The organism is Pedobacter changchengzhani (genome assembly GCF_004354365.1).
GTDB classification, from domain to species: Bacteria; Bacteroidota; Bacteroidia; order Sphingobacteriales; family Sphingobacteriaceae; genus Pedobacter; species Pedobacter changchengzhani.
The window spans coordinates 1-89,613 of sequence record NZ_SJCY01000013.1 but is presented as its reverse complement, the minus strand read 5'-3'; the positions used below and the strand labels follow the sequence as shown (position 1 = coordinate 89,613).

The 89,613-nt window shown below is 35.1% G+C and carries 83 protein-coding genes, 1 rRNA gene and 2 pseudogenes; 43 read left to right on the top strand and 43 right to left on the bottom strand.

The window, feature by feature from the left end:
- The 8 genes from EZJ43_RS17240 to EZJ43_RS15455 all read right to left on the bottom strand — a co-directional run.
- Positions 1-279 (bottom strand): ISAon1 family transposase N-terminal region protein (locus EZJ43_RS17240; RefSeq protein WP_449406370.1); only part of this gene is annotated, 279 nt, incomplete at its 3' end.
- 124 nt (positions 280-403) lie between these two features.
- On the bottom strand, positions 404-1,573 hold the full coding sequence (locus tag EZJ43_RS15485; RefSeq protein ID WP_133263624.1) for an RsmB/NOP family class I SAM-dependent RNA methyltransferase: 1,170 nt from the start codon (positions 1,571-1,573) through the stop codon (positions 404-406).
- Positions 1,574-1,591: 18 nt separating this feature from the next.
- Positions 1,592-2,806: an ABC transporter substrate-binding protein gene (locus tag EZJ43_RS15480; RefSeq protein ID WP_133263623.1), complete on the bottom strand. Its 1,215-nt coding sequence runs from the start codon at positions 2,804-2,806 to the stop codon at positions 1,592-1,594.
- Between the two features lie 161 nt (positions 2,807-2,967).
- Positions 2,968-4,497: a glutamine-hydrolyzing GMP synthase gene (gene guaA, locus EZJ43_RS15475; RefSeq protein WP_133263622.1), complete on the bottom strand. Its 1,530-nt coding sequence runs from the start codon at positions 4,495-4,497 to the stop codon at positions 2,968-2,970.
- Positions 4,498-4,559: 62 nt separating this feature from the next.
- On the bottom strand, positions 4,560-4,958 hold the full coding sequence (locus tag EZJ43_RS15470; protein WP_133263621.1) for a type II toxin-antitoxin system VapC family toxin: 399 nt from the start codon (positions 4,956-4,958) through the stop codon (positions 4,560-4,562).
- Entirely contained in the window at positions 4,955-5,191 is a 237-nt protein-coding gene (locus EZJ43_RS15465) for a type II toxin-antitoxin system Phd/YefM family antitoxin (RefSeq protein ID WP_133263620.1), read from the bottom strand. The genes EZJ43_RS15470 and EZJ43_RS15465 overlap by 4 nt, the downstream gene beginning before the upstream one ends.
- 45 nt (positions 5,192-5,236) lie before the next feature.
- Entirely contained in the window at positions 5,237-5,662 is a 426-nt protein-coding gene (locus tag EZJ43_RS15460; RefSeq protein ID WP_133263629.1) for a deoxycytidylate deaminase, read from the bottom strand.
- A gap of 95 nt (positions 5,663-5,757) precedes the next feature.
- The gene (locus EZJ43_RS15455) at positions 5,758-7,365 is read right to left on the bottom strand and encodes an MFS transporter (RefSeq protein ID WP_133263619.1); all 1,608 of its coding nucleotides are present in this window, start codon (positions 7,363-7,365) and stop codon (positions 5,758-5,760) included.
- A 148-nt stretch (positions 7,366-7,513) separates the two neighbouring features.
- Here EZJ43_RS15455 and EZJ43_RS15450 point away from each other — a divergent pair, with 148 nt between their 5' ends.
- The gene (locus EZJ43_RS15450) at positions 7,514-8,140 is read left to right on the top strand and encodes a LysE family translocator (protein WP_133263618.1); all 627 of its coding nucleotides are present in this window, start codon (positions 7,514-7,516) and stop codon (positions 8,138-8,140) included.
- A 304-nt stretch (positions 8,141-8,444) separates the two neighbouring features.
- Here the strand turns inward: EZJ43_RS15450 and EZJ43_RS15445 are convergent, their stop codons facing one another.
- From EZJ43_RS15445 to ubiE, 14 genes are all read right to left on the bottom strand, one after another.
- Positions 8,445-10,346, bottom strand: coding sequence for an amidophosphoribosyltransferase (locus EZJ43_RS15445; protein WP_133263617.1), 1,902 nt, complete (start codon positions 10,344-10,346; stop codon positions 8,445-8,447).
- Positions 10,347-10,499: 153 nt separating this feature from the next.
- Entirely contained in the window at positions 10,500-11,321 is an 822-nt protein-coding gene (gene murI / locus EZJ43_RS15440) for a glutamate racemase (RefSeq protein WP_133263616.1), read from the bottom strand.
- A 221-nt stretch (positions 11,322-11,542) separates the two neighbouring features.
- Positions 11,543-12,118: an OmpH family outer membrane protein gene (locus tag EZJ43_RS15435; protein WP_133263615.1), complete on the bottom strand. Its 576-nt coding sequence runs from the start codon at positions 12,116-12,118 to the stop codon at positions 11,543-11,545.
- A 59-nt stretch (positions 12,119-12,177) separates the two neighbouring features.
- Complete coding sequence (locus EZJ43_RS15430; protein WP_133263614.1) at positions 12,178-12,708, bottom strand: OmpH family outer membrane protein; 531 nt, start codon at positions 12,706-12,708, stop codon at positions 12,178-12,180.
- A 91-nt stretch (positions 12,709-12,799) separates the two neighbouring features.
- A complete protein-coding gene (gene bamA / locus EZJ43_RS15425) occupies positions 12,800-15,346 on the bottom strand; it encodes an outer membrane protein assembly factor BamA (protein ID WP_133263613.1) in 2,547 nt (848 codons plus the stop codon).
- Positions 15,347-15,495: 149 nt separating this feature from the next.
- Positions 15,496-16,236 carry an isoprenyl transferase gene (locus EZJ43_RS15420; RefSeq protein ID WP_133263612.1) on the bottom strand — a complete coding sequence of 247 codons (741 nt, stop codon included), beginning with the start codon at positions 16,234-16,236 and terminating at the stop codon, positions 15,496-15,498.
- Positions 16,237-16,255: 19 nt separating this feature from the next.
- Positions 16,256-17,056 carry a type IX secretion system protein PorG gene (porG, locus tag EZJ43_RS15415; protein ID WP_133263611.1) on the bottom strand — a complete coding sequence of 267 codons (801 nt, stop codon included), beginning with the start codon at positions 17,054-17,056 and terminating at the stop codon, positions 16,256-16,258.
- Position 17,057: 1 nt separating this feature from the next.
- Positions 17,058-17,939 carry an NAD kinase gene (locus tag EZJ43_RS15410; protein WP_133263610.1) on the bottom strand — a complete coding sequence of 294 codons (882 nt, stop codon included), beginning with the start codon at positions 17,937-17,939 and terminating at the stop codon, positions 17,058-17,060.
- A 9-nt stretch (positions 17,940-17,948) separates the two neighbouring features.
- The gene (locus EZJ43_RS15405) at positions 17,949-18,611 is read right to left on the bottom strand and encodes a CBS domain-containing protein (RefSeq protein WP_133263609.1); all 663 of its coding nucleotides are present in this window, start codon (positions 18,609-18,611) and stop codon (positions 17,949-17,951) included.
- Positions 18,611-19,375: an alpha/beta fold hydrolase gene (locus tag EZJ43_RS15400; RefSeq protein WP_133263608.1), complete on the bottom strand. Its 765-nt coding sequence runs from the start codon at positions 19,373-19,375 to the stop codon at positions 18,611-18,613. The genes EZJ43_RS15405 and EZJ43_RS15400 overlap by 1 nt, the downstream gene beginning before the upstream one ends.
- 204 nt (positions 19,376-19,579) lie before the next feature.
- A complete protein-coding gene (locus EZJ43_RS15395) occupies positions 19,580-20,026 on the bottom strand; it encodes a GatB/YqeY domain-containing protein (protein WP_133263607.1) in 447 nt (148 codons plus the stop codon).
- Between the two features lie 138 nt (positions 20,027-20,164).
- A complete protein-coding gene (locus EZJ43_RS15390; RefSeq protein ID WP_133263606.1) occupies positions 20,165-20,923 on the bottom strand; it encodes an SDR family NAD(P)-dependent oxidoreductase in 759 nt (252 codons plus the stop codon).
- 80 nt (positions 20,924-21,003) lie between these two features.
- Positions 21,004-21,768 (bottom strand): type IX secretion/gliding motility protein PorT/SprT, encoded by a 765-nt coding sequence (porT, locus tag EZJ43_RS15385; RefSeq protein ID WP_133263605.1) that lies wholly within the window; start codon positions 21,766-21,768, stop codon positions 21,004-21,006.
- Complete coding sequence (ubiE, locus tag EZJ43_RS15380; RefSeq protein ID WP_133263604.1) at positions 21,765-22,496, bottom strand: bifunctional demethylmenaquinone methyltransferase/2-methoxy-6-polyprenyl-1,4-benzoquinol methylase UbiE; 732 nt, start codon at positions 22,494-22,496, stop codon at positions 21,765-21,767. The genes porT and ubiE overlap by 4 nt, the downstream gene beginning before the upstream one ends.
- Before the next feature lie 135 nt (positions 22,497-22,631).
- Here ubiE and yihA point away from each other — a divergent pair, with 135 nt between their 5' ends.
- From yihA to EZJ43_RS15365, 3 genes are read left to right on the top strand one after another with little or no spacing between them, the layout of a single operon-like run.
- Positions 22,632-23,252 carry a ribosome biogenesis GTP-binding protein YihA/YsxC gene (yihA, locus tag EZJ43_RS15375; protein WP_133263603.1) on the top strand — a complete coding sequence of 207 codons (621 nt, stop codon included), beginning with the start codon at positions 22,632-22,634 and terminating at the stop codon, positions 23,250-23,252.
- Between the two features lie 43 nt (positions 23,253-23,295).
- Positions 23,296-24,159, top strand: coding sequence for a UbiA-like polyprenyltransferase (locus tag EZJ43_RS15370; RefSeq protein ID WP_133263602.1), 864 nt, complete (start codon positions 23,296-23,298; stop codon positions 24,157-24,159).
- A 43-nt stretch (positions 24,160-24,202) separates the two neighbouring features.
- The gene (locus EZJ43_RS15365) at positions 24,203-25,909 is read left to right on the top strand and encodes a M3 family oligoendopeptidase (RefSeq protein WP_133263601.1); all 1,707 of its coding nucleotides are present in this window, start codon (positions 24,203-24,205) and stop codon (positions 25,907-25,909) included.
- 691 nt (positions 25,910-26,600) lie between these two features.
- On the opposite strand, the gene EZJ43_RS15360 is transcribed toward EZJ43_RS15365, so the two are convergent.
- Entirely contained in the window at positions 26,601-27,818 is a 1,218-nt protein-coding gene (locus EZJ43_RS15360; RefSeq protein ID WP_133263628.1) for an MFS transporter, read from the bottom strand.
- 264 nt (positions 27,819-28,082) lie between these two features.
- Between EZJ43_RS15360 and EZJ43_RS15355 the strand changes: the two genes are divergently transcribed.
- From EZJ43_RS15355 to EZJ43_RS15340, 4 genes are all read left to right on the top strand, one after another.
- A complete protein-coding gene (locus EZJ43_RS15355; RefSeq protein WP_133263600.1) occupies positions 28,083-30,032 on the top strand; it encodes an amino acid permease in 1,950 nt (649 codons plus the stop codon).
- A gap of 3 nt (positions 30,033-30,035) precedes the next feature.
- On the top strand, positions 30,036-30,611 hold the full coding sequence (locus EZJ43_RS15350; protein ID WP_133263599.1) for a transposase: 576 nt from the start codon (positions 30,036-30,038) through the stop codon (positions 30,609-30,611).
- 59 nt (positions 30,612-30,670) lie between these two features.
- Positions 30,671-31,066, top strand: a complete 396-nt coding sequence (locus EZJ43_RS15345; RefSeq protein WP_133263598.1) for a c-type cytochrome — start codon at positions 30,671-30,673, stop codon at positions 31,064-31,066.
- 134 nt (positions 31,067-31,200) lie between these two features.
- Positions 31,201-31,641, top strand: a complete 441-nt coding sequence (locus EZJ43_RS15340; protein WP_133263597.1) for a GNAT family N-acetyltransferase — start codon at positions 31,201-31,203, stop codon at positions 31,639-31,641.
- A 304-nt stretch (positions 31,642-31,945) separates the two neighbouring features.
- On the opposite strand, the gene EZJ43_RS15335 is transcribed toward EZJ43_RS15340, so the two are convergent.
- Complete coding sequence (locus EZJ43_RS15335; protein WP_133263596.1) at positions 31,946-33,925, bottom strand: KUP/HAK/KT family potassium transporter; 1,980 nt, start codon at positions 33,923-33,925, stop codon at positions 31,946-31,948.
- A gap of 181 nt (positions 33,926-34,106) precedes the next feature.
- On the opposite strand from EZJ43_RS15335, the gene EZJ43_RS15330 reads away from it, so the two are divergent.
- From EZJ43_RS15330 to EZJ43_RS15275, 12 genes are all read left to right on the top strand, one after another.
- Positions 34,107-34,643: a T9SS type A sorting domain-containing protein gene (locus EZJ43_RS15330; protein WP_243718115.1), complete on the top strand. Its 537-nt coding sequence runs from the start codon at positions 34,107-34,109 to the stop codon at positions 34,641-34,643.
- Between the two features lie 75 nt (positions 34,644-34,718).
- On the top strand, positions 34,719-35,330 hold the full coding sequence (locus EZJ43_RS15325) for a fumarylacetoacetate hydrolase family protein (RefSeq protein WP_133263594.1): 612 nt from the start codon (positions 34,719-34,721) through the stop codon (positions 35,328-35,330).
- A gap of 3 nt (positions 35,331-35,333) precedes the next feature.
- The gene (locus EZJ43_RS15320; protein ID WP_133263593.1) at positions 35,334-37,067 is read left to right on the top strand and encodes a M23 family metallopeptidase; all 1,734 of its coding nucleotides are present in this window, start codon (positions 35,334-35,336) and stop codon (positions 37,065-37,067) included.
- A gap of 612 nt (positions 37,068-37,679) precedes the next feature.
- A complete protein-coding gene (gene bcp / locus EZJ43_RS15315; protein ID WP_133263592.1) occupies positions 37,680-38,144 on the top strand; it encodes a thioredoxin-dependent thiol peroxidase in 465 nt (154 codons plus the stop codon).
- Between the two features lie 58 nt (positions 38,145-38,202).
- Positions 38,203-39,048: a transketolase gene (locus EZJ43_RS15310; protein WP_133263591.1), complete on the top strand. Its 846-nt coding sequence runs from the start codon at positions 38,203-38,205 to the stop codon at positions 39,046-39,048.
- A 124-nt stretch (positions 39,049-39,172) separates the two neighbouring features.
- On the top strand, positions 39,173-40,129 hold the full coding sequence (locus tag EZJ43_RS15305) for a transketolase family protein (protein ID WP_133263590.1): 957 nt from the start codon (positions 39,173-39,175) through the stop codon (positions 40,127-40,129).
- A 79-nt stretch (positions 40,130-40,208) separates the two neighbouring features.
- Positions 40,209-40,769, top strand: a complete 561-nt coding sequence (locus EZJ43_RS15300; protein ID WP_133263589.1) for an RNA polymerase sigma factor — start codon at positions 40,209-40,211, stop codon at positions 40,767-40,769.
- Positions 40,770-40,803: 34 nt separating this feature from the next.
- Positions 40,804-41,448 (top strand): hypothetical protein, encoded by a 645-nt coding sequence (locus EZJ43_RS15295; protein WP_133263588.1) that lies wholly within the window; start codon positions 40,804-40,806, stop codon positions 41,446-41,448.
- 2 nt (positions 41,449-41,450) lie between these two features.
- On the top strand, positions 41,451-41,891 hold the full coding sequence (locus EZJ43_RS15290; RefSeq protein WP_133263587.1) for a hypothetical protein: 441 nt from the start codon (positions 41,451-41,453) through the stop codon (positions 41,889-41,891).
- 125 nt (positions 41,892-42,016) lie between these two features.
- Positions 42,017-43,216 carry an aspartate aminotransferase family protein gene (locus EZJ43_RS15285; RefSeq protein WP_165953188.1) on the top strand — a complete coding sequence of 400 codons (1,200 nt, stop codon included), beginning with the start codon at positions 42,017-42,019 and terminating at the stop codon, positions 43,214-43,216.
- Positions 43,217-43,423: 207 nt separating this feature from the next.
- Positions 43,424-44,101, top strand: coding sequence for a response regulator transcription factor (locus tag EZJ43_RS15280; RefSeq protein WP_133263586.1), 678 nt, complete (start codon positions 43,424-43,426; stop codon positions 44,099-44,101).
- Between the two features lie 179 nt (positions 44,102-44,280).
- Positions 44,281-45,609 (top strand): sensor histidine kinase, encoded by a 1,329-nt coding sequence (locus EZJ43_RS15275; protein ID WP_133263585.1) that lies wholly within the window; start codon positions 44,281-44,283, stop codon positions 45,607-45,609.
- A 12-nt stretch (positions 45,610-45,621) separates the two neighbouring features.
- On the opposite strand, the gene EZJ43_RS15270 is transcribed toward EZJ43_RS15275, so the two are convergent.
- Entirely contained in the window at positions 45,622-46,308 is a 687-nt protein-coding gene (locus tag EZJ43_RS15270; protein WP_133263584.1) for an RluA family pseudouridine synthase, read from the bottom strand.
- A 44-nt stretch (positions 46,309-46,352) separates the two neighbouring features.
- Positions 46,353-47,168: a 3-methyl-2-oxobutanoate hydroxymethyltransferase gene (gene panB, locus EZJ43_RS15265; protein ID WP_133263583.1), complete on the bottom strand. Its 816-nt coding sequence runs from the start codon at positions 47,166-47,168 to the stop codon at positions 46,353-46,355.
- A 318-nt stretch (positions 47,169-47,486) separates the two neighbouring features.
- Here panB and carA point away from each other — a divergent pair, with 318 nt between their 5' ends.
- The 4 genes from carA to EZJ43_RS15245 all read left to right on the top strand — a co-directional run bounded on the left by carA (position 47,487) and on the right by EZJ43_RS15245 (position 51,886).
- Positions 47,487-48,599 carry a glutamine-hydrolyzing carbamoyl-phosphate synthase small subunit gene (gene carA / locus EZJ43_RS15260; protein WP_133263582.1) on the top strand — a complete coding sequence of 371 codons (1,113 nt, stop codon included), beginning with the start codon at positions 47,487-47,489 and terminating at the stop codon, positions 48,597-48,599.
- A 183-nt stretch (positions 48,600-48,782) separates the two neighbouring features.
- Entirely contained in the window at positions 48,783-49,547 is a 765-nt protein-coding gene (locus EZJ43_RS15255; protein WP_133263581.1) for an ABC transporter ATP-binding protein, read from the top strand.
- A gap of 67 nt (positions 49,548-49,614) precedes the next feature.
- Positions 49,615-50,811: an ABC transporter permease gene (locus tag EZJ43_RS15250; protein ID WP_133263580.1), complete on the top strand. Its 1,197-nt coding sequence runs from the start codon at positions 49,615-49,617 to the stop codon at positions 50,809-50,811.
- A gap of 118 nt (positions 50,812-50,929) precedes the next feature.
- Complete coding sequence (locus EZJ43_RS15245; RefSeq protein ID WP_133263579.1) at positions 50,930-51,886, top strand: Fic family protein; 957 nt, start codon at positions 50,930-50,932, stop codon at positions 51,884-51,886.
- A gap of 29 nt (positions 51,887-51,915) precedes the next feature.
- Here the strand turns inward: EZJ43_RS15245 and EZJ43_RS15240 are convergent, their stop codons facing one another.
- The 4 genes from EZJ43_RS15240 to kbl all read right to left on the bottom strand — a co-directional run bounded on the left by EZJ43_RS15240 (position 51,916) and on the right by kbl (position 55,286).
- Entirely contained in the window at positions 51,916-52,491 is a 576-nt protein-coding gene (locus EZJ43_RS15240; RefSeq protein ID WP_133263578.1) for a TetR/AcrR family transcriptional regulator, read from the bottom strand.
- A 2-nt stretch (positions 52,492-52,493) separates the two neighbouring features.
- Positions 52,494-52,907: a Rieske (2Fe-2S) protein gene (locus tag EZJ43_RS15235; RefSeq protein ID WP_133263577.1), complete on the bottom strand. Its 414-nt coding sequence runs from the start codon at positions 52,905-52,907 to the stop codon at positions 52,494-52,496.
- A complete protein-coding gene (pheS, locus tag EZJ43_RS15230) occupies positions 52,907-53,947 on the bottom strand; it encodes a phenylalanine--tRNA ligase subunit alpha (RefSeq protein ID WP_133263576.1) in 1,041 nt (346 codons plus the stop codon). Before pheS ends, EZJ43_RS15235 begins: the two co-directional genes overlap by 1 nt.
- A 151-nt stretch (positions 53,948-54,098) precedes the next feature.
- Positions 54,099-55,286, bottom strand: a complete 1,188-nt coding sequence (gene kbl, locus EZJ43_RS15225; RefSeq protein WP_133263575.1) for a glycine C-acetyltransferase — start codon at positions 55,284-55,286, stop codon at positions 54,099-54,101.
- A gap of 196 nt (positions 55,287-55,482) precedes the next feature.
- Here kbl and EZJ43_RS15220 point away from each other — a divergent pair, with 196 nt between their 5' ends.
- The 3 genes from EZJ43_RS15220 (at position 55,483) to EZJ43_RS15210 (ending at position 59,870) form a co-directional block, all read left to right on the top strand.
- Positions 55,483-57,930: a DUF5686 and carboxypeptidase regulatory-like domain-containing protein gene (locus EZJ43_RS15220; protein ID WP_133263574.1), complete on the top strand. Its 2,448-nt coding sequence runs from the start codon at positions 55,483-55,485 to the stop codon at positions 57,928-57,930.
- A gap of 125 nt (positions 57,931-58,055) precedes the next feature.
- The gene (trhO, locus tag EZJ43_RS15215; protein WP_133263573.1) at positions 58,056-59,015 is read left to right on the top strand and encodes an oxygen-dependent tRNA uridine(34) hydroxylase TrhO; all 960 of its coding nucleotides are present in this window, start codon (positions 58,056-58,058) and stop codon (positions 59,013-59,015) included.
- 141 nt (positions 59,016-59,156) lie between these two features.
- Positions 59,157-59,870, top strand: a complete 714-nt coding sequence (locus EZJ43_RS15210; RefSeq protein WP_133263572.1) for a DUF3667 domain-containing protein — start codon at positions 59,157-59,159, stop codon at positions 59,868-59,870.
- A 320-nt stretch (positions 59,871-60,190) separates the two neighbouring features.
- Here the strand turns inward: EZJ43_RS15210 and EZJ43_RS15205 are convergent, their stop codons facing one another.
- Positions 60,191-60,919, bottom strand: a complete 729-nt coding sequence (locus tag EZJ43_RS15205) for a YebC/PmpR family DNA-binding transcriptional regulator (RefSeq protein ID WP_133263571.1) — start codon at positions 60,917-60,919, stop codon at positions 60,191-60,193.
- A 176-nt stretch (positions 60,920-61,095) separates the two neighbouring features.
- Entirely contained in the window at positions 61,096-62,040 is a 945-nt protein-coding gene (locus tag EZJ43_RS15200; RefSeq protein ID WP_133263570.1) for an NAD-dependent epimerase/dehydratase family protein, read from the bottom strand.
- Between the two features lie 397 nt (positions 62,041-62,437).
- Between EZJ43_RS15200 and EZJ43_RS15195 the strand changes: the two genes are divergently transcribed.
- Positions 62,438-62,818, top strand: coding sequence for a c-type cytochrome (locus tag EZJ43_RS15195; protein WP_133263569.1), 381 nt, complete (start codon positions 62,438-62,440; stop codon positions 62,816-62,818).
- Positions 62,819-62,858: 40 nt separating this feature from the next.
- Here EZJ43_RS15195 and EZJ43_RS15190 read toward each other — a convergent pair whose 3' ends face one another.
- On the bottom strand, positions 62,859-65,465 hold the full coding sequence (locus tag EZJ43_RS15190) for a lamin tail domain-containing protein (RefSeq protein WP_133263568.1): 2,607 nt from the start codon (positions 65,463-65,465) through the stop codon (positions 62,859-62,861).
- A 49-nt stretch (positions 65,466-65,514) separates the two neighbouring features.
- Here EZJ43_RS15190 and EZJ43_RS15185 point away from each other — a divergent pair, with 49 nt between their 5' ends.
- The 13 genes from EZJ43_RS15185 to EZJ43_RS15125 all read left to right on the top strand — a co-directional run bounded on the left by EZJ43_RS15185 (position 65,515) and on the right by EZJ43_RS15125 (position 76,611).
- Positions 65,515-66,504, top strand: coding sequence for an aspartate-semialdehyde dehydrogenase (locus EZJ43_RS15185; protein WP_133263567.1), 990 nt, complete (start codon positions 65,515-65,517; stop codon positions 66,502-66,504).
- Between the two features lie 221 nt (positions 66,505-66,725).
- Complete coding sequence (locus EZJ43_RS15180) at positions 66,726-67,853, top strand: ATP-binding protein (protein WP_133263566.1); 1,128 nt, start codon at positions 66,726-66,728, stop codon at positions 67,851-67,853.
- A 60-nt stretch (positions 67,854-67,913) separates the two neighbouring features.
- Positions 67,914-68,720, top strand: coding sequence for a leucine-rich repeat domain-containing protein (locus EZJ43_RS15175; protein ID WP_133263565.1), 807 nt, complete (start codon positions 67,914-67,916; stop codon positions 68,718-68,720).
- A gap of 14 nt (positions 68,721-68,734) precedes the next feature.
- Positions 68,735-69,781: a hypothetical protein gene (locus EZJ43_RS15170; protein ID WP_133263564.1), complete on the top strand. Its 1,047-nt coding sequence runs from the start codon at positions 68,735-68,737 to the stop codon at positions 69,779-69,781.
- Between the two features lie 5 nt (positions 69,782-69,786).
- On the top strand, positions 69,787-70,350 hold the full coding sequence (locus EZJ43_RS15165; protein WP_133263563.1) for a LemA family protein: 564 nt from the start codon (positions 69,787-69,789) through the stop codon (positions 70,348-70,350).
- A complete protein-coding gene (locus EZJ43_RS15160) occupies positions 70,334-70,711 on the top strand; it encodes a hypothetical protein (protein WP_133263562.1) in 378 nt (125 codons plus the stop codon). The genes EZJ43_RS15165 and EZJ43_RS15160 overlap by 17 nt, the downstream gene beginning before the upstream one ends.
- Positions 70,708-70,983 carry a hypothetical protein gene (locus EZJ43_RS15155; protein ID WP_133263561.1) on the top strand — a complete coding sequence of 92 codons (276 nt, stop codon included), beginning with the start codon at positions 70,708-70,710 and terminating at the stop codon, positions 70,981-70,983. The genes EZJ43_RS15160 and EZJ43_RS15155 overlap by 4 nt, the downstream gene beginning before the upstream one ends.
- A gap of 8 nt (positions 70,984-70,991) precedes the next feature.
- A complete protein-coding gene (locus EZJ43_RS15150; protein WP_133263560.1) occupies positions 70,992-72,032 on the top strand; it encodes a DUF2931 family protein in 1,041 nt (346 codons plus the stop codon).
- 20 nt (positions 72,033-72,052) lie between these two features.
- Positions 72,053-73,462 carry a D-alanyl-D-alanine carboxypeptidase/D-alanyl-D-alanine endopeptidase gene (gene dacB, locus EZJ43_RS15145; RefSeq protein ID WP_133263559.1) on the top strand — a complete coding sequence of 470 codons (1,410 nt, stop codon included), beginning with the start codon at positions 72,053-72,055 and terminating at the stop codon, positions 73,460-73,462.
- Positions 73,463-73,532: 70 nt separating this feature from the next.
- Positions 73,533-74,201 (top strand): DUF6498-containing protein, encoded by a 669-nt coding sequence (locus EZJ43_RS15140; RefSeq protein ID WP_133263558.1) that lies wholly within the window; start codon positions 73,533-73,535, stop codon positions 74,199-74,201.
- Positions 74,202-74,358: 157 nt separating this feature from the next.
- Positions 74,359-75,654, top strand: a complete 1,296-nt coding sequence (eno, locus tag EZJ43_RS15135) for a phosphopyruvate hydratase (protein ID WP_133263557.1) — start codon at positions 74,359-74,361, stop codon at positions 75,652-75,654.
- Positions 75,655-75,913: 259 nt separating this feature from the next.
- Positions 75,914-76,213, top strand: a complete 300-nt coding sequence (locus EZJ43_RS15130; RefSeq protein ID WP_133263556.1) for an FtsB family cell division protein — start codon at positions 75,914-75,916, stop codon at positions 76,211-76,213.
- Between the two features lie 65 nt (positions 76,214-76,278).
- Positions 76,279-76,611 (top strand): SdpI family protein, encoded by a 333-nt coding sequence (locus tag EZJ43_RS15125; RefSeq protein ID WP_133263555.1) that lies wholly within the window; start codon positions 76,279-76,281, stop codon positions 76,609-76,611.
- Between the two features lie 53 nt (positions 76,612-76,664).
- On the opposite strand, the gene EZJ43_RS15120 is transcribed toward EZJ43_RS15125, so the two are convergent.
- Entirely contained in the window at positions 76,665-77,279 is a 615-nt protein-coding gene (locus EZJ43_RS15120; RefSeq protein WP_133263554.1) for a trimeric intracellular cation channel family protein, read from the bottom strand.
- A 6-nt stretch (positions 77,280-77,285) separates the two neighbouring features.
- Positions 77,286-79,370 carry a hypothetical protein gene (locus EZJ43_RS15115; RefSeq protein ID WP_133263553.1) on the bottom strand — a complete coding sequence of 695 codons (2,085 nt, stop codon included), beginning with the start codon at positions 79,368-79,370 and terminating at the stop codon, positions 77,286-77,288.
- Positions 79,371-79,595: 225 nt separating this feature from the next.
- Here EZJ43_RS15115 and EZJ43_RS15110 point away from each other — a divergent pair, with 225 nt between their 5' ends.
- Together EZJ43_RS15110 and EZJ43_RS15105 are read left to right on the top strand one after the other, a co-directional pair.
- Positions 79,596-80,132, top strand: coding sequence for a ferritin (locus EZJ43_RS15110; RefSeq protein WP_133263552.1), 537 nt, complete (start codon positions 79,596-79,598; stop codon positions 80,130-80,132).
- A 136-nt stretch (positions 80,133-80,268) separates the two neighbouring features.
- Entirely contained in the window at positions 80,269-81,003 is a 735-nt protein-coding gene (locus EZJ43_RS15105; RefSeq protein ID WP_133263551.1) for a L,D-transpeptidase family protein, read from the top strand.
- A 115-nt stretch (positions 81,004-81,118) separates the two neighbouring features.
- Here the strand turns inward: EZJ43_RS15105 and fabG are convergent, their stop codons facing one another.
- The 8 genes and pseudogenes from fabG to rrf form a co-directional block, all read right to left on the bottom strand.
- Positions 81,119-81,862 carry a 3-oxoacyl-[acyl-carrier-protein] reductase gene (gene fabG / locus EZJ43_RS15100; protein ID WP_133263550.1) on the bottom strand — a complete coding sequence of 248 codons (744 nt, stop codon included), beginning with the start codon at positions 81,860-81,862 and terminating at the stop codon, positions 81,119-81,121.
- A 59-nt stretch (positions 81,863-81,921) separates the two neighbouring features.
- Positions 81,922-82,218: a GIY-YIG nuclease family protein gene (locus tag EZJ43_RS15095; protein ID WP_243718114.1), complete on the bottom strand. Its 297-nt coding sequence runs from the start codon at positions 82,216-82,218 to the stop codon at positions 81,922-81,924.
- Between the two features lie 119 nt (positions 82,219-82,337).
- A complete protein-coding gene (locus tag EZJ43_RS15090; RefSeq protein ID WP_133263549.1) occupies positions 82,338-83,465 on the bottom strand; it encodes an agmatine deiminase family protein in 1,128 nt (375 codons plus the stop codon).
- Positions 83,465-83,818 (bottom strand): annotated as a pseudogene (locus EZJ43_RS15085) (four helix bundle protein). Before EZJ43_RS15085 ends, EZJ43_RS15090 begins: the two are co-directional and overlap by 1 nt.
- Before the next feature lie 115 nt (positions 83,819-83,933).
- Positions 83,934-84,809: a carbon-nitrogen hydrolase gene (locus EZJ43_RS15080; protein ID WP_133263548.1), complete on the bottom strand. Its 876-nt coding sequence runs from the start codon at positions 84,807-84,809 to the stop codon at positions 83,934-83,936.
- 1,016 nt (positions 84,810-85,825) lie between these two features.
- A complete protein-coding gene (locus EZJ43_RS15075) occupies positions 85,826-87,805 on the bottom strand; it encodes an SPFH domain-containing protein (RefSeq protein ID WP_243718113.1) in 1,980 nt (659 codons plus the stop codon).
- A gap of 493 nt (positions 87,806-88,298) precedes the next feature.
- A pseudogene (locus tag EZJ43_RS17625) lies at positions 88,299-88,418 on the bottom strand (cysteine-rich CWC family protein); the annotation flags it as partial.
- A gap of 1,082 nt (positions 88,419-89,500) precedes the next feature.
- A 5S ribosomal RNA gene (rrf, locus tag EZJ43_RS15065) occupies positions 89,501-89,612 on the bottom strand.
- Between the last annotated feature and the right edge of the window lies 1 nt (position 89,613).

Sequence of the window (89,613 nt, the reverse complement as noted above, 5' to 3'; positions counted from 1 at the left end):
AAAGTCATTTTGAATTGTTTTGCCACTCTTTTTATGACGCCACCTCCGCTTTTTAATCCGTAGATAAACCCCTTTACCACGAATGGGAAAATCCTGTATCAGTTTACTGCCTATAAAACCTTTCGATTCATATTCCAAGTGTGAAAATCCATTGGGCAACTCGTTCTTTTCCTCGAAATCTATCAGCCAATACTCCAACTTATCCTTTACAGAGCATAGCTCCTGAAAACCCGAAACATCAAAGTATTCCATCAGCTCTGATGGAAATACGTTCTCTATAAAATTATGTGTAATAGTCTTATGATTTAGTATGCCGAAAGTTAATGTTTTTTTAGTTCTCCCCAGCTTTTACGGTTGACCCAAAATCTCCATTCAATTTGATCTTGAAAATCCTAAAATCCTTTTAATCCTGATCAATCTTGATTAATCTCGCTACAAACATCGTATCTGCTTTTTTCCCATAACCTTTTAAAACTTCCATTTTCTCCAATTTTAAGGGCAAATTTTCGGTCATAAATGCCACCACGTCTTCATTCTCCTCTTTAAAAGCAGAACAGGTAATATAAATTATCGGCTTACTGGTTTTTAAATACTTTACAACATTTTGCACAATAGCCTTTTGAATGGTACTAAATTGATTGATTTTCTTCTCTTGAAAATAAGTCAACATTTCTGGGGTTCTGCCCCACGTACCAGAACCTGTACAAGGTGCATCCAATATTATTCCATCAAATTGGTAATGGTGCAAAATTTGATCATTGTTTTGCAACAGATCCAACTCTTTTTTATGGTATTTCTTTATTCCAGCTAGTCTGAAACGCTCATCTAAATTATTTAAAATACTTTCTCGTAAATCTGTTACTAATAAATCCAAAACAGGCTGTAAACTGTGCAAAAGCAAAGTCTTCCCGCCAGATGCGGCGCAACAATCCCACCATTTATCCCATTTATTAGGCTTAAAATACGTGCCCGTAAATTGAGAGGAAAGATCTTGCACCTGATAAACTCCTTCAGGCAGTATGGTCTCTAATTTCGTTCCGTTGGGTAACGCTACAGCCGTTTCTGATAAAGTTGTAAAACTGACTTCTGCATTTTGCAACTTACCTAAAACATGATGCTTGTCTAATTCGTCAATCCGAATAAATAAATCAGGCTGGACAAAAAATGAAGTAAAAAATTCTTCTTTATTTATCGAATGGCACAAATGATCTTCAAAAGGAAAAACATCTTTTAAATCAAAATCAGCATAATTTGTTTTCACTAAATTGATTTTTTCGATTAGCGAATCCTTAATATATTGCACAAAATAGGGTAAGTTTTTTTCGACGATTAAACTTAAAGAATCATGGCACAAAAAATCTGATATGGCTAAACGAATTTCGTTCGAGTGCTTTGGTAAAGCTTTTCCCAATCTAAAAAAACTGTACAAATGCCTGGTTGCCCATCTCCTATCGGATGAACCCATTTGTTTATTAAGCTTAAAATAAGTGGGAAGAAACCTGTGCAAAGGCAATACGCCATCATAACTGGCTAAAATCTTCTCAAATGCAATAACCTGATGCGCTACCCTCATTTAATTTTCTCCTTATGATTAGTCGACAGTAGATAAAGCAAAGTTTTTATACCTTAATAAAAAAACATGCGTATTAATGTATCCAAGCTTGTCATCTTTTACAAATACAAAATCGTTGTGTAAACCAATATAATTTGATCTAGTTAAATGATCCAAATAATCTCTACCATATCTTGCAAACAAATCACCAAAATAAAAACCTATATCATAGCCTTTAAAAGCATATTCGCCTGGTTCGAAACCAAATTTTAAACGATATTTTTTTATAAAATTAACCACATCTGTACGTTTATAATCAATTTTATACGATGATGTAATGATGGTATTTAAGGCTTGCAATTTTTCCGTAGGTAAGTTTTGCTTCGCCCAATTTGGATGGCCAAAAAGTGAAATATTGTAGCCACCTGTTTTTAAATTTTTAAGTTTATACAACTTATTTATGGTTGCATTAACAAAAACCCGATCTGATGAGGTTACAACGACTACGTATTGCTTTCCTTTGATCATTTTCGTTTCAAAAATATTAGATGAGCTGTATTCTTGAATCATAAATTTAGCTTTCAAACCGTTCAAAAAACTCCTCAGCGGAACAGCAAATTGCTCATCTTCGGTTTTTTTTGGGTTGAGGATGACGACAATTGTATTTACAGGATTATATGATTTACCAATAAAATGCGCTATTCTCTTGGCGTGCAAATCGATATTATTTACAATTGATATTAGGTTAGGATTGTCAAAATCGCCCGGATGCGACGCCGCAAGTGGCGAAACTACAGGAATATGATGTGCTTTAGAAAACTTGCTGATGTACTTAATCCCATCTGGAAAAACTGGACCGATAATTAAATTACTGTTTTTTAACCAATCGGTTTTATTCGCCGATTCTATTTGCGCATTGTTATCTTCAGTATCGTAAACGTTTAATTTAAAATTCATCCCGTTTACAGCAGCAGAATCTAAACCCAAACTAAAACCTTGATAAAAATCAATAGGCATAGCGTACTTTTCAATCTGAGCTTTAGTTACCGTTCTTAAATCTAGTTGATCTAGTTTGAAAGGTATAAGCAACGAAATCTCTGCTTTTGTAAAAGGCTTTTTAACCTTTTCTGCTGGCTTTTCTTTCTCTACTGGTGTTGGTGTCGATGGTTTTTTTGGTGTTAAAACTTTAGGCGAGCAAGCACTTAAAACCAAAATAAAAAGAACGAATACCCAGTAAATATTTTTAAAATTCATACCTATTTTTTTAAGGTTGAGGCTGAGGTTAAGGTTGAGGCTGAGGCTGAGGTTGAGGCTAAGGTCGAGATTGAGGCTGAGGTTAAGGTTGAGATTGAGGCTAAGGTTTAGAGCACACTTGCAAAGCACTCATATCTCATCACTCATATCTCATCACTAACTTACTCCCACTCTATCGTTGCAGGTGGTTTAGAACTAATATCATAAACTACTCTATTAATACCTTTTACTTTATTGATAATCTCATTCGAAATTTTAGCTAATACAGGGTACGGTAAATGGCACCAATCTGCAGTCATTCCATCTAGAGATTCAACTGCTCTTAATGCAATTACGTTTTCATAAGTACGCTCATCGCCCATTACACCAACAGATCTTACTGGTAGAAAAATTGCGCCTGCTTGCCAAACCTGATCGTAAAGACCCGCTTCTTTCAAATTATCGATATAAATTTTATCAGCATCTTGTAGAATAGCTACTTTTTCTGCCGTAACTTCCCCAATAATACGAATACCTAAGCCCGGACCAGGAAATGGGTGGCGACCTAAAATAAACGCCTCCAAACCTAAAGCTTTACCCACTCTCCTCACTTCATCTTTAAATAAAGTTTTAAGAGGTTCAACGACTTTAAGTTTCATAAAATCAGGCAGGCCACCAACATTATGATGCGATTTTATAGTTGCCGAAGGCCCATTTACAGAAACAGACTCGATAATATCAGGATAAATGGTACCTTGAGCCAACCATTTTACATCTTGAATTAAATGAGACTCTTCATCAAATACTTCGATAAAAACACGACCAATTATTTTACGTTTTTTCTCCGGGTCTTCTTCGCCAGCAAGCTGACTTAAAAATTTATCTTTAGCATCAACACCTTTAATATTTAGGCCGAAATCTTTATATTGCTCTAAAACATCTTCATATTCATTTTTGCGCAATAAACCATTATCAACAAAAATACAATGTAAATTTGTGCCAATCGCTTTGTGCAATAAAACTGCGGCTACGCTACTATCAACGCCTCCAGAAAGTGCTAAAACAACTTTATCGTCTCCTACAGTTGCTCTAATATCGGCAATAGTAGTTTCTACAAAAGCAGAAGAAGTCCAATCTTGACTACAACCACAAATATCAACCAAGAAATTCTCCAATAAAACTTTACCATCAATACTGTGTGTCACTTCAGGATGAAACTGAATGGCATAGGTATCAGAATCTTTGAGCTGATAAGCGGCAACACGCACACTTTCTGTACTCGCAATTAACGCTGCATTTTCGGGCAACTCGGTAATGGTATCGCCGTGGCTCATCCAAACCTGCGAATCGATATTAATACCTTTAAATAATTTATTTTCTTGATTAACAAAATTCAAATTTGCACGGCCATATTCTCGTGTGGAAGAAGCTTGAACATCCCCCCCAGATTGCTGCGCAATATATTGCGCACCGTAACAAACCGCCAACAATGGATATTTTAAATGATATTTTGTTAAATCAATTTGAGGTGCATCTTCTTGCCTTACAGAATAAGGACTGCCAGAAAAAATTACACCTTTAACATCAGATGTAAATTCAGGAAGATTATTAAATGGGTATATTTCACAGTAAATATTTAACTCGCGAACTCTACGTGCTATAAGCTGTGTAAACTGCGAACCAAAATCGACGATAATCACTTTTTCTTGCATGCTGCAAAGGTAATTATTAGATATGAGATTTGAGAGATGAGCGATGACTTTTTAAGAAGGTTTTACCAAATAACTTTTAACCCTATAGAACTATATTTAGCTAAATTTGCATCTTTAGATATTAGGGTAAAATTTTGCTGAATGGCTTGCCAAATTAGCATTCTATCAAAAGGATCTTTATGCCAAGTGGCATTTAATTTATGATAATTCGAGGCTGTTTCAGCTAGGAGAGGCAGATGTTCAAAACCTGCTTGTAAAGCAAGGTCTGGAAAAACATTTGGAGCTATGCCCAATAAATCAAATTTATTTAAAGAGTGTTTTAAAGAAATCTCCCAAAAACTTATGGCACTTACAAAAATTGTATTTTTCTTGTTCTCCAAAATTTCTATTGAAGTATTTGAAAGCTTTGAAGAATACATCAACGACCATATTAGTACATGTGTATCTAACAAATAAATCATAGTCCCAAAAATTCTTCCTCCGTAATTTTCAAATCATCTTTAAATATCACTTCTGCCTTTCCATCAAGCAAACCCAGTTTTCGCTTTTCATTATTTTTTTCTAACTCTGGAATAAAATAACCAATAACCTTTTTTTTTCTGCCATAAGTTACGGCAACACCAATACCCGATTTAATGTCTTCAAGCACTTCAGAAAAGTGAGCTTTAAATTCTCCAACCGTCATTGTCTTCATAATCAAATATAATAAAAACTTGTCAAGTTGTCAAGATAAAAAATTTCAATTCTCAATCAACTCTACGGTAACGCCAAATTTTCTTAAAAAATCTACCCCTTCATCACTTGCTAAGCCTTTGTAAGCGGCATAAGATTTTGAGTAGTAAACCAATTTAATGCCAGAAGCAAATATTAATCTTGCGCAGGCAATACATGGCGATAAAGTAGTGTACAGCGTACAGCCTTCAACAGTAGAACCATTTTTTGAAGCATAAATAATGGCGTTTTGCTCTGCATGTAAAGCCAGTGAGCAACTTCCTTTGCTATCTTTTGCGCAACCATGTTCTGGCCATTCTTCATCGCAATTGTGTGTACCAGCAGGCGGACCATTGTAGCCAATGGAAATTATACGGGTATCTTTTGTTAAAACAGCACCAACATGCGCACGCACACAATGTGAGCGTGTGGCTAGCTCGGTTGCCAGGTTCATAAAAATGGAATTGAAGCTTGGTTTGTTTGTCATAATTAAAATAAAAATAGCCACAGAAATAAATTTCTGTGGCCGTAAAATTAGTTTTTTAAAAATTAATGGCCACCTTCAGCAGCGATTTGTTCCACGTCGATGCCTTGCTTTTTCAGTTCTCCACTAACCTTCCAAGCAAAGAAGATTAAATAAAGGAACCCTAAAACTGGGATGATATAAGAATTGTGAATACCTGCACTATCTGCCAATTCTCCCTGAATTGGTGGAATAATTGAGCCTCCTAAAATCATCATAATGAGGAAAGAAGAACCTTGTGAAGTATATTTCCCCAAGCCCGTAATGGATAAAGAAAATATCGATGGCCACATAATTGAGCAACATAAACCACCACTTACAAATGCGAAAATAGCTACATGGCCAGTTGTTAATAAGCCAATAATCATTGCAGTAGCACCTAATGTTCCGAAAATAGCAAGTGTTTTTGCTGGTTTTTCTTGACCGATAAATACCGCAAATACCATTATTGCAATACAAACAGCATAAACATAAAAATTACCTACGTCGGTACCAGTTGCATGATTAACGCCTAAAACGATTGCAAATGCCACAAAAGGCACAACGGCAGTTAAAATGTTTTTGGTCATTTTAGAAAGATTGAATGCACTAACCGCTCCCGCCCAACGTCCAATCATCATACTTCCCCAATACAATGAGATATATGGTTTAATGTCTGCATCAGCCAAACCGCCGAATGCCGGTAATTTGAGCAATGCACCTAAATTACTTTGAATCGTTACCTCTGTACCAACGTACATAAAAATTGCTAGCATGCCCAAAACCAATTGTGGATATTGCATTGCGCCCCAGCTAGACGAATTTTCCTTTTTAACAAAATAACCGTAAAGTAGTGCGGCAAGTATAATCACGAATGAAGAGTAAACGAAAACAGCAGCATTCACTCCTGTAATATTTGCCAAAGGACCAGCAGCTGCAACCATTAAAAAGCCAACAATCATTACGATCAACGGTAAAGTCGGTTTACTGCTTGCTTCAATTTTTTCGTTACTTGTTACGTCAGGTAGCTTAGAAACGGCAAAGAAAACTGCAACAGCCAAAAATAAACCCGCTAGTATATAATAAAGGTTATTAATAGATGAGATTTCTACCACTTTAGCTACAGCGTCATTTGCAGTTCCAAATAAAACCACACTTACAATAACTGGCCCCATTAATCCGCCAAAATTATTAATTCCTCCAGCAAAATTTAATCGATGTGCACCACTTTCGGGTTCGCCTAAAGCAACTACAAAAGGATTAGCAGCGGTTTGTTGTAGAGAGAAGCCTAAAGCGATTACAAAAAAAGCGGATAGGATAAAGAAAAACGAACCAGAATGGACCGCAGGAATCATTAATAAAGCGCCACCTGCAGAAATTACTAAACCTGCAATAATTCCTTTTTTATAGCCAATCTTGTTTAAGATATCGACTTTAGTACCCTGGGAAGCAAAATATAAAATTAAAGACCCAATAAAGTAGCCACCATAGAATGTAAAATCTATTAGTTGAGATTCAAATTGCGTTAATTTAAAATGAGTTTTGCAAAAGGGAATAAATATACCGTTAGAAGCGGCAACAAACCCCCAAAAAAAGAATACAGTTATAATTGTATAAAGTGCTGTACCATAATTTTTTGTAGTTTCTTTTGTCATTTTTTATCGAAAAAAAATATAATTTTAGTGGGTTAAACATAACTAAAAAAATTAAAAAACTATTTTTTTTTATAGGATTTTGAACAAAATAAATACATGATGTTTAGCATTAAAATCGCATATTCGCATATCAAAACAATTATTTTAAATGTTTGAAGCCATATTATTAGGTATTGGAGCGGGGATTATTTCTTCATTTTTAACTGGTCCAGTATTTTTTGCGATGATCAGAACCAGTATCGAAAAAGGTTTTAAAGCCGGTTTTTCGTTAGCTGTTGGTGTGATTATCAGCGACATAGTTTTGATATCGTTAGTAGTTTTCGGAAGTCAGTTTTTTGAATATAAAGCTAGTTTCGATAAATATGTTGGTCTTATTGGTGGAGTGTTTCTTTTCGGCGTCGGCATTTATTACTTACTGTCTCGCACTAGTGTTAGGTGCGAGAATGATCCGTTAGCAAAGGTAAGCAAACGAGGCTATCTTATAAAAGGGTTTTTAATGTGCATCCTTACTCCATCCACTTTAATGTTTTGGATTATAGTTAGCGGTATAATTTCCGTAAAACTAAATAACATGCTTAACGAAAAGTTAGTGTGTTTTTTTATAGCTATGGCAACGCAACTTAGTATAGATGGCGCTAAAAGTTATTATTCTAGCAAACTCCGTCACCGTATAAAAGATAGCGCGCTACAAATGTTAAACAAAATAGCAGGGTTTGTAATTATTTTATTTGCACTTTGGCTGGTATATAAAACGTATAATCAGTTTTACGCCTAGCTTAATATCAAAATTTTTTATTCGAAAAGCAGTTGCAGTGCAAAAAATAATGTTAGTCCTGCCAACATTGCAAGTCCTCAGCCAATGAAAAAATTGGCCTCCGGGCTTTCCATTAATGTCAGGTTTATTTATTCGGGTTTGTGCTTATAACTAACAACTAGCGCTTGCAACTAATAAAAAATCAATAGCTTTTAACTTTTATTGTAACGTTAGCAAAAAGAGTGCAACCAATAAGCTAATATTGCGTAAAAAAAATAGCCCATACAAAATGTATGCGCTATTTCTCGTAATAAGTTTTTCAAGCTTAGTATGCTCTTTGGTTGTTTCCTTCTTTCCAGTTTACAAAAGCTTTATTAACAACTTTATTTCCACCCGGAGTTGGGTAATTACCAGAAAAATACCAATCACCTTTATTTTTAGGACAAGCAATATGTAAATTTTCTAAGCTTTGGTAAATCACTTCAACCTCAGCAACTGTACCTTTTGGAGTGATGATTTGCGCAATTTTTGCCGAAATTTCTTCTGGCGTAAATGGCTGGTAAATTTCTTTAACGTGGTTAACAATTTCTTCTTTCGGTAACAATAAAGAAGCTTTACATTTTGTGTAAACATCTTCAATTATTTGCCACATTCCGCGTTCTGTAAGTAATTTTATTGCAGCATCGAAAGCAACAAACTCGCCCATTCTGCTCATATCTATACCATAGCAATCCGGATAACGGATTTGAGGTGCAGATGATACAATGATAATCTTTTTAGGATGCAACCGATCTACAATTTTAATGATGCTCTGTTTAAGTGTTGTACCACGAACAATGGAATCATCCAAAGCAACCAAAGTATCTTTATGATTATTTATAATGCCATAAGTTGTATCGTACACATGCGCAACCATCTCACCACGATCTGCATCTTGCGTAATAAACGTTCTGAGTTTAACATCCTTTACAGCCAATTTTTCTACACGTGGCGCGAGCGACAACAAATCATCCAATTCTTGATCGGTTAAATCTTGCTTTTTATGCAACAACACATCTTTTTGATGATTGCGTACATATTGTTGTACACCATCAACCAAACCAAAAAATGCGACTTCAGCTGTATTAGGAATAAATGAAAATACCGTGTTTTTTAAATCGTGCCCAACAGCTTGTAAAATTTTATCAGTTAATAAGCGTCCTAACTGCTTCCGTTCGCGGTAAATTTCTACATCACTTCCTTTAGAGAAATAAATCCGTTCAAAAGAACAGGATAAACGCTCCGTAGGCTCGCGGAATTGCTCCATACTCACTTCGCCATTCTTTTTAATAATTAAAGCATGACCGGGATCAATTTCTTTAACATCTTTAAACTGAATATTAAACGCAGTTTGTAAAGCAGGTCTTTCTGAAGCAGCAACTACAATTTCATCGTCATAATAATAATAAGCCGGACGAATACCCGCTGGATCACGCATGATAAACGAATCACCATTACCAACCATACCGCAAATGGAATATCCTCCATCCCATGTTTTGGCCGAGCGACGTAAAATATTTGCAATATCTAAATGATCGGAAATTTTATGTGTAATGGCAACGTTATCGAAACCTTCATTTTTGTATTGATCAAAAAGCTCTTGATTTTCATCGTCCAAAAAATGTCCGATTTTTTCTAAAACAGTAACCGTATCGGCTTTCTCTTTTGGATGCTGACCTAATTCATACAACTGCTCCAAAAGTTCATCAACGTTGGTCATGTTAAAATTGCCCGCAATAACCAAGTTACGTGTCATCCAATTATTCTGACGGAGAAAAGGATGGCAGCTTTCTATGCTATTTTTACCGTGCGTACCATAACGTAAATGGCCCATTAACACCTCGCCTATAAAGCTTACGTTATCTTTGAGCCATTCTGTATCCTGCATTAACTCAGGTGTATTTTCTTGTATATCTACAAATTTGTGCTGTACATATTCAAAAATATCGGCAACCGCGTTAGTAGCCATACTCCTATAACGACTAATGTACCTGCTTCCAGGTTTCATATCTAATTTAATAGTTGCAATACCCGCACCATCTTGACCACGGTTGTGCTGTTTTTCCATTAAAAGATACAGCTTATTTAAACCGTAAAGTGCTGTGCCATACTTCTGTTGGTAGTATGAAAGTGGTTTTAACAGGCGAATAAAAGCGATTCCGCATTCGTGTTTTATCTGATCACTCATGGTAGTTTTTTGAGCCGCAAAGTTATTCTTTTAAACAGTCACAACCTAAATAAAAATGTAATCTTTTGCGGTTTTACTATAACATTTTAAAATTTGACTTGCTAACCTCATAATTTTTTTGGGCTACTAAAAATGTAATGGGATAACTCTAAACTAATGCATCTTTAATGATTTCAACTCTTCGCCAAAAAAAACAGAAGCTTGGGCGTTAAATGCAGCAGGATCGCCACTGGTAAAAAATTGCTTTTGTCCCATTTTACCCAATTGGCTGTCCATTTCAGGGTGTCGATTTAGATAATTAACCAAACTATTCGCCACAATTTCCCCCTGGGTTAAAATAGAAATATGATCCGGCAAAATTGCCTTTAATTTTGGCAATAATAATGGATAATGCGTACACGCTAATAAAATGCAGTCTATATCATTCGATTGCTTCAGCAAGGCATTAACGTATTCTTTCACAAAAAAATCAGCTCCGGGCATTAAATGTTCGTTATTTTCAATCAATGGTACCCACATAGGGCAACTTTGCTGATGAACCACAACAGCTGGGGAAAATTTATTAATTTCTATTAAATAAGACTTCGAATTTATAGTTCCTCTTGTGCCCATAACACCAATGTGTTGCGCTTTGGTGTAATTACCAATCACTTCTGCGGTTGGTCTAATTACCCCTAAAACTCTTTTATTTGGGTATTTTTTAGGTAAATCTAATTGCTGAATGCTCCTTAAAGCCTTCGCCGAAGCCGTATTACAAGCCAATATTACAAGCTCGCAACCTAGTGCAAAAAGCCATTCTACACATTCTAAAGTATAGCTATAAATGGTATCGAAAGAATGATCGCCATAAGGCGACCGGGCGTTATCTCCTAAATAAATATAGTTGTATTGGGGAAGTTTATCAGCGATAGCCCTGAACACCGTTAAACCTCCATAACCCGAATCAAAAATACCAATTGGAGATTTGCTTTTCATATTTAAGGGATTAAAAGAGTTTTTTTATTGTTTAAACTGTTGTAAAGTTATCATGTTATTTGAGAATAACGAAAGTTGATAGATTGGCAGTGGGAAAATGTAATGTAGGTAGATAAATAAGTTAAAATTATTAAATTGACATTTTGCAAAACCAAAAAAGCGCAATCAAGTTTTACTTAATTGCGCTTTTAATTTTTTAAAACCTATTGGTTACAAAAATATTATTTTTTTGGAGCTGCTGGTTTTGCAGTTGCAGTAATATTTAATTTTGCTTTAACAGAGGCCGTAATATCGTCTCCACCTTCCCAATAAACTAAATTATTTCCGCCTTGGCCGTTTGCAATATCAAAAACATAAGCCAATCCTTTTTCTTTTGCTACTGAAGAAATTGCATTAGCAACTTTAGCTTGGATAGGTTGAAATAACTCACCTTGTTTTGCTCCAACTTCTTGAGAAGCTTTAGTACGCGCATCAGTAATACGTTTTTCAAGATCTTGCAATTCTGCACCTGCAGTTTGCAATTCTTTACCTACCACTTCTTTATTCGCCTCACTTAATGTTTTTTCCTTAGCTTGCGCAACAGCCAATTTAGTTTGATATTCTTTAATCATACCATCAATATCAGCTTGTTTAGTTTTGCCTAAAGCCTCCAAGGTAACTTGTGCGGCCTTCGCTTCTGGTAAATTTGAAAAAACCTCCTCCGAATTAATGTGACCTACTTTTTGCTGGGCATTTGCAATATTAGCTGTAAACAATAAACCTGTTGCTACAAAAAATACGTTAATTAACTTTCTCATGTTCTATCTTACTTTTTTATTTTTATTTAATTGTTTCTATAAATTTCGTGCAAATATACTTAATTAGTTACAGTACCTGGCTTGTAACCTAATTTAGTAATAACATCGTTGCTAACATCGTAACTACTGCTTGCGTAAATCATCATTGTGGCTTCGCTACTTTTATCAAATATGAAGTCTAAATACTTGGCCTTTGCAATTTGCTTAATCGCATCCGACACTTTATCTTGTATCGGCTTGATTAATTTTGTTCTGCTTTGAAAAAGATCTCCATCTGGACCAAATTTTTGACGTTGAAATTCTTTAGCCTGCTTCTCTTTTTCGATAATTTCGTTTTCTCTACGCTTACGCATATCATCGGTTAACAAAACCTGATCGGCTTGATAAGATTTGTACATCTTATCCAACTCGCCAAAATTGCGGTCAACCTGCTCCTGCCATTGTTTAGAAGCAACATCCAACTGGGTTAACGCCGATTTATATTCTGGCAAATGTTTTAAAATGTACTCGGTATCAACATAAGCAAACTTTTGTGCAAAAGCGCCGAACGATGTACATACCAAGAATGCTATAAAAATATACTTCTTCATTTGTGTATTTCAATTAGTTTATAAGTTAATTCAATAAAACTCAACTTATAAAATATTATTGTATTAATAAAATAAAATAAACTTTTTTTAATTAAAAGCCTCCAAGTTGCTGTGCTATACTAAAATGAAATTGACCTTTATTTGCAGACGGCAAGCCCGGAATAGCATCAAAACCATACCCATAATCAATACCTAACAAACCAAATATTGGTAAAAATATTCTTGCACCCACACCTACCGACCTACGGATGTTAAAAGGATTAAAATCATTGAATTTGTTCCATGTATTTCCACCTTCGGCAAAAGCTAAAACAAAAGCCGTGGCCTGTTGCGATGAAATTACCGGGTAACGCGCTTCTAACACATATTTTGTATAAATAGGACTGCCCGATTGTTGCGCAATAGTTGGATTAGACCCTACAGGAATTACCGTATTATTAGCATAACCACGCATGGCGATAAGTTCTGAACCTTGTAAAAAGTCGAAACCCTGCATACCATCGCCACCTAATTTAAAACGCTCGAAAGCAGATTGGCCAACGGCACTGTTGTACTGACCTAAGAAACCAAACTGTGCTTGCGCTTTAATTACGAAGTTACCACCAACACGTTGGTACCACTGCGAATCAAATTTCCATTTGTGGTATTCGGTAAATTTATATTTCTGCTTATCAGATGCTGTTGCATAATTTACTTTATTAAATAAAGAATACGGTGGCGTTGCCTGAATAGTAAAACGGATAAACGAACCCGATTTAGGGAAAATTGGTGAGTCTCTTGAATCTCTACTAATCTCTTGCGATAAGTTTAAATTGTATGAAGTACCTGTACTAAACAGGTAACCCGAATAATTATTTAAAATATATTGTTGCAAGTTAACAGCATGACTTAACTGGAAATAGTTATCTGGCCAATTTAATCTTCTACCTAAACTAACAGTTACGCCATTTAAACGTATTTTTTGATAAGATGCAGATCCAGAATCAAAACCGTTAGATTGTAATGAGGTAAAAGCACTTACACCAAAGCTAACTGGTTTCTCGCCACCAAACCAAGGTTGAGAGAAAGAGAAACTATAAGATTGATAAAACTTACCATTGGTTTGTCCACGTAAACTTAATTTCTGTCCATCTCCTTTTGGCAATGGCTTATACGCTTTTAAATTAAAAATATTTTTTAGCGAAAAGTTATTAAAGGTTAAACCTAAAGTACCGATAATACGGCCACCACCAAAACCACCAGAAAGTTCAATCTGATCTGAAGGTTTTTCCTGCACAGCATATTCAATATCTACAGTTCCATCGGCCGGATTAGGACGAGGAGTAGGCACCGTTTTAGATTCATCAAAATTACCCAATTGGCCAATTTCACGAATGGTACGGATTAAATCACTTTTGTTAAATTTTTGTCCAGGTTTAGTACGTATTTCACGCAAAACAACCTTATCGTTGGTAATTGTATTTCCTTTAACGGTAATGCGATTGTTGGTAAACTGTGGCCCTTCATAAATACGCATCTCAATATCAACTGTATCGGCGTAAATTTTAGTCTGAACAGGATCAATATTAAAAGTTAAATAGCCATTATCGGTGTACATGCTATTCACATCACCACCGTTCTCACCGCCACCATTAAGTTTTTTATTTAGTTTATCTTCACTAAAAATATCACCTTTTTGAATGGATAGTACCTTATTTAAAATATCATCCGAATAGATACCATTTCCTGCCCAAGTAATTTTACCGAAGTAATATTTCTTGCCTTCATAAATATCCATTTTGATATTTACTTTCTTAGCATTGTATTGATAAATAGAATCTTTTAATAACTCTGCATCACGATAGCCTTTCTCGTGTAGCTTAGCAATCATTTTTACTTTATTTTCATCATACTTTTCTTTACTAAACTTACCCGAGCCCCAAAAGCGCCACCATTCATGCTGTTTAGGGTTCTTAAGGTACTTACGCAAATTGCCGGCCGAAAAATCTTTATTGCCAGTAAAATCAATATGTTGTACTTTTACCCTATGTCCTTTATCAATATAGGCTTCGAGCACCACACTATTTTCTGCATTTGGGTCTTTTCGTGTTTTGTAGGTTATTGTTGTAAAGAAAAATCCTTTATCCAATAAATATTTTTTAACAATTGCTGAAGTTGTATTGTATAAATTATCGTTTACAATTTTACCTGTTTTATCATTTAGTTTTTCTTGAATAGAGGTACGATCCGATTTGCTTACGCCTTTTAAATCTATAGAACTTAAACGCGGACGCTCAACTACTTGAATTTCAAAATAAACAGTGTCTTCAACAATTTTATCAATATTAAGTTTAATATCATCAAATAAACCTTGGCCCCAAAGTGTTTTAATAGCGTCGGATGTTGCTTCACCTGGTAATACAATTTTGTCGCCTTTGGTTAGTTTAGATAATGTAATCAGTACATCTTTATCCAAAAACTGCGTTCCGGTAACAGTTGTACCCCCAATTATGTACTCTTTAGGAGCAAAATAATCTAAATCGGTACCACCAACTTTCAAAGTTGGATTAGCGGGCTGAACTTGGCCTGGCTGACGTATTTGAGCAAAAGCCGGAATCGTTAAAACTAAAAGTATTAAAACTCGAAATATTTTTTTCATTAAAATAATTTGTTCGGTTATTTGTGGTATTTGTAATTTGCTAAACGTGCAAATTTTCATTTGTACAAACAACTGTATTGGTTTCGTTTATCGTATAAAAGTGCTGCTAAGTTAATTTAAACCCTTGTTAAAAAGTGTTAAAAGAAAAATTAGTTTAATTGTTCGCTAATTTTCCCAAACCTACGTTCGCGTTTTTGGTAATCAACTATGGCTTCATAAAGATCTTCACGCCTAAAATCGGGCCATAAAACATCAGTAAAATAAAACTCCGTGTAGGCCATTTGCCACAGTAAATAATTACTAATTCGGTGTTCGCCACTGGTGCGGATCATCAATTCAGGATCTGGAATATTTGTGGTTGTTAATTTGGAAGAGAAAAGTGTTTCATCTATATCATTTAGATCAATTTCGTTGTTTTTAACAGCCAAAGCTATTTTTTTCGTCGCTTCTAAAATCTCCCATTTAGAACTATAGCTTAATGCAAGTGTTAGTGTGCAACTGCTATTGTGTGCGGTTTTTTCCATGGCTTCTTTCAAATCATCAATACATTGCTGTGGCAATGATTGGAGGTTGCCGATGGCGTTTAATTTAACATTATTTTTATTTAGTGTTTCAGTTTCTTTATTGATGGTAGAAATTAAAATCTGCATCAACGCATCTACCTCATCTTGTGGCCTACTCCAATTTTCGGTCGAGAAAGCATATAGCGTAAGGTATTTTATACCTACTTCTACACAACCTTCAACGATATCTTTTACAGACAATACGCCCTGTTCGTGCCCGAAAACGCGAATTTTACCTTGCCCCTTCGCCCAACGCCCATTGCCATCCATAATCACAGCAATATGCTTTGGCAGTCGATTAGGGTCTATTTGTTCTTTAAATTCCATTAATTATTTCAAAATCGCCTTAAAAGGAATAGCATTTTTCGTTTACAAAGGTAAAAGATATGCCAATACTAACAAATAGATAGGTATCTCTTTTTCTAAAATCGCCCCGTTGGCTACCAGCTTCTCCCGTACCGTGTAGAGATGGATCACTCAAGTTTACAATTTTTGGATAGTCGCCAACGTACTTTTTAAATGCTGGATATACGCCACTTACATCATCCAAATAATCGGTGAATGTAGATCGATATCCAATTTCTGAAAAGATAGAAAAAGCACCACTATAATTGTATTTTATGCCTCCTCCGTAAGGAATAGTTAACGTATAATTTTTATATGCCCCTGCCTGTCCTTCTGTTTTTAACTTATCTAACCTGTAATTTTCGCCATTATACGCCGCAGTTGGTTTAAAAAGACAAACACCAACGCCAGCAAATAAGTATGGCGTAAAACGCTTTCCCTGTCTGCCGCCTGCTGCATAATCAAAAAAATTAAAATCAATCAGTGTACTCACATCGTTTAACGAAGTTTTAAATTTTAAGTTGCGTTCTTGAAACTGAAGACTGCTTGATTTTGAATCTTGAGCTTGAATTTGCCCATAAGTATAATGTAAGCGAAAACTTACCTGCGAATTAAAATTTCTTTTAACAAAGACACCACCCGAAAGACCGCTAATTTGAACGGGGTTATTTTGATTTAAATCTCCAATATACCCTGCGCCACCACCAGTCACGCCAATTTCCCAGGTGGCAAACTGTGCATTGGCCAACGTGGTTGTAAAAACAAAGAGGAGGAGCAAAAAGAAAGATTTGTAAAGCTTCATATTAGTAATTGCGAGTATCTATCCCCCACAATAATTTATTCCTTAACGTGCTTAAATACGTTTCATTGTTAAGGCGGATCAAATTTAGGCAAAAATCGGCTTTTTTTATCGTCATTTTAACAGATCGTTCTACAGTTACCGTTCTACTATCGCAAGAAACCAGAAATTTTGACTCCCGTGCTTCAACTTCAAATGATAATGAAGAATTATCTGGCAGTACAACAGGGCGTACATTTAAGTTATGTGGTGCTATTGGGGTAACTACAAAATTTTGAGAATCGGGATAGATGATTGGGCCACCACAACTTAAAGAATAAGCTGTAGAACCCGTGGGCGTTGCTATAATTAAGCCATCGGCCCAGTATGAATTTACAAACTCTCCATTCATAGATGCATGTATAATCATCATGGCAGAATTATCGCGCCTGTGAATCGTCATATCATTTAAGGCAAAATTTTCTTCGCCAAATAAACTTTTTTCAGATTCGATGGATAGCAGAGACCTAGCATCCAAAGTATATTCTTTGTTAATTAAAGCTTGTAACGCCGATTCAATTGCGTCTTTGTTAATACTAGCTAAGAAACCTAAGCGCCCAAAGTTTATCCCGATTACCGGAATGCCTGAATTTCTAATTAGCGTTAGGGTATCTAAAAGTGTACCATCTCCACCTAAACTCAACAATACATCCGCAAGCTGACTAAGTTCTTTGTGGTTATGAAAAATAACGGTATTTTCTGGAAGTTTAATTTTTCCGTGCAAGGAATTTTTAAACTTATGATACAAAACAGGTTGTATGTGATGCGCTTTTAGATGATCGAAAATCTGTTGCACATAGGGCAAAACAGTATCGTTAAAATCTCTTCCATAAATGGCAATCCTCATATTTTAAGTTTAAACGTTTAAGTAATTCATAAAAGAATTGAAACGCTCTTGCGATCCATCATCGCTTTGCGTATTGTTAAAAACAGCTAAAACAGTGTAGTTATAGCGTTCTAATGAGGCAACTAACGCCGTAATTTCTGTTTTGTTTACTTTTAAGGTAATTTCTAAACGGGTAGAATCTGCAAATGAATTTACAAAGGAAGAAAGAATTTGAGCGTTATCAGCTTCTACTACCTGCGAAATGTGTGCCAAGGAATTGTCTCGATTATTAATTTCCAACACGATTATACCGCCGGGCTCGTTTACTGTAAACTGTTGCGCCAAGGTATCTACAATATTATTAATGGATATTAAACCTACGTAATTTTTATGTTGATCTACTACCGGAACGGCTGTTAAATTTAGCTGACTTAATAACCTAATCACATCATAGGTATGTGCATTATTAAACACAAAAGCATTAATAAAATTAATTGACAGTTTGCTGATCGGTGTATCCAGATTTCGAATACCCAAAAGATCATCTTCCAATACTAAACCGAAAAACTGGCCATCGTTAACCACCGGATAGTGCTTCAGCTTAAATTCGTTCATTCGATCTAAAGCTTTCTGCGCAGTATCATCAACAGTTATTGGCTGTATGGCATGGGATATGATCTCTTCGGCAAACATTATTTGAGTAAAATTCTTTCTAAAAATTTTTCTAGATAATTATTAAATATTTCTGGTTGTTCCATCATTGGCGCATGACCGCATTTCTCCACCCAATTCAGTTCAGAATTTGGCAACAAGTGATGGAATTCTGTAGCTACCTCAGGCGGTGTAACCCGATCATTTGCGCCCCAAATTAGCGATATTGGAATAGTAATTTTCGACAATTCTTTAGACATATTATGTCTGATAGCCGATTTAGCCATCGTTAAAATTCTAATTACCCTCGAACGATCGTTCACTGTTTTAAATACATCGTCAACAAGTTCTTTGGTTGCTGTAGCCGGATCGTAAAACGTAAATTCTACTTTTTCTTTAATATATTCGTAATTCTCTCTCTTAGGGAAAGAACCACCGAAAGCATTTTCATATAAGCCAGAACTGCCTGTTAATACTAATGCTTTAACAAACTCTTGATGTGCCACCGTAAAAACCAAACCAACGTGACCACCCAACGAGTTACCAATAAGCACTACCTGACTAAAGTTTTTAAACTTTAAAAAACGATGTACATACCTAGAAAGGGCTTTAACGCCCAACGTTAAAATAGGCAGTTCATATATCGGTAAAATAGGCACAACTACGTGGTAGCGATCTTTAAAACGCTCAATAACTGGCTCCCAATTGCTTAAAGCACCCATTAAACCATGCAATAGCACTAAGGTTTCGCCTTTACCAGCTTCAATGTATTTAAATCCTTCTTCTTCTATTATCGGGTAACTCATATATTATTTCGAATGGTACTATGCTACTAAGTTAAAATAGTAAATTTAATTTTCTGCATTTATAAGGCTATATTATGAAATAAAATTGAAAAGGAGGTATATAGAATGGTTCAAAGCATCAAGTTTTGAGTATAAAGTGTCAAGAAAAACACTAACCTTTCGGGGCTGTCCTTTTCACTGTAAAATTTTCACTTCAAATTACTTCTACGCCAATTTTCTTTTAACAATTTCGGCAATTAGTTTTCCATCTGCCTTGCCAGCCAATTTTGCATTCGCCATACCCATTACTTTGCCCATATCTTTAACAGATGTAGCACCAGTTTCGTTAATTACCTGCACAATTATAGCTTCAACCGCTTCAGGATCTAATTGTTTTGGCAAAAATTGATTAATTACCTCAATTTCTTCTTCTTCAACCGTATATAAATCTTCACGGTTTTGTTGTCTGTAAATATCTGCCGATTCTTTCCTTTGCTTAATCAACCGCTGCAGAATTTTTGTCTCTACTTCTTCAGTAATTTCTTCTGATGCACCTTTTTCCGTTTTAGCAACTAAAATTGCTGCTTTTATCGCCCTTAATCCACGTAATTGAGCATTATTTTTAGCCAACATGGCCTTTTTAATTTCTTGATCTATTGTAGTTGATATCATTTTTTTGAGTTATGGGTTATAGGTTATGGGCTATGGGCTTAGAATGTGTGTTGAATAAAGGTTTAATCTACAGAAAATTTTATTTAATTTTTTTGCACCCCACCCAACAACTGGTAACTCGTAACCCACAACATATATTTAATTTCGCTTAATCATCGTTCCGCTTGCTTGTGCTGTTGGCATAATAACCATATCGTTGATATTTACATGTTTTGGTCGGCTTACTGCATACCAAATCGCATCGGCAATATCATCGGCAATTAGGGGTTCAAAACCATCATAAACTTTCTTCGCCTTCTCTTCATCTCCATCAAAGCGAACGATAGAAAATTCTGTTTCTACAGCACCTGGATGAATCCCCGTTACCTTAATTCCGTGTGGTAAAAGATCAATCCTCATTGCTTTATTCAATGCATCAACGGCATGCTTGCTTGCACAATATACATTTCCATTTGGATATACTTCTTTGCCCGCAATAGATCCAATGTTAACAATATGGCCATTCTTATTTTTTACCATCCAATTGGAAACAATTTTTGTTGTGTACAGCAAACCTTTAACATTGGTATCAATCATAGCATCCCAATTATCGGTATTACCTTCGTTAATTGGCTCTAAACCTCTGCTTAAACCTGCATTGTTAATCAAAACATCAACATTTTTCCATTCAGTTTGTAAATCTTCCAGCACAGCTGATAAATTAATTTTATCGCGTACATCGGCTACCACAGATCTTATTTTAATGGCATATTTAGCGTCAAAATGATGGGCAATTTTTGCCAATCTATCTTCGCGGCGGGCAAGCAAAATTAAATCGTAACCCTGTTGCGCAAAAACATGGGCACAAGCTTCGCCAATACCAGAAGTTGCACCCGTAATTAAAGCTATTTTAGACATTTTTTATGCATTTTAAGCTTAGGTAAAAAGATTATTCTTTTATCCCTGTGCACAAAGGTAAGTTTTTTGCCTTTTAAAATTTACTCAAAAAACAAACTGAATGTAAAATGACGCAACATGGTTTTATCGATAGGCGTTGCAAAAGCGGTATTGTCATGCTTTAAAATATCGCTGGTAGAATAAGAGTATTTAAATTCTGGCGACATTTTAAAATACTCAAAATACAGATCGAAGCCAATGCCACTTTCGTAGGAAATAAAATTCTTTTTATTCTTCAAAAATTTGTCAATAGCAGCTTCGCCATCATCAAAAGTTTTCTTTTTAGAACCAATATCAAGCGAAAATTTTGCACCTCCAATCCAATATGCCCTAAAATTATCTATGCGGTTAGATTTTATTTTTAAGGTTAACGGAAAATCGAATAATGTGGCTTGTACCTTTTTATCTATGCTAGACAGGTAAGTTTTCGTAACGCCATTTGTGGTGGTAGGTTCTAACGGTTCGTATTCATATCTAATAACCCTATCGCTAAAAACTATCGACGGCGTTACACGGAAATCTAAATTTTTCGATATGCGTTTGTTTACTACAAAACCTATCCCAAACCCCGGAGTAGGCGGACTCGAAATTGAATTAAGCTTACTGGTAATCTGTTCTCCATCAATTGGGTCGTAAAATATATCGCGCCAATTGGGGGTTTTTATAATTTTATATTCTGCAGAAATATATTGAAAGCTGAAACCAAAATGCACATCCTCATCATCTACCCCACCACCCCAATTTTGGGCGTGAAGTTGTACCGCAAATAAAAACAATACGATGATGAGGCTTAATTTCTTGATCATTTGGTGCCGATATATATAGAACTTATACCAAACGTTAAAATTTTCTGTTTGTTACCTTTAAACCCTACTTTTTCCATCAATGAAGTAAATTCATTCCCATCAGGAAAAGCTGCTACCGACTCTGGCAAATACGTGTATGCACGATGATCTTTAGAAAAAAGTTTGCCAAAGAAAGGCGTAACTTGCTTAAAATAGAAACTATATAACTGTTTAACAGGAAAAGCTTTGGGTTTAGAAAACTCTAATACTACAATTTTTCCATTGGGTTTTAACACGCGGAACATATCGCTCAAACCCTTTTCTAAGTTTTCGAAGTTTCTAACGCCATAAGCCACAGTAATGGCATCAAATGTATTATCTTCAAAATGCAAGCCTTCCGAATCGCCAAGTTGCACTGAAAAAACTTCGTTTAAACTACGCTGATTAATTTTCTTTTTGGCAACCTCGAGCATTCCACTCGAAATATCTACGCCTATTATTTTTTCTGGTTGAAGTTTTTTAATCGCTTCAAAAGCAAAATCGCCAGTTCCTGTTGCCACATCCAACATAATACGAGGATGTATCGAAACCAATTCCTTAATTGCTTTCTTGCGCCATAAAACATCAATTCCTAACGAAAGAAAGTGATTTAAAAAATCGTAAGTGCCCGAAATATTATTAAACATTGTTGCAACTTGCTCTTTTTTAGTTGCATCATCTACTTGATATGGGGTGATATTCTCGTTCATATTATACCGCAAAGATAAGTTTATTGTTTTATTGTTTAAATTGTTTTAATCGGTTAATTGTCAACTTGTATAATACTTAAGCACTCAGCCAAATCTAACACTTAACCATTATGGCAAAATTACTACCTTTGCACCATGGTTATAAAAACGGCAACATTTGTTTGCAGCAATACACAGGTTTCGGCTTTGCCACCAGCAACAATGCCCGAATATGCATTTATCGGTCGTTCTAACGTGGGTAAATCTTCTTTAATCAATATGTTGGTTAATCAGCACGGGCTTGCAAAAACATCTCAAAGACCAGGAAAAACGCAGTTAATAAATCATTTTTTAATTAATGATAGTTGGTACATTGTAGATTTACCGGGTTATGGTTACGCAAAAGTTTCTAAAACAAGCAGAGAGAAGTGGGAGAAATTTATCCGTGCCTACATTACCAAAAGAGAAAGCTTACAATGTGTTTTCGTTTTGATTGATAGCCGTTTAGAGCCACAACAAATTGATATTGAGTTTTGCTACTGGCTTGGCGAGCGTCAAATTCCTTTTTCTTTGCTTTTTACTAAAGCCGATAAGCAAGGAATGACAACGACCCAGAAAAATGTAGCTGCTTTTAAAAAGAAACTAAGCGAATTTTTTGAGGAGATTCCTGCAACTTTTATAACATCTGCAGAGAAAGGAAACGGAAAAGATGAGGTTTTAAAATTTATAGCCGAAGTAAATTTAGATTTTGTGAAACCGATTCTGACCAAGTTCTAACAGCTTATTTCTAATAAATGGAAATGAAGCAATCATTAAAATAATGAAAAAATATTTTTCACTCGTATTATTTGCACATTCTATTTTTGCATTGCCTTTTGCTATGATTGGCTTTTTTTTAGGCGTAACCACAACTGAAAATCCTTTTTTATGGCAAAAATTAATTTTAGTATTGCTTTGCATGGTTTTCGCGCGCAACGCAGCAATGGCTTTTAATCGTTACTTGGATAGAGAAATTGATGCAAAAAACCCACGAACGAAAATGAGAGACATTCCCGCAGGAAAAATCTCGGCAACGCAAGCTTTAGTATTTGTAATTGCCAATTGTATTTTATTTGTTGCCAGTACGTATTTCATTAACAATTTGTGCTTATACCTTTCGCCAATTGCGCTTTTTGTTGTACTTTTTTATAGTTACACTAAAAGGTTTACCGCTTTATGCCATTTAGTATTGGGTTTGGGTTTATCATTGGCGCCAATTGGCGCGTATATTGCCGTTACAGGTCATTTTGCGTTAGTGCCTGTCTTATACTCTTTCGCTGTACTTTTTTGGGTTAGCGGTTTCGATATTATTTACGCGCTGCAAGACGAAGATTTTGACCGCGACGAAAAGCTGCACTCTATCCCATCATCACTTGGAATTAATAAAGCATTAAAGGTGTCGGTTTTATTGCATATATTTTCAGCTGGTTGTGTTATTGCACCAATATTCTTATTGCCGAACACGTTTGGTTGGATATATTATATCGGTGTGGTATTTTTCTGTTGTGCGCTAATTTATCAGCATTTGCTAGTTAAACCAACCGACATTAGTAAAGTAAATAAAGCCTTCGCAACTACAAATGGAATGGCATCGGTAGTATTTGCCATTTGCTTTTTAGTAGATGTTTATCTGAGAATAAAATAAAGATTAAATCTCGTTCTCCAACTTAATCTCAACCTTATAAAACATGATTATAACCAAAAAACCTAGAAAATACATCCCTCAAGAATTAAACATTACTTGGGAAAGTTTAGCACCGCTTTTTGCCGAACTGCTGCATAGAGAAATTAACAATGTTGATGAACTGGAGCAGTGGCTAAAAGATCGTTCGGAATTGGAAGCTGCGCTTGAAGAAGATTTTGCTTGGCGGTACATTAAAATGAGTTGCGATACTGCAAACGAAGATTTAGTTAAAGATTTTCAGTTTTTCGCGACAGACATTGAGCCTAAAATTTCTCCATTATCAAACGAATTGAACAAAAAGTTTGCAGAAAGCGTGTTTATTGATGATTTGGATAAAGAAAAATATTTTGTTTACAGCAGAGCGCTTAAAAAAGCGCTTGAATTATACCGCGATGAAAACATAGAATTATTTACTGAACTGCAGGTTAAACAACAAAAATACCAATCTACAACTGGCGCAATGAGTGTAGAAATAAATGGTAAAGAATACACTTTAGAACAGGCTTCTATTTTCGTTAAAGATTTAAATCGCGAAGTTAGAGAAAGTGCTTGGAAAACCATTCAACAACGCCGTTTAATTGATAAAGATGATTTAAACATGCTGTTTGATGAGTTGATTCAACTTAGAAATAAAGTTGCGTTAAATGCTGGTTTCGAGAACTATCGCGATTATATGTTCCAGGCATTAGGACGTTTTGATTATGCACCAAAAGATTGTTACGATTTTGCCGAAGCGATTGAAAAAGAAATCGTACCTATTTTAAGAGAACAAGCCGAAAAACGCAGACTCGCACTAGGTTTAGAAGAATTAAAACCTTGGGATACTGAAGTGAGCATTAGTGGTAAACCCGCCCTAAAACCATTTAACAATGGAGCAGAATTAATTGATAAAAGCATTGAATGTTTTAATGCAATTGATGAAAAATTGGGCGCTAAGTTAGCAACCATGAAAGCCAATAATCTTTTCGATGTAGAAAGCAGAAAAGGAAAAGCACCGGGTGGATACAATTATCCGTTAGCAGAAACTGGCGCACCGTTTATTTTTATGAATTCGGCAAATTCACTTCGCGATTTAACCACAATGGTACACGAAGGCGGCCATGCCATACATACTTTCCTTACTGCCGATTTAGAATTGAACGATTTCAAACATTGCCCATCAGAGGTTGCAGAACTGGCTTCGATGAGCATGGAATTAATTTCTATGGACAATTGGGATGTATATTTTAAAGATCCTGAAGAACTAAAAAGAGCTAAAAAGGAGCAATTGGCAGATGTTTTAAAAACTTTGCCGTGGGTTGCCGTTATTGATCAATTTCAACATTGGATTTATACCAATCCAAACCACAATGCAGCGGATAGAGAAGAAGCTTTTAAGCAAATTTATACCCGTTTTGGCGCTGGTTTTGTAAATTGGGATGGTTTAGAACAAGAATTTGGCAACGTTTGGCAAAAACAACTCCATTTATTCGAAGTTCCATTTTATTATATTGAGTATGCAATTGCGCAACTCGGCGCCATTGCCGTTTGGAAAAACTATAAAGAAAACCCTCAAAAAGCTTTAGATCAATATCTTGCTGCGCTTGCTTTAGGTTACACTAAACCAATGAACGAAATTTACGAAACTGCAGGTATAAAATTCGATTTTAGCGCGGCTTATGTAAAAGAGTTGGCAAGCTTTGTAAAAGAAGAATTAGAAAAATTAGGGTAAAATTTGATTTTTTTTAATAATTCTAGTCGTAGCTTCTCGTTACGACTTTTTTTTGTTTATTAAGCTTAATCTTGGTTGTAAAATTTGATTGGGAACTATCATTTAAATTTTGCCACGGAAACACTGAATACACGGAACAGCACTTTTTTTTGTAGTCGTAGCGAGATGCTACAAACAGATTAGTTAACAAAAGACTTTAGCAACTCAATGGAGCAAAAATTATTCTTTACTTTTTTTCGCATTAAGATTCCCGCCTACGCGGGAAAGACGAGGAGTAAAAGCATTGACGACATTATCGTGAGCGAATTGTCGGGCTAGCCCCCACGTCATTCCCAACTTGATTGGGAATCGTAAAGCGATAATTGTCACTTTTTTATGGTCATAATAAAACTCTATAACCACACTGAGTAAGCTCCCGTGCTTCGTCATTTCGAGCGAAGCCGAGAAATCTTTGAACAAATTGCTTGTAATGTGCAATATTCTAATCTTTAAATAGGCTAACCGAGCTGCTAAAACTACATATACAATCCAGGCTAATTCTGCACTTTTAGTACCGTCAATTTTTAGGTTTACCTGCGTAATCTAAACCCGATAAAAGCGACAGCTCCAGATTTTTCTTCGGGACTATAGCGTTTAGCGGGACTTTCGGAACCGATGAAAACAGAACCTTGGTTTTCAAGAAAAAAATATTTTAACCTAAAATCTTATTCTTTCTCCTAATTCGAAGAATAATCAGCATGATTACTACCGATAAAACGATCATAATTAAATAGCTGAAACTTAAATTTCGCTCATCTTTAGCAGGAAGAATATTTACAATTCCATAACTCAAAAACGACACAATAACATACGTAAAACCACCGGTTAAGCCACTTGCAATACCCGCATTTTTTGGGAACGTACTTAAGCAAAAGGTAAAATAATTATTAAAAGTGTAACCGGCACAAATGTGAATAATAAAGGCGAAAAAGATTAGCGAATATAAATTTGAGATGAAGTTTACGCTAATAATCATTACTATAACCAAAGTAAGCTGAATGATAGAGTTGATAAATAATCGCTTAAAAAATGGCCTATTTATCGTGGCTTTGCCAATAAAACCGCCCACCATCCATGCAAAACCTAAAACTAATGAGCTATATCCTGCCACAATTGGCGAAAGCTGAAAGTGATGCTCAATTATAAACGGGCCAGTCATGTTATACACCATAATCATACAATAAGCCAAGCCCAACATCACAATACCCAAAGTAAAACTTGTTGTTTTAATCATGCTGATGTAGATATTGAGGATCTTCTTAAACTTAAAATCTGTAAAATGTTTTAAAGTTTCGCCACTAATTAAATATTCTAGCAATGCAAAAACCAAGGCAAAACCTGCAAGAAAGTAGAAGTTCGATTCCCACCCAAAAACACTTTGTAAATAACCGCCAATAAAAGGCGCTACAATTGGCCCGGTTGACCAAATGATAGAGAATAAACTTAAGTAATGCTTTAACTGTTCTCCGCTAAATAAATCGACAAAGTAAGCTCTTTTAGCCACAACAATTGCACCAACGGATAGCCCATGAATAATCCGCATTAAATAAATGATGTAAATATTATGGGTATTTGCAATAACTAAACTCGCAATTGCGAACACAACAAGGCAATAAAGTCCAATTTTATAACGACCGAAGCTGTCTAAAATGCCTCCCACAAACAATTGTGAAATACCATAACTTATTAAAAAAATGCTTAAAGTAAGTTGAACTTGAATACTACTAACGCCCATTTCGCCTGCCATTGTTGGTAAAGATGGAATGTAAATATCAGTTGCAAAACCAGAAAGTGGAATTAGGCAAAAAGCAAGAATAGTTGCTAAATTTCTATTTTTTTCTTTTATGGATGGAGTTTTATGAACAGTCATGGTGCTTAAGGAAATGGAATAAAAATCAAATACTAATTTTTCGATTTTTTTCAAGACCGCAAAAGTAAAGTTTTAAGCGAGAGCAAATTCATTGAAATAGGAGTTTGACAATCATTACATAATTATTTACTTTGGTGAGGTAATTACTTTAAGCTGAAAAAGCAGGATAAATCGGTATTAAAAACGCTACAAATAAAATTATATCGCTGTTTAAACATTTTTAACTGATATTTTTTTAAGTTTGAGGAAACAACCAAATTAACTATGCTTCAGAAGCTATTCAGAAAAAAATCCATTTCGAAAATATTAAAAGATGCTGAAAATGGATATGGCGAACATGAAAACAAACTTCACAAAACGCTCGGAGTAAGAGATTTAACTGCATTTGGTATTGCTGCAATTATTGGTGCTGGTATTTTTAGCACAATAGGAAAGGCAAGTGCAGATGGAGGGCCAGCTGTAATATTTTTATTCATATTTACAGCACTAGCCTGTAGTTTTGCAGCCTTTGCTTATGCAGAATTTGCATCAATGGTACCTGTTTCGGGTAGTGCATACACCTATTCTTATGTTGCTTTTGGCGAATTGGTGGCTTGGATTATCGGTTGGTCGCTCATTATGGAATATTCCATTGGCAACATTACCGTAGCCATTTCTTGGTCTGATTATTTTACCGGACTTCTCTCCTCCATTCGAATACCGTTTTTGGGGATTGATGGAATAAACATTCCAGATTGGGCCACAATGGACTATTTAAGTGCTTTTAACGGCCATAAAAATGCGGAAGCCTTAATAGCAGCGGGCAAAGGTTTAGCGAGCTTAGATAGCGCAACTGCTTTGGCAAACAATGCTTGGCTAACGGCTCCAAAAATAGGAAGTTTCCATATCGTGGCAGATTTACCAGCATTGGGAATTATCATTTTTATTACTTGGTTAATTTACCGAGGGATGAAAGAAAGCCGTAATGCAAGTAATGCAATGGTGGTGGTTAAACTTGCTGTAATTTTATTGGTTTTAGCCGTTGGAGTTTTCTATATCGATACTAAAAACTGGAATCCATTTGCACCAAATGGCGTTTCTGGCATTTTAAAAGGTGTATCTGCCGTTTTTTTCGCCTACATCGGGTTCGATGCCATTTCTACCACGGCCGAAGAATGTAAAAATCCACAGAGAGATTTACCACGCGGCATGATGTGGGCCATTATCATCTGTACGGTTTTGTATGTGGCTATTTCTTTAGTTCTAACAGGAATGGTGAAATCGGATAGATTAGCCGTTGGCGATCCATTAGCATTTGTTTTTGATGAGGTTAACCTAAAAATAATGAGTGGTATTATTGCCGTAAGTGCAGTTTTTGCAATGGCGAGTGTACTTTTGGTTTTCCAAATGGGGCAACCTCGTATATGGATGAGCATGAGCCGTGATGGATTGTTACCAAAATCATTCTCTAAAATTCATCCTAAGTATAAAACACCATCTTTCGCAACTATTGTGGTTGGTTTTGTAGTTGCAATACCATCGCTTTTTATGAATTTAACCATCGTAACTGATCTTTGTTCTATTGGAACATTATTCGCTTTTGTGCTCGTGTGTGCTGGCGTTTTAGTGTTACAAAATCGCCCCGATGTGCAAAGAGGAAAATTTAAAATTCCTTACGCAAATAGTAAATACATTGTGCCAATCGGCTTTATTTTAGCAATAGTATTCTCTTTTACTCAGTTTAAAAAGGAAACAACTTCATTCTTTTTAAACACGCCTAAAACGGTAGAGATTGTAAAATTTGTAACTTCGTTAAATGGCGAAGAATTAAAAATTGTAAAAGGAGAAATTGTAACACATGCTTCGCCACAAATTATCATCCCCGAAAAACTAGATGCAGAAGCTTATTTAAGTGGCTTACCATTAGGAAGATATGAGCAATTTATTGAAGGCTCTAAAGTAAGCGTACAGAAAAAATACGAAAGCGGTTGGGGATTGTTCCAACACAAAATTCCAATGTGGATATTTTTAATCATCTGCGTAATTATTTCGTATTATTGCTACACCAAAAACCTTTCATTAATACCAGTTTTAGGCTTAGTGAGTTGCTTGTACATGATGTGCGAACTCGGTATTTCAAATTGGATCGGCTTCGGGATATGGTTGATTATTGGCTTAGTAGTTTATTTCGCTTATGGATACAGACACAGTAAACTGGCTAATTTGGAGACCTAAAGAATGAAATACAACCCTTTAATTCATCATCGAAAATCAATAAGGTTAAAGGGCTACGATTATAGTAAAGCTGGTGCTTACTTCATTACAATTTGTTGCGAAGATAGACGGCATAGATTTGGAAAAATTTTAGCGCATAAAATGATTTTAAATCAATTGGGAACTATAGCCTACAACGAATGGATAAATCTAATGGAAAGATTTTCGAGTTTTGAGCTAGACGTTTTTCAGATTATGCCAAATCATATGCATGGTATAATCGTTTTAAAAGATATTAATCTTGACAAAACCGTCGGGGCAACCCTTGCGGTTGCCCAAGATGAAAACGAAGTAAATAGCGCAAATAGGGCAACCGCAAGGGTTGCCCCGACTACTATTGCTGATGTAGTTGGCGCATACAAATCAATTGTTTCAAATGAATGTTTAAAGCTATATAAATTACAAAACAAACAAATGGGGAAGTTATGGCAACGCAATTATTATGAGCACATTATTCGAGATGAAAACGCGTACATCAACATTTCCAATTATATCATAAATAATCCTAATAAATGGGATGAAGATAAATTTCATATTTAAACGAAAATCACGTTGTGATTAATTTCTTTTTTTTTATATTTATTTAAACATTAGCAAACATGAAATATAGAAAATTTTCAGTTATCGCGCTTTTATTAAGTACTGTAATTGCAATGAGTGCATTTATGCCTAAAAATATCGACGATCATAAACCTAAAAACTTAAAGGTTTTACCGAAAGATATCAGTCATGCGGATTTAGACACGATTATGGTTAATTTTAAATTAGCACTTGGTGTTAAATGTAATCATTGCCATGCATCAATGGCAGATGACCCAAAAAAACTGGATTTTGCAAGTGACGCAAAGCCTGAAAAAGAAACAGCCAGGTATATGATGAGAATGACCGCAAAACTAAACAAAAAGTATTTTTCGAAAGAAATGCATGATGGTAAATCAGTAAATTCTGTGAATTGTATTACCTGCCACAATGGTAAAACAGCACCTGCAAAGTAGAAAAACTCTTATCTTTCAGCGATGTATTCTTTTACATCTTGAGAATTACTTTTTCCGTAAATGTATGGCTAAAAAAACTTGCATAAATTAAATTGTGAGTTATGCTATGTGAAAGCTAGTTTGAAAATTCAATAATGATAAGACCATACGAAGTAACTGACAAAGACGAGGTAATAAACTTAATTAAATTAAATACGCCTAAATATTTTGCATTCGAAGAGGAAGCCGACCTTATCGAATATCTTGAGAAAAAAAGACAACTCTATTATGTTTTAATTTTTGAAGGAAAATTGGTCGGTTGCGGTGGAATAAACTTTACAGATGATAACACAACCGCAACAATTAGCTGGGACATATTTCACCCTAATTTTCATTGCAGAGGCTTGGGCACAAGAATGTTAAAATATAGAATAGACAAACTTAGTGCACTCGCCACGATAGAAAAAATTGTGGTTAGAACGACACAAATCACTTATAAATTTTACCAAAAGTATGGTTTTGAGTTAGTAGAAATCAAAAAAGACTATTGGGCAGTTGGTTTTGATTTATATCACATGAATTTGGCGGTAACCTAATGCTAAGCTTGTTACAATATCAATGGGAATACAATATTAATCCACTTGTAAAAAATTAGTTTATTAAGCTTTTTTTGGCATTGAAACGCCTGTTTTCACACAAACAAATCCAACACCAACCAACAGTACAAGCGTCAATTTACTCCCCCTTTTCTTTCTTAAAAAAGAAAAACGTAATTATAATTAGCCCAATCGCTGAAAGAATTAGGTAATATTCACTGTGTGGTAAATGATAAATTTTAGCAGCTGGCCCAGCAATAAATAAAACCATGGCCAGCGCAATAATTATTGTCCTAAACATATTTTAAACTGGCAATCTATGAAGTTCAACATCATCTGGAGAAACAAAAATTAATGGCACTTTTTCTACATCAACATAGCTGCTGTCTAATCCAAAACCACGCTCTTCTGATAAACTTAATTTCTTAAGGATGAAGTAATAATCCATTATACTACGCTCGTATAAACTCAATTTGGTAAACCTAGAAAGATGTTTCTCTAACAAAACAAATCTAAAATCGCCGGCGATTTTATGTTTGTTTAACGAAGTATATTGACTGGTAATATCAATTTCGTTGTTCTTCACCAATTCTTCTACCACTTTACGGTACAGCAAGTTTACCCTCTGTTCAATTCTAAATCCTAGTCTAAAATCAATTCTAATCAGTTTTCCTGGGATTAAGAATTCGACTTTATAATCCAAAGTATAGGGCTCATCCATCACATCTACGTGTACCAACCAATAAACATCGGCACGCTTAGGTTCTTTTTGAATAATTGAATAAATAATTTTAGATTCAATTTCTGTTTTAAAATTGGCACTGGTTAAGTACACCAATTGAGATGAATATTTCGGTACCGATTCATCGTTACTTAATTCTGTTAAAATTTCGTAATAATCATCAATCTCTACATATTTTACAAAACGATTTTTAATTTTCCGTGCAACAAACCAACTCCACATTACTGTAAAAAGCACCGATCCTATTAACACCGTTAACCAACCGCCATCTAAAAATTTATGAAGATTACTGAACAAGAAAGTACCTTCAATTATTACATAAACCGTTATAAAAAGGGCAATTAAATACTTTGGAAAACGTCTGCTTTTAAGGTAAACACTTACCAAAATAGTAGTCATTAACATCGCAATGGTGATTGATAAACCATAAGCAGCATCCATTTTTGATGATTCTCGCCAAAAGAAAACGATGCTACAGCAACCGAACCACAATAACCAATTGATAGACGGCACGTAAAGTTGGCCCTTGGTAACCGATGGATAAACGATTTTAATTTTCGGCCAAAGGTTTAACCGAACCGCTTCGGATATTAAAGTAAATGAACCACTAATAAGTGCCTGACTTGCAATTACCGCAGCCATAGTAGCCAAAATAACCATCGGAACTTGAAAATCGCTCGATACAATTTGGAAAAAAGGATTCATTTTAGAACTCGGGATGAAGGTAGCCTGATGTTGTAAAATCCAAACACCTTGCCCCAAATAATTCAGAATCAAAGTAAGTTTAACAAAAATCCAACTTATTCTAATATTATTTCTACCACAGTGACCTAAATCAGAATAAAGTGCCTCCGCTCCTGTTGTACATAAAAATACGCCACCTAAAATAATAAACGCTTTACTGTTTGTGGCTAATAAATGGATGGCATAGTATGGGTTTAATGCTTTTAAAATGCTATAATCTTTAATGATATATGATACGCCGGCCACGCCTAAAACGCTAAACCAGATAAACATTACCGGCCCAAACATTTTACCAACTAAATTTGTTCCAAACTGCTGAATAATGAACAGAACCGTTAAAATGGCGATTACCACGGGTACAACTGGTACATCAAACTTATTGGTTAAACCCTCTATGGCTGATGTTACTGTAATACTTGGCGTAATTACCCCATCGGCTAAAAGCGCACAACCACCAACTACGGCGGGTACAACAAGCCATTTGGCCTTTTTTCTTACCAAAGAGAATAAAGAAAATATACCGCCTTCACCTTTATTATCTGCCCTTAAGGTTATAATTACGTATTTAATTGTCGTTTGTAGGGTAAGTGTCCAAATAATACAAGAGAGCACGCCTAAAACAATTACCGTATTTATTGAGCCAGGATCTGACACAAAGCCATCTTTCAGTCCTAAAATACTGGTAAAAATTGCATTCAATGTGTACAACGGCGAAGTACCGATATCGCCGAAAACAATTCCTAAACTTACAAGAACGCCACCAGCAGTGAGCGCGTTTACATTTTTATGATTTGACACCTTTATCTTTCTTTTTTGTGTGGCAAAAGTAAACTAACTATAACAAATTAACAACCAATTTATTGTGTATTTTTAACACAACTATTAACAATTTGCAATGTTAAATAGTGTTAAAAAATGGTTTTTAAACAAAATCTTTAATTTCTTTGTTATTATTGATATATTTGGTTCAATCTATTTGATGAAACTCTACCTAAACATAACGCTACTACAAAAAATTGCCTGCACTTTGTGCATTGCAATGTTGTGCGCCATGAATGTTATGAGTCAGCAGAGTGACAGTGTTAAAATTAGTTTAAGATCAAGACCATCCAAAGCAAGCAATCATTTACCAGAAATAAAAGCGAACATTCAACCTTACAAGCCACTGTTTTCTACCCTTGGTGGATCGAATATTTTTGGCGTTTTCCCTGGTACTAAAACCTCGAACGCAAATACGAACACTCCAAAAGATAAACTTTTAACGATTGTTAAAATATATCCAAATCCAGTTGATGATCAATTAAATATAATTCTGTCGCTGAGCAGAGATACACCGGTAGCGATTAAAATCATCGATTTATTGGGCAATGAAGTGGTTACGCTATCAAACGAGCGTTTAAATGCTGGTGAACAGACTAAAACCTTTACCATTCCGAGCCGTTTAACTGCAGGTATTTACTTTTTAAGAGTAATAGCAGGTTCCGAAAGTCAAGTAAAACGAATATCTGTTTTATAAAATCTTTTTCTTTCTTATTTTTGAAAAGATGTGGATCTATGCTACATCAATTACTTACATCTCATCGTTAAATAAATGAAAATCATCGCAATAGGCCGTAATTACGCCGAACACGCCAAAGAATTAAATAATCCGATTCCTACAACTCCAGTTATATTTTTAAAACCAGATACCGCCGTTTTAAAGGACAATAAGCCTTTCTATCTTCCAGATTTTTCTGATGATGTACACTTTGAATTGGAAGTTGTACTAAAGATTTGTAAAGAAGGCAAACACATTGCAGAGAAATTTGCTTCGAATTATTATGACGAGATTGGCTTGGGTATTGATTTTACCGCTCGCGATATTCAAAGTAAACACAAAGAAAAAGGCTTGCCTTGGGAACTTGCAAAAGCATTTGATAATTCTGCACCGATAAGTATCTTTTTGCCAAAAACCGATTTTGAAGATTTATACGATTTAAACTTCGAGCTAAAAGTAAATGGCGAAAGCAGACAAAAAGGCCATACTAAAAACCTGTTGTTCTCGTTCGAAAAAATAATAAGTTTCGTTTCGCAATACATTACCTTAAAAAAAGGAGATTTAATTTTTACTGGCACACCGGAAGGTGTAGGCAAAACCAATAAAGGCGATAAATTAGAAGCTTGGTTAGCAGGCAAGCAACTTTTAAATTTTGATGTAAAGTAAGTAATGATTAAAAATTCCATGCCTAAAATAGTTTCCATAGTATTATTATTTACTTTTTTATTCACTTTTCAGCTTACCCGGGCACAACAAATATTTAGTAAAAATAAGTATCCTTTAACCGATTTCCGCCAACCTTTAGATATTACGCCACCTGCTCTTGCAGGCTCTTTTGGCGAAATTCGGAGTAACCATTTTCATTCGGGAATAGATTTTAGAACCAATCAAAGAGAAGGTTATCCTGTTTACGCAGTTGCTGATGGGTACATTTCGAGGTTAAGGGTTCAAAATAGTGGTTTCGGACAGGCACTTTATATTAATCACCCCAATGGTTTTACCACCGTTTATGGCCACCTGCAACGTTTTTCGCCAAAAATTGCAACTGTCGTGAAGAATTTAGAATACGAAAAGAAATCATTTGAAATTGATGAGTATCCCGATGCAACTTTAATACCGGTTAGAAAAGGAGAAATTATTGCTTGGAGTGGCAACAGAGGAAGTTCTGGCGGACCGCATTTACATTTCGAAATTAGAGACACCAAAACCGAAGAGACGATCAACCCGCAATTTTTCGGCATTAATATACCTGATAATATTCCGCCAGTCATTCATAATTTATACGTTTACCGTTTAAATGGAAACGTATTTACTGAAAATACACCGAAACAAGCTATCGCAATTACTGGCGCTAACGGAAGTTATAAAGCTGTTGCTCCAATTTCTCTATCAGGCGAAGTTGGCTTTGGTATAGTTACAACTGATAAACATAACGGACTTTCGGGAACAAATGGTGTTTATTCCATCCAATTGGAATATGACGGCAAAGTGGTATTTACTTCTGCTTTAGAAAGGTTTGCTTTTGAAAATAGCAAGGCCATTAATTCTCACATCGATTACCCTACGTTTTTAACTACAAAGCGAAGCATACAAAAAAGTTTTGTAGCACCAGGCAACCCTTTAAAAATTTATAGCAGTTTGGTAAATAATGGCAAAATTAATTTCAATGATGGTAAAAATCATGAAATGAAATACATTATTAAAGATGCAACAGGAAATTCTTCTACCTTAAATTTTACAGTAAATTCGGGGTCAGCACCTATTGCCCAATCTGCTCCACCAACGGGGATTTTTTACCCTTACAACAAAACAAATGAGTTTGACACCGAAGATATAAAAGCGATTTTTCTTCAAGGTACTTTATATGATAATTTGAATTTCGTTTATAAAAAATTGCCTAAACCGATAGGCAATGCTTATTCTGCTATTCATCAAATTCACAACCGCTTTACACCGCTTCACACCGGATTCGAACTGTACATCAAAGCAGACCAAATTCCAGAATATTTAAAAAGTAAGGCGTTAATTGTGAGTACGAGTGGCGTTAGCCAAGGTGGAAATTTCGAAAATGGTTTTATTAAAGCCACACCTAAAACCTTTGGCGCTTTTTATATTGCTGTTGATACTATTGCGCCGCATATAACCCCAGTAAACATTGCCGATGGCAAAAGCATGAAAGGAATTTCGAAAATGATTTTTAAAATTAGCGACAACCTATCGGGCATAAAAAGCTTTAATGGTTACATTGATGGCAAGTGGGTTTTAATGGAGTTTGATGCAAAATCGGCAACGCTTTGGCACAGCTTTGATGAACGCACTGGAGCTGGAAAACATGATTTAGAGTTGGTGGTTGCTGATATGAAAGACAACATTAAAAAATATAATATTTCTTTTTTTAGGTAAGGCTTGAAAATTTCGATATTGGATATACTTTTGTTTTTAGATAGATTTAGCCCAGTCATCTGCCTTGCGGAGTATATTACTTTCTAATTTAGGTCACAAGCGAGACGCTTGCGCCAGATGTGAGTTTTTAGATAGATCTAGTCCAGTCATCTGCCTTGCAGAGTAGTTTACTTTCTAATTTAGGTCACAAGCGAGACGCTTGCGCCAGATGTGATCTGGCCCAGTCATCTGCTTTGCGAAGTAGTTTACTTTCTAATTTAGGTCACAAGCGAGACGCTTGCGCCAGATGTGCTGATTTGAAAGAGAATACAAAAAAATGGGAAATTTCATTTTATAGATAAGACCTCAAATTGTCGCTATTGCACTGCCTTTGTTTTTAAACCCGGGTGGAGCGGATACCGGCCTTGTGTGTAAGGCCTGCAGGCGTATGAGCGTAAAACGGGACAGGTTTAGCCATTGACCACTACCGTTCGTTTTCCAAAACATTAAAGAAATTTGAAATAGCTACCTAAGCCTGAAAATTGATATTTTAAATTGATTAGAACCTTATAGTGGCATAAACTGTTTATATTGCAATTTAAAATTTCCAATTAATATAAAAATTATTTCACAATGGCCATATTACAAGAAGGTGATTTAGCACCAGCGATTACATCAACAGACCAAAACGGCAAGCCAGTTGCTTTAACAGACTTTGCTGGTAAAACGGTTGTTTTATATTTTTACCCTAAAGATGATACACCCGGTTGCACTGCAGAAGCTTGCGATTTTAGAGATAATTACCAAGGCTTACAAGCAAAAGAGATTGTAGTTTTGGGTGTGAGTACAGATGATGAAAAATCGCACTCGAAATTTGCAACCAAACATAATTTACCTTTTACACTACTGGTAGATAGCGACCAAAAAATTGTTAACGATTACGGGGTTTGGGCCGAAAAAAACATGTACGGCAAAAAATATATGGGTACAGTACGCACCACTTTCATAATTAATGGCGATGGAAAAATTAGTCACATTATAAAAAAAGTAGATACAAAAAACGCCACACAACAGGTATTAGATTTAATTGATAACTAATTATGATATAGCAGGTAAAATATTAACTTTGCTATTGTAACAACAACCTTTTATTTTAATGAAACATACAATTAAAGAACTAGAAGATATTGCTTCTCAAGTGAGAAGAGATATTGTAAGAATGGTTCATGCATGCCAATCGGGCCACCCAGGTGCTTCACTTGGATGTGCAGATTTTTTTACCGCACTATATTTTGAAGTTTTGAACCACAAAACAGACTTTACCATGGCAGGTGCTGGCGAAGATTTATTTTTCTTATCAAACGGACACATTTCTCCGGTTTGGTACAGCACTTTGGCACACGCAGGCTATTTCGATAAAAGCGAATTGGCTACTTTTCGTAAATTAAACTCTAGATTGCAAGGTCACCCAACTACACACGAGGGTTTACCGGGTATCCGGATTGCATCTGGCTCTTTAGGTCAAGGTTTATCGGTTGCCATTGGTGCAGCTTTAGCAAAAAGACTAAATGGAGATAAATCTTATGTATTCGCTTTAATGGGCGATGGCGAATTGCAAGAAGGCCAAAACTGGGAAGCTGCAATGTTTGCGCCTTTTCACAAAGTAGATCATTTAATTGCTTCGGTTGATTATAATGGACAACAAATTGATGGACCGACTGATAAAGTACTTGCTTTAGATAGCTTACAAGCAAAGTTTGAAGCTTTTGGATGGCATGTAATCAACACCGATGGTAACGACATGAAATCTATAGTAGAAGGTTTGCATTATGCAAAAACTTTAACTGGAAAAGGCAAGCCAATTTTGAATTTGATGAGCACGCAAATGGGTGCTGGTGTAGATTTTATGGTGGGCTCGCACAAATGGCACGGTACTGCACCTAGCGATGCGCAATTGGCTGTTGCTTTAGCGCAGTTGCCAGAAACTTTAGGGGATTATTAAACAGACTTGAGATTTGAGATATGAGATTTGAGACTGATCGGTCGTAATCTCATATCTCATATCTAAAACATAATGAAGACCTGCCAAGCAAGCTTGAACGCAGTTAAACAAAAATAAAGACATCGTGAAAAAATATACATATACAGAAAAAAAAGATACACGTTCGGGTTTTGGAGCTGGCTTACTTGAGGCTGGCAAAAAGAACGAGAATGTTGTTGCGCTATGTGCCGATTTAGTTGGCTCGTTAAAAATGGATGCTTTTATTGCAGAATTTCCTGATCGTTTTACGCAGGTTGGTATTGCAGAAGCGAACATGATTGGTATTGCAGCCGGCATGACTATTAACGGCAAAATTCCTTTTACGGGTACTTTTGCCAACTTTTCTACCGGAAGAGTTTACGATCAAATCCGTCAATCGGTAGCCTACTCAAACAAAAATGTAAAAATTTGTGCATCGCACGCTGGTTTAACTTTAGGTGAAGATGGTGCAACACACCAAATTTTAGAAGATATAGGTTTAATGAAAATGCTACCGGGTATGGTGGTAATTAATCCTTGCGATTATAACCAAACCAAAGCCGCAACAGTTGCCATTGCCGAATATGAAGGCCCGGTTTATTTACGTTTCGGTCGGCCGGTTATACCTGTATTTACAGATCCTGACCAAAAATTTGAGATTGGAAAAGCTTGGATGGTTAACGAAGGTACCGATGTAACCATTATTGCAACTGGCCACATGGTTTGGAGAGCGATAGAAGCTGGCGAGAAATTAGCTGAAATGGGTATTGATGCAGAAATTATTAATATCCATACCATTAAACCTTTGGATGAGGAAGCTGTCTTAAAATCGGTTAAAAAAACTGGTTGTGTTGTTACTTGCGAAGAGCACAACAAATTTGGTGGTTTAGGCGAAAGTGTTGCTCGTTTATTAACAACCGAGTTGCCAACGCCACAAGAATTTGTAGCCACTAACGATACTTTTGGCGAAAGTGGAACTCCAGATCAATTGATGACAAAATACGGTTTAGATCCGTCAAATATTATTGAAGCTGTGCAAAAAGTAATGGGAAGAAAAAAATAGATTTGAGTAGTGAGATATGAGATTTGAGACCTAGGTTTCAATCTCATATCTATAATCTCATATCTCATATCTATTAAAAATGAAACAAGTTGAAGACTTTGAAATTCTTGCCAAATTTGCGGTTGAAAAAACGCAAAATGAGGCTTTCAACTTGCTTTTAAAAAAATATCAACAAAAAATATATTGGCATATACGCAGGTTGGTTTTAAACCACGATGATTGCGACGATCTTTTACAGGAGGTTTTTGTAAAAGTTTGGAAAAACCTAGAAAAATTCAGAAGCGATTCTCAGCTTTATACTTGGATTTATCGCATTGCGACCAACGAATCCATCACTTTTCTAAATAAACAAAAAAAGCGAAACAACACCCCTTTGGATGAAGTATCGTCTGAACTGGCAGATAATCTTGTTGCGTCCTCATACTTTAATGGCGATAAATTAGAGATTAAATTGCAAAAAGCAATTTTAACCTTACCAGAAAAACAGCGCCTAATTTTTAACATGAAGTACTACGATGACTTGAAATATGAAGAAATTTCGGAAATATTAGGCACTTCCGTAGGCGCATTAAAAGCATCTTTTCACATTGCTGTAAAAAAAATTGAGGCAATTATAACAAATGATGAAATAGATTTTTAAACCTTTTGGTATTTATGGTATCAATATATTTGTGATGGAAAAAAATTTAGAAAATAGCGATTGGATGAAGGATGCACCTAAACTTGTAGCATTGCGAAATAAAAATCCGTTTAATGTGCCTGATGGTTATTTCGAAGAAAGTGAGACTAATATTTTAAACGCTATTTTTATAGATAATTTAAAAGAAAATTATAAATCTGGGTTTTGCATACCTCAAAATTATTTTGAAAACCTACCAACGCAAATTGAATCCAAAATTGCTCTGGATAAATTATTAGCCTTAAAAAAAGAAGACTTTACGGTTCCTCAAAATTATTTTGAAGAGTTTGAAAGTAAATTAAATGCTCGAATTGGTATTAATGAAGTAAAACGTAAAACGAAGATTTTGCGCTTATGGCAAAGTAATATCATGCGCTACGCAAGTGTTGCTTGCTTTGTAATTCTTTCAGCATCGGGCATTTACTACTACCAAAATGCCAATATTTATATTCCACAAGCACAAACCACCGATTTTTCTAACGACCAAATGCTTTATGATATTGATGAAAATGTTATTATCGACAATATAGAAGCTACTACCCCATCTCCTAAAATAATTTCTGCCTCAGATACAGAAATGGAAAACTACATCCTTAACAATTATTCATCTACTGAATTAGTACAGGAATTAAAACAATAATTATGAAACCATTTTTTATTGCCACATTATTATTTATTTTACCCACAGCATTATGGGCGCAAAGACCAAAAGCTGGTGAGATAGAATCTTTAAAAATCGCCTTTTTTACACAGAAGCTAGATTTATCAGCCGATGAGGCTAAAATATTTTGGCCAATTTATAATGAGATGCAAGCAGATGAACTTGCATTGCGCAAGGAGCGAATGCAAAAAATGATTTCGTTTAGAAAAGTAGATGAAATTGATAATTTAACAGATGCGCAAGTGCAAAGTTTAATTTTAAGCGAGCTTGATTTTAAACAACGCAACTTAAATTTAGAAAAAAAATATTACAACAAGCTTAAAGCAGATTTGCCGATTAAAATTGTAGGTAAATATTACCGTGCACAAGAAGCGTTTAAAAAGGAATTGCTTAATCGATATAAAGGCGCGAGAAGTAAGTGATAAACAATTTTCATTATCTCCGAATTAATTTCTAATTACACTTTCTTACACGTTAACCTTTCAGAGTTTTATCATAAAATTTAAAAGCGCAATTACACAACCGTTTAATTGCTTATTTTTGTATTATGCTTACTCAACGTCAGTTGTTTTTACAACACAATGCGCAAACCTCTCCAGAACCATTAATGCTCGAATTTGTACGGGCAAAAGGTGTTTATATTTACGATGCCGAAGGCAAAAAACATTTAGATTTAATTGCCGGCATTGGCGTAAGTAATGTTGGCCATTGTCATCCCGCAGTGGTAAAAGCTATACAACACCAAGCAGAAACCTATATGCATTTAATGGTTTATGGTGAGTATGTTCAAAGTCCGCAAGTTAACTTTGCTAAAGCATTAGCCGATATTTTGCCTAAAAGTTTAAGTTGCACTTATTTTTTAAATTCGGGTACCGAAGCCGTAGAAGGTGCAATGAAACTGGCCAAACGCTATACGGGTAGAAAAGGATTTATTGCATGCAAAAATGCATATCACGGTAGTACACATGGTGCAGAGAGTTTAATGGAAAGCGATTTTTATTCTTCGGGTTACGGTCCTTTTTTACCTAATGTAAGTTTTATTAACCATAATAATTTAGCAGATTTAGATCAAATTACAACCGAAACAGCAGCCGTTTTTATAGAACCAATACAAGGTGAAGCTGGAATTAGAGTAGGAGATTTGATTTACATGCAGGCATTAAAAGCAAAATGCGCAGAAAATGGTGTTCTACTTATATTCGATGAAATACAATCTGGCTTTGGTAGAAGTGGCAAAATGTTCGCTTTTGAACATTATAATGTAATACCTGATGTATTACTTTTAGCAAAAGGTATTGGTGGTGGTATGCCAATTGGTGCATTTATTAGCTCGTTTGAGATTATGCAGGTTTTATCCCACACGCCAATTTTGGGCCACATGACAACCTTTGGCGGTCACCCGGTATGCTGTGCCGCAGGTTTAGCAACTTTAAAAACCTTGGTAGATGATAACATCGTTGCAGAAGTAGAACAAAAAGGACAACTTTTTAAAAAATTATTAAAACATCCGGCCATAAAAGAAATAAGAGGTAAAGGGTTAATGCTTGCTGTTGAGTTTGAAGATTTCGAAACCAACAAGAAAATTATTGATGCCTGTATTTTGGATGGCGTTTTATCAGATTGGTTTTTACATTGCAGTAATTCCATGCGCATTGCGCCACCATTAATTATTACAGAAGCAGAAATTAAAGAAGCCTGTGAGATTATCCTTAAAAATATTAACTTAGTTCTAGAGCGGAAAGAATAAAGACCAAAGCAGAAAGACTAAAGCAGAAAGCGGAAAGCGGAAGGCAGAAAGCGGAAAGACTAAAGACCAAAGCAGAAAGCGAAAAGTCCAAATCAGAAAGCGAAAAGTCCAAAGACTAAAACTAAAAGAACTATTTAACACCGAATGTTTTTGCAATTGGTCTTGATACTAACTACTCTATACTAACTACCATATCAAACCAAAAAAATGAACGTACTCATAGTTGAAGATGAAAAAAGTCTCGCCCTCGAAATGGATGAATTTTTGAGCAAAGAAGGCTTTATTGTAGAACACGCTTGGAAAAAAGCATCTGCTGAAGAAAAAATTTTCGTAAATAATTACGATTTCATTTTGCTTGATTTAGGATTACCAGACGGTGATGGGTTTGATGTTTTAAAACAGTTAAAAAGTTTAAAAGACAGAGACGATTCGGTTATTATTTTAACGGCAAGAAGTGCTGTAGATGACCGGATAAAAGGCTTGGACGGTGGCGCCGACGATTATTTACCCAAACCATTTTCTCTTAACGAACTGTTGGCGCGTATGCATGCAATCATCAGGAGAAAACATAAATTAGAAAAAAACGAAGTTAACGTTCACGGCTTTTTACTTAATATACAAAATAGAACAGTAGAGTTTGAAAGTGAGCGTTTAAACTTAACAAAGAAAGAATTCGAGATTTTTTACTATTTAGTACTAAACAAAAATAGAGTTGTTTCTAGAATGAGTTTAACTGAACATGTTTGGGGCGATATTTTGGAAGTAAATTCTGATTCGAACTTTGTGGATGTGCATGTTAAAAATCTTCGTAAAAAATTAACAACTTCAAACCCGATTGATTGGTTTGAAACCGTGAGAAGCATTGGATATAGGATTAATTGCTAGCTAGAAAAAGAGAGAAAAGAACAGCATGCCTGACAGGCGCGGATTAAAGAACAAAGATGAGCACTATAAAAAAGCCAATATGTTATTCAAAGCGCGTTTGGGCTTTTGGAAATAAATATTAGGAGTGAAAAATCTAAAGTACACAGATTACAAAGTTGGAAAAATATCATCTTCGATAAATGAGGTTACAGGTTAAATTTTCGTTATATAATGCCGTTACAAAAATCGCTGTTATTCTTGTACTGGGTTCAATTATATTAATATCGTTAGATAAACTTGCTTACAACCAGTTAGATAACAGGCTTTTTAAGAAAAAGAATAAAATAATCCAGCATCTTAACGATAATGAAATCGACAGCCTGTTAAATAAAGAACAGTCTTTTACCGACTACAATATTCTTAAAGAAGAGTTTATCATCTTAACTGATATTCCCGATAACCCTTCCGATTCGTTAACCACACTAAGCACCGATAAGCGAGAGATTGAAGGCGATATTGAATTTTACCGTATTTTAGAGTATAAGTTTGTTTATCACAACAACTGGTATAAACTCGAGTTAGGCGAAACCATTACCAACTTACAATCAATAAAAAATACGATAAGGAATTACATGCTTATTGTGCTTGTGGCTTCGCTGTTAATAACCTTACTGGCAGATTATACCTTTACAAATTTCTTGTTAAAACCTTTTTACCTCATCATTGATAAAAAAATAAATAAAGTAAATGACCCCACGCTTTACAACTACGCAAATATACCCACCAATACAGATGATTTTAAAATTTTAGATGAAAGTGTGAATGCCATGATGCGTAAGATAAACACACTCTTTGCGCTCGAAAAGCAATTTATTGCTAATGTTTCTCATGAACTTTTAACGCCGGTTTCGATTTTAAGCACCCGGTTAGAAAATATGTTAAACACGCCGGAAATTCCTGCGGAGCACGAAAATAAAATTTTTGCGTCGTTAAAAACTGTTAATCGTCTCAAAACGATCATAAACAGCTTACTATTAATCTCTAAAGTAGAGAATGATCAATATTTGAAATCAGAAAACGTTAATTTGAAGCAAGAGTTGATTGATATTTCTGAGGATTTAGAAGATAGAATTGTGGATAAAAACATCAGTTATCGTTTAGAAATAAAGCATAGTTTTAACTTTAAGGGTAATCAAGCATTAATTCATACACTACTTTTAAATATTATAAACAACGCCATTAAGTACAACAATTTAGGCGGAAATATTACCATTTCTGACACCTTTAAACAAGATAACTATCTCATAAATATCTCAGATACGGGCGTGGGCATGAACAACGCTTTGCTCGAGAATGTATTTGATCGTTTCCAAAGAGGCACAACTGAAGAACAGGGATTTGGTTTAGGCTTAGCTATAGTGCAGAGTATTGCTAATTTTCATAAAATTGGTCTCGAAATAAAATCCAAAGAAGATGAAGGAACTACAATCACCTTAACTTTTAAAACCGAAAATGAGGTAAGCGGTTAACAAATTGTTGGATTAAATATTTTCAAAACGTTCCCAAAAACCATCAATTGGTAATTTTGCAAAAATGTTTACCGGTTCTTTTTTTATGGGATGAAAAAATTGCAAACGTCTTGCATGCAAACAAATACTGCCTTTTCTGCTTCCGCGAGGGTAGCCATATTTATTATCACCAACAATAGGACAGCCCATCGATGATAATTGAACACGGATTTGATGCGAGCGTCCGGTTAATGGATTTACTTCTAGCAAATAAAAATCGCCAACCTTGCCTAATAATTTATACGATAATTCTGCCCGTTGAGCGCCTTGAACTTCGGCTTTGTAATAGCTAACTACGTTCTTTTGAGTGTTTTTAATTAACCAATGCACTAAAGTTCCAGCTTCTTGCTCGGGTTTATTTCTCACTACTGCCCAATAAGTTTTTTTTACCTCCCTATTTTTAAAAATCGCATTCATCCGTTCTAAAGCCTTACTGGTTTTAGCAAAAATAATTACCCCGCTAACTGGCCGATCCAAACGATGTACTACACCCAAAAATGCACCATTTGGTTTGTTGTACTTTGCTGCGATATATTTCTTTACTTTTTCATCCAAAGGCTCGTCGCCAGTTTCATCAACTTGTACAATATCACCTGCGTGCTTGCATACGGCAATGAGATGATTGTCTTCAAAAAGAATGTCTTTATCGGTAATTGGCATGAAGTGGGTTATGAGTTACAAGTTTTAGCGAAGCAAACCGGGGCTTAATACTGTTCTTTTTCGTTAGGGAAATCGTTTGCTTTCACATCTCGAATGTATGATTGTGCAGCATTTAATATTTCATCGTATAAATTGATGTATTGGCGTAAAAACCTCGGCCGAAAGCCTTTTGTTAAACCAATCATATCATTAACTACTAAAACCTGTCCGTCGCAATTTTGCCCCGCTCCAATCCCAATGGTAGGGATAAGTAAACTTTCAGAAACTTCTTTACCTAATGAGGCGGGAATTTTTTCCAATACTACTGCAAAACAGCCTGCAGCCTGTAAAGCTAAAACATCGGTTTTTAATTTATTAGCTTCTTCTTCTTCTTTCGCACGAACAGTGTAGGTTCCAAATTTATAAATAGATTGTGGCGTTAAGCCTAAATGGCCCATTACCGGAATACCTGCTGTAATAATACGTTGTACCGATTCAATAATTTCAGTACCACCTTCTAATTTAACACCATGGGCGCCAGATTCTTTCATAATTCTAATGGCAGAATTTAAAGCTTCTTTTGAGTTACCTTGATAAGAGCCGAAAGGTAAATCGACAACCACAAAAGCGCGTTTTACCGCTCTAATTACAGATGAAGCATGATAAATCATTTGATCTAAAGTGATTGGCAAAGTAGTTTCATGGCCGGCCATAACATTTGATGCAGAATCGCCTACAAGCAAAACATCCAAACCGGCATCATCCAAAATTGTCGCCATAGAGTAATCGTAAGCCGTAAGCATTGATATTTTTTCGCCACGTTGCTTCATTTCTTGCAAAATATGCGTGGTTACTCTCTTTATTTCCTTATGTACCGACATTTATTTTAATTTAGTGCTTCAAAAATAGAGTTTTTTCTTTAAATTAAATGTGAAAGCTGAAAGACTAAAGACCAAAGCTAAGAGACCACTAAACAACTAACCTAAAAATAACAGCGGGACAACGAGAAACAATAAACGAAAACTCACATATATTTTCAGATTTATTTTTAGATTTTCAATCCTAAACCCTATCTTCGTATCCCGAAATGCAAGAGATATATTCATCTTTTTTTGCCCCCCGCAAAAACAGCTTAACGGCTGAAAAAATCTCTTTTTTTAACTCTTTTTTTAAACATAAACATACATATTGTAAATAACATGACTAACTACACCAAGTTACCTGCGATTTTATTACTGGCCGATGGCACAGTTTTTTATGGCAAAGCGGCCGGAAAAATTGGAACTACAACTGGCGAAATTTGTTTTAATACCGGGATGACAGGTTACCAAGAAATATTTACCGACCCTAGCTATTTCGGCCAAATTATGGTTGCCACCAATTCTCATATCGGGAATTATGGCATTCATCATGATGAAGTTGAATCTGGAGCAATAAAAATTGCTGGTTTAGTTTGTAAAAATTACAACATTGCTTACAGTAGAAAAGAGGCCAAAGAGTCGATTCAAGATTATTTCCAAAATGATAATTTGGTTGCCATTTCTGATATCGACACACGTGCATTAGTGCGTCATATTAGAGATAAAGGTGCAATGAATGCTATTATTTCTTCTGAAATAACTGATTTAGCAGAACTTAAGAAAAAACTGGATGAAGTGCCTTCTATGGAAGGGCTAGAACTTTCGTCTAAAGTAAGTACTAAAGAACCTTATTTTTTCGGTAATCCAAATGCCACGTTAAAAGTTGCTGCATTAGATTTAGGGATTAAGAAAAACATTTTACGCAATTTCGAAAAACGCGATATTTATGTTCAGGTTTTCCCGGCAAAAACAACATTTGCCGAAATGGAAAAATTCAATCCTAATGGATATTTCATTTCAAACGGCCCTGGTGATCCATCGGTAATGCCGTATGCTGTAGAAACTATTAAAGATATTTTGGCTGCTGATAAACCAATGTTTGGCATTTGTTTGGGCCATCAGTTATTAGCAGAAGCAAACGGAATTGGCACCATGAAAATGTTTAATGGCCACCGTGGCTTAAACCATCCTGTAAAAAATATTATAAAAGATAGTTGCGAAGTTACTTCCCAAAATCATGGTTTTGGGGTAATTCCTGAGGAAGTTAGAAAATCTGACAAGGTAGAAATTACGCACGTTAATTTAAACGATAAATCAATCGAAGGTATTCGAGTTAAGGGCAAAAAAGCTTTTTCGGTACAATATCACCCAGAATCATCACCTGGCCCACACGATTCTCGTTATTTGTTTGACGATTTTGTCGATGTAATTAACGGAGATTTAGTTTGGTAAATAAGCGACAAGCTGAAAAACTAAAGCACTCAGTATAATATAATGCGAATTTTTGGAGAACAAATCCTAAAGATTCGCATTTTTTAATTTAGCGCAACTTCAAGAGCACAAAACGATTGTAATTTTAATTTATTTAGATTAAAATTCATTCTCAATTCATCAAACCTTTTTACATTTGCAATTATGGATACGAAAAAGCCCATCATCACCGTAAAAAATTTAGTTAAAAAATATGATGACATTATTGCTGTACAAGGCTTGAGCTTTGATGTTTATGAAAACGAAATTTTTGGATTACTTGGTCCAAACGGTGCTGGTAAAACCACCACGCTCGAAATTATAGAAACTTTAAGAGAGAAAACATCAGGAGAAATTATTGTTGATGGTTATTCTGTTGATAAGCAAGCCCACCAAATAAAACAGATTATTGGCGTCCAATTACAAGCTGCAGGTTATTATCCTAACTTAAATTTGATTGAACTAATTGAACTTTTCGCAGGCTTGTACGGTGCAAATATTAAACCAATGGAGATGTTGGCTAAGGTAAACCTTCAAGATAAAGCAAAATCCAAATACAAAGCACTTTCGGGTGGCCAAAAACAACGATTTTCTATTGCGACTACGCTAATTAACGAGCCCAAAATTATTTTTTTAGATGAACCCACTACAGGCTTGGATCCTCAAGCGCGAAGAAATTTATGGGATTTAATTATCCAAATTAGAAATAATGGAACCACAGTGGTAATTACAACGCATTACATGGACGAGGCCGAACAGCTTTGCGATCGTGTGGCTTTTGTAGAGCGTGGGCAAATAATTGCATTAGATACACCCGATAATTTAATAGATAAACTTGTAAATAGTGGTTTCGAACGCAAAAAAGAAGTAAAAAAGGCAAATTTAGAGGATGTTTTTATAAATCTGACGGGGAAAGAATGGCGGGAATAATCCCCTAGCCCCCTAAAGGGGAACGAAAGGCAAGGTGGAAATAGCAACATTTAAAAGAAATTATAATATGAATAGTGAAAATGAAAAGCCCCTTAAGGGATTGGGGTTGAGAGATGGAAAGGAAAAGTCCACTTTAGGGCCCGTCAGTCGGACAGGCAGGGATTTAGGGGTAAGTTCCCATTCACGGGCTAAGGTGTACAGCAACACAAAAGCAACTTTAGCACTTGCAAAAGCCAGTTTTAGATCTATCATCAGAAGCCCGTCAGCAGTAGTTTTTACACTTGCTTTTCCACTAATATTTATTTTGGTATTTGGTTTTTTAGGTGGCGGAGGTACGCATATCGACGTAGGTATTTCGCCAAAATCTGATTTGAATAACCCCATCATTCCGATGCTAGAAAAAACGGGTATGATTCGGTTGGTTAAGGGCAAATCTCAAGCAGATTTCGACAAGCTCTTAGAAAAGGGAAATGTAGATGCTATGATCGAGATTCAGAAAAGGCCAGCTTCAGTTGCTTACTCTGTAAATGTGGTGTACACATCAGCTTCTAAAGATAAAGGTGGTATTTTGAAATCGGTACTAAATAATTTATTTTTTGATAAAACATTAAAACCAAATGTTGCAGAAATAAGAGAAAGTACAGTTACGGGGCGAGAATACAAAACCATTGACTTCATTTTACCCGGCCAATTGGGCTTTTCGTTATTAAGTACAGGGGTTTTCGGTACGGCATTTGTTTTTTTAAGTTTGCGCCAAACACTGGTTATTAAGCGGTTTTTTGCTACGCCTGTTAAAAGGTCTAGTATCGTTATCGGCGAAGGTGTTGCTAGGATCGGTTTTGCCTTAATTGGTGCTGTATTTATTATTTTAATTGGTCATTTCTTTTTTGGATTTACACTCGTCCACGGCGTAATAACGGTCGTCAATATGCTTATACTCTCCACACTGGGCATTATCGTTTTTATGGGCTTTGGGTTTATTATTTCTGGTATTGCAAAAAACGAGAGTATGGTGCCTCCAATTTCAAATATTGTAACCCTCCCGCAGTTCTTATTATCGGGTACTTTCTTTTCTATTGAGGCTTTTCCAAGCTGGTTGCAACCCATTTGTAGGGTTTTGCCACTTACTTATTTAAATGATGCAATGCGTAAAGTTGCTTTCGAAGGTGCGGGAATATGGGATGTAAGGATGCAGGTTTTAATTCTAATAATCTGGGGCATTGGCATTTATGCAATCGCAGTGAAAGTATTCAAGTGGGAGTAACAGCTTATAACTAAATTTTAAAGGAGTGAAGACGAAAGTTTAACCCTTTATTTATGTAAAAATTATTAATATCGGTTAATAATGTTTTTTATACAAACCGATATTAGTACATTTGTGTATGTGGAATTTAGATTTAAGCGATTTAGAAGAATTGCAACCGTTAATAGATAGGCTGTATGAAAAAAAAGCACGATTAGATGAAGCTAGGCCATTACCAAACAGTGCAATACACAGGATTAAACAAGATTTAACAATTGAATGGACTTATAACTCTAACAGTATAGAAGGCAACACCCTGAGTTTAAAAGAAACGCAGATGGTTTTGCAAGACGGAATGACCGTAAAAGGAAAATCGTTAAGAGAGCATTTCGAAGTTTATAACCATGAAAAAGCCATCGATTATCTTTACGGGTTAGTAAACGATAACTATACTTTGAGGGCAATTGATATCCTATCGCTGCATGGTTTGGTTTTGAGAAGTATTGAAGATGATTATGCTGGCCGTTTAAGAAATGGCGGCGTTCGTATTATGGGGGCAAACTTTACACCTCCAAATGCAAATAAGGTATCTGATTTACTAGATGAACTCATTTCATTTGTAAACAATAATCCAATGGGTTTAAATGATATCGTTTTAACAACCATCTTCCATCATAAATTAGTTTGGATTCATCCTTTTTTTGATGGAAACGGGCGCACGGTTAGGCTGGCGATGAATTTACTATTAATGCGCAAGGGCTTTCCGCCAGCAATAATTCTTAAAAACGATCGCAAGAAATATTACGACGCTTTAAATCTCGCCAATAAAGGGAGTTATTACAAAATGAGTTTGTTAATGCTACAAGCCTTAGAGCGCTCGCTAAACATATATGTTAGTGCAATGCCAGGTAAAAGTTATGATGATTATGAACCGATATCCGCTATCGTAGCGGAGCCGGATATTCCTTACGGGCAAGAATATGTAAGCTTGTTAGCTAGGCAAGGTAAAATTGATGCCTACAAAGAAGGGAAAGACTGGCTTACAACGAAAGATGCAGTTAAAAACTACATTCATACTCGTAAACGTAAGCGTTAAATAAATTCAAACACGAAACGAAGTTTATTTTAGAGCGCAGCTTTTACTAAAAAAGGTAAAATCTCTTTCTGAAAGCTTACAAAGTTTTTACGCACATCAGAGTCGCTAACAGAAGTAAAAGCAAAGGAAAAAACAATGCTTTTACTTGCTTTTAGTAAAAAAGCTAACCCTTCTCTCCTTGCGGGATTATTTTTGAAATTATCGAGCTGAAGATATGCAGCCAATAGCAAAGCTTCCAACTGATCGGAAAGATGTTTTAAAAATTCTTGAGAGTTGGCATTTTCACGCACAAAATCCCATCCTATAAATTCGTTACAAGCTGTAAAAGATAATCGGCTTGTCCTCATTACTAACGCTTTTAAAAGTTCTTCTTCTGATGCGTAACTAATTTTATTGTTTAATATTTCATGCAAATTTTGATCTAGGTAATCCATCAGGATACGATCTAAAACTTGCTCTTTACTATCAAAATATTTATAAATAGTTGCCTTCGCAATCCGCGCTTTTTTAGCAATTTCGTTTACACTAGTTTTGTGGTAACCGTACTTTCTAAAAAGTTCTTTAGCAGCTTTTTTAATCGTTTCTTTTATTTTTTCGGCTTCCATTATTAGTTTGTTACGGAAATGGTATTGTTAGAAATGTACACATTGTATTCTTTCAAATCTCTGATTGCGGGTGCTTTAGCGGGGCTTCCATCTAAAAGTAAAAATTTAGCACCTGTGCATGGGTCAGTAACTGTAATGCTCTTGGTTTCATCCAAAACTAAAGCGCATTTATTTTGGGGATTGACTGTGCTACATCTATCATAAGCCATATATTTTGCGCCAGATTTATATAAAATTAAACCAGCTATGCCATACCCGTTAATAAAAATTGGCGTTCCAGAACTTAATCCTGCCAATCGTGGATCAGTTAATAACGTAGTAAAGTTAACAGGCACATCAGGTATGTAGTTGTCGGCTTTACCGCAGCTTATTAAAAGCAATGAGGAAAATAAAATTGTATAAAAATACTTTATCATTAAATGAGTGCAGACTTAAACTGCTTTAAAAAACGGACATCATTCTCAGAAAACAAGCGCAAATCTTTAATCTCGTATTTTAAATTGGCTATTCTTTCAATACCCATTCCGAAGGCAAAGCCACTGTATTTTTTAGAATCGATACCACAGTTTTCCAAAACATTTGGATCTACCATACCACAACCAAGAATTTCTACCCAACCACTATACTTACAAAGTTGGCAACCTGCTCCTTTACAAATGGTACACGAAATATCCATCTCTGCAGATGGTTCTGTAAAAGGAAAATACGATGGTCTGAAACGAACTTTCGTGCCTTCACCGTAAAGCTCCTGCACGAAATAGAATAAAGTTTGTTTCAAATCTGCAAAAGAAACATTTTCATCAACATATAAACCTTCTATTTGATGAAAAAAGCAATGAGCACGAGCAGAAATGGCTTCGTTGCGGTAAACGCGACCAGGCATAATTGCTCTAAAAGGAGGTTGTCCTTGCTCCATCATCCTTACCTGTACTGATGAGGTATGGGTTCGTAAAGCAACATCACCTTTTTCTCCACCTTTTTTTATAAAAAAAGTATCTTGCATATCGCGTGCAGGATGTTCTTCTGGAAAATTTAAAGCTGAAAAATTATGCCAATCATCCTCAATTTCTGGGCCTTCGGCAACTGTGAAACCTAACTTTGCATAAATTTCTACAATTTCTCTCCGCACCAATGCCAAAGGATGGCGAGAACCGATTTCAAATCCTTCTCCCGGCAAAGTTAAATCACGATCAGCGGTTTCAGCTTTGTGATTTGATGTTTCGGTAGCATCTTTTAAAGCTAAATATTTTGCTTCTGCAAGTTGCTTAAATTCATTTAAAACCTTTCCTAAAGATTTTTTTTCTTCGATGGAAACAGATTTAAACGCATCAAAAACATCTTTGATTATCCCTTTGCTCCCTAAGTATTTTATGCGAAACTGTTCTAATTCATCTGCCTTTTCAGTTACAAAAGCATTAATTTCTTCAGTATATTGTGTTATTTTATCCTGTAACATGGGCTCAAATATACGTCATTTTATTTAGAAAATTTACAGCTTTTAATATCAAAAAATGAGTTTAAATTACAATGGTTGAAGAAAATAGACTCAAAATACAAAAAGCCACATGAAGTGGCTTTCTAAAAATTTTTCAATCTTATCTTTTAAATTAAATCACACCTAATTCTTTACCAACTTTAGTAAACGCTGCAATTGCTTTGTCTAAATGATGTTGCTCATGCCCTGCCGAAAGTTGCACTCTAATTCGAGCTTTACCTTGCCCTACTACCGGGTAGAAAAATCCGACTACATAAATCCCCTCTTGTAGCATTTTAGCAGCGAAATTTTGTGCAATTTTAGCATCATAAAGCATTACCGGCACAATTGGATGAAAACCCGGCTTAATGTCAAACCCCGCTTCAGTCATTTTTTCGCGAAAATACTTTGTATTGCTTTCTAGCTTATCTCTTAACGATGTAGTTTCGCTAAGCATATCCAACACGGCAATAGAAGCACCTGCAATAGCTGGCGCCAAAGTATTTGAGAATAAGTATGGGCGAGAACGTTGACGAAGCATTTCCACAATTTCTTTTTTTCCTGATGTAAATCCTCCAGATGCACCACCTAAAGCCTTACCTAAAGTACCTGTAATAATATCAATACGGTCCATTACATCAAAATGCTCGTGCGTTCCTCTTCCGGTTTTACCGATAAAGCCTGTGCAATGAGATTCATCAATCATGATCAACGCTTCATATTTATCGGCTAAATCTGCAATTTTATCCAACGGTGCTACTGAGCCATCCATAGAAAAAGCACCATCGGTTACAATAATTCGGTGTCTGCAATCTTTAGCCGCAATTAACTGCTTTTCTAAATCTTCCATATCCGCATTTTTATAGCGGAAACGCTGTGCTTTACACAAACGAACGCCATCAATAATCGATGCGTGATTCAACTCATCAGAAATAATTGCATCTTCTGCGTTGAACAAGGGTTCGAACACACCTCCATTGGCATCAAAAGCGGCAGCATAAAGTATCGTATCTTCTGTACCTAAAAATTTAGAAATCTTAGCTTCCAACTCTTTGTGAACATCTTGTGTGCCGCAAATAAACCGAACTGATGACATGCCATAACCGTGATCGTCTATCGCTTTTTTTGCTGCCTCAATTACTTTTGGGTGAGAAGATAGGCCAAGGTAATTATTAGCACAAAAGTTTACTACTTCTGCACCACCTTCTACCTTAATATCTGCGCCTTGAGGGGTTACTATAATACGCTCTTTCTTATATAAACCTGCATTTTCAATTTCTTCTAATTCTTTTTGAAGTACCGGCTGTAGTGTTTTATACATAACTTGTGTTATTTGTTAAAGAAGCCCAAAGTTAATAAAAGACACAATAGGTTTAAACGTTTATGAATAATAAATTATTGGTAAGGTAATATGATTGCATAACGTTTAAACAAATTATTTTTAACAACTTACAAACTTTAAATGCATTAATGTGTATTGTTAACTTTACTTGAATAATAAAAATTATAAAAACTACATGAAATTAAGTTTTGCTTTACTGCTTTTACTCTTTACTGCTTCATTTACTTATGCCCAGCAATTTGTGTTGAGCGGATTAATTAAAGATGCTGATGGCAAGCCTGTTCCATTTGCAACTATTTATTTAAAAAATACAACAAAGGGCACATCAGCAAATATTGATGGTTTTTACACCCTAAAATTAAATAAAGGTAGTTACGAATTAAACTTTAGGGCTGTAGGCTTTAAACAGTTAGCGCGCGGTATTGATGTAGTTGAAAATACAACACTAAACATTGCCCTAACTGCCGAAGCATACAACTTAAATAATGTTACGGTTAACGCAAATGCCGAAGACCCTGCTTATGCCATTATAAGAAACGCAATAAAAGAGCGGAAAAAACATTTGAACGAATTAAATTCATACACCTGTGACGTGTATATAAAAGGTGTACAGAAATTGAAAGGTGCGCCAAAAAAGTTTATGGGCAGAGATATTCAGAAAGTTTTGGATTTGGATACCAATAGAAAGGGTATTATTTATTTATCAGAATCTGAAAGTAAATTTAGCTTTAAAAGGCCCAACAACATCCACGAGGAGATGATTTCATCAAAGGTTGCAGGCAGAAATAACGGCTTTAGTTTTAACAAAGCTTCAGATTTAATTATCAACTTTTACGAAAATTACCTGCTCGAAAATAAATTGAGTTCTCGGGGATTTATTTCACCAATAGCAGACAATGCACTATTTTATTATCAGTATAAATTTTTGGGCGAGACTAGAGAAAATGGCGAAACCGTAAATAAGATTGAGGTTATCCCGAGAAGAGCCAATGACCCAGTTTTTAGGGGTATAATTTATATTTTAGATGATAGTTGGAGAATTTACAACACCGATTTATACCTCACTCAAAACTCAGGAATAAATTTTGTTGATACCTTAAACGTAAATCAACAGTTTACAAAAATTAAGCAAATGTATGTCCCTACAAACATTAATTTTCAATTTACTGGGAGTATATTAGGGTTTAAGTTTCAAGGTTATTACGTGGGCGTTTACAGTAATTATGACCTTAATCCAAAATTTCCAAAAAACTTTTTTAGCGGAGAGATATTAAAAGTGACCGAGTTGGTAAATAAAAAAGATTCGGTTTATTGGAAAAACAATCGTCCTATTCCGCTCACTATCGACGAAAGTTCAAATTACATTCGTAAAGATAGCATTGCTAAGCGCAAGGAATCGAAACCTTATCTCGATTCGTTAGAGCGAGAAAATAACAAATTTGGTCTAGGCAAACTTTTAATTAGAGGCTATACCGTAAATGATCGTTTTAACAAAGAATCTTATGCTTTTGACCCATTATGGAGGGGTATTTTTTACAACACAGTTGAGGGTTTTGTACTTAAATATGGTGTTACTTACCGCAAAGCTTTCGAAAACAGGGTTAATTATAGCATTAGACCAGAATTTAGGTATGGCTTTGCTAACCAAAAACTTACAGGTTCAATAAGCGGGAATTACGCTTACAACCCTATTAAACGCGCAAGTGTAGGATTTTCATTTGGCAATGGGATATTTGATTTAAATAGTTTCGGCTCGCTTACACCTTTAGGAAATACCATAAACTCTCTTTTATATGAGCGGAATTTCCCAAAATTTTATGAAAAGAAATATGTAAATCTAAACACTTCTAGAGAATTACTTAACGGCTTACAAGCGAGTTTAAGTGTCGATTACAATAAGAATAGTACACTTGTAAATCACTCGAATTTTAAAATAATTGACGTAAAAGACCGTGAGTTTACCTCAAATAATCCTTTTAATCCAAATGAAGAAACGCCGTTGTTCCCTAATTACACGTCGTTTACCACAACGGCGAGCTTAATGTACGCTATTGGGCAAAAGTTTATTACACGGCCCGATGGGAAATTTTATACAGAGTCTAAATATCCAAAAATTACTGTGCTATATAAAAAGGGGTTTAAAGATATTTTAAATAGCGATGTAGATTACGATTTTGCAAAATTGGAATTATTTCAAGAACGAATTGGTTTTGGCTTATTTGGCTATTCCACCTTATTAATTGGTGCTGGCAAATTTTTAAACAGCAATTCTAATTACTTCCCAGAATACAAACACTTCTCGGGTAACATATCAACCATATTCCCTCCAAATATTCGAAAATTTCAGTATTTAGAATTTTACCAATTTAGCACCAATAAGCAATATTTTGAAGCGCATGCAGAGCATAATTTTGCAGGGTTTTTCACCAATAAAGTCCCACTACTGCGCAAATTAAAGTTAGAAGAGTTTATTGGTGGCGGTTACCTATCATCGCCAGAAAAAAGAAATTATAAAGAATTTTATTTTGGTTTTCAGCGGTTAATTTTAAGAGCAAGTTATGGCTTTGCTTACGATGGCGCTAAAAAGATTTCGCAAGGCTTTAGGTTGAGTTACGGTTTGTAAAAAGGTGGAAGGCATAAGGATTAAAGGCGTAAGTTAAAACCATTTACCTTTAACCTTTCAGCTTTAACCTTTTTCGCTATCTTTGCATTGCTTTAAACGCCGTTTGCAGCGGTATCAAGTGCTTTATGATAAAATACCAAACACTACTCTATTATTGCTATAGTTACATAGCAGAGGCTGAAAAATTTGCCGATGAACACCTTAAATTTTGTAAATCAATCAATTTAGTTGGGCGCATTATTGTGGCTGATGAAGGCCTAAACGGCACAGTTTCTGGCACTGCAGAAGCTTGCGAAGCGTATATGTTAGCCATACATGCCGATGAAAGGTTTACGAAAACTGAGTTTAAAATCGATGATGTCGAAGAACCTTCCTTTATTAAAATGCACTGTCGATACAAGTCAGAGATTGTACATTCTGGATTAAGAGATACGAGTATTATCAACCCAAATGAAAAAACTGGGAAGTACTTAGAACCAACTGAGTTTAGAGAAATGTTGGATCAGGATGACGTGATTGTTTTGGATGTACGGTCGAATTACGAGCATAATTTAGGGAAATTTAAAAATGCCATTACTTTAGATATTGATAATTTTAGGGATTTCCCTGAGCAAATAAATGCACTTGCAAAATATAAGGATAAGAAGATAATGACCTATTGCACAGGTGGCATAAAGTGTGAAAAAGCATCGGCTTTACTTCTACATCATGGTTTTAACGACGTTTACCAACTGCACGGAGGTATTATAAAATACGGTAAGGAAGCTGGTGGCGCAAATTTCGACGGAAAATGTTATGTTTTTGATAACCGCATTGCTGTAGATGTAAATTCGGTTAATCCAACCGTAATTTCAGTTTGTTACAATTGTGGCAAAACCACACCAAAAATGATAAATTGTGCTAATCCAGAATGTAATGAGCACATTACCCAATGCGACGATTGCGGAGATGCTTTAAATGGATGTTGCTCAACGGCCTGCACAACACACCCGCGAAACCGACCTTACGATGGAACTGGATATTATGTTAAAGTACCGCAGACCGTAAATAAAAAGATAGAAGAAAGCACCTCGGTAAACTTTTAAAGAAGGTTGCTTTCTAAAAATTTCCGCTTGATTTTTTGCTTTCGGAAAAGTTATATTTTTGTAGATAATGAAAATAGAATCCAGCAAAAGACATAGTAAAACCATTTAATAATTAACTAATTAGCCAATAACCCAATATAAATGACAGGTTGCCAAAATTGTAACGACCAATTAAACTCACCATTTTGTCCAACTTGTGGGCGCGCTTCAAAACTTAAGCGCATAGATGGCCACTACATTATTCATGAAATTGAGCATGTTCTACATTTTGAAAAAGGAATACTTTACACCATACTAGGACTACTAACAAAACCTGGAGAAAGTGTAAGAAATTTTTTCTTTGAAAATAGAAGCCGTTTGGTTAAACCAATTATTTTCATAATTATAACTTCACTGCTTTATACAATTGTCACTCATTTTTTCCATTTAGAGGATGGATACATAAAATACGACGAGGTAAAGAAATCTGCTACCATCTTAATTTTTAAATGGGTGCAAGATCACTATGGTTATTCGAACATAATTATGGGTGCTTTTATTGCACTTTGGATCAAAATTCTTTTTAAAAAACATAATTATAATTTTTTCGAAATCTTGATTCTGTTGTGCTTTGTAATGGGAATGGGGATGTTATTTTTTACAATTTTCGCTATTTTCCAGGTAATTACTCATATAGAATTGATGCAGGCCGGTGGTATAATTGGCTTCTTATATGCTGCGTGGGCAATTGGTCAATTTTTTGGTAAAGAAAAATTTACGAACTACCTTAAAGCATTAGCCGCATATATTTTAGGATTTATTACATTTTCATTAAGCGCAATTTTACTCGGAAAATTAATTGATTTAATTATCTAATGTAGATTAGATCCTTTCCTCTTATAGTGAGAATAAAATCGTAGTAAGTTTCAATTAACTCAACTCTAACTCTTTTAAAAACAAAAAAAAGAGGCTGTCTCAAAATAAAAACCCAGGATATTGTATAAGAATTAAATTTGGCGGTTTCGTCATGCTCAGCTTGACTGGGCATCCTAATGCTTTAGTAGGTATTTCATAGCCTTTCTATCGCTTTAAGATTCCCGTTTTCACGGGAATGACGACCTTGCGAAATGTTATTCTGTTAACAAGTCTTCAAAATTGATTATGAGACAGCCTTTTTTGTAAAAAATCATAAGCTACTACTCAGCCATATTATGATAAACGGCTTGCACATCATCGTCCTCTTCCAACTTATCAATCAATTTTAGAACATCGGCAACATGCTCCTCACTAACTTCGTGATGAGAAAGTGCAATACGTTCTAATTTAGAACTTTTAAGTTCAATACCTTTCTCTTCTAAAGCCTTTTGCAACGGACCGAAGTTCTCGAACGTTCCTTGTGCAACTGCAATGTCGTTTCCTTCTTCATCAGCTTCTACATATAATTCTTCCAAACCAGCGTCGATCAATTCAAACTCCAATTCTTCTAAATCTAAATTTTCTGCAGGTACGAATCTGAAAATAGATTTACGGTTGAAAATAAAATCTAATGACCCAGTTTTACCTAAAGAACCATCTGTTTTATTAAAATAACTGCGCACATTTGCAACAGTTCGGTTGGTATTATCGGTAGCCGTTTCAATTAATATAGCAACGCCATGAGGCGCATAACCTTCATAAATAATTTCCTCATAATTGGCCATAGATTTATCCGAAGCACGTTTTATGGCGGCTTCTACCCTATCTTTCGGCATGTTTACCGCTTTGGCATTTTGCATTGCCGTACGTAAACGAGAGTTGGTTTCTGGATGAGGTCCTGCATCTTTAACCGCCATTACAATATCCTTTCCGATACGTGTAAACTGAACGGCCATTTTTGCCCAACGTTTAAATTTTCTTTCTTTTCTAAATTCGAATGCTCTTCCCATTTTTTTCTTAGTATCAAGTATTGAGTATCAAGTATCAAGACAATATGCCTCAAAAATCACTTCCAACTTTGTTTTATTTTTTATAAACTAATTATTTAAACCCAAAGCATTTTTTTGACATATTGAATATCTAGACAATTGCAAAACCTTACGCCTTAAACCTTTTATCTTTAACCTTATTTCTTTAAATTATCTAACATATCTACCGTAAGTTTTTCTAAATCAAACTCAGGTTTCCAGTTCCAATCTTTTGCAGCGTAATCATCATTTATAGAATGTGGCCAGCTATCAGCAATTTTTTGGCGTGGATCATTAGGTCCGTAAGTGAGTTCAAAATTAGGAATATGCTTTCTAATTTCCGCTGCTAAAACCTCTGGCGTAAAACTTACTCCGGCAAGATTATAACTGCTTCTAACCGTAATTTTATCAGCAGGTGCATCCATAAGTTCAATAGTTGCCCTAATTGCATCGTCCATATACATCATTGGCAACTCAGATCCAGCATTTAAAAAGCTTTGGTAACAACCTTTTTTTAGCGCATCGTGAAAAATATGTATGGCATAATCGGTTGTACCACCACCAGGCGCTGCTTTATAACTGATCAATCCCGGGTAGCGAATACTACGCACATCCAAACCATATTTTTCATGATAATATTCACACCATCTTTCGCCAGCTAATTTGCTAATACCATAAACGGTATTTGGATCCATAATGGTATTTTGAGGGGTATTATCTTTTGGAGAACTTGGTCCAAAAACAGCGATAGAACTTGGCCAATAAACCTTTTTTGTTTTAAATTCTAAAGCTAAATCTAACACATTTAATAGGCCGTTCATATTCAAATCCCATGCTAATTTAGGGTTTTGTTCGCCTGTGGCGGATAATAATGCAGCCAACAAATAAACCTGAGTTGGTTGATACTTATCGAAAACAGCTTTTATAACGTCTTTTTCTAAAACGTTAACAAATTCAAATGGTGCCGAATTTTTGATGTCGTAATCTGGTCTTCTAATATCGCAGGCAATAACATTGTCATCGCCATTTATTTTGCGTAAAGCATTAACCAGTTCTGTGCCGATTTGACCATTTGAGCCTAAAACAATAATTTTTTCCTGCATAAATTTATTCTGAACAGCAAAGTTAGAAAAATGCTTTAAATCCTATTGATATATTTTATAATGTAAGCATACCTTAATTTTTTACGTTTTTATCAATGATAATTGCATTTACTTTTATATAAAATGATATTTGATGAGCTAAAAATAGATTTTTTTGTAAAATGAGGTGGTTTTTACTCCAAAAATAAAATTGTAATTTTGATTGTTGCAGAGGCTAAAAGTATAAAAACGTTAAATTTTCAAAACTATAATCATCTTATTTAGGTTTAATTGATGAAAGTTTCTGACTGCTAATTAGGTTTTTAAATTATGCCGAAAGCTTAAAGAGAAAGTTTAAATTATAGGCATAGACATCTGTAAATTCCATCAAAAAACATTAAAAAGGAGATAACAAAAAATGAAAAAGGCGATATTTTTATTAACTGCAATAGTTTTATTAATGGCATCTTTTAAAAATGCAGATTCCGAAATCAAAAACAAAGTTGTTGCAAAAAATTTTGTTCATGATATTTTACAAACAACTTCTGGCGAAAAATTAATAGATAAATCTGATTGTAGTAGTTGCCACACAAAATTGGAAACAATGATTGGACCTGCATATCTTGAAATTGCTCAAAAATATAAACCAACAGAAAAGAACATTAACAACCTTACAACTAAAATTATAAAAGGAGGAAATGGAGTTTGGGGCACTGTACCCATGGCGCCACATACAACGATAAAAAAAGAGGACGCTAAAAAAATGGTTAAATATATTTTAGCAGTGAAGAATGATTAAGCTTTTTTTTAGATCATTACCGCCGGTTTTAATTTTACAATCAATTTAATTTAGTGGCCAGTACAAATGTATTTTTAAACTTGTTGATGTTTCCATTTAAATCAAATGACTCAAAAACCAATACATAAATCCCAACGCTACACCTACCTCCTGCATCGTTTAAACCATCCCAAATTAATTGCCCAGACGTTGCAATTGTTTGGTTTTTAAGTAGTTTCTTAACCAACTTTCCCCTATCTGTAAAAATATTTACAGTGGCTAAATTTGAGTTTTCTTCGAGCTTATAATCCAAATAAAGTAAATCCTCAAAACCATCGCCATCAGGAGAAAAAGTTTTAGAAACTAATTTAACATAAGTTTCATTACCAATTAATTGTTGTGAATTTTTATAGGTTGGCGTGGCAAAACCTACCGAAGATGCAGCAGATTTAAAATTGCCGATTTCGTTGCTTCCTTTTGTAAAAGATACCCGTTCTAAAGAAACTCCATCAGGATTTTGAAGTAAAACATTATGCATTTTTTCGGTATAATTAAACCTATCTAAAATTTGGTTATTGGTTAAAATTATAGCGCTACCTTTATCATTGTTAAAACTCGGAAAGCTGGTTAATGGAACGAAATTATTGGGATTTTCTACATAATAATTTGCTTTTACATTTGAACTGTTTGTACTTAGCACCCAATAACTGCCAGGTAAAATATACAGGCTATTTGCAGAGATATCCTTAACACTCGCAGGGTTTCCGCTTACATCGGCATTTGCCAATTGTAAATCCTTCAAATCCAATTCATGGTCTGAATTGTTAAAAATTTCAACAAAATCTACGCCATTGCCTTTCGGATTAAATAATACTTCGCTGATTAGAATTTCATTCTTCAGTGGCTTTTTTGCCATAAAAAGTGTAGCGGTATTATTTAGCGGATCAATTAAGTTTCCTGCACAATCAGTTACATTTTTTACGGTTAATGTATTTTGAATACCCTTTGTAACCTCTGCAAACTTTAAAAGCACACTAACGAATAATGGTGAGCTCACAACCGCCGATTTGGCTTCTCCTACCCCATTATTAATTAAATAATTTGAAGGTAATGATGCTGAAAGACTATCTACAGGTTTTGAAAAATTAACTTGAATGGTTACACTATCGATGATTAAAACATTAAAAATTTTCGGAATTTCTGCACTTAATTGGTCTCGATAAACAGAATTAATTTTCCCGGGTGTTCCGCCACTTGCATCGTTACTGCCTATCCAGTTCTGTATTCCTGTACAAACATTCTTAGGATCTATCAATTCTAACGAAAAACCGCCGCTCTTTTTTACCGCATCTTTATACCAAGTGTCATAGTAAGCAACTCGATCAACCACCTCACCATTTGCATTTTTTAGCGTCAAAATATCTTTATCATTATTAAGGCTTGGCCAAGGTGATAACCCTATCGTTTTTCCATAAGTTTTAAATAAAGCAGTATCTGCTTTTGCACATAAAACAACAAACTGTTTGGGTTTTATGGTATCCGTAGTAAAGGTGTATGTAGATGTTTGATCTGAATATTTTAAATCTTTCGTTAATATATATTCATCTGTCGTGTTCCAAACTTCAATAAATTCTTTTTGCGGTAGCGAAAGACTTCCGGTCGGATTTGCGAAAATTTCGTTGATAACCAAATCTCCGTATTTTGGCGAATACGACTTTATATAAAAGAAACTGAGTTTAGAATCGTTTAGTATTTCATTGCCCTTTTTATCCTTTACATTATTTACTGTTATTGTATAATCGCTAGTGGCTAAATCATTAGTAAAGCTTAAACGATAAGTGTTAGAAGTTGATGTTGCGGAAACAGATACAGGATTTCCATAACCATTTGAAAGACTATAGTTACTAATAAGCAAAGCTGATGTTGGATCCAATGGTTCTGAGAAATTTAGATCAATAGTCTTAGCATCGAATATAGCAATACTTTTTAAAGTTGGTGGCGTTACATCAGCAACCAATTCATCAACCACAAAATCATCGAAAATATATTGATTGTATCTCGATGCTGTTGCATATTTACAATAAACACCCATAAATGAAGAACTTATAAAGGTTTTATCTAAAACCGTTCCTTCTGAAATAAAATTACTTCCGCCAGCCACATCTGTAAACAATTCCCACTTCCCATCAGCATCTCTATTAACGCTAATTTTTGCAGATAAAACATTTGCAGTTAGTCGGCTTTTTTGAGCACCGCTTATTATTTTTGTAATCGAAGTACCTTTTTGGCGATATAAATTATAGCCATCGGTAGAACCTGTTTCTCCAATTTGAATAAAATATCCATTTAAATTTCCTTTTAAATCAGCTTGATCTGAAATTAAATAAATCCTAACAAAATTGGTAGTTGTCGGATCGAAATTTAATTGAACAAAAAATTCCCAATGGGCATTTAAAGCATATTCATTTGCAGTAGAAAGGGCAAAATTTTGCGATGCAATCTGCTGACCGTTAGATTGTAATTGCTTTTGTGCATTAATTATAAAATAGCCTACATCACCCTGCCAAACAGGGTTTTGCGTAAAATTACCGTCACTAAAATGATCAGTAACCTGAGAAAATGCGATTTTAGAGAATAACAATAGGGATATAAGCGTTATTTTTAGCATATTTGGACTTATATCAAATGTTTAATAAATATAATAATTAAAATCTAAAATGAAAGTAGCAGTTGTAGGTGCAACAGGATTAGTTGGCACCGTAATGTTAAAAGTATTGGAGGAAAGAAATTTCCCTTTAACTGAATTGATTCCCGTAGCATCAGAAAAAAGTGTTGGTAAGGAAATTACTTTTAAGGGTAAGAAGTTTCCAATTGTTAGCATGGATACTGCCATTTCAATGAAACCTGATATCGCCCTGTTTTCTGCAGGTGGCAATACTTCATTGGAGCATGCTCCTCGTTTTAAAGAGGCTGGAACTACCGTTATCGATAATTCTTCTGCATGGAGAATGGATCCGAGTATTAAGTTAATTGTTCCGGAGGTAAATGCGCATGAGCTATCTATCGAAAATAAAATTATTGCGAACCCGAACTGTTCTACCATACAAATGGTTGTGGTTTTAAAGCCGTTGCACGATAAATATAAAATTAAACGGGTGGTTGTTTCTACTTACCAATCCGTTACGGGTACAGGCGTAAAAGCTGTTGAACAAATGATGAATGAGCGTAAAGGTATTGATGGACCAAAAGCTTACCCTTATGAAATTGATTTAAACGTTATTCCTCATATTGATTCTTTTACCGAAAGTGGCTATACAAAAGAAGAAATTAAAATGATTAAGGAAACGAACAAAATCATGAGCGATGACAATATTAAAGTTACAGCCACTACAGTTCGTATCCCGGTTATGGGCGGTCACTCAGAATCAGTTAATATCGAATTTGAAAATGATTTCGATTTAGCAGAAGTTCGCAGTATTTTGGAAAAAGCACCCGGCATTATCGTTGTTGATGATGTAGCTAACTTAAAATATCCAATGCCAAAAGATGCGCATCAAAAAGATGAGGTTTTTGTAGGTCGGATTCGTAGAGATGATTCTGCACCTAAAGCTTTAAACCTTTGGATTGTTGCTGATAACTTGCGTAAAGGCGCTGCTACAAATGCGGTACAAATTGCAGAATATTTGATTCAAAAAGAATTGGTTTAAAGAAATTCTAAGTGATAAATTTCACGTAATAAGTAATTGTACCTCTGAAAGTGATGTGTTTTCCGCATCACTTTTTTTGTGCGCTAATATTCAAATTATATATAATTTTGAGAACATAATCTCTAATTTATATATAATTTAGAGATTATAATCTACATATTACATATAGATTAGAGATTTCAATAAAAATATATTAATTTTATTTTTCGAAAAAATATAAAATGATTACTAGAACGATACAATCTCATATAGAATCAAAATTTTTTAAAGGCAAAGCAGTTGTTGTTACGGGTGCGAGACAAGTGGGGAAATCAACACTGTTAAAGCAACTAATTAAAAAAACTGAGTTGCCATACCTTTCGTTAAATTGCGACGAAGCTGAAGTACGCGCCACCTTAGAAAATGCTGGTACTGAACGTTTGAAATCTATAATCGGCAATAATAAAATTATACTTATTGATGAAGCCCAACGTGTAAAAAATATTGGCTTAACTTTAAAGCTAATTGTTGATAACATGCCCAACGTACAACTGTTGGTTACAGGATCATCTACTTTAGATTTAGCAATAGGCATAAAAGAACCTTTAACTGGCAGAAAATTTGAATACAACCTTTACCCATTTTCTATTAGTGAAATGGTACAGCACACCAACCTACTTGCCGAAGAGCAGGCTTTAGAAAAAAGATTAATTTATGGAACATATCCTGATGCCATTAATTATCCTGGAGAAGAAAAAGAACTATTGTTAAACTTAAGCGACAGCTATTTATTTAAGGATATATTATCGCTAACGGGCATACGCAAACCTTTACAGTTAGAAAAACTAGTACAGGCTTTGGCATTACAAATTGGAAATGAAATTTCGTACCAAGAATTGGGACAAATTATTGGAGCTGATAAGCAAACTGTTGAGCGCTATATTGATTTACTCGAACAGTGTTTTGTTGTTTTTAGATTGAGCGCTTACAGTAGAAACGTGCGTAACGAGATTAAAAAAAGCAAGAAAATTTATTTTTACGATACAGGTATGCGAAATGCAATAATTCAGAATTTTAGCACACTAAATTTAAGACAGGATACAGGTCAACTTTTTGAAAATTACATTATATCAGAATATATAAAAGCGAGCAATAACGACAGAAAGTTTGCAAAATATTATTTTTGGCGAAGCTTTCAACAACAGGAAATTGATTTAATTGAAGAAGTTGATGGCGATTTAAATGCTATTGAAATAAAATGGAACGAAAATAAAAAAGTAAAATTTCCTTCCACTTTTTTAGATAATTATATTGTTAAGCAAACACATATCATTAATAGAAAAAACTACAGCAGTTTCTTTTATAAATAAAAAACCGACTATTTCAAATCAACATTATCAATTTTTTTTAATCAACGTAAATAACAACTTATGCAATTAGCCATTCTTCTATCTACAGTAACACCTGCCGGATATTTATTTGCTGGAACGATTGCATTTTCAATTTTTTTAGCGTTTAAATGGCTAAAGAAAGACCCTGAAAGCAAACCTGGTTGTTTATCAATAGGTATAGTAGCTTTAGTAATCAGCTTTGTACTCTTGTTTCCGGTAATGATCAGTTTTCAATACTTTGAGGATGGTAATGCTACTATAAAAATGGCAATTGGTGCAATATGGTTGATCATTTTCTCAACGGCTTTTTACATCGTAGTAAGCAAAAATACCAAATTGCTATGGAGTATAGGCAAGATTATTCTATCTGCTATTTTTGGAAGTTTATTTTTAATTTTAGTAGGCGGAATGGCTTACTTTGTATATTTGAGATTGTTCACTCACGAGAAAGATGACGCACCAGTTTGGGCCGTATTTTTATGTATATTTTTTCTCGCAGTGATAGTTTTAGCAAGTTTGGGCATTATGATGAAAAATAAAACGCCGAGTGTTGATGAAATGAAAGAATTCAAAAACCTAAAAACAGCGAATAAAACACCAGAGCTAGTTTATATTTTGAATCTCTCAAACCAAAATTTAGAACGGTTTCCAATAGATATTTTAAAATTTAATAACTTAAAATTTTTAGATTTGAACAATAATAACCTAACTGAGTTGCCTTTAGAAGTTAGAAAAATGAATGCTTTAAATACTATAAAACTATCTAACAATCCAATTTCCGATCAACAAAGGGCTAAAATTAGAAAGATGCTTTCTCCAGAAATTGAGATAATTTTCCGTTCTTAAAGAAAACATAATATATGAATGAGTTTTTTGAATTCTTTAATAGTGTGCAGATAGATTACATTGTTTTAGTGTTTCTGATGTTTTTTGGCTGTGGTGCAGCCATTTTCCATACCTTAATTATTACTGGATTATTCAATGTCAATTTACATCCGAAATGGATATTTTTCGCCATAAACCCAGTAATAGTTGGTTTGTCTTTTTTGTATAAACCTGGTTACGCCTTACTTGCAATCGCCTTCTTTTTTGCTTCTATTCTTGTGTTGATGATTAGTGGAATGATTTATTCGTCCATTAAAAGTGTTAAAGAAACTAATAAAGAAAACGATAAATTAGATAAAAAATACAACCGACCAAAAACTACAACATTAAATAAAATTTTAGGCGCAATTGGGGCTTTAGTATTTTTAGCGCTTTTTATTTTACTCATCTTTTCAGGCACTTGGGCGCTTTTATTTGTAATTGTTCCAATAATTTTAATTATTAAAAGAATATTCTTTCCTTCAAATAAAAGTAACTTTTACAAATTGCAGGAAGTACTGCCTACCTCAAAAGCCAATGCCGTTGCAATGGGTGTGGTAGAATTAATTGGCGATTTAGTTGCATTAGAATTGCTGATTTCGCCACACTTTAAAGAGCCCTGTATTGGTTATTTATTTACAATTGAAGAAGAAAGTACCGACAAAGATGGGAAATCCAGCTACCGAACAATTTTTACGGAATGTAAAACAAATACCTTCAAAATTAAAGACGAAACCGGAAGTGTAATGGTTGAAGGTGAAGGATTGGAATACTACATCACCAATATAGATAAACAAGTACAATCTGGAAGAAAACGTTATTCAGAAACCTATCTTAAAAACGATGATTATTTATTCTTAATCGGTAACGCCACCTCCAACAATGGCGAAACGCTAATTAAGAAAGACAGCACTCAGAAAGTATTCGGTGTTGCCATTCCGCGAGAAGTAGCCTTACGAAATAAATTTCAACCTTTACTTATTTCGTTTTTAACCACATTATTTTTCATTACCTTAACCATCATTTACATCATTTTAAATTAAAGAATATGAGCGCACAAAATATTGCATTAATTATTGGCGTGTTGCTAATACTGATTTTTTCAAGCTATTTTATCGGTATATACAATAAGCTAGTAATGCTAAAAAATAATGTGGAGAAGGCATTTATGAATATTGATGTGATATTGATGCAACGTGCGGCTGAAATTCCAGAATTGGTTAAAATTGCCAGTAAGTTTATGGAACATGAAACAACTTTGTTAACCAAACTTACCAATTTGAGAACTGATTTTTTAAACGCAAAATCGATTAATGACAAAGTAGAAAACTCAATGGAATTCTCGAGCGCTATGAAATCGCTTTTTGCAGTTTCCGAAAACTATCCTGCGCTTTTATCAAACAATAATTTCCTCGAACTTCAGAAAAGAGTTTCTCAAATGGAAGATAAAATTGCAGATCGAAGAGAATTTTTTAACGACAGCGTAAATCTTTATAACATCGGCATACAGGAGTTTCCAGCGGTGCTTTTCTCGAAGATATTAGGTTATAAATCTAAATCATTATTTATCGTTTCACCAGAAGACAAGGCATACAATGGCGTTCAACTTTGAGCAATTTTTCGGTTACGAAAGCCAAATCAACCAAAACCCAGATTTAGTGCTTATTTATGGTTTTGCAACAATTGTTTTCGGCATTTTAGGGATAATCTTAATCTCATTTGTATTGAGAAAAATAGGTTTAACAATTGTAATCAGCAACTTGTTAAATCCAATAATACTCTCACTTTTAATATGTGCCGCAATTGCTGTACCGCCTACCATTTTATTCAAACTTTTGACAAACGACCTATCTGGCGTAAAACTTATTTATATTTGGATTAGCATATTAATTGGCATTCATATTTTCACTTTTTTAAATTATGCAATGATAAAGAAATGGTTCTACAGCTTTGATAAAAGTCAAAAATTATGAAAATTGCCATAACCTGCATCCTGCTGATTTGCATCGCATTCGGGATTTTTATTTACTGTAACCATCCCGAAAATGAATGGTTAAACGATAACCTTTTAGCAGTTCCTGTCATAATTGAAGCTTTATTGCTCTTCATTGTATTTTATGCTAGAGACGAAAAAACTTATAGAAAGGTTTTCGTTATACTGCTGATTATTTGGAGTGTCGTTTTCGTTTTAGCAATTGTTGCTTCATTTTTCATCTACGGCATGAGGGGTGCCTTCTCACACTAAATTAGCCAATGTTTAAAAATAGAGCGCACGTTATTAACTTAATTCTTGGGATAATATTAATTGCTGTTATCATCGCAAACGTAAATACTGTGATAAATTATCGCAGTAGCGATCGTTTTGAATGGTCGCACGGAGTTTACACAACGCAAGGCAACACTGTGCAGGTTGCCGATTGCAACTTTAACTTTGATAAAAACAGCTACGGATACGCAATAAGTAGAACCCGAATTTTAAATAATGGAAGAGAAGACATTAATTTTGCAGAAAAAGGTGTAGAAAATAAGTTTTATCCCAACCAACTATATATTTGTTGGTACTCTTATACCGAGAAAAAATTCTACGAAGGAAATTTCGACCTACCTTATAACCAAATAAATAGAATTGCCGAACAGTTGCGTAAAACGACCAACGCTTATGATCTCACTTACGCGAGAGCAAATCCAAACAAAATTGACTTAAATTTTATTGCAGAAGTGCGCCCAAAAGGTGAAGTTGCAGTTTATATAAGTGACCTGCAAAAATATATCGAGATTGGAAAATATAAAGCAAAATCAGTACAGAAAACTATTGAGATTTTTGAAGATTCAAACGGTGCAATCGGCAAAACAGACCCACCAAATGTTGCAATTAAAACCGCGTTAGTGATGGAAAGATATCCCTACACTATTCAAACTCATTTTCCTGCAAACCTAAAATTACGTGGGCTTTCGGTAGATCCCTACAACCAAAACAACTGGAAACTCGAAAAGAATAAATTGAATACTTTCCCTCAGTTAATAAATATACCGCAAAGTGTAGGTGTAACTTGGGGTACAGACTTAAAGGAATATTATGTAGAATATTATTTTCAGGCTGAAGAAATTTTGGCTGCTTTCAGATCTTTAAATGCACTTTCCAATTCGTCTGACATTAAGTTGATGTTCGATGTAAATGAAAAAAATGATAAAGTGTTAGTAAGTTTACAACGAGGAAACAAATCTATAAAGCTTAATTATGCTTACGATGAACTTGACATCAGTGATCGCATACCTCAAAAAGATGATGAGTAAAATATTAAAATTAGCAGACCATGATTTTCAAAAAACTTCCAATTCTTTTACTTTTACTTCTAAATACCGCCTCATTCTCTCAAACTAAAATCCAAAACCTCGAAAAAGCATATAATACCTTTTTAAACGACGAGCAAACAAAACACGCGGTTTCATCGCTCTGCGTTTTAGATGCAAATACCGGAAAAATACTTTTTGCTAAAAATGAGGAAATTGGACTGGCTACGGCTTCTACTTTAAAGGTAATTACCGCAGCTACCGCTTTTAGTATTTTGGGTAAAGATTTTCAGTATCAAACCACCTTATCGTACACAGGAAATATAACTTCAGATGGTACGCTAAATGGAAATATTATCATTACCGGTAGTGGCGATCCAACTTTGGGTTCATCCAGATATCAAAACAAAGAAAATGTTGTACTTTCACAATGGGCAACAGCAATAAAGGCTGCCGGAATTAAGAAAATTGAAGGTTCGATTATTGGCGATGACCGTATTTTCGGCACACAAACCACACCCGAAGGCTGGGTTTGGCAAGATATAGGCAATTATTATGGTGCCGGAACATCAGGATTAACTTGGCGCGAAAATCAGTTTGATGTAACGCTAAAACCCGGCAATAGAATTGGGGACGATGTTAAACTTATTAAAACCATCCCACAAACTAGCTATATTCAATTGATAAATGAGCTAAAAACAGGTGCAGAAGGGAGTGGCGACCGTGCTTATGCGTTTATGCCTCCATATAGTAATATTGGTTACCTCCGCGGTACATGGGGAATAGGAATTTCAAAAAATGGCATTGCTGTATCTACGCCAGACCCAGCGTTTGATTGCGCATTTCGACTGCAAGATACTTTAAAAAGTTTAGGGATTTTGATAAGCAATCCACCTACAACAACCAGATTAATGGCTGTAAATAATCAAAATATTCCAAAAGAGATGATAAAGCTGAGTACCGTTACTTCGCCCAATTTGAGTGAAATGGTGTATTGGTTTTTAAAGAAAAGTATAAATTTATACGGAGAAACTTTATTAAAAACCATTGCATTAAAGGCAGGAAAAGATGCCACGACCGCAAAAGGTGCAGAAACTGTAATAGATTTTTGGTCGAATAAAGGCATAGATAAAACAGCTTTAAACATCATCGATGGCAGCGGACTTTCGCCAGGAAATAGAGTAACTACGCTTGCAATGGCGAATATTCTATTTCGAGCACAAAAAGAAAGCTGGTTTGCTGATTACTACAAGGCATTTCCAGAATATAACGGCATGAAGATTAAGAGCGGTACCATAAACGATGTTTCTGCATTTGCCGGCTACAATACCGCTAACGATGGAAGTAAATATATTGTGGTTATTAATGTTAATAATTATAACGGCAACGGTATTAACAAAAAATTATTTAAGGTGTTAGATGCGTTGAAATAATTAGATTAAATTTTAAGGATAAAAAGCGATTGGTAATGTTTAAATTTAAGTTTATAATTGCGCTCCAAAAATGAAAGCTACGCGTTTAACCAACCTCATATCCATATTAATATTTACGGGATATTCCCTTTTTATCGTCCTCAGCGGAGAAGCCAATCTATTTTTTATCATCTATTTATACTTTTTAGATGAGGTAATTAAAAATATATTCCTCACGATAAAATCAATTCGTTTAAAAGCTTTGAGCCAAGGTATGCAAGCGGTAAATAATGCGCTAAAAACAAGGTTTTTTATGCTCTTTATTTATTCTGTTTTCATCATATTTGTTTTCGGTCTTTTTTATGGATTGACAAATTCGACAAGAGAAGAATTTATTCGAAACGTGATGATTTTTAAGTTTAGAGATCTTTATTTTAACATTTCTATATCAATTATCGTTGTTCGCGAATGCATAAACTTGTTCATTGATTTTAAAAATGCGAAACAAGATAATAATTTCCAACTCGAGGGCATGAATAATGGAATGATGGTTCTGCACTTATCAATTTTGTTTGGAGCGGTGATATGGTTTTTAACTAGCGGAAAATTCGAATATTTCCATCTTTCGTTCGGTGCTTATGACAGAGTTGCCATCATTTTTCCATTCTTACTCATTAAATTTTTGTTTGATTTAAATTCAATATTAAGACAGAGAAGAGCTAACATAATTTCCATTGACGTAAAAGGAAAAAACGGTTAATATGGCTTACAACATTTTGTTGCGATGTAAGTAACTCACCTAAAATTAACACTTTAAACGTTTTATTTATTTAAAAAATATGCTAACTTTGAGACTGCGCTTAGTAATTGTACTTTTTACACTAAGCGTATTAAAAATTTAATAAAAATAAAATAAAATGAGCATAATTGTTAATGTCCATGCCAGACAAATTCTTGATTCGAGAGGCAACCCAACATTAGAAGTAGAAGTAGTAACAGAAGCTGGTGCTTTTGGGCGTGCAGCGGTACCGAGTGGTGCATCTACTGGTGAACATGAAGCTGTAGAATTACGCGATGGCGATAAATCTACCTATTTAGGTAAAGGTGTTTTAAAAGCTATAGAAAATGTAAATACTAAACTTGCCGATGCATTAAGAGGTATTGATGTTTTTGAACAAAATACAATTGACCATTTAATGTTAAGCCTTGATGGTACCGAAAACAAAGGTAATTTAGGTGCTAATGCTATTTTGGGTGTTTCTTTAGCCGTTGCTAAGGCAGCAGCTGATGAGATTGGTCAGCCATTATACCGCTACATTGGTGGTGTTAATGCCAATACTTTGCCAATTCCAATGATGAATATCATCAATGGCGGTTCGCATTCTGATGCACCTATCGCATTCCAAGAGTTTATGATTATGCCAGTTGGCGCACCGTCATTCTCAGAAGCTTTACGTTGGGGAACTGAAATTTTCCATACTTTAAAAGGTATTCTTCATGATAGAGGCTTAACCACAACCGTTGGTGATGAAGGTGGCTTTGCTCCTACTTTTGATGGTACAGAAGATGCGATTGAGACCGTATTAAAAGCGATTGAAAAAGCAGGTTACAAACCAGGTGCTGATGTTTATTTAGCTTTGGATTGTGCAGCAGCTGAGTTTTACAAAGATGGCAAATACGATTATAGAAAATTTGAAGGCGATAAAGGCGCAGTTCGCACTAGCGAGGAGCAAGCACAATATTTAGCCGATCTTTCTGCAAAATATCCAATTATTTCTATCGAAGATGGTATGGACGAAAATGACTGGGCTGGCTGGAAATTACTAACTGATAAAGTTGGAGATAAAATTCAGTTGGTTGGTGATGATTTATTCGTAACCAATGTTACTCGTTTACAACGTGGTATTGATGAACACATCGCAAACTCAATTTTGGTAAAAGTGAATCAAATTGGTTCTTTAACGGAAACAATCAATGCAGTTTCTTTAGCGCAAACTAACGGATATACTACTGTAATGAGTCACCGTTCTGGCGAAACTGAAGATGTAACCATTGCTGATTTAGCTGTTGCGTTAAACTGCGGACAAATTAAAACAGGTTCTGCATCACGTTCTGATAGAATTGCAAAATACAATCAATTATTACGTATTGAAGAAGAATTAGGAGAGAATGCTCGTTTCATTGGTAAAAACTTTAAATACGCTAAGAAATAAACTAGCCCAACGCCAACCCCTAAATCCCCTAAAGGGGACTTCCATAAAAGGCCAAAAAAACCTGATTAGGCGTGCAAGGTAAGTCAGTTGAAAAACTTAATTTCAAAAACATCCGAAGATGTAAAATCTTCGGATGTTTTTGTTTAAATTTACCGTCATTGTGATGCACGAAGCAATCCTAATGCATTGATTTTATTAAACTTAACTATAGTGATAAGATTGCTTCGTGCCTCGCAATGACGATTTTTCGATATAAAAAATGAAAAAGTTAATAGATCTTTTCCGGAATAAATATTTTATAGCAACAGTTGCTTTTGTGATGTGGATGCTATTTTTCGATAAGAACGATATGATGTCGCAGTACGAATACCGCAGTCAGGCTAATAAATTACAAGAAGAAAAAGAATATTTTGAAAGTGAAACCGCACAAGTTAAAAAGGATTTAGGCGAACTTAACTCAAATTTAAATACCGCTGAAAAATTCGCCCGCGAAAAATACTTCATGAAAAAGGATAACGAAGATCTTTATGTTATTATTCACGAAGAAAAAAAGGATTAAACAGCGTTTGGAAGATTAATTTCATGTTATCGTTTTAAAATATAGAAATCTAAAACAGTTTAAAAATGACTACAATAATAAACACTTGGACGATTGGTGGCGTGTTGACGCTTTTTTGGGGATTGTTAATGGTAATTTTTCCACCAAATTTTAGCAATAATTTTTTTGGCATTAAAACAAAATGGACTACAAAGAACTTAAATACTTGGATCTACGGACAAAAAGTATTTTCTTTCATTCTGATCCTATTAGGCCTACTATTTACAATTACTAGTCTAACCGTTATTGGCGCTAATACAACAACTTTTATAAGTGTACTTTTTTTAGTTTTTTCATGGCAGGTATCAAAGTTTGTTGGGCATAAAATTATTGCTGGCAAATTTCCAGAGCTAAATTAAGTCATTATTTTACAACAACAATCCTATTTTATTCACTTAGTAATCCACGAAAACTAAAAATTAAATTTCGGAAGCGAGAGTTTATATTTCACCACTACAATTCTTAATGCAAAAATAAAAGTAATTGCAAATACCTTTGCAAATACACTTTCTACATTCAGCGCCAAGAGTAAAAAATAAAGCATTCCACCTAAAATACAAGCTGTTGCATATATTTCTTTTCTAAAAATTAACGGAATTCTGTTTAATAGTGTATCTCTAATAACACCCCCAAAACACCCAGTAATGGTGCCCAATACAATGCACATGCTCGGGTTCAACCCAAATGCAAGTCCTTTAAGTAAGCCCAACATGGTAAAAAACCCCAAGCCCAAGCTATCAAAAAGAAATAATGTGATTCTTAGCTTTTTAACCTGAGTTTTAAAAAACATCGCAATTAACGCAGTTACTAAAATAATGGCACAAATTTGCGTATCGCGCATCCAAGCAACGGGTGTATCGCCAATTAATAAGTCGCGTACCGTACCACCACCAATAGATGTTACAAAAGCAATTATTAAGACACCAAACGGATCTAATCTACGCTGCATAGCGGTAAAAGTTCCCGAAATGGAAAAGGCAATCGTCCCTAAAATCTCTATTACCTCTGAAGTATTAAAATTGACCATAGCTTACTAGATTTCCCCATTTCTTTTCCGTAAAAACCACTCTACAGTTACTAAACCTAATATCAAACCAAATAACCATTTCATATTAATCAGCTCATCATACTTCCGGTCTTCGTAACTGATGGTTTTTATATTATCATTTTTGAGAATTTCATCTGCGATTTTCAACAAATCTATTGGCATAAATAGTTTACCATTTGTTTGCTTTGAAAGCGCATTAAGCAATTGATGATTTGCGGTGGTTTGTTGGTATTCGGCAATTAATGCGCTAACATAAAACCTACCCGATGAAGTAAATTTCTTATTTCCAAACACAGTATTAGCTTCGAACGAATAATTTCCGGCAGGCAATGTTCCAGCATCTAATTGGTAGGCATTTTCAGTCTTGGCAAATGTAAAGTTATAAATTTTTCCAGTCTCATTTTTTATGGAGAGCTGTACTTCTGGATCATTTACAGGTTCATAACTATCATTGTAAAGTGTTCCATTAAACTGAATAGTCTCGCTTTCATCAAAAGCAGATTTCGAAGCCGTAACCTTAAATTTTCGCTTATCATCCTTTACCGATAAATATTGAACAGTTTTAGAAATCAAATCATTTAAACTTGATTCCGCAACATTATTTTTTGCTTCGGATAACTTCCAACGCCATAAACCTTCTCCCATTAAATAACCTGCTTTTAAACCATTTTCATTGGTAAAAAACAATAATGGTTGTTGCGTACTTAATTTTCCGATGCGTTGGTTAAAAATAGGAGAAGCCGTTGTACTTACAGTCAATTTTCCGAAGGGAGCAAGTAACGGATCAAATGTAGAAAATACTTTTTTGTCTGCTTCGGTAAAGCTAAAGGCCGTAAAACCATTTGCAAAATCAGGATAAACTTCCTGTAAAGAACCATTTGCACTGCTTATATTAACCTCTTTTTGGATTTTATTGAAATCATTTATCGCGCTTTGCGCCCCCAGAATATACCAAATTGGCTTTTTTAACATCTTTAATTTCTCTAAAAATTTACTTGAAATATTTTGCGCATCTGGCAATTGATAGAGTATAATCAAATCGAATTTAGCCGGATCGATGGTATTCAAATCATCGGCTAATGCCAATTTTGCTTCATAATGTTTATTTAAGGAAATCGCTTCGGTTAAAACACCTAAATCGGGATGAGCAGAACTGGCAGCCAATAATACTTTTTGTCGCCCATCAATAACCTCAACATAAAAAGTTTGGGTATTATTTTTAGTGGTAATTTCGTTTGGCAAAGCACTTAAGGATACAGTATATTTTTGCATTCCAACTTTACTTGCACGCAACTTAACCGGAATTGTTTTCGTGAATGTATTGCTGTTTATAGATACATTTTGCTGATCCACTTTTACACCATTTTGATAAGTGATCAAATTCGTATTTTCAGAATTACTTTGATAGGCTTGAACCTGCACTTCTACAGTAAAATTATCCTCCAAATAAACAATATTGTTATAATTTGCATTTGAGATTAAAACATCTCTTTTCGGAATACTATCGCCCAAAGCAACAGTATAAATTGGAGCATTAATTTGGTTGATGTTGTATAGTGGATTTCCTCCGCGATTAAAAATACCATCTGTGGCCAATACAATTGCACCAATATTTCTATTGACGTACTCATCTTTAATTTTTTGAAAAAATGCAGATGCATCCGTTAGTTTACCTTGATTTTTAAAATCCAACCCATCGGTAATTTTATCCGAAAAACTATACGTTTTAACTTCAAACTTACCTGATAACTTATCCGTTAGCGCCTTAATATTTCGCTCGTAAAATTTTTGATCAAATCCTGCTGGCTTTACATTCGCAATGGAGAGCGAGTTATCTTGACCAATTATGATAATCGGTTTATCCAGGGTATAATTGATTGTTTTAATTAATGGCGCAAACAAAAGCCAAGAAATTGCAGTTACCGCAACAACTCTTAATAAAACAAGTGAGTATCGAAGTTTCTGATTTAAATTGACATTTTTTCTATACAGCAACCAAGCATTTAGCACACCGAGTGCAACACAGCCAACAAATGAGAAAATAAGGTTACCAGAAAGAAAACTGCTCATAATTTATAAAGATGACAATTTTGAAATGATTTTAAAGTAACAATGAGTTTTTGATGAATAAAATTGTGTTTAAGAAACAACTAAGCGATTTGAGTTGTTATATAATTGTATTTAGTTGTAATAGAACAGGCGTTATTTATTGATTACTTAAATACGCTAAAGAACGATTACCATCAAATAGTGAAAATAAAATTATCGAATTTAAAGAACAAATAAATTATGAAAATGAAAAGAATTTCGGACGAAATGGAAAGGTTGTTAAACACCCAAATGACTACAGAGGCGTACCAAGCCCAAGTATATTTATCGTATGCCTCCTGGGCAGAGGTAAATAGTTTTGCTGGTATTGCGAAATTTCTTTACGGCCACATGAACGAGGAACGCGAACACATGTTCAAAATTTTGAAATACATTAATGATCGTGGTGGAGAAGCTAAAATTGAAGCCATAAAAGCACCACCGGCTAACCCAGCAAATATCGGCGATTGCTTGAATAAAATTCTGCAACAAGAGATCGAAAATTCAACGAAAATTGATGAAATTGTTAACTTTGCTTTAGCAGAAAAAGATTGGGCTACTTTTAACTTCGGACAATGGTTTGTAAAAGAACAGATTGAAGAGGAAGCGCTAATTAATGAAGTTATTGATAAATATAATCTAGCTTCGACAGTAACAGAAGGCAATAGAAGTCTTTATGAGATGGATAGAGACATGGCTGGACATTCTCAAGAAGGCACTCTACCTCAAGAAGAGGAAATTTAGTATTTTAAAAATTAGGTTTAATTTAAGAGAAGAATTAAACCTAATTTTTTCTAAAAAATTTTGATTTTGCTTTTCTAAAAGATAATTAAGAACATTGTTTGTGGTTAAATTCATAAATTTAGCAAAATCTAAAGCAATGAAATCAACGTTTCTTACTCTTTTACTTTCTATAAGCATAATGGTAAATGCACAAACTAATTTTAAAGCAACTCAAATTAAGTTTGATCGGGTAAATAAAGCTTACAAAGAGAAATGGGCTTTGCTCCAGCAAGAATTGAAAGATAAAAAATATGATAGAAATTTCTCTATAATTATAAATGCTTACAAACAAGAAGGCAAGTTAGAAGTTTGGTTAAAAAGTGATTTACAAAAAACATTTTCTTTATTTAAAACCTATAATTTTTGTGCACATTCTGGCACTTTAGGTCCAAAAATATTAGATGGAGATGGACAAACACCCGAGGGATTTTATTATATAAGCGTTTTTAACCCGATGAGTAATTTCCATTTATCACTGGGTATTAATTACCCTAATGCGGTTGATTTAATTAGAACAGGCAGTGGTAGAAAACCTGGTGGCGATATTTATATCCATGGAAACTGTGTAACCATAGGATGCATTCCGCTAACTGATGATAAAATTAACGAAGTTTATATTCTTGCTGTTGAGGCTCGTAATTCGGGTCAAAATAAAATTCCAGTTAACATCTATCCTTTTAAAATGACTAATGAAAATTGTAAAAAATATTCAATCCAATTTCCAAATCAATTGAGCTTTTGGAAGACCTTACAACCCGCTTATCTCTCTTTTGAAAAAAATAAGACTTTACCAAACATTACCCAGGTTAAAGGCAATTATATTTTAAGGTAAAAGGTGTAAGGTTTAGGGTTAAAAGGTTAAATCAGCCTCACGTCTTTTATTGAATTTATTATACTATGGAAAAGAAACCCTCCACCCTAAACCACTAAACCCTAAACCTTTTTTTTTAAAGCATTCCGCCACAAACTGAAAGCGTTTGTCCGGTTACATAAGCGCTCATATCTGATGCTAAAAACACACAAACATTAGCAATATCTTCTGTTTCGCCAGCACGTTTAAGTGGAATATCTTTTTCCCACCCTGCAACAACTGCCGGATCTAAAACATCAGTCATTTCAGTACGAATAAAACCTGGAGCTACAACATTTGCACGAATATTTCTCGAACCTAATTCTTTAGCTACAGATTTTGTAAAACCAATAATTCCTGCTTTAGAAGCTGCATAGTTTGCTTGTCCGGCATTACCCGTTACGCCAACAACCGAACTCATATTAATAAAAACACCTTTGCGAGCTTTCATCATCGTTTTTGAGGCAGCTTTTGTAATATTGAAGACTGATTTCAAGTTCACATTAATTACATCATCCCAATTTTCTTCGCTCATGCGCATTAGCAAACCATCTTTAGTTATACCAGCATTATTAACAACGATATCTAAAGAACCGAAATCTGCCACTACATCCGCTATTAATTGCTCAGCTTGGTCAAATTTAGAGGCATCAGAACGGTAACCCTTTACCTTAGTACCGAAACTTTGCAATTCTTGCTCTAACGCTTCACCCTTTTCTATCGATGATAAATAGGTAAATGCAACATTAGCGCCATGTTCAGCAAATTTTTCTGCTATTTTACGACCTATTCCTTTTGATGCACCCGTAATAAGTGCTGTTTTTCCTTCTAGTAGTTTCATTTTTAATTTTTTATTGCTGTCAGTCTGAGCCTGTCGAAGACCAAAGATATATCAATTTTTTATTTCTTGAAGTTTGACAATCTTAAAATCTCATTCCAATCTTCTTTAAACAAAGCCTCCTTTTTTAGTCTATTCCAACCTTTAATTTGTTTTTCAAATGCAATTGCTTGCTCAATCTGCTCAAAGCGCATAAAATATTTCAAAATTAGCGGTCGACGGCTGTAAGTGTATGCATTGACATCCTTACCACTATTATGCTGTTCAATTCTCACATCTAAATCATTTGTTACACCGGTATAATAGCTTTTATCTGCACATTCTAAAATATAAACAAAGTAATTATGAATATTTGGCATAATTTGTTATTTCGAAATCTGAATTTAGAAATAAATATTCACAAATCAAATCTTAAGTAATTTTTGTAAAATAACAAATAGGCCCTCGGCAAGATCAGGATGACAATTCGTCTATCAAATTATACTGACGGCTCCTGCTGGCTCAAACAATGAAAACTGCCCAATCCCCATATAATATCTACCGAATTAATACCAACCACTTTTCTATCTGGGAAGCATTCTTGAATAATATCTAAAGCTTTTTGATCGTTTACATCATCAAAAATTGGAACAATTACCGCTGCATTTGCAATGTAAAAATTGGCATAAGACGCTGGCAAACGAGTATCTTCATGAATCACAGGCGAAGGCATTGGCAATTCAACAATATTCAACCGTCGGCCGTTATGTAATTTCATTGCTCTTAAAGCTTGCAAATTCTCTTGTAATAGCAAATAGTTTTCATCAAACGGGTTGCTCTCTACAACCGTTAAAACGGTATCTTCATTTACAAAACGGGTAATATCATCAATGTGTCCGTCGGTGTCATCACCAACAATTCCATCACCTAGCCATAAAACCTGTTCTTGGCCGTAAAATTCTTTTAGATAAGTTTCTATTTGTTCTTTAGATAAATGCGGATTACGGTTTTTGTTAAGTAAACAAGCTGTGGTTGTTAATATTGTTCCAGCACCATTAAATTCAACCGAACCACCTTCCATTACAATATCGGGTAAAAACAACTGCAAATTAAAATGTTTTGCAATTTTGGTTGGTATTACATCATCCAAATCATACGGAGGATATTTATCTCCCCAAGCATTATAACCCCAATCTACCACAGCTTTTTCGTTGCCCTTTACCACAAATGCAGGCCCATGATCTCGGCACCAAGCATCGTTACTTTCGTTAAAGTAAAATTCAATCTGCGTTAAATCAGCATCTACTTTATCTAGTTCGGCAATTGCAAAAGCTTTCATTGCTTCATCTTTTACATTGATTCGCACTTTTTCGCCCGTTGCTACAATCTTTATAAATTCACAATATGGCTTATAGATTGTTTCCAGTTTTCCCGGCCAACTGGCCTCTTTATGTGGCCAACTTAACCAAGTTGCTTCATGTTTTGCCCATTCTGGAGGAAAGGAGAATCCGCTTTTCACGGGGGTGTTTGAAAAGTCGGAAGATGAAGGATCGGAAAGTCCGGAAGTCGGAAAGTCCGATGGATTAGAATTAGAAGTATGATGTTCAGATTTATTTTGCTCAGGCATTATTTTAATGATTTTATTAAACCGTTTATCATTACTAAAACTTCTTCACAAGCTTTATATAATTCTAAAAAGTGTTCTTCTTTTATATATTTTCTACGTTTTGCAATATGTAAACAACCTACTACTTCAACATCAGACCGTAAAGCGTATCGTAAAAATCTTACAAACTCTGCATTACTTTGTCCTGTACTTCCTTAGTCGATATTTAGTGAAATTGAATCTGCAGCTCTTTTAATTTGAGATGTTAAAACGAATTGTTCTTCTTTCGGAAAAGTCTTAGTCAATTTATCAATCTCATCAGTCAAGTCTAAAGCCTTCTGCCAAACCTTTAAATTTTCAAATTTGAAAGCCATAATTAATTAATTTAAGTTGAATGAAATATACGAATTTTCACTTCCTAATTAATGCTTAGAATTCTCTGACTCTGGGTTCTTTCTGTCTTCCCGACTTTCTGACTTTCAGACTTCTCTAATCCTCATCAATAAACCGCTTCGTAATCGGCTGGTAAGAATCAATTCTTCTATCTCTTAAAAACGGCCAATGCTTACGCATATAATCACTTTGGTTCAAATCAAGCTCAACAACCTTTGTTTCCTCTTTATCGTGCGATGCCAAATAAAGCAATTTACCTTGTGCGTTGGTGGCAAAACTTCCGCCCCAAAATTTCATTGCACCATCTTGCTCAAAACCGACGCGATTTACACTTACCACAGGTACACCATTTGCAACCGAGTGCGAACGTTGTATGGTTTGCCAAGCATTGTATTGATCCTGGTTGGTTTCTTCATCTTGCGCAGTGTCCCAACCAATTGCGGTGGGATAAAACATAATATCGGCACCCATTAGCGCAGTAATGCGCGAAGCTTCAGGATACCACTGATCCCAACAAATTAAAATACCGATTTTAGCAAATTTAGTTTGGAAAACTTTATAGCCTAAATCGCCCGGTGTAAAGTAAAATTTTTCATAAAAAGCAGGGTCATCAGGAATATGCATTTTACGATATTTACCCAAATAAGCTCCATCAGCATCTAAAACTGCGGTAGTATTGTGATAAATACCCGCTGTACGTTTTTCAAATAAAGATGCTATTATAACCACACCCAATTCTTTAGCCACAACTTGCAAAGCATCGGTAGATGGCCCAGGAATCGCTTCTGCCAAATCAAAATTATCATAATCCTCTACATCGCAAAAATATAGCGAAGTAAAAAGCTCTTGCAAGCAAACAATTTGTGCACCACCTGTCGCCGCTTCTCTAACTTTTACAATCGCTTTCTCTAAATTTTCTTGCTTATCCTTACTACAAGTCATTTGCACTAAGCCAACTTTTACTTTACTCATCGATATAAATTTGAAATACAAAATTAACAAAATTGATTAAGGATTAAGGAACAAAGATGAAAGACTAACAATATTATTATCATTGGAAAAGTATTTAGGTACCCAAATTACTGTTAGTCCCGCTGTACGCAGCATCTTTCACCCTTAAATCCCTGAAGGGGACTTGGGTAAAAGGATATCACTTCAATCCAATTGGATAATTTAGGTTTTTGCTGCTATCAGGGATTGCAAGGCTGTATAAATTTGGCTAAAGCCTATGCAATGCCCAATAATATTCAGGCAGCTAAAGCAGCCTGCAATGAAATTAGTAAGTCATCAAACATGTTTCATCGCCATTTGGCTTTAGTCGCTTCTTTCTAAAGACCTTTACATTACGCTATGGCTTTAATAATGTATTGTATAAAATATTTCATTGCCGTTTGGCTTTAGCCATTTTTATAAATGATTATTTATTTCTGTGGTGCATATCAATTAGACTAGTAAAGCGAGAAGGCTAAATTTGCAGTTTTGTCTGCTACCATTTCATTGCCGTTTGGCTTTAGCCATTTTTATAAATGATTATTTATTTCTGTGTTGCATATAAATTAGACTAGTAATGCGAAAATGCTAAATCTGCAGTTTTGTCTGCTACCATTTCATTGCCGTTTGGCTTTAGCTGTTTTTATAAATGAATATTTATTTCTGTGTTGCATATAAATTAGACTAGTGACGCGAAAAGGCTAAATCTGCAGTTTTGTCTGCTACCATTTCATTGCCGTTTGGCTTTAGCCAACGGACTTTTTATAACATATTACATAGGCTTTAGCCAAATTTATAAACTATGAGGGATTGCAATTTGCCAAGAACCACTGCCTTTGTAAATTAAACCCGATAGGATGAATGCCATTCTTCATGGCAGAAAGTATAGCGGGACTGAAATTAGCGATGAAAAACTGCCGTTCGTTTTCAAAAAAAAAGCCCACCAAAATAATTGGCAGGCTTAATTTTACTTTTCGATAAAAAGGTATTTGTCCTTCCTATTTGTTCGGCTGAGTTATAATCTCAACGGTTTTAATTTCTTCCTTACGTTTTTCAGGATCCATTAATTCCATCAATTTAAGGCCCAATAATCCATCCATTGCGTTACCGCCGTTATTTCCATTGCCACCAATTAACACATCAGGGATCAATTTCACATTGCCTTTAGATAGCTCTTCGGTAATTTTATAACGCGTAAAGTTTTCACCACCTAAAGCTTTAACGGCAAGTTCGTAAGCTTCGGCGGTAGATTTACCAATGGCTAAAATTTTACCTGCTTCGGCACTGCCAGTTAATTTAATTTGCTCAGCTTCGGCACTAGCTCTTAACTTAATGGCTTCAGAATCTGCTTGTGCTCTTGCTTTAGTCGCCTCAGCTTCTGCATGTGCACGCATTTTTATAACTTCTGCCTCTGCACCAACAGCCAACTTAACGCCTGTTGCATCACCTTCCGATTTTTTAACCGTTGCACTTGCAGTACGTTCGGCAATTTCTACACTTTGTTGTGCTTTTACAATATCTTTTTGCATATCGGCAATAGCGGTTTCTTTCTCCATCCCCTGCCTGGTTTCTTGCGCTTGTTTTTGCGTATTGTAAGTTACCTTTTGCTCTTCTGCAAGTTTACGGTCGGTTAAGGTTTTCATCAAGCTTTCTGGTGGCACAATATCGCCAATCAAAGTATCAACTGCATTAACATTATATTCATCTAGCACCTTTTTTATATGCTCTTTAGCCGATTCTTGACGTTCTTTACGTGTACTTAAAAAAGCAATTACATCACTATCTTGCGCAGAATTACGGAAATAGTTGCCAATAGTTGGCTCTAATACCTGCGAAACCAAGTTAACCATGTTACCAAAGCGAGCTATTACTTTAGGCGCTTCAGTGGTAGGAACGTGTATAATTTGCGCCACATCTAAATTAAATGGGAAACCATCCTTAGACCGTACGGTAATTGTCGATAGATTTTTATCCAAATTATGCGCCTCACTTCGGGCAGAAGCCCAGTTTAAAACTAAATTAGTGGTTGGTACCAGCTCTACCTTCATAATATATTTGTTAATTGGGTATTTACCAGGTCCGAGTGGCTCCAACCAAACACCTTTAGAACCTTTACCCACAATATTACCATGTTTAAAATCGACACCAGTTAAATCGCTGCCATCGTTCCCGATAAAAGAAATCACTACACCAACGTATCCAATTGCAATTTCCGTCATCGGGATTTCTTCCATTTGAATCGCCCACGGATTCAAATTGTAAGATCCAGCCAAAATTACTTGTGGTTGCAAACCCCTATTTCCGCCATTTTTAATGAAATTGTCGAAGTTTTGGAAATTGTTATGTCCATCAACTAGTTTACCTGCAATCTGATTGGCTTCAATCGGTAAGCCGTCCAATGTGGTTACAATACCTACCATACTTTCCTGTATCCGAATCATATCGGTTACCGAAACCTGAAACAACATCGTATTTATCCTGTAAGAACCAGAAGTAATGTAAGAAGTTTGCCTTCCACGTTGCCCACCATTATCTAAAAATTTAACAGCGTCTTGAAAATTATCAGATTCAACTCTTTGTCCCAAAATATTTCCAGTTGGAATTTCAGAACCGTCTTTCGCCATAATTAAACCAATTTTACCCTCTGGAATAATTGTAAACTGTTCCATAGTAACTGCAAATTGCCAAAACCACATACCGAAGTATAAACCTGGCGCTAAACTCTTACCTTGAAAACCAGCTTCGCCCTTAGTTGCAATAATTCTTCCATCTGGCAATTCTTTATCAGCTCCAAAAAGCACAAATTTTTTGGTAATGAGTCCAATTCTGTCTTCGGGCACAATAACCATCCCAAACAAAAAGCGTAAAATATATTTGTATAAAACTACACACATCAGTGCCACAATAACCCACCAGTAATTAAAAATGAGCGCATCCATAATCTTGTTTTTTCTATCCTTTTTACCTTGATAAACCACTTACCAAGTGTGATATTGAGGCCAAATTAAACACTAAATAATGAGATTTTACCAGTATTTCAAATATATATTTTCGTCAAATTTACTAGCCAAAACAAGCTCTAAGAGAAACTTTTAAAAAAATACCAACTGCAATTCACATTTATAAAACTCAGTTATTACACAGACCAAAAACCGCAAATTATCCATTATACGAAGAATCAAAATAATGGAAAGGCTAAAAAAGACAATATTGTTAATAACGTTGCATATTGACTACACTTTATGAAACAGGCTTTTAGATCACTACTGAAACGAGCATAAAAATATTCGCCCAAAAAAGAGCCACCGAAATTCACAGCTCTGCTAGTTCTCGTAGATTCCAAAATACTGTTCAATAAACCAAAGAAAAAGTTTCCAAAAAGTTTTGCTCAAAAAAAGGTTAAAATTTCTTCCAAAAAGCATTGCCGAAGATTTCGACACTCCAAAATGACTAAACTAGAAATACAAAGTGTTAAATACCTACATCTTCCCGATATGCTGCTTGTAGCTCGAACAAACACCTTGCACACAAACATCCATCGTACAATTCTGATATATATTGCACCTCATTAATACTCAATTGCACTGCACTACATTGGCATTTAGTGTACGCATTTGCTTTGCACTCTATAGCTGTCGCACATCTCTCGCATGCAATAACTTCGTGTTTAACCCATCCTTGAATTAACAATTGGGAGGAATTGGCTTGTGAATTATTTTCTTCAGTTTTCAATAGGAAACAAAAGTAAGGACAAAAAGTAATAACTAAGCAACAATATAGCGCTTATATAATTTCACAAGGCAAAACAAATCGCAGTATAATTAAATACACAAAACAATTACTAGATTAAATTGCCTCATTCAAAACTAAAAACAATCGAATAAAACGTTTAATATAATCCAAATCATTCGAAAAGCAGTTTCAGTTTTTCAAACGGGGGCCTGTTCCTGCTGTCCGCTTCAATCTTTTTGGGGGATTTTGTTATGGAACGAAAATCTGTATTTCCCAAAAAGGATTTCCGTTCCATCGGGTTTATGAATATAGTGCTGTGGGGGGGAAAGCCCGGGCCGGGGGCAGTGTCCCGTCAATTGAAGAACGGCCATCTGATACGGGTGCGGTACCGGGGGGAAGCGGGGAAAAAAGATTATGAACGAAAAAAACTTCCAGCGTTAGCTGAAGAATCTCTTGGTAAATACCGCTTTGGGTGTTTATGACCTGGCACCGACCGGATTTTATCCCGCAGATGCGGGACTTCCATGCCAATGCACCAGGACAGTACCACAGGGACTGGCGGGCCTAATTTGCCATTCCGGTCCCGGTGCATATCGGGAAGACAGAAGCTGACATACAAAGACGAAACCACAGGCAGTGAACTTCCATCCGGCAGTATGCAATGCAAAAAAAAGGTTGTGAACGGAAAAAACCCTCCAGCTTTAGCTGAAAGGTTTTCCGTTAACGTGCACTGCCGCATTTTAAGATTTGGCACCGACCGGATTTTATCCCGCAGATGCGGGACTTCCACGCCAATGTATCAGGACAGCCCATCGGCTCTGGCAGGCTTAACTTCTCTGTTCGGTCCCGATAGCTACCGGGAGGGAAGTACTGATAATTTTTTTGGGATTTGCAATAAAAACAAGAAAGCCCCATAACTTTCGTTACGGGGCTTCTTTAAGATTTGGCACCGACCTACTCTCCCACATGTTACTGCAGTACCATCGGCTCTGGCGGGCTTAACTTCTCTGTTCGGAATGGGAAGAGGTGGACACCGCCGATATAGGCACCTAAA

What these genes read in the sequence shown, in the direction of transcription:
- EZJ43_RS15185 (WP_133263567.1), top strand. Translation starts at nt 65,515, where the DNA reads ATGAAAGTAGCAGTTGTAGGTGCAACAGGATTAGTTGGCACCGTAATG.
- fabG (WP_133263550.1), bottom strand. Translation starts at nt 81,862, where the DNA reads ATGAAACTACTAGAAGGAAAAACAGCACTTATTACGGGTGCATCAAAA.
- EZJ43_RS15430 (WP_133263614.1), bottom strand. Translation starts at nt 12,708, where the DNA reads ATGAAGAAGTATATTTTTATAGCATTCTTGGTATGTACATCGTTCGGC.
- EZJ43_RS15180 (WP_133263566.1), top strand. Translation starts at nt 66,726, where the DNA reads ATGATTACTAGAACGATACAATCTCATATAGAATCAAAATTTTTTAAA.
- EZJ43_RS15210 (WP_133263572.1), top strand. Translation starts at nt 59,157, where the DNA reads ATGACAGGTTGCCAAAATTGTAACGACCAATTAAACTCACCATTTTGT.
- EZJ43_RS15170 (WP_133263564.1), top strand. Translation starts at nt 68,735, where the DNA reads ATGAATGAGTTTTTTGAATTCTTTAATAGTGTGCAGATAGATTACATT.
- EZJ43_RS15175 (WP_133263565.1), top strand. Translation starts at nt 67,914, where the DNA reads ATGCAATTAGCCATTCTTCTATCTACAGTAACACCTGCCGGATATTTA.
- EZJ43_RS15450 (WP_133263618.1), top strand. Translation starts at nt 7,514, where the DNA reads ATGTTTGAAGCCATATTATTAGGTATTGGAGCGGGGATTATTTCTTCA.
- ubiE (WP_133263604.1), bottom strand. Translation starts at nt 22,496, where the DNA reads ATGAACGAGAATATCACCCCATATCAAGTAGATGATGCAACTAAAAAA.
- EZJ43_RS15275 (WP_133263585.1), top strand. Translation starts at nt 44,281, where the DNA reads ATGAGGTTACAGGTTAAATTTTCGTTATATAATGCCGTTACAAAAATC.
- kbl (WP_133263575.1), bottom strand. Translation starts at nt 55,286, where the DNA reads ATGTATAAAACACTACAGCCGGTACTTCAAAAAGAATTAGAAGAAATT.
- EZJ43_RS15255 (WP_133263581.1), top strand. Translation starts at nt 48,783, where the DNA reads ATGGATACGAAAAAGCCCATCATCACCGTAAAAAATTTAGTTAAAAAA.
- murI (WP_133263616.1), bottom strand. Translation starts at nt 11,321, where the DNA reads ATGAAAAGCAAATCTCCAATTGGTATTTTTGATTCGGGTTATGGAGGT.
- EZJ43_RS15445 (WP_133263617.1), bottom strand. Translation starts at nt 10,346, where the DNA reads ATGAGTGATCAGATAAAACACGAATGCGGAATCGCTTTTATTCGCCTG.
- EZJ43_RS15105 (WP_133263551.1), top strand. Translation starts at nt 80,269, where the DNA reads ATGAAATCAACGTTTCTTACTCTTTTACTTTCTATAAGCATAATGGTA.
- EZJ43_RS15285 (WP_165953188.1), top strand. Translation starts at nt 42,017, where the DNA reads ATGCTTACTCAACGTCAGTTGTTTTTACAACACAATGCGCAAACCTCT.
- dacB (WP_133263559.1), top strand. Translation starts at nt 72,053, where the DNA reads ATGATTTTCAAAAAACTTCCAATTCTTTTACTTTTACTTCTAAATACC.
- yihA (WP_133263603.1), top strand. Translation starts at nt 22,632, where the DNA reads ATGGTTATAAAAACGGCAACATTTGTTTGCAGCAATACACAGGTTTCG.
- EZJ43_RS15155 (WP_133263561.1), top strand. Translation starts at nt 70,708, where the DNA reads ATGAAAATTGCCATAACCTGCATCCTGCTGATTTGCATCGCATTCGGG.
- EZJ43_RS15400 (WP_133263608.1), bottom strand. Translation starts at nt 19,375, where the DNA reads ATGAGTTACCCGATAATAGAAGAAGAAGGATTTAAATACATTGAAGCT.
- EZJ43_RS15470 (WP_133263621.1), bottom strand. Translation starts at nt 4,958, where the DNA reads ATGATTTATTTGTTAGATACACATGTACTAATATGGTCGTTGATGTAT.
- porT (WP_133263605.1), bottom strand. Translation starts at nt 21,768, where the DNA reads ATGATCAAGAAATTAAGCCTCATCATCGTATTGTTTTTATTTGCGGTA.
- EZJ43_RS15465 (WP_133263620.1), bottom strand. Translation starts at nt 5,191, where the DNA reads ATGAAGACAATGACGGTTGGAGAATTTAAAGCTCACTTTTCTGAAGTG.
- EZJ43_RS15455 (WP_133263619.1), bottom strand. Translation starts at nt 7,365, where the DNA reads ATGACAAAAGAAACTACAAAAAATTATGGTACAGCACTTTATACAATT.
- panB (WP_133263583.1), bottom strand. Translation starts at nt 47,168, where the DNA reads ATGTCGGTACATAAGGAAATAAAGAGAGTAACCACGCATATTTTGCAA.
- EZJ43_RS15190 (WP_133263568.1), bottom strand. Translation starts at nt 65,465, where the DNA reads ATGCTAAAAATAACGCTTATATCCCTATTGTTATTCTCTAAAATCGCA.
- EZJ43_RS15435 (WP_133263615.1), bottom strand. Translation starts at nt 12,118, where the DNA reads ATGAGAAAGTTAATTAACGTATTTTTTGTAGCAACAGGTTTATTGTTT.
- EZJ43_RS15235 (WP_133263577.1), bottom strand. Translation starts at nt 52,907, where the DNA reads ATGATAAAGTATTTTTATACAATTTTATTTTCCTCATTGCTTTTAATA.
- EZJ43_RS15480 (WP_133263623.1), bottom strand. Translation starts at nt 2,806, where the DNA reads ATGAATTTTAAAAATATTTACTGGGTATTCGTTCTTTTTATTTTGGTT.
- EZJ43_RS15485 (WP_133263624.1), bottom strand. Translation starts at nt 1,573, where the DNA reads ATGAGGGTAGCGCATCAGGTTATTGCATTTGAGAAGATTTTAGCCAGT.
- EZJ43_RS15115 (WP_133263553.1), bottom strand. Translation starts at nt 79,370, where the DNA reads ATGAGCAGTTTTCTTTCTGGTAACCTTATTTTCTCATTTGTTGGCTGT.
- EZJ43_RS15320 (WP_133263593.1), top strand. Translation starts at nt 35,334, where the DNA reads ATGATTAAAAATTCCATGCCTAAAATAGTTTCCATAGTATTATTATTT.
- eno (WP_133263557.1), top strand. Translation starts at nt 74,359, where the DNA reads ATGAGCATAATTGTTAATGTCCATGCCAGACAAATTCTTGATTCGAGA.
- EZJ43_RS15355 (WP_133263600.1), top strand. Translation starts at nt 28,083, where the DNA reads ATGCTTCAGAAGCTATTCAGAAAAAAATCCATTTCGAAAATATTAAAA.
- EZJ43_RS15345 (WP_133263598.1), top strand. Translation starts at nt 30,671, where the DNA reads ATGAAATATAGAAAATTTTCAGTTATCGCGCTTTTATTAAGTACTGTA.
- EZJ43_RS15140 (WP_133263558.1), top strand. Translation starts at nt 73,533, where the DNA reads ATGAAAGCTACGCGTTTAACCAACCTCATATCCATATTAATATTTACG.
- EZJ43_RS15300 (WP_133263589.1), top strand. Translation starts at nt 40,209, where the DNA reads ATGAAACAAGTTGAAGACTTTGAAATTCTTGCCAAATTTGCGGTTGAA.
- EZJ43_RS15130 (WP_133263556.1), top strand. Translation starts at nt 75,914, where the DNA reads ATGAAAAAGTTAATAGATCTTTTCCGGAATAAATATTTTATAGCAACA.
- EZJ43_RS15405 (WP_133263609.1), bottom strand. Translation starts at nt 18,611, where the DNA reads ATGTTTGCCGAAGAGATCATATCCCATGCCATACAGCCAATAACTGTT.
- EZJ43_RS15120 (WP_133263554.1), bottom strand. Translation starts at nt 77,279, where the DNA reads ATGGTCAATTTTAATACTTCAGAGGTAATAGAGATTTTAGGGACGATT.
- EZJ43_RS15125 (WP_133263555.1), top strand. Translation starts at nt 76,279, where the DNA reads ATGACTACAATAATAAACACTTGGACGATTGGTGGCGTGTTGACGCTT.
- EZJ43_RS15160 (WP_133263562.1), top strand. Translation starts at nt 70,334, where the DNA reads ATGGCGTTCAACTTTGAGCAATTTTTCGGTTACGAAAGCCAAATCAAC.
- guaA (WP_133263622.1), bottom strand. Translation starts at nt 4,497, where the DNA reads ATGCAAGAAAAAGTGATTATCGTCGATTTTGGTTCGCAGTTTACACAG.
- EZJ43_RS15280 (WP_133263586.1), top strand. Translation starts at nt 43,424, where the DNA reads ATGAACGTACTCATAGTTGAAGATGAAAAAAGTCTCGCCCTCGAAATG.
- bcp (WP_133263592.1), top strand. Translation starts at nt 37,680, where the DNA reads ATGGCCATATTACAAGAAGGTGATTTAGCACCAGCGATTACATCAACA.
- EZJ43_RS15200 (WP_133263570.1), bottom strand. Translation starts at nt 62,040, where the DNA reads ATGCAGGAAAAAATTATTGTTTTAGGCTCAAATGGTCAAATCGGCACA.
- EZJ43_RS15220 (WP_133263574.1), top strand. Translation starts at nt 55,483, where the DNA reads ATGAAATTAAGTTTTGCTTTACTGCTTTTACTCTTTACTGCTTCATTT.
- porG (WP_133263611.1), bottom strand. Translation starts at nt 17,056, where the DNA reads ATGAAGCTTTACAAATCTTTCTTTTTGCTCCTCCTCTTTGTTTTTACA.
- EZJ43_RS15310 (WP_133263591.1), top strand. Translation starts at nt 38,203, where the DNA reads ATGAAACATACAATTAAAGAACTAGAAGATATTGCTTCTCAAGTGAGA.
- EZJ43_RS15165 (WP_133263563.1), top strand. Translation starts at nt 69,787, where the DNA reads ATGAGCGCACAAAATATTGCATTAATTATTGGCGTGTTGCTAATACTG.
- EZJ43_RS15350 (WP_133263599.1), top strand. Translation starts at nt 30,036, where the DNA reads ATGAAATACAACCCTTTAATTCATCATCGAAAATCAATAAGGTTAAAG.
- EZJ43_RS15460 (WP_133263629.1), bottom strand. Translation starts at nt 5,662, where the DNA reads ATGAACCTGGCAACCGAGCTAGCCACACGCTCACATTGTGTGCGTGCG.
- EZJ43_RS15080 (WP_133263548.1), bottom strand. Translation starts at nt 84,809, where the DNA reads ATGAGTAAAGTAAAAGTTGGCTTAGTGCAAATGACTTGTAGTAAGGAT.
- EZJ43_RS15245 (WP_133263579.1), top strand. Translation starts at nt 50,930, where the DNA reads ATGTGGAATTTAGATTTAAGCGATTTAGAAGAATTGCAACCGTTAATA.
- EZJ43_RS15110 (WP_133263552.1), top strand. Translation starts at nt 79,596, where the DNA reads ATGAAAAGAATTTCGGACGAAATGGAAAGGTTGTTAAACACCCAAATG.
- EZJ43_RS15205 (WP_133263571.1), bottom strand. Translation starts at nt 60,919, where the DNA reads ATGGGAAGAGCATTCGAATTTAGAAAAGAAAGAAAATTTAAACGTTGG.
- EZJ43_RS15240 (WP_133263578.1), bottom strand. Translation starts at nt 52,491, where the DNA reads ATGGAAGCCGAAAAAATAAAAGAAACGATTAAAAAAGCTGCTAAAGAA.
- EZJ43_RS15270 (WP_133263584.1), bottom strand. Translation starts at nt 46,308, where the DNA reads ATGCCAATTACCGATAAAGACATTCTTTTTGAAGACAATCATCTCATT.
- EZJ43_RS15090 (WP_133263549.1), bottom strand. Translation starts at nt 83,465, where the DNA reads ATGCCTGAGCAAAATAAATCTGAACATCATACTTCTAATTCTAATCCA.
- EZJ43_RS15420 (WP_133263612.1), bottom strand. Translation starts at nt 16,236, where the DNA reads ATGGAATTTAAAGAACAAATAGACCCTAATCGACTGCCAAAGCATATT.
- EZJ43_RS15150 (WP_133263560.1), top strand. Translation starts at nt 70,992, where the DNA reads ATGTTTAAAAATAGAGCGCACGTTATTAACTTAATTCTTGGGATAATA.
- EZJ43_RS15395 (WP_133263607.1), bottom strand. Translation starts at nt 20,026, where the DNA reads ATGATATCAACTACAATAGATCAAGAAATTAAAAAGGCCATGTTGGCT.
- EZJ43_RS15290 (WP_133263587.1), top strand. Translation starts at nt 41,451, where the DNA reads ATGAAACCATTTTTTATTGCCACATTATTATTTATTTTACCCACAGCA.
- EZJ43_RS15390 (WP_133263606.1), bottom strand. Translation starts at nt 20,923, where the DNA reads ATGTCTAAAATAGCTTTAATTACGGGTGCAACTTCTGGTATTGGCGAA.
- EZJ43_RS15250 (WP_133263580.1), top strand. Translation starts at nt 49,615, where the DNA reads ATGAATAGTGAAAATGAAAAGCCCCTTAAGGGATTGGGGTTGAGAGAT.
- EZJ43_RS15095 (WP_243718114.1), bottom strand. Translation starts at nt 82,218, where the DNA reads ATGCCAAATATTCATAATTACTTTGTTTATATTTTAGAATGTGCAGAT.
- EZJ43_RS15295 (WP_133263588.1), top strand. Translation starts at nt 40,804, where the DNA reads ATGGAAAAAAATTTAGAAAATAGCGATTGGATGAAGGATGCACCTAAA.
- EZJ43_RS15410 (WP_133263610.1), bottom strand. Translation starts at nt 17,939, where the DNA reads ATGAGGATTGCCATTTATGGAAGAGATTTTAACGATACTGTTTTGCCC.
- EZJ43_RS15325 (WP_133263594.1), top strand. Translation starts at nt 34,719, where the DNA reads ATGAAAATCATCGCAATAGGCCGTAATTACGCCGAACACGCCAAAGAA.
- EZJ43_RS15340 (WP_133263597.1), top strand. Translation starts at nt 31,201, where the DNA reads ATGATAAGACCATACGAAGTAACTGACAAAGACGAGGTAATAAACTTA.
- EZJ43_RS15365 (WP_133263601.1), top strand. Translation starts at nt 24,203, where the DNA reads ATGATTATAACCAAAAAACCTAGAAAATACATCCCTCAAGAATTAAAC.
- EZJ43_RS15330 (WP_243718115.1), top strand. Translation starts at nt 34,107, where the DNA reads ATGAAACTCTACCTAAACATAACGCTACTACAAAAAATTGCCTGCACT.
- EZJ43_RS15360 (WP_133263628.1), bottom strand. Translation starts at nt 27,818, where the DNA reads ATGACTGTTCATAAAACTCCATCCATAAAAGAAAAAAATAGAAATTTA.
- pheS (WP_133263576.1), bottom strand. Translation starts at nt 53,947, where the DNA reads ATGTTACAGGATAAAATAACACAATATACTGAAGAAATTAATGCTTTT.
- bamA (WP_133263613.1), bottom strand. Translation starts at nt 15,346, where the DNA reads ATGAAAAAAATATTTCGAGTTTTAATACTTTTAGTTTTAACGATTCCG.
- EZJ43_RS15370 (WP_133263602.1), top strand. Translation starts at nt 23,296, where the DNA reads ATGAAAAAATATTTTTCACTCGTATTATTTGCACATTCTATTTTTGCA.
- trhO (WP_133263573.1), top strand. Translation starts at nt 58,056, where the DNA reads ATGATAAAATACCAAACACTACTCTATTATTGCTATAGTTACATAGCA.
- carA (WP_133263582.1), top strand. Translation starts at nt 47,487, where the DNA reads ATGACTAACTACACCAAGTTACCTGCGATTTTATTACTGGCCGATGGC.
- EZJ43_RS15195 (WP_133263569.1), top strand. Translation starts at nt 62,438, where the DNA reads ATGAAAAAGGCGATATTTTTATTAACTGCAATAGTTTTATTAATGGCA.